The organism is Bradyrhizobium sp. BR 10261 (assembly GCF_019455395.1).
In the GTDB taxonomy this organism is placed as follows: domain Bacteria; phylum Pseudomonadota; class Alphaproteobacteria; order Rhizobiales; family Xanthobacteraceae; genus Bradyrhizobium; species Bradyrhizobium manausense.
On the sequence record NZ_JACOFQ010000013.1, the window covers coordinates 55,124 to 168,123 of the forward strand.

112 protein-coding genes and 3 pseudogenes (2 of these 115 running past the window's edge) are annotated in these 113,000 nt (G+C 62.1%); 69 read left to right on the plus strand and 46 right to left on the minus strand.

Annotated features, from left to right (window positions below):
• Positions 1-340: the final stretch of a hypothetical protein gene (locus tag HYH07_RS17175; protein WP_220003597.1), read on the plus strand. Its footprint begins 413 nt before the window's first position; the window shows 340 of its 753 coding nt (coding positions 414-753); its start codon lies beyond the left edge, outside the window; its stop codon occupies positions 338-340.
• Positions 341-398: 58 nt separating this feature from the next.
• Here HYH07_RS17175 and HYH07_RS17180 read toward each other — a convergent pair whose 3' ends face one another.
• Positions 399-1,154 (minus strand): SDR family NAD(P)-dependent oxidoreductase, encoded by a 756-nt coding sequence (locus tag HYH07_RS17180; RefSeq protein WP_220003598.1) that lies wholly within the window; start codon positions 1,152-1,154, stop codon positions 399-401.
• 191 nt (positions 1,155-1,345) lie between these two features.
• On the opposite strand from HYH07_RS17180, the gene HYH07_RS17185 reads away from it, so the two are divergent.
• Both HYH07_RS17185 and HYH07_RS17190 read left to right on the plus strand, forming a co-directional pair.
• Complete coding sequence (locus tag HYH07_RS17185; protein ID WP_220003599.1) at positions 1,346-2,239, plus strand: AraC family transcriptional regulator; 894 nt, start codon at positions 1,346-1,348, stop codon at positions 2,237-2,239.
• 10 nt (positions 2,240-2,249) lie between these two features.
• Positions 2,250-3,023 (plus strand): N-acyl homoserine lactonase family protein, encoded by a 774-nt coding sequence (locus HYH07_RS17190; RefSeq protein ID WP_220003600.1) that lies wholly within the window; start codon positions 2,250-2,252, stop codon positions 3,021-3,023.
• An 11-nt stretch (positions 3,024-3,034) separates the two neighbouring features.
• Here the strand turns inward: HYH07_RS17190 and HYH07_RS17195 are convergent, their stop codons facing one another.
• From HYH07_RS17195 to HYH07_RS17210, 4 genes are all read right to left on the minus strand, one after another.
• Complete coding sequence (locus tag HYH07_RS17195; protein WP_220003601.1) at positions 3,035-3,454, minus strand: hypothetical protein; 420 nt, start codon at positions 3,452-3,454, stop codon at positions 3,035-3,037.
• A 253-nt stretch (positions 3,455-3,707) separates the two neighbouring features.
• Positions 3,708-4,286 (minus strand): cytochrome b/b6 domain-containing protein, encoded by a 579-nt coding sequence (locus tag HYH07_RS17200; protein WP_220003602.1) that lies wholly within the window; start codon positions 4,284-4,286, stop codon positions 3,708-3,710.
• Positions 4,287-4,326: 40 nt separating this feature from the next.
• The gene (locus HYH07_RS17205) at positions 4,327-4,605 is read right to left on the minus strand and encodes a PepSY domain-containing protein (RefSeq protein ID WP_220003603.1); all 279 of its coding nucleotides are present in this window, start codon (positions 4,603-4,605) and stop codon (positions 4,327-4,329) included.
• Between the two features lie 152 nt (positions 4,606-4,757).
• Positions 4,758-5,108 (minus strand): hypothetical protein, encoded by a 351-nt coding sequence (locus HYH07_RS17210; protein WP_220003604.1) that lies wholly within the window; start codon positions 5,106-5,108, stop codon positions 4,758-4,760.
• 90 nt (positions 5,109-5,198) lie between these two features.
• Here HYH07_RS17210 and HYH07_RS17215 point away from each other — a divergent pair, with 90 nt between their 5' ends.
• The gene (locus HYH07_RS17215; RefSeq protein ID WP_220003605.1) at positions 5,199-5,729 is read left to right on the plus strand and encodes a TetR/AcrR family transcriptional regulator; all 531 of its coding nucleotides are present in this window, start codon (positions 5,199-5,201) and stop codon (positions 5,727-5,729) included.
• 115 nt (positions 5,730-5,844) lie between these two features.
• Positions 5,845-6,042: a Trm112 family protein gene (locus HYH07_RS17220; RefSeq protein WP_200297414.1), complete on the plus strand. Its 198-nt coding sequence runs from the start codon at positions 5,845-5,847 to the stop codon at positions 6,040-6,042.
• Between the two features lie 65 nt (positions 6,043-6,107).
• Here the strand turns inward: HYH07_RS17220 and HYH07_RS17225 are convergent, their stop codons facing one another.
• Positions 6,108-7,328: a ubiquinone biosynthesis hydroxylase gene (locus HYH07_RS17225; RefSeq protein ID WP_220003606.1), complete on the minus strand. Its 1,221-nt coding sequence runs from the start codon at positions 7,326-7,328 to the stop codon at positions 6,108-6,110.
• A 217-nt stretch (positions 7,329-7,545) separates the two neighbouring features.
• On the opposite strand from HYH07_RS17225, the gene tesB reads away from it, so the two are divergent.
• Positions 7,546-8,409: an acyl-CoA thioesterase II gene (gene tesB, locus HYH07_RS17230; RefSeq protein ID WP_220003607.1), complete on the plus strand. Its 864-nt coding sequence runs from the start codon at positions 7,546-7,548 to the stop codon at positions 8,407-8,409.
• A gap of 46 nt (positions 8,410-8,455) precedes the next feature.
• Here tesB and HYH07_RS17235 read toward each other — a convergent pair whose 3' ends face one another.
• Positions 8,456-9,346 carry a DUF4339 domain-containing protein gene (locus HYH07_RS17235; RefSeq protein ID WP_220003608.1) on the minus strand — a complete coding sequence of 297 codons (891 nt, stop codon included), beginning with the start codon at positions 9,344-9,346 and terminating at the stop codon, positions 8,456-8,458.
• Positions 9,347-9,590: 244 nt separating this feature from the next.
• On the opposite strand from HYH07_RS17235, the gene HYH07_RS17240 reads away from it, so the two are divergent.
• From HYH07_RS17240 to HYH07_RS17300, 13 genes are all read left to right on the plus strand, one after another.
• Positions 9,591-9,929 (plus strand): P-II family nitrogen regulator, encoded by a 339-nt coding sequence (locus HYH07_RS17240; RefSeq protein WP_057752475.1) that lies wholly within the window; start codon positions 9,591-9,593, stop codon positions 9,927-9,929.
• 154 nt (positions 9,930-10,083) lie between these two features.
• Positions 10,084-11,385: an ammonium transporter gene (locus HYH07_RS17245; RefSeq protein ID WP_220003609.1), complete on the plus strand. Its 1,302-nt coding sequence runs from the start codon at positions 10,084-10,086 to the stop codon at positions 11,383-11,385.
• Between the two features lie 39 nt (positions 11,386-11,424).
• Positions 11,425-11,739 carry a helix-turn-helix transcriptional regulator gene (locus tag HYH07_RS17250; RefSeq protein ID WP_220003610.1) on the plus strand — a complete coding sequence of 105 codons (315 nt, stop codon included), beginning with the start codon at positions 11,425-11,427 and terminating at the stop codon, positions 11,737-11,739.
• Positions 11,736-12,101, plus strand: coding sequence for an SRPBCC domain-containing protein (locus tag HYH07_RS17255; RefSeq protein WP_220003611.1), 366 nt, complete (start codon positions 11,736-11,738; stop codon positions 12,099-12,101). Before HYH07_RS17250 ends, HYH07_RS17255 begins: the two co-directional genes overlap by 4 nt.
• 41 nt (positions 12,102-12,142) lie before the next feature.
• Positions 12,143-12,745: an ATP-dependent Clp protease proteolytic subunit gene (locus HYH07_RS17260; RefSeq protein WP_220003612.1), complete on the plus strand. Its 603-nt coding sequence runs from the start codon at positions 12,143-12,145 to the stop codon at positions 12,743-12,745.
• 391 nt (positions 12,746-13,136) lie between these two features.
• Positions 13,137-13,475, plus strand: coding sequence for a P-II family nitrogen regulator (locus HYH07_RS17265; protein WP_027535364.1), 339 nt, complete (start codon positions 13,137-13,139; stop codon positions 13,473-13,475).
• A gap of 38 nt (positions 13,476-13,513) precedes the next feature.
• Complete coding sequence (locus tag HYH07_RS17270; RefSeq protein WP_057752493.1) at positions 13,514-14,962, plus strand: ammonium transporter; 1,449 nt, start codon at positions 13,514-13,516, stop codon at positions 14,960-14,962.
• Between the two features lie 220 nt (positions 14,963-15,182).
• Entirely contained in the window at positions 15,183-15,587 is a 405-nt protein-coding gene (locus HYH07_RS17275) for a GFA family protein (protein ID WP_220003613.1), read from the plus strand.
• Positions 15,588-15,958: 371 nt separating this feature from the next.
• Positions 15,959-17,173, plus strand: coding sequence for an aminotransferase class I/II-fold pyridoxal phosphate-dependent enzyme (locus HYH07_RS17280; protein WP_220003614.1), 1,215 nt, complete (start codon positions 15,959-15,961; stop codon positions 17,171-17,173).
• Between the two features lie 9 nt (positions 17,174-17,182).
• Positions 17,183-19,663, plus strand: a complete 2,481-nt coding sequence (locus HYH07_RS17285; protein WP_220003615.1) for a DNA translocase FtsK — start codon at positions 17,183-17,185, stop codon at positions 19,661-19,663.
• Positions 19,664-19,824: 161 nt separating this feature from the next.
• Complete coding sequence (locus HYH07_RS17290; RefSeq protein ID WP_057752503.1) at positions 19,825-20,583, plus strand: outer membrane lipoprotein carrier protein LolA; 759 nt, start codon at positions 19,825-19,827, stop codon at positions 20,581-20,583.
• 159 nt (positions 20,584-20,742) lie between these two features.
• The gene (xth, locus tag HYH07_RS17295; protein ID WP_220003616.1) at positions 20,743-21,558 is read left to right on the plus strand and encodes an exodeoxyribonuclease III; all 816 of its coding nucleotides are present in this window, start codon (positions 20,743-20,745) and stop codon (positions 21,556-21,558) included.
• Between the two features lie 24 nt (positions 21,559-21,582).
• Positions 21,583-23,145, plus strand: coding sequence for a hypothetical protein (locus HYH07_RS17300; RefSeq protein ID WP_220003617.1), 1,563 nt, complete (start codon positions 21,583-21,585; stop codon positions 23,143-23,145).
• A gap of 23 nt (positions 23,146-23,168) precedes the next feature.
• Here the strand turns inward: HYH07_RS17300 and HYH07_RS17305 are convergent, their stop codons facing one another.
• Together HYH07_RS17305 and HYH07_RS17310 are read right to left on the minus strand one after the other, a co-directional pair.
• Positions 23,169-23,612 carry a cyclic nucleotide-binding domain-containing protein gene (locus tag HYH07_RS17305; protein ID WP_057752509.1) on the minus strand — a complete coding sequence of 148 codons (444 nt, stop codon included), beginning with the start codon at positions 23,610-23,612 and terminating at the stop codon, positions 23,169-23,171.
• Positions 23,613-23,672: 60 nt separating this feature from the next.
• A complete protein-coding gene (locus HYH07_RS17310; protein WP_007598630.1) occupies positions 23,673-24,359 on the minus strand; it encodes a response regulator transcription factor in 687 nt (228 codons plus the stop codon).
• A gap of 204 nt (positions 24,360-24,563) precedes the next feature.
• On the opposite strand from HYH07_RS17310, the gene HYH07_RS17315 reads away from it, so the two are divergent.
• Both HYH07_RS17315 and HYH07_RS17320 read left to right on the plus strand, forming a co-directional pair.
• A complete protein-coding gene (locus HYH07_RS17315; RefSeq protein ID WP_220003618.1) occupies positions 24,564-25,133 on the plus strand; it encodes a L,D-transpeptidase in 570 nt (189 codons plus the stop codon).
• A 6-nt stretch (positions 25,134-25,139) separates the two neighbouring features.
• Positions 25,140-25,925: a 2-keto-4-pentenoate hydratase gene (locus HYH07_RS17320; RefSeq protein WP_220003619.1), complete on the plus strand. Its 786-nt coding sequence runs from the start codon at positions 25,140-25,142 to the stop codon at positions 25,923-25,925.
• Between the two features lie 138 nt (positions 25,926-26,063).
• On the opposite strand, the gene HYH07_RS17325 is transcribed toward HYH07_RS17320, so the two are convergent.
• Positions 26,064-26,753 carry a YggS family pyridoxal phosphate-dependent enzyme gene (locus tag HYH07_RS17325; protein WP_220003620.1) on the minus strand — a complete coding sequence of 230 codons (690 nt, stop codon included), beginning with the start codon at positions 26,751-26,753 and terminating at the stop codon, positions 26,064-26,066.
• 106 nt (positions 26,754-26,859) lie between these two features.
• Between HYH07_RS17325 and HYH07_RS17330 the strand changes: the two genes are divergently transcribed.
• Positions 26,860-28,563, plus strand: coding sequence for a diguanylate cyclase domain-containing protein (locus HYH07_RS17330; RefSeq protein WP_220003621.1), 1,704 nt, complete (start codon positions 26,860-26,862; stop codon positions 28,561-28,563).
• A 25-nt stretch (positions 28,564-28,588) separates the two neighbouring features.
• Here the strand turns inward: HYH07_RS17330 and HYH07_RS17335 are convergent, their stop codons facing one another.
• On the minus strand, positions 28,589-28,828 hold the full coding sequence (locus HYH07_RS17335; RefSeq protein WP_228749607.1) for a hypothetical protein: 240 nt from the start codon (positions 28,826-28,828) through the stop codon (positions 28,589-28,591).
• A 196-nt stretch (positions 28,829-29,024) separates the two neighbouring features.
• Here HYH07_RS17335 and leuS point away from each other — a divergent pair, with 196 nt between their 5' ends.
• The 3 genes from leuS (at position 29,025) to holA (ending at position 33,328) form a co-directional block, all read left to right on the plus strand.
• Positions 29,025-31,649, plus strand: a complete 2,625-nt coding sequence (leuS, locus tag HYH07_RS17340) for a leucine--tRNA ligase (protein ID WP_220003622.1) — start codon at positions 29,025-29,027, stop codon at positions 31,647-31,649.
• On the plus strand, positions 31,636-32,187 hold the full coding sequence (locus tag HYH07_RS17345; protein WP_220003623.1) for an LPS assembly lipoprotein LptE: 552 nt from the start codon (positions 31,636-31,638) through the stop codon (positions 32,185-32,187). The genes leuS and HYH07_RS17345 overlap by 14 nt, the downstream gene beginning before the upstream one ends.
• Positions 32,188-32,299: 112 nt before the next feature.
• Positions 32,300-33,328 (plus strand): DNA polymerase III subunit delta, encoded by a 1,029-nt coding sequence (holA, locus tag HYH07_RS17350; protein ID WP_220003624.1) that lies wholly within the window; start codon positions 32,300-32,302, stop codon positions 33,326-33,328.
• Positions 33,329-33,519: 191 nt separating this feature from the next.
• Here holA and HYH07_RS17355 read toward each other — a convergent pair whose 3' ends face one another.
• The 7 genes from HYH07_RS17355 to hemJ form a co-directional block, all read right to left on the minus strand.
• Entirely contained in the window at positions 33,520-34,407 is an 888-nt protein-coding gene (locus HYH07_RS17355) for a ParB/RepB/Spo0J family partition protein (protein WP_220003625.1), read from the minus strand.
• A gap of 173 nt (positions 34,408-34,580) precedes the next feature.
• Positions 34,581-35,462 (minus strand): ParA family protein, encoded by an 882-nt coding sequence (locus tag HYH07_RS17360; RefSeq protein ID WP_220003626.1) that lies wholly within the window; start codon positions 35,460-35,462, stop codon positions 34,581-34,583.
• Positions 35,463-35,492: 30 nt separating this feature from the next.
• Positions 35,493-36,125 (minus strand): 16S rRNA (guanine(527)-N(7))-methyltransferase RsmG, encoded by a 633-nt coding sequence (gene rsmG, locus HYH07_RS17365; protein WP_312016681.1) that lies wholly within the window; start codon positions 36,123-36,125, stop codon positions 35,493-35,495.
• Positions 36,126-36,275: 150 nt separating this feature from the next.
• The gene (gene mnmG / locus HYH07_RS17370; protein ID WP_220003628.1) at positions 36,276-38,156 is read right to left on the minus strand and encodes a tRNA uridine-5-carboxymethylaminomethyl(34) synthesis enzyme MnmG; all 1,881 of its coding nucleotides are present in this window, start codon (positions 38,154-38,156) and stop codon (positions 36,276-36,278) included.
• 435 nt (positions 38,157-38,591) lie between these two features.
• Complete coding sequence (mnmE, locus tag HYH07_RS17375) at positions 38,592-39,938, minus strand: tRNA uridine-5-carboxymethylaminomethyl(34) synthesis GTPase MnmE (protein WP_220003629.1); 1,347 nt, start codon at positions 39,936-39,938, stop codon at positions 38,592-38,594.
• A gap of 304 nt (positions 39,939-40,242) precedes the next feature.
• The gene (gene rho, locus HYH07_RS17380) at positions 40,243-41,508 is read right to left on the minus strand and encodes a transcription termination factor Rho (RefSeq protein ID WP_057751982.1); all 1,266 of its coding nucleotides are present in this window, start codon (positions 41,506-41,508) and stop codon (positions 40,243-40,245) included.
• 259 nt (positions 41,509-41,767) lie between these two features.
• Positions 41,768-42,202 (minus strand): protoporphyrinogen oxidase HemJ, encoded by a 435-nt coding sequence (gene hemJ, locus HYH07_RS17385; protein WP_220003630.1) that lies wholly within the window; start codon positions 42,200-42,202, stop codon positions 41,768-41,770.
• A 461-nt stretch (positions 42,203-42,663) separates the two neighbouring features.
• Here hemJ and HYH07_RS17390 point away from each other — a divergent pair, with 461 nt between their 5' ends.
• The 4 genes from HYH07_RS17390 to dnaQ are packed head-to-tail and all read left to right on the plus strand — an operon-like array spanning position 42,664 to position 45,507.
• A complete protein-coding gene (locus HYH07_RS17390) occupies positions 42,664-43,509 on the plus strand; it encodes a pyruvate, water dikinase regulatory protein (RefSeq protein ID WP_220003631.1) in 846 nt (281 codons plus the stop codon).
• A gap of 8 nt (positions 43,510-43,517) precedes the next feature.
• Positions 43,518-44,126 (plus strand): Maf family nucleotide pyrophosphatase, encoded by a 609-nt coding sequence (locus tag HYH07_RS17395; RefSeq protein WP_220003632.1) that lies wholly within the window; start codon positions 43,518-43,520, stop codon positions 44,124-44,126.
• 23 nt (positions 44,127-44,149) lie between these two features.
• Positions 44,150-44,749 carry a dephospho-CoA kinase gene (gene coaE, locus HYH07_RS17400; protein ID WP_220003633.1) on the plus strand — a complete coding sequence of 200 codons (600 nt, stop codon included), beginning with the start codon at positions 44,150-44,152 and terminating at the stop codon, positions 44,747-44,749.
• A gap of 41 nt (positions 44,750-44,790) precedes the next feature.
• Positions 44,791-45,507 carry a DNA polymerase III subunit epsilon gene (gene dnaQ, locus HYH07_RS17405; RefSeq protein ID WP_220003634.1) on the plus strand — a complete coding sequence of 239 codons (717 nt, stop codon included), beginning with the start codon at positions 44,791-44,793 and terminating at the stop codon, positions 45,505-45,507.
• Between the two features lie 9 nt (positions 45,508-45,516).
• Here dnaQ and secB read toward each other — a convergent pair whose 3' ends face one another.
• On the minus strand, positions 45,517-46,002 hold the full coding sequence (secB, locus tag HYH07_RS17410) for a protein-export chaperone SecB (protein ID WP_057752001.1): 486 nt from the start codon (positions 46,000-46,002) through the stop codon (positions 45,517-45,519).
• 428 nt (positions 46,003-46,430) lie between these two features.
• Here secB and HYH07_RS17415 point away from each other — a divergent pair, with 428 nt between their 5' ends.
• From HYH07_RS17415 to HYH07_RS17425, 3 genes are read left to right on the plus strand one after another with little or no spacing between them, the layout of a single operon-like run.
• Positions 46,431-47,135, plus strand: coding sequence for a Tim44/TimA family putative adaptor protein (locus tag HYH07_RS17415; RefSeq protein ID WP_220003635.1), 705 nt, complete (start codon positions 46,431-46,433; stop codon positions 47,133-47,135).
• Entirely contained in the window at positions 47,113-48,648 is a 1,536-nt protein-coding gene (locus tag HYH07_RS17420) for a murein transglycosylase A (protein ID WP_220003636.1), read from the plus strand. The genes HYH07_RS17415 and HYH07_RS17420 overlap by 23 nt, the downstream gene beginning before the upstream one ends.
• On the plus strand, positions 48,645-49,235 hold the full coding sequence (locus HYH07_RS17425) for a Smr/MutS family protein (protein ID WP_220003637.1): 591 nt from the start codon (positions 48,645-48,647) through the stop codon (positions 49,233-49,235). Before HYH07_RS17420 ends, HYH07_RS17425 begins: the two co-directional genes overlap by 4 nt.
• 43 nt (positions 49,236-49,278) lie before the next feature.
• Here the strand turns inward: HYH07_RS17425 and HYH07_RS17430 are convergent, their stop codons facing one another.
• The 5 genes from HYH07_RS17430 to hslV all read right to left on the minus strand — a co-directional run bounded on the left by HYH07_RS17430 (position 49,279) and on the right by hslV (position 53,600).
• Complete coding sequence (locus HYH07_RS17430) at positions 49,279-50,403, minus strand: hypothetical protein (RefSeq protein WP_220003638.1); 1,125 nt, start codon at positions 50,401-50,403, stop codon at positions 49,279-49,281.
• Positions 50,404-50,591: 188 nt separating this feature from the next.
• A complete protein-coding gene (hslU, locus tag HYH07_RS17435) occupies positions 50,592-51,896 on the minus strand; it encodes an ATP-dependent protease ATPase subunit HslU (RefSeq protein WP_057752011.1) in 1,305 nt (434 codons plus the stop codon).
• A 52-nt stretch (positions 51,897-51,948) separates the two neighbouring features.
• On the minus strand, positions 51,949-52,554 hold the full coding sequence (locus HYH07_RS17440) for a DUF2585 domain-containing protein (RefSeq protein ID WP_220003639.1): 606 nt from the start codon (positions 52,552-52,554) through the stop codon (positions 51,949-51,951).
• Entirely contained in the window at positions 52,551-53,036 is a 486-nt protein-coding gene (locus HYH07_RS17445; RefSeq protein ID WP_220003640.1) for a GNAT family N-acetyltransferase, read from the minus strand. The genes HYH07_RS17440 and HYH07_RS17445 overlap by 4 nt, the downstream gene beginning before the upstream one ends.
• A gap of 3 nt (positions 53,037-53,039) precedes the next feature.
• Positions 53,040-53,600, minus strand: coding sequence for an ATP-dependent protease subunit HslV (gene hslV, locus HYH07_RS17450; RefSeq protein WP_057752020.1), 561 nt, complete (start codon positions 53,598-53,600; stop codon positions 53,040-53,042).
• A 191-nt stretch (positions 53,601-53,791) separates the two neighbouring features.
• On the opposite strand from hslV, the gene hisB reads away from it, so the two are divergent.
• The 7 genes from hisB (at position 53,792) to coaA (ending at position 58,600) form a co-directional block, all read left to right on the plus strand.
• Positions 53,792-54,385: an imidazoleglycerol-phosphate dehydratase HisB gene (hisB, locus tag HYH07_RS17455; RefSeq protein ID WP_188106967.1), complete on the plus strand. Its 594-nt coding sequence runs from the start codon at positions 53,792-53,794 to the stop codon at positions 54,383-54,385.
• A gap of 67 nt (positions 54,386-54,452) precedes the next feature.
• On the plus strand, positions 54,453-54,986 hold the full coding sequence (locus tag HYH07_RS17460; protein WP_220003641.1) for a DUF2628 domain-containing protein: 534 nt from the start codon (positions 54,453-54,455) through the stop codon (positions 54,984-54,986).
• Positions 54,983-55,633, plus strand: a complete 651-nt coding sequence (gene hisH, locus HYH07_RS17465; RefSeq protein ID WP_220003642.1) for an imidazole glycerol phosphate synthase subunit HisH — start codon at positions 54,983-54,985, stop codon at positions 55,631-55,633. The genes HYH07_RS17460 and hisH overlap by 4 nt, the downstream gene beginning before the upstream one ends.
• Entirely contained in the window at positions 55,630-56,367 is a 738-nt protein-coding gene (gene hisA / locus HYH07_RS17470) for a 1-(5-phosphoribosyl)-5-[(5-phosphoribosylamino)methylideneamino]imidazole-4-carboxamide isomerase (protein WP_220003643.1), read from the plus strand. The genes hisH and hisA overlap by 4 nt, the downstream gene beginning before the upstream one ends.
• A gap of 3 nt (positions 56,368-56,370) precedes the next feature.
• A complete protein-coding gene (gene hisF, locus HYH07_RS17475; protein ID WP_057752035.1) occupies positions 56,371-57,144 on the plus strand; it encodes an imidazole glycerol phosphate synthase subunit HisF in 774 nt (257 codons plus the stop codon).
• Between the two features lie 77 nt (positions 57,145-57,221).
• On the plus strand, positions 57,222-57,542 hold the full coding sequence (locus HYH07_RS17480) for a phosphoribosyl-ATP diphosphatase (protein WP_220003644.1): 321 nt from the start codon (positions 57,222-57,224) through the stop codon (positions 57,540-57,542).
• Between the two features lie 101 nt (positions 57,543-57,643).
• A complete protein-coding gene (gene coaA, locus HYH07_RS17485; RefSeq protein WP_057752041.1) occupies positions 57,644-58,600 on the plus strand; it encodes a type I pantothenate kinase in 957 nt (318 codons plus the stop codon).
• A gap of 119 nt (positions 58,601-58,719) precedes the next feature.
• Here coaA and HYH07_RS17490 read toward each other — a convergent pair whose 3' ends face one another.
• The 3 genes and pseudogenes from HYH07_RS17490 to HYH07_RS17500 all read right to left on the minus strand — a co-directional run.
• On the minus strand, positions 58,720-60,945 hold the full coding sequence (locus HYH07_RS17490) for an ATP-binding protein (RefSeq protein WP_220003712.1): 2,226 nt from the start codon (positions 60,943-60,945) through the stop codon (positions 58,720-58,722).
• Between the two features lie 117 nt (positions 60,946-61,062).
• Positions 61,063-61,533 (minus strand): hypothetical protein, encoded by a 471-nt coding sequence (locus tag HYH07_RS17495; protein ID WP_220003645.1) that lies wholly within the window; start codon positions 61,531-61,533, stop codon positions 61,063-61,065.
• A 97-nt stretch (positions 61,534-61,630) separates the two neighbouring features.
• Positions 61,631-62,539, minus strand: a pseudogene (locus tag HYH07_RS17500) (YifB family Mg chelatase-like AAA ATPase); the annotation flags it as partial.
• A 33-nt stretch (positions 62,540-62,572) separates the two neighbouring features.
• Between HYH07_RS17500 and HYH07_RS17505 the strand changes: the two are divergent.
• From HYH07_RS17505 to ribA, 3 genes are all read left to right on the plus strand, one after another.
• Positions 62,573-64,291 carry a recombinase family protein gene (locus tag HYH07_RS17505; protein WP_220003647.1) on the plus strand — a complete coding sequence of 573 codons (1,719 nt, stop codon included), beginning with the start codon at positions 62,573-62,575 and terminating at the stop codon, positions 64,289-64,291.
• 441 nt (positions 64,292-64,732) lie between these two features.
• A complete protein-coding gene (locus tag HYH07_RS36815) occupies positions 64,733-65,170 on the plus strand; it encodes a DUF4231 domain-containing protein (protein ID WP_409363901.1) in 438 nt (145 codons plus the stop codon).
• Positions 65,160-65,768, plus strand: a complete 609-nt coding sequence (ribA, locus tag HYH07_RS17515) for a GTP cyclohydrolase II (RefSeq protein WP_220003649.1) — start codon at positions 65,160-65,162, stop codon at positions 65,766-65,768. The genes HYH07_RS36815 and ribA overlap by 11 nt, the downstream gene beginning before the upstream one ends.
• Positions 65,769-65,849: 81 nt before the next feature.
• Here ribA and HYH07_RS17520 read toward each other — a convergent pair whose 3' ends face one another.
• On the minus strand, positions 65,850-66,482 hold the full coding sequence (locus tag HYH07_RS17520; RefSeq protein ID WP_220003650.1) for a recombinase family protein: 633 nt from the start codon (positions 66,480-66,482) through the stop codon (positions 65,850-65,852).
• A 418-nt stretch (positions 66,483-66,900) separates the two neighbouring features.
• On the opposite strand from HYH07_RS17520, the gene HYH07_RS17525 reads away from it, so the two are divergent.
• From HYH07_RS17525 to HYH07_RS17545, 5 genes are all read left to right on the plus strand, one after another.
• Complete coding sequence (locus HYH07_RS17525; protein ID WP_220003651.1) at positions 66,901-67,551, plus strand: DNA methyltransferase; 651 nt, start codon at positions 66,901-66,903, stop codon at positions 67,549-67,551.
• Complete coding sequence (locus HYH07_RS17530) at positions 67,548-69,158, plus strand: Eco57I restriction-modification methylase domain-containing protein (RefSeq protein ID WP_312016680.1); 1,611 nt, start codon at positions 67,548-67,550, stop codon at positions 69,156-69,158. Before HYH07_RS17525 ends, HYH07_RS17530 begins: the two co-directional genes overlap by 4 nt.
• On the plus strand, positions 69,151-71,691 hold the full coding sequence (locus HYH07_RS17535) for a restriction endonuclease (RefSeq protein ID WP_220003652.1): 2,541 nt from the start codon (positions 69,151-69,153) through the stop codon (positions 71,689-71,691). Before HYH07_RS17530 ends, HYH07_RS17535 begins: the two co-directional genes overlap by 8 nt.
• 174 nt (positions 71,692-71,865) lie before the next feature.
• Positions 71,866-73,866: an ATP-binding protein gene (locus HYH07_RS17540; protein WP_220003653.1), complete on the plus strand. Its 2,001-nt coding sequence runs from the start codon at positions 71,866-71,868 to the stop codon at positions 73,864-73,866.
• Between the two features lie 542 nt (positions 73,867-74,408).
• Positions 74,409-75,812 carry a hypothetical protein gene (locus HYH07_RS17545; RefSeq protein ID WP_220003654.1) on the plus strand — a complete coding sequence of 468 codons (1,404 nt, stop codon included), beginning with the start codon at positions 74,409-74,411 and terminating at the stop codon, positions 75,810-75,812.
• 102 nt (positions 75,813-75,914) lie between these two features.
• On the opposite strand, the gene HYH07_RS17550 is transcribed toward HYH07_RS17545, so the two are convergent.
• Positions 75,915-76,274: a PRC-barrel domain-containing protein gene (locus tag HYH07_RS17550; protein WP_220003655.1), complete on the minus strand. Its 360-nt coding sequence runs from the start codon at positions 76,272-76,274 to the stop codon at positions 75,915-75,917.
• 529 nt (positions 76,275-76,803) lie between these two features.
• On the minus strand, positions 76,804-77,778 hold the full coding sequence (locus tag HYH07_RS17555) for a DnaJ family molecular chaperone (RefSeq protein ID WP_220003656.1): 975 nt from the start codon (positions 77,776-77,778) through the stop codon (positions 76,804-76,806).
• 338 nt (positions 77,779-78,116) lie between these two features.
• Here HYH07_RS17555 and HYH07_RS17560 point away from each other — a divergent pair, with 338 nt between their 5' ends.
• The gene (locus HYH07_RS17560; RefSeq protein WP_220003657.1) at positions 78,117-78,350 is read left to right on the plus strand and encodes a helix-turn-helix domain-containing protein; all 234 of its coding nucleotides are present in this window, start codon (positions 78,117-78,119) and stop codon (positions 78,348-78,350) included.
• A 118-nt stretch (positions 78,351-78,468) separates the two neighbouring features.
• Here HYH07_RS17560 and HYH07_RS17565 read toward each other — a convergent pair whose 3' ends face one another.
• The gene (locus HYH07_RS17565) at positions 78,469-78,873 is read right to left on the minus strand and encodes a hypothetical protein (RefSeq protein ID WP_220003658.1); all 405 of its coding nucleotides are present in this window, start codon (positions 78,871-78,873) and stop codon (positions 78,469-78,471) included.
• Between the two features lie 243 nt (positions 78,874-79,116).
• Here HYH07_RS17565 and HYH07_RS17570 point away from each other — a divergent pair, with 243 nt between their 5' ends.
• A complete protein-coding gene (locus HYH07_RS17570) occupies positions 79,117-79,293 on the plus strand; it encodes a hypothetical protein (protein ID WP_220003659.1) in 177 nt (58 codons plus the stop codon).
• 22 nt (positions 79,294-79,315) lie between these two features.
• Here HYH07_RS17570 and HYH07_RS17575 read toward each other — a convergent pair whose 3' ends face one another.
• The gene (locus HYH07_RS17575) at positions 79,316-80,236 is read right to left on the minus strand and encodes a Ku protein (protein ID WP_220003660.1); all 921 of its coding nucleotides are present in this window, start codon (positions 80,234-80,236) and stop codon (positions 79,316-79,318) included.
• Positions 80,237-80,805: 569 nt separating this feature from the next.
• Between HYH07_RS17575 and HYH07_RS36335 the strand changes: the two genes are divergently transcribed.
• From HYH07_RS36335 to HYH07_RS17610, 9 genes and pseudogenes are all read left to right on the plus strand, one after another.
• Complete coding sequence (locus HYH07_RS36335; protein ID WP_228749610.1) at positions 80,806-81,255, plus strand: hypothetical protein; 450 nt, start codon at positions 80,806-80,808, stop codon at positions 81,253-81,255.
• Between the two features lie 2 nt (positions 81,256-81,257).
• Positions 81,258-81,949, plus strand: a pseudogene (locus HYH07_RS17580) (SOS response-associated peptidase).
• A 129-nt stretch (positions 81,950-82,078) separates the two neighbouring features.
• Positions 82,079-82,348, plus strand: a complete 270-nt coding sequence (locus HYH07_RS36340) for a hypothetical protein (protein ID WP_228749611.1) — start codon at positions 82,079-82,081, stop codon at positions 82,346-82,348.
• A gap of 268 nt (positions 82,349-82,616) precedes the next feature.
• The gene (locus HYH07_RS17585) at positions 82,617-83,000 is read left to right on the plus strand and encodes a hypothetical protein (RefSeq protein WP_220003661.1); all 384 of its coding nucleotides are present in this window, start codon (positions 82,617-82,619) and stop codon (positions 82,998-83,000) included.
• Positions 82,997-83,470 (plus strand): hypothetical protein, encoded by a 474-nt coding sequence (locus tag HYH07_RS17590; protein WP_220003662.1) that lies wholly within the window; start codon positions 82,997-82,999, stop codon positions 83,468-83,470. Before HYH07_RS17585 ends, HYH07_RS17590 begins: the two co-directional genes overlap by 4 nt.
• 307 nt (positions 83,471-83,777) lie before the next feature.
• A complete protein-coding gene (locus HYH07_RS17595) occupies positions 83,778-84,311 on the plus strand; it encodes a hypothetical protein (RefSeq protein ID WP_220003663.1) in 534 nt (177 codons plus the stop codon).
• Between the two features lie 107 nt (positions 84,312-84,418).
• On the plus strand, positions 84,419-85,408 hold the full coding sequence (locus HYH07_RS17600; RefSeq protein ID WP_220003664.1) for a hypothetical protein: 990 nt from the start codon (positions 84,419-84,421) through the stop codon (positions 85,406-85,408).
• Between the two features lie 102 nt (positions 85,409-85,510).
• A complete protein-coding gene (locus HYH07_RS17605; RefSeq protein WP_220003665.1) occupies positions 85,511-85,840 on the plus strand; it encodes a hypothetical protein in 330 nt (109 codons plus the stop codon).
• Positions 85,841-85,845: 5 nt separating this feature from the next.
• Positions 85,846-88,677, plus strand: a complete 2,832-nt coding sequence (locus tag HYH07_RS17610; protein WP_220003666.1) for a DNA polymerase — start codon at positions 85,846-85,848, stop codon at positions 88,675-88,677.
• A gap of 111 nt (positions 88,678-88,788) precedes the next feature.
• Here HYH07_RS17610 and HYH07_RS17615 read toward each other — a convergent pair whose 3' ends face one another.
• Together HYH07_RS17615 and HYH07_RS17620 are read right to left on the minus strand one after the other, a co-directional pair.
• Positions 88,789-89,364 carry a T4SS efffector SepA family protein gene (locus HYH07_RS17615; protein ID WP_220003667.1) on the minus strand — a complete coding sequence of 192 codons (576 nt, stop codon included), beginning with the start codon at positions 89,362-89,364 and terminating at the stop codon, positions 88,789-88,791.
• A 253-nt stretch (positions 89,365-89,617) separates the two neighbouring features.
• Positions 89,618-90,259: pseudogene (locus HYH07_RS17620) on the minus strand (magnesium chelatase domain-containing protein); the annotation flags it as partial.
• 228 nt (positions 90,260-90,487) lie between these two features.
• Between HYH07_RS17620 and HYH07_RS17625 the strand changes: the two are divergent.
• The gene (locus tag HYH07_RS17625; protein WP_011083489.1) at positions 90,488-90,733 is read left to right on the plus strand and encodes a PilZ domain-containing protein; all 246 of its coding nucleotides are present in this window, start codon (positions 90,488-90,490) and stop codon (positions 90,731-90,733) included.
• Between the two features lie 83 nt (positions 90,734-90,816).
• Positions 90,817-91,593, plus strand: coding sequence for a tetratricopeptide repeat protein (locus tag HYH07_RS17630; protein ID WP_220003668.1), 777 nt, complete (start codon positions 90,817-90,819; stop codon positions 91,591-91,593).
• Between the two features lie 22 nt (positions 91,594-91,615).
• On the opposite strand, the gene HYH07_RS17635 is transcribed toward HYH07_RS17630, so the two are convergent.
• From HYH07_RS17635 to rsmI, 7 genes are all read right to left on the minus strand, one after another.
• Positions 91,616-92,908 carry an AAA family ATPase gene (locus HYH07_RS17635; RefSeq protein ID WP_220003669.1) on the minus strand — a complete coding sequence of 431 codons (1,293 nt, stop codon included), beginning with the start codon at positions 92,906-92,908 and terminating at the stop codon, positions 91,616-91,618.
• On the minus strand, positions 92,905-93,639 hold the full coding sequence (locus HYH07_RS17640) for a CpaD family pilus assembly protein (protein ID WP_220003670.1): 735 nt from the start codon (positions 93,637-93,639) through the stop codon (positions 92,905-92,907). The genes HYH07_RS17635 and HYH07_RS17640 overlap by 4 nt, the downstream gene beginning before the upstream one ends.
• A 52-nt stretch (positions 93,640-93,691) precedes the next feature.
• Positions 93,692-95,209 carry a type II and III secretion system protein family protein gene (locus tag HYH07_RS17645; protein ID WP_083514471.1) on the minus strand — a complete coding sequence of 506 codons (1,518 nt, stop codon included), beginning with the start codon at positions 95,207-95,209 and terminating at the stop codon, positions 93,692-93,694.
• A gap of 10 nt (positions 95,210-95,219) precedes the next feature.
• Positions 95,220-96,038, minus strand: a complete 819-nt coding sequence (gene cpaB / locus HYH07_RS17650) for a Flp pilus assembly protein CpaB (RefSeq protein ID WP_220003671.1) — start codon at positions 96,036-96,038, stop codon at positions 95,220-95,222.
• Positions 96,039-96,498: 460 nt separating this feature from the next.
• Entirely contained in the window at positions 96,499-97,443 is a 945-nt protein-coding gene (gene gshB / locus HYH07_RS17655; protein WP_220003672.1) for a glutathione synthase, read from the minus strand.
• 10 nt (positions 97,444-97,453) lie between these two features.
• Entirely contained in the window at positions 97,454-97,891 is a 438-nt protein-coding gene (locus HYH07_RS17660) for a YraN family protein (RefSeq protein ID WP_228749612.1), read from the minus strand.
• The gene (rsmI, locus tag HYH07_RS17665; protein WP_220003673.1) at positions 97,878-98,828 is read right to left on the minus strand and encodes a 16S rRNA (cytidine(1402)-2'-O)-methyltransferase; all 951 of its coding nucleotides are present in this window, start codon (positions 98,826-98,828) and stop codon (positions 97,878-97,880) included. The genes HYH07_RS17660 and rsmI overlap by 14 nt, the downstream gene beginning before the upstream one ends.
• Before the next feature lie 350 nt (positions 98,829-99,178).
• Between rsmI and HYH07_RS17670 the strand changes: the two genes are divergently transcribed.
• Positions 99,179-100,414, plus strand: a complete 1,236-nt coding sequence (locus HYH07_RS17670) for a penicillin-binding protein activator (protein WP_220003674.1) — start codon at positions 99,179-99,181, stop codon at positions 100,412-100,414.
• Between the two features lie 136 nt (positions 100,415-100,550).
• Here HYH07_RS17670 and hemW read toward each other — a convergent pair whose 3' ends face one another.
• From hemW to rph, 3 genes are read right to left on the minus strand one after another with little or no spacing between them, the layout of a single operon-like run.
• Entirely contained in the window at positions 100,551-101,708 is a 1,158-nt protein-coding gene (hemW, locus tag HYH07_RS17675) for a radical SAM family heme chaperone HemW (protein WP_220003675.1), read from the minus strand.
• A complete protein-coding gene (rdgB, locus tag HYH07_RS17680; protein ID WP_220003676.1) occupies positions 101,695-102,330 on the minus strand; it encodes an RdgB/HAM1 family non-canonical purine NTP pyrophosphatase in 636 nt (211 codons plus the stop codon). Before rdgB ends, hemW begins: the two co-directional genes overlap by 14 nt.
• Positions 102,331-102,341: 11 nt before the next feature.
• A complete protein-coding gene (gene rph / locus HYH07_RS17685) occupies positions 102,342-103,055 on the minus strand; it encodes a ribonuclease PH (RefSeq protein ID WP_220003677.1) in 714 nt (237 codons plus the stop codon).
• A gap of 183 nt (positions 103,056-103,238) precedes the next feature.
• Between rph and hrcA the strand changes: the two genes are divergently transcribed.
• A complete protein-coding gene (hrcA, locus tag HYH07_RS17690) occupies positions 103,239-104,327 on the plus strand; it encodes a heat-inducible transcriptional repressor HrcA (protein WP_220003678.1) in 1,089 nt (362 codons plus the stop codon).
• Positions 104,328-104,425: 98 nt separating this feature from the next.
• Positions 104,426-105,031, plus strand: a complete 606-nt coding sequence (grpE, locus tag HYH07_RS17695; RefSeq protein WP_220003679.1) for a nucleotide exchange factor GrpE — start codon at positions 104,426-104,428, stop codon at positions 105,029-105,031.
• Between the two features lie 100 nt (positions 105,032-105,131).
• Here grpE and pncA read toward each other — a convergent pair whose 3' ends face one another.
• Entirely contained in the window at positions 105,132-105,854 is a 723-nt protein-coding gene (pncA, locus tag HYH07_RS17700) for a bifunctional nicotinamidase/pyrazinamidase (RefSeq protein WP_220003680.1), read from the minus strand.
• A gap of 262 nt (positions 105,855-106,116) precedes the next feature.
• The gene (locus HYH07_RS17705) at positions 106,117-107,055 is read right to left on the minus strand and encodes a hypothetical protein (protein ID WP_220003681.1); all 939 of its coding nucleotides are present in this window, start codon (positions 107,053-107,055) and stop codon (positions 106,117-106,119) included.
• A 440-nt stretch (positions 107,056-107,495) separates the two neighbouring features.
• Here HYH07_RS17705 and dnaK point away from each other — a divergent pair, with 440 nt between their 5' ends.
• The 6 genes from dnaK to HYH07_RS17735 all read left to right on the plus strand — a co-directional run.
• Positions 107,496-109,397, plus strand: coding sequence for a molecular chaperone DnaK (dnaK, locus tag HYH07_RS17710; RefSeq protein WP_057752106.1), 1,902 nt, complete (start codon positions 107,496-107,498; stop codon positions 109,395-109,397).
• Between the two features lie 243 nt (positions 109,398-109,640).
• Positions 109,641-110,771 (plus strand): molecular chaperone DnaJ, encoded by a 1,131-nt coding sequence (gene dnaJ, locus HYH07_RS17715; RefSeq protein WP_220003682.1) that lies wholly within the window; start codon positions 109,641-109,643, stop codon positions 110,769-110,771.
• Between the two features lie 92 nt (positions 110,772-110,863).
• Positions 110,864-111,463: a class I SAM-dependent methyltransferase gene (locus HYH07_RS17720; protein WP_220003683.1), complete on the plus strand. Its 600-nt coding sequence runs from the start codon at positions 110,864-110,866 to the stop codon at positions 111,461-111,463.
• A 57-nt stretch (positions 111,464-111,520) separates the two neighbouring features.
• Complete coding sequence (locus HYH07_RS17725; RefSeq protein WP_220003684.1) at positions 111,521-112,099, plus strand: NADPH-dependent FMN reductase; 579 nt, start codon at positions 111,521-111,523, stop codon at positions 112,097-112,099.
• A 6-nt stretch (positions 112,100-112,105) separates the two neighbouring features.
• Positions 112,106-112,816, plus strand: coding sequence for an orotidine-5'-phosphate decarboxylase (gene pyrF, locus HYH07_RS17730; RefSeq protein WP_220003685.1), 711 nt, complete (start codon positions 112,106-112,108; stop codon positions 112,814-112,816).
• 25 nt (positions 112,817-112,841) lie between these two features.
• A protein-coding gene (locus tag HYH07_RS17735; protein ID WP_220003686.1) for a DUF1330 domain-containing protein crosses the window boundary here: on the plus strand, positions 112,842-113,000 show its 5' portion. The gene runs 153 nt beyond the window's last position; only the first 159 of its 312 coding nucleotides appear in the window; its start codon is at positions 112,842-112,844; its stop codon lies beyond the right edge, outside the window.

The window sequence follows — 113,000 nt, forward strand, 5'->3', positions numbered from 1 at the left end:
ATATGTCGACAGGGACGGCTATCAGATCAAGCCGCATCCGGACACGCGCAAGAAGGTCGTGACGATGCAGCTGTATTGCCCGGCCGACGACAGCCAGGAAGCGCTGGGAACGACGCTCTACCAGGCTTCGCTCAAGGGCCTGTTTCACGTCGGCTCCTACTGCCTCGAGCCCGTGAAGACGATCCCGTTCCTGCCCAATGTCGGCTATGCCTTCGTGGTCCTGAAGGCCTATCACACCCTGACCAGGATGAGCTGGCACGGTCGTCCGCAAATCCACACCGATCGTGACCGGATCACCATTCTCAACACGTTCTATGTGAACGAGACCGTCGGCTTCTGATCGTTGGGTCTGGACCGCGACCGGTTCGTACCCGGTCGCGAGTACCACCGCCGCCTCGTCAGATCGTCTGGCCCCCGGACACCTCGACGCGCTGGGCCGTGATCCAGCGGTTCTCAGGACCGAGCAGGCTCGCGACCATCGGCCCGATGTCGTCGGGCAGGCCGACGCGGCCGAGCGCGGTCATTTGTGCAAATTGCTTGTTCAGATCAGGCATGTCCCGGACGGCGCCGCCGAGGAAGTCGGTTTCGATCGCACCCGGCGCGACGACGTTGGCTGTGATGCCGCGTCCCCCGAACTCCTTGGCCATATAGACCGTCAAGACCTCGATCGCGCCCTTCGCGGCTGCATAGGCGGAGAAGCCGGGGAAGGACACGCGCGTCAGCCCGCTGGAGAAGTTGATGATCCGGCCGTTGTCGGCAAGCAGCGGCAGCAATGCCTGTGTCAGAAAGAATGGCCCTTTGACATGCGTGTCGAACAGGGCGTCGAATTGCAGCTCTGTCGTCTCGGCGATGGAAGCCATCTCGCCCTGGCCGGCATTGTTGACGAGATGATCGAACGTGGTCGCGCCCCAATGCATAGTCAGCGTCGATCGTACCTCTGCGACGAACGCGGGAAATGACGAGACGGAGGTAACGTCGAGTTCGAGCGCGACGGCCTTCCGGCCGAGCGCCTCGATCTCGGTGACGACCTCGCGGGCGGCGGAGGCGGCGCTGCGATAGGTCACGATCACATCGCCGCCGTGACGCGCGATGGCGATCGCGGTGTTGCGGCCAAGACCCCGGCTGGCGCCGGTGACGAGCGAAATGGTGGGCATCGGAAGTTCCTCGTGGAGTTGCGGTGAGTTGCTTCTGCCGGCGATCGATCGTCCGATGTTGCCGGATCCTCGGATCCTCTTGCCCAACACTCCAGAATGCGGTGGCGGCGGACTTGCCCAAAACTCCTGCTTTTCTGCCTGATTGCCCGGCGTTGATTGCTTGCACGCCGGGCTCGGCCTAAGATTGGCGCGTGACCGAAACGCTGCTCCAGATCGCCAGTCGTTATTCCGCGGCTCACGCCGACGACAAAGGCATCGCCTCTACACCCTTCGCCGGTGTCTCGATCATCCGCGAGACCGCGCCAAGCGCGCTCCTGTACGCGATCTCCAAGCCTCTGGTCGCACTGGTCCTGCAAGGCGCCAAACGTGTCGCGACCGGCCGGACGTCCTTCGACTTTGGTGCTGGCGACTCGCTGTTGATTGCGAGTGATGTGCCGACGGTCAGCCAGATCACGCGCGCGACGGCGGCGGCACCGTATCTGTCGCTCGTCCTCGAGCTCGACCCCACAATCATCGAGGGACTGGTGGTCGAGATGGGTTCGCTCCCGTTCATTCCGTCCCAACCGCTACGGGTCGAGCCCACGGAACAGGAGGTTGCGGATGTGGCGCTCCGCTTGTTGCGCCTGATCGACCGTCCCTCAGCCTTGCCGATCTTGCAGGGCCAGTTGGTGCGCGAGCTGCATTACTGGCTGCTGGCAGGGCGGCACGGCGGCGCCATCAGGGCCCTCGGCATTGCCGACAGCCATGCCAAACGGATCGGCCGCGCCGTTGCCATCATCCGTGCCGACTACGCCAAGCCATTGCGCGTCGACCGGCTCGCCAGAGCCGCTGGCATGAGCCCGTCGGCGTTTCACGCGCACTTCCGGAGCGTCACGTCGTTGACCCCGCTCAAGTTTCAGAAGCAGCTGCGCCTGATCGAGGCGCGTCGCGCGATGCTGGCCGATGCTGCGACCATCGCGGCCGCAGCCCATCAGGTCGGCTACGAAAGCGTCACGCAGTTCACGCGCGAATATTGCCGGCTGTTCGGGATGCCGCCCGGGCGCGACATGCGCGAGATGAAACGGCGCGCCGAAACGGCGGCGTGAAAGGTTGCTGATGGCGACGATCGACAAGGTCTACATCCTCGATGGCGGTATTGCACAGGTCGAGGATGGCTCGATCTACTCTCCCGGCATCAATGTCGGCGTTCCCATGACGCTGAGTTGCAATGCCTATCTCATCAGTCACCGTGGCGAATGGCTGATCTGGGATACGGGAATCGAGGATGCGCTGGTGAAATACCCGGAAGGGCGCATCATCGCGCATGGCATACGCGGCATCGTGCGTCGTCCCATCGCCGACCAGTTGGATGAAATCGGCGTGCGGGCCCGCGATGTCGGCACGATCGTCCTGTCCCATGCCCATTTCGATCACATCGGAAATGTCGATCTGTTCGAAAATGCAAAATGGATCGCTCAGCGAGCCGAGTTTGAGGCCATGTTCGGGCCGGAGCCTGACGAGTTCGGCTACTCGCTGCCGCACTACAAGATGTTGAAGGAGCGGCCTTACGAGATCGTCGATGGTGACCACGACATCTTCGGCGACGGCGCCGTGCGCATGATCTTCACGCCGGGCCATACTCCGGGGCATTGCTCGCTGATGGTGAGGTTGCCGCGGCGCGGCGCCGTGCTGCTGAGCGGCGACGTCGCGCATAACAGGGAGAACCTCCGGCACATGCGCGTGCCGTCCTTCAATGCGGACCAGCAGGCAACGGTCGCGTCCATGGCCAAAGTCGTCGAATTGCTTCGCGCCGAGAACGCCGAAATCTGGATCAATCACGATACGGCGCAGAGCGAGGGGCTACCTCACGTGCCGGACTGGATCGCGTGAACGCCCGCGCGTCAATGCCGCGCGACCTCAGTGCGATCGAGCGATTCCAGCGTCGCGGCGTTGCCGCAATAGCCGTGATAGTTTTCGGCCGCGGTGCCGTCGGCGAGATCGCGGTCGCACTCCCCCTTGTGACCGCAGAGCGAGCAGACCCGCTCCATGTCGCGCAGCAGCAGCGGCTGTGCGCGTCCGAGTGCCTCCGCGCTGATGCCGAGCTGCTCCAGCATCTTCGGCAATTCGTCGGCGGCATGCTGGCCGTTGCGGACCAGCTCTTCGAGGTCGTCAGGCGCGATCCTGAGATCGTTCGCGATCCGGTCGAAATCGAAGCGATCAAGCTGCCGCATCTCGGCCATCTCGCGGCGATGCTTCAGCCAACTCGCGAAGGACTCGATGAGGTCCTGGACGATGGGGTAGGGACTGCTTGCGGTGCTCATGGAAAGCTCCATTCGAACGTCGGAACTGGAGCAACACTAGGCAAAATGATGCAGGAGCGCGTTGCGCTGGATCAAATCACGAAGATTGTCAGCGAGCTTGCGCTGCCTCTCCCGCTTGCGGGGCCCCCTTGCGGGAGAGGGTTTCTCCTCGATGGGACAGTCCCCTAGAGGAGAAAGCCCTCACCCGCGTCCCTTCGCTCCGCGGCCTCTCCCGCAAGCGGGAGAGGCAAAGCGGGCCCGCTGCTCGATGATCTCAATGACCTCGGATGCGCTTGCGGCCCGTGATCATGGCGCGGATCAGGTTCTCGCGCTGAAGCAGGCTCATCAGCACCACGCCTGCGATGTGCAGCACGACGAGGACGATGACAGCGTCCGATGCGACGGTATGCGTGTCCTCGATCCACCAGACGCCGAAGAAGGTGAGTGTCACCGACAGCGCGCCCGTGATCGCCGAGACGGCAATTGACAGCAGCAGCGCCACCAGCATCAACGTGCCGGCGGGATTGAGCCCGATATAGCGGCCGGTGATGCCGCGGCGCAGGTTCCAGAGATAGGAAGGCGCGGCACGAAGGCGGACGCCGATCATGCCAAAGCGCGCATAGCGGCCGCCCCAGAAGCCCCAGGCCAAACGGAAGACGAGAAGCCCGATCACCGCATAGCCGACGATGCGGTGAAGCCTGTCGTAGACGGTGGGTGTGAACCACGCCACCAAAACGCACGCTGCGAGAGCCCAATGCCAGAGCCGGAGCGGACGGTCCCAGACTGCGACCGTCCGCTCCGCGGGGGTCCGTTTCGACCCCGCGCGCGTGTCCGATACCGCGTTGCCGCTCAAGCCGGGACCACTTTCAAAGCATAAGCCCTACCTGGCAAACCTACTTGGCGATCGTGTGCTTCAGGCTGAGATCTTCCGGGCTGTAGAACAGCTCATAGAGCTTGCCTTCCTTGACGCCATAGACCTCATAGCACGAGCCTTCGATCTTGGAGCGACGCACTTCGTAACCCAGCGCCTTCGCCTTGGCTTCGGCGTCGCCAGCCGGCTTCCATGACGCCTTGTCGAGCTTGGTGCAATTCTTGAAACCGTCGGCCATCGCCGTCGATCCAGCGCCGATTCCGATCGCCAATGCCATGGCAACAACACGAATGACCTTCACGAACATCTCCTCTTCGTCGTCTGCGCAACGCCTTGCGCGAGGCGCATCCGAAGGAAGCAAAGGCGGGCATGAAGTCAATCGGCTCGGGTATGGCGTGATTTAGATAAGCTCTAACGTCGGAAAAAAACTGACGATGGCCGTCGTTGCGACGATCAGTAGCCGGCCGCTGCCATCGCCACGACGGCCGTGAGCGCCATCCAGCCAAAGTGGCGACCACGCGTCGCCCATGCATTGGCGCAGGCGGAAAAGCCGAACACGCCGATCATGGTGAGCACGATCCAGCGGCGTGCCGAGGTTGAATCCATCCAGGGCACGGCGAACAGCAGCACGCCGCAGCCGATCCAGGCCACCGTCGAGGCCTGCCAGACCAGGCGGATCAAGGTGCGAAGCCGGGCGGGCTCGATGGTCGCACGGGGAAAGACCTTGGCTTCTCCGAGATAGCCATGGATGAGCGCCACGATGATGGCGCCGACGCCGGCACACTGCAGCAAGAGATCACGCATCGAGGCCTCCATACATCTGTGTATGGTGAGATAGAGGCTGGCCTGCCGGCTGTCAATACACTAGTGTATGGTCCGAGATCGGACCCCGCCATGACCGAACAGCTCACCGCCGACGACTGGATCAGCCAGGGCATCAAGGCGCTCACCAGGAGCGGCTTTACCGCGCTGAAGGCCGATCCATTGGCAAGGGCCATGGGCGTCTCGCGCGGCAGCTTCTACTGGCATTTTGCCGATCTCGGCGCGTTCCACGGCGCCGTGCTCAGGCGCTGGCGCGAGCTCGCGGCCGAGGAGATCATCGCTCGTGTCGAGGCCGACAGCGACGAGCCGCTCAGAGCGCTGCTGCGCAGGACCTTCGGCGCCCGGCTCGACCTGGAGCGCGCGGTGCGCAACTGGGCGGCGTTCGACGCGGCGGCGCAGGCGGCGGTCCGCGCCATCGACCGCCGCAGGCTCGATTATATCGAGGCGTTGCTGGCGAAACGGGGACTCGACGCGGCAACGGCGCAGGCGCGCGCGCAAATCCTGTACTGGACCTTTCTCGGCTTCGCGCTGTCGGCAGCGCCCGTGCCGAGCGCGCGGCTCCAGGGCCTGCTCGACGAGATCCAGAAGATGGTCTCTGGCTAGCGTTTGACGCGTTTTCTTAGCGCGAACCGGCGTCCACTTCGCTTGAAAACGCTATGGCCGGTGATGGGCGACCGCGAATTTCTGTGTTAGAGGCAAGCCAATGCCGGAGACCCCCATGAACGCGCCCACCGAACGCCCCGAAAACAGCGTCGATCCGAAACTGCTGGAGATCCTGGTCTGCCCGCTGACCAAGGGCCCGCTGGAATTCGACGCGGCCAAGCAGGAGCTGATCTCGCGGTCTGCAAAACTCGCTTATCCGATTCGCGACGGCATCCCGATCATGCTGCCGGAAGAGGCGAGGAAGATCGATTGAGCGAGTAGGGAGTGGCGAGTAGCGAATCGCAAAACTCTACTCGCCACTCCCCATTCGCTACTCGCCTACAGCGCCTCGCCTTTTAGCAGGCGTGGGATTTCGCCGGTGAGGCCGGCCGCCTGGCGGATGAAGAGATTCTTCAGAGGCGGGGTGCGGTCGACGATGCCGAGTCCGATGTCGCGGACGGTGCGCAATAGCGTCGACTGGTTCGAGAACAGGAAGTTGAGCGAGTTGGTGGCAACGCCCATCGCCATGGTGTCGAAGCGGCGCCAGCGCTGGTAGCGCTCGAGCACGTCAGCGCCGCCGAGATCCATGCCAAGCCGCGCGGCATCGACCACAACCTCGGCCAAGGCTGCAACATCCTTCAGCCCCATGTTGAGGCCTTGCCCCGCGATCGGGTGAATGACGTGGGCGGCATCGCCGACCAGCGCAAGACGCTCGGCGACGAAGGAGCGCGCGACGAAATAGGACAGCGGAAAGGCGCGCGGCTTGTCGAGCGCCTTGACCTCGCCGAGATGCAAGCCGAAACGCTGCTCGAGCTCGGCGTGAAATTCCTCGTCGCCAAGCCCGATGATGCGTGCGGCCTCTGCGCGACGCTCGGTCCAGACCAGCGAGGAGCGCCTTCCGGTCAGCGGCAAAATCGCAAACGGACCCGCGGGCAGAAAGTGCTCTTCCGCGCGGCCTTCGTGATCGCGCTCATGACCGACAGTGACGACGATGCCGGATTGATCGTAGTCCCAGCCATGGGTGGCGATGCCGGCGCGCTCGCGCAGCTTCGATTTCGCACCGTCGGCCGCGACCAGGAGACTCGCGGCAATCTTGCTGCCATCGCCGAGGGTGACGTCAATGCCATCGACGCTGGCGTCGTAGGACGCGACGGTGGTTGCGCGAAGATCGATGCCGGCGGCTTCGGCGCGGACCACCAGCGCATCGATCAGCCGACGGTTCTCGACCATGTGCGCGAAGGGTTCGCCCGGCGCGACATCGCCGGCGAAATTCAGGAAGGTCGGACGCGTGGCGTCCTCCAGCTTCGAATCCGTAACGACCATGTCGAGGATCGGCTGCGCCTCGGCTTTCACATCGTCCCATGCGCCGAGCACCTCGAACAGGCGGCGGCAGGCGGCCACGATCGCGGTTGCACGGGGATCGCGGCTCGGCCGTGAGCTGAGCGCGGGATCGGCGACGATGACGGGAATCTCGGGGCCGAGCCCCTGACGCAGTGCCAGCGCGAGCGCCAGGCCCGCAAATGCGCCGCCGCCAATGACTATGTGACCCTGTACCGACATACCAAGTTTTCTCTGCCAAGCTTCCCAGTCAATTCTCGGGTCTTGCTAGCAGACTTGAGCTGGGCGAAACAGGGCGGTGAAACAAGGGCGGAACGGCCCGTCTGTGTCATTCCGGGGCGCGACAAAGTCGCGAACCCGGAATCCAGAGGTTATCAGCTCGAGATTCCGGGTTCGCACTGCGTGCGCCCCGGAATGACGACAATGCGAAAGCACCACCATGTCCAAAAGCCTGATCGACCTGATTTCCATCCTCGACCTCGAGCAGCTCGAGGTGAATTTGTTCCGCGGCAACAGCCCGAAGACGAGCTGGCAGCGGGTGTTCGGCGGGCAGGTGATCGGGCAGGCGATGGTCGCGGCCTGCCGCACCGTCGAGGGCCGGCTACCGCATTCGCTGCATTGCTATTTCATCCTGCCGGGCGATCCGCAGATCCCGATCATCTACCAGGTCGAGCGTCTGCGCGACGGCAAGAGCTATTCGACGCGCCGCGTCACCGCGATCCAGCACGGCAACGCGATCTTCTCGATCATGGTGTCGTTCCATGCCGAGGAAGAGACCGCGTTCGACCACCAGGACAAGATGCCTGACGTGCCGCCGCCGGACAAGCTCACCGCGGAGGAGGTGGCGAAGCAGCCGATGTTCCGCGAGATGCCGGAGTTCATCCGCCGCTACTACGAATCCGATCGGCCGATCGAGCTGCGCCCGGTCGAGCTCGGCCGTTACTTCGGCCAGAAGATCGAGGACGGCCGCATCCATGTCTGGATCAAGACGGCGGCCAAGCTGCCCGACGATCCGGCGCTGCATATGTGCGCGCTGGCCTATGCCTCGGACTTCTCGCTGCTGGATGCGATCATGGCGCGCTATGGCCGCACGCTGTTCGACAAGCGCATGATGCCGGCAAGCCTCGACCACGCGATGTGGTTTCATCGCCCGTTCCGCGCCGACGAATGGCTGCTTTATTCGCAGGATTCGCCGAGCGCGCAAGGCGGCCGCGGCCTGACCCGCGGCTCCATCTTCAAGCCGGATGGCACGCTGATCGCATCCGTCGCGCAGGAGGGCTCCGTGCGCGAGCGGCGGAGCTGATGATCCCAAGCGCGAATTCATCGCGCTCGAGATGGCTTGATCGTGCTTACATCGATCCGCGCGGCGCGAGCTCGGTCTGCGATGCGAACCAGTTCATGATCCAGCGATAGACCCAGGGAATCGGGATGATGAAGCTGCACAGGATCGCCGCCACGATGCCGCGCCAGAGAATCCCGAGCCCGCTGCCCCTGAAGATGATCTCCCGACGCGTGCCCTCGATATTGCGATAGACCCAGCGCAGCTGGGCGGCCGCGACCCAGGCCCATCCGATGATGGTGATGAGGGAGATCGCGAACAACAGGTTCCAGCCGATATAGCCGAGCACCGAGCCGGTGAAGCTGAGGCCGAGCCGCTGCCCGTTGGTTGCGATGTTCGCGATCATCCATTTGAGCAGCATCCAGTAGAGAACGATCTGGACGATGTAGAAAGCGGTGCTCAGGATCTGGCTGCCGATGTAGCCGATCACAATTGCCAGAACGATGAAGCCGAAGAACCAGGGCACCATCGTCATCGCATTGCCGGTGAAGGACAGGTTCGGCCGCCCCGGGACCTTGACGCAGGACACGATCCATTTCGCGTACCAGACGAACACCCACGGCACCGGGATGACGAGGCACGAGAGGATCAGCATCACCAGCGAGCGCCAGGTGAAGTCGAGAATGCCGAAATCGACCGACAGCGATCCGCCGGCCGCACTGCCCGCACCGGTATAGGCGCCACCCCCCATCATCGGCGGCCCCCCGGCCGGAATTATGGGCGGCGCGCCACCGCCGGTGATCAATCCAGGAATTTCGGCGGCCTTCTGCCAGCCGGCCATGCCCTCGGACCACACCAGCGTATCCGCGCGCACGACGCCTTGCGCGATCAGGTCGCGGAATTGCCCCTCTGGATAGGGCCCCTGCTGCTTGCCCTCGGATGCGTAGAACCAACTCGCCATGACGCGCCCCCCAAAATACTTATGTACCGCTCAGCCGGCGCGGGTTCACCGCATCCATGCCAAAAATGCATTGTGAGCGATGAACGGATGCCCTGTACAGAGGCGGCCGTTCACATGACCGCACCTGGCCAAACGTTTTTCCGCTTCAATCTGCAAGTTTTTTGTGCCATTTGCCCGGAAAGATGCCAGATTGAAGCAGCGCCGGGGACACACGGCGGGCGCATCCCGGGGAACAGGCTGAATCATGAAACTCGTCGTCGCGATCATCAAACCCTTCAAGCTCGATGAAGTCCGTCAGGCCCTGACGGCGATCGGCGTCCACGGCATGACCGTAACCGAGGTGAAGGGCTATGGCCGCCAGAAGGGCCACACCGAGATCTATCGCGGCGCGGAATATGTCGTGAACTTCCTGCCCAAGCTGCGGATCGAGATCGCGGTGGCCTCCGACGTCGCCGAGAAGGCGGTCGCGGTGATCACCGCCACGGCGCGCACCGGGCAGATCGGCGACGGCAAGATCTTCGTCACGCCGATCGACCATGCGCTGCGCATCCGCACCGGCGAGACCGACAGCGACGCGCTCTGAACTCACTTGAGCATGATCTCCGCGCAATCGCATTCCGCGTTTGTCGCGAGGGAAAACCGCTTCACACTTTTCCGGATCATGCTTCGCCTTCTTCGATCGCACCGGGCAACGACGCCATAGCGTGCGACGCCATCAACTATGCCGGGGAAATGACATGGCGGGATTGTTGCGCCGCGGAGCCGCTATGGCTGCGCCGATTGGGTTTGCGTTGATTGCGCCTTCGCCGGCGCGGGCCGCGACATCAGAGATCAACACCGCCGACACCGCCTGGATGATCGTCGCCACCGCGCTGGTGCTGATGATGACGATCCCGGGACTGGCGCTGTTCTATTCCGGCATGGTGCGTAAGAAGAACGTGCTCGCGACCATGGCGCAGAGCCTCGCCGCGGTGACGCTGATCTCCATTCTCTGGGTGGCGTTCGGCTATTCGCTCTGCTTCGTCGGCGACGGCCCATGGCTCGGCACGCTCGACCGCTGGTTCCTCGCCGGCATGACCATGGACAGCGTCAGCCCGGCAGCGAAGACGATCCCCGAAGCGCTGTTCATGCTGTACCAGATGACGTTTGCGATCATCACGGTGGCGCTGGTCGCGGGCTCGGTCGCCGACCGGATGCGGTTCTCCGCCTATCTGCTGTTCTCGGTCGCCTGGTTCATCTTCGTCTACATTCCGCTGGCGCATTGGATCTGGGGCGGTGGCTTCCTCAACAGCATGGGCGTGCTGGATTTCGCCGGCGGCCTCGTCGTGCATCTGTCGGCCGGCACCGGCGGGCTCGTCGCAGCAAAGGTGATGGGACGGCGGCACGGCTATGGCACCGAAAATCTTTCGCCGTTCGATCTGTCGCTGGCGGTGATGGGCACGGGCCTGTTGTGGGTCGGCTGGTTCGGCTTCAACGGCGGCTCGGCGGGTGCGGCCAATTCGCGCGCGGTGATGGCGATCATCGCAACGCATCTGGCAGCCTGCTCCGGCGCGCTAACCTGGGGCACGATCGAATGGTCGACGCGACGCAAGCCGTCCGTGCTCGGTATGATCTCGGGAGCGGTCGCCGGCCTTGGCACCATCACGCCGGCCTCCGGCTTTGTCGCGCCGTGGCACGGCATCGTCATCGGCATCGCCGCAGGCGCAGTCTGCTACTGGGCCTGCACCTGGCTGAAGCACCGCTTCAACTACGACGACTCCCTCGACGTGTTCGGCGTGCACGGCATCGGCGGGCTGACCGGCACGCTGCTCGCCGGCGTATTCGCCACCAGCGCGATCGGCGGCACCGCCGGCCTGCTCGAAGGGCATCCGCAGCAATTGCTGATCCAGCTCTACGGCGTCGCCGTCACCTTCGCCTGGTCGGCGGGCGTGAGCTTCATCCTGCTCAAGCTGGTCGGCCTGTTCGTGCCGTTGCGCGTGTCGCGGGAGCACGAGCTCGAGGGGCTCGACATTTCACAGCACGGTGAGGCGCTTCAGTAAGGGCTTGCGCGACACATAAGCGCGTGCTTATGTATTGGCATGATCGAAGCCGACATCTTCAAGGCGCTGGCCGACCCGACCCGCCGCAAGGTCTTTGAGAAGCTCGCCGGCGGCAGCCTCAATGCGAGCGCCTTGCGCGACGGCCTGGAGATCAGCCAGCCGGCGATGTCGCAACATCTTTCAGTGCTGCGCGCGGCAGGTCTCGTGCGCGAGCAGCGGCAGGGCCGCTTTGTGAATTACGAAGTCGATCCGCACGGAATTGTCGCCATCGGGGCCTGGCTTGCGCGCTACCGCGCCTATTGGCCGAAGCGCATGGACGCACTCGCCGACCTCCTGAAGGAGATGGATCAATGAGCGACGCCGCAAAACCTGATCCCTCCGAAGACGCCTTGATAGTCAAAGAAGCCTTGGTGCTCGAGTTTGAATTCGATGCACCGCCTGCAAAAGTCTGGCGCGCGGTGACGATTCCCGAATTGCGCGAGCGCTGGCTGCCGGATTGCGATCTGGCCGGCACTGAACCCGAAACATCGATTCCCGGCGCAGAGGTACGCTACCGGATGCGCGATTCCGAGCCGCCATTCCGCGAAAGCCAGGTCATCTTCAAGATCGAGCCGAACGTGTCGGGCGGCACGCGCTTTCGCATCATTCAGCAGACCTGCGCCAAGCTGCCGCAGCCAGCCAACAGCAATTGCTGCCTGATGCGCGCGGCAGCCTGACCACCAACAAACTTCATCACCTCTAGACATGGAGGTCGCCGATGCGCGACATGCTTCAGCTCGTCCCTATGGTCGTCGAACAATCCGCGCGCGGCGAACGATCTTTCGACATCTATTCGCGCCTCTTGCGCGAGCGCATCATTTTCCTCAATGGCGAGGTCAACGACGCGATGTCGGGTCTGGTCTGCGCACAACTGTTGTTTCTGGAAGCAGAGAATCCGAACCGGCCGATCAATCTCTACATCAATTCCTATGGCGGCGTCGTCACCTCTGGGCTGGCGATGTACGACACCATGCAGTTCATCAAGGCGCCGGTGCATACGCTGTGCATGGGCACGGCGCGCTCGATGGGCTCATTCCTGCTGATGGCCGGCGAGCCCGGTCACCGCGCCGCGCTGCCCAATGCCAGCCTTCATGTGCATCAGCCGCTCGGCGGCTTCCAGGGTCAGGCGTCCGACATCCTGATCCATGCCAACGAGATGCAGGAAACCAAGCGGCGCATCATCCGCCTCTATGCGCAGCATTGCGGCCGTACCGAAGCGGAGGTCGAGCGGACCCTGGACCGCGATCACTTCATGACCGCAAAGCAGGGGGTTGAATGGGGTCTGGTCGACCGGGTGTTCACGGAGCGCGCTCCGGCCTGAGGGTCGCGTCGGCTGCGACCATCCTGTAAGCAGACGGCGGGCGCTCTCGGGATTTTGGGGTGCAGCGGGGCCTTCGGCGAGCGTGTCCCTGTAAAAAAGTACCTTTTTGCTGCCCGACACATGAGCAACATTGTGTCGGCAGCCTGTCCTGCCTGTATTTTGATCAGCCATGATCACGTTTTGAGCGCGACGTATTGGCGCACTGCAACGCAACACAAGCTGAGCGCGAAAACACCCGTTTTCATAGTCCGTTAGGCAACCCGCCCGATCTGGCACGGCATTTGATTCTAGGGGCCTGGCTGTGCCCGCGTAGTGAAACGTCTCCCTCGTGGCGAACCAGTCGAGAAACGCCCGGCCACGTCCGGACCGGGCCCAAGCGGGGATAGGACCCATGAAAATTGTTATGGCGATTATCAAGCCATTCAAGTTGGAAGAAGTCCGTGACGCCCTGACCGCCATTGGCGTTCACGGTCTCACGGTGACGGAAGTCAAGGGATATGGCCGGCAGAAAGGCCATACGGAAATCTATCGCGGCGCCGAATATGCCGTGAGCTTCCTGCCCAAGATCAAGATCGAAGTCGCTGTCGCCTCCGAGCAGGTCGACAAAACCATCGACGCCATCACGTCCGCTGCCAAAACCGGACAGATCGGCGACGGCAAGATCTTCGTCATCAACCTCGACCATGCGGTCCGCATCCGCACCGGCGAGGCCGACGCCGCGGCCCTTTGATTTCGCGCTCAACCAAAATTCAATCAGGAGTAAATGCAATGACGTTTAAGCGTCCCTATGGCGCGGGATTGGCGGCTCTCGCAGTCGGCCTTTTCGCTGCGACCGCAGCCTATGCCGAGCCAACGGTCAACAAGGGGGATAACGCCTGGATGCTGACATCGACAGTCCTCGTGCTGTTGATGACGATCCCGGGTCTCGCTCTGTTCTACGGCGGCCTCGTTCGTTCCAAGAACATGCTCTCGGTCCTGATGCAGGTGTTCTACACCGTCTGCGTCGTCACCGTGATCTGGGCCGTATACGGCTACAGCCTCGCCTTCACCGGCGGCTCCGACTTCATCGGCGGCTTCTCCAAGGCCTTCATGATGGGCGTCACCACCGACTCGAAGGCCGCGACCTTCTCGGTCGACGCCAACATCTCGGAGCTCGTCTATGTGTGCTTCCAGATGACCTTCGCGGCGATCACGCCCGCCCTCATCGTCGGCGCCTTCGCCGAGCGCATGAAGTTCGCGGCCGTCGCGCTCTTCATCCCGCTCTGGGTCACGCTGATCTACTTCCCGATCGCGCACATGGTCTGGTACTGGCCCGGCCCGGACGCGATCCAGGACGCGGCCAAGGCTCTGGCTGCTGCGGGTGATGCGGCGGCGAAGACGGCGGCTCAGGCCAAGCTCGACGAGATCAACGCCGACGCCGGCTGGATCTTCAAGGCGGGCGCGATCGACTTCGCGGGCGGCACCGTGGTGCACATCAACGCCGGCATCGCCGGCCTGGTCGGTGCCCTCTTGATCGGCAAGCGCGTCGGTTACGGCAAGGAGCTGATGGCTCCGCACTCGCTGACCATGTCGATGATCGGCGCCTCGCTGCTCTGGGTCGGCTGGTTCGGCTTCAACGCCGGCTCCAACCTGGAGGCCAACGGCGGCGCTGCGCTCGCCATGACCAACTCCTTCGTCGCCACCGCAGCCGCCGCGCTGTCGTGGATGTTCGCGGAGTGGATCGTGAAGGGTCATCCGTCGGTGCTCGGCGTCATCTCCGGCGCTGTCGCGGGCCTCGTGGCCGTCACGCCTGCCGCCGGCTTCGCCGGCGTGATGGGTGCGATCGTCCTCGGTCTCGTGGTCGGCGTGGTCTGCCTGTTCTTCTGCACCGTGGTGAAGAACGCGCTCGGCTACGACGACTCGCTCGACGTGTTCGGCGTGCACTGCATCGGCGGCATCGTCGGCGCCCTCGGCACCGGCATCCTGGTGAACCCGGCTCTCGGCGGCGCCGGCATCATCGACTACACCGCGATTCCGCCGAAGGTTGCCGATTACGACTTCGCTGCGCAGATGCTGTCCCAGCTCAAGGCGGTCGGCACCACGCTGGTGTGGTCGGGCATCGGTTCGGCGATCCTCTACAAGGTCGTCGATGTGATCGTTGGCCTCCGCGCCAATGTCGAGACCGAGCGTGAAGGCCTCGACATCACCGAGCACACCGAGCGCGCCTACAACATGTAACGTCTCCTCCCGGCCGCGATTTCCCCTGAGATCGCGGCCACTCCTACGGTTTGGGCACATACCCGGCAATGCCCCGACCGTTGAGGGGCTCCAGCGCAAGTTGGAGCCCCTTTCTTTTTGCAAGATTCCCTTTAGGTCCAGCGACCTAAGAAAAGCATTGCCATTCCAGATTGCGGGCGCAGAGATAACGACCACAACGAATAACAACTGGGAGGTCGTCATGCGCTTGGAAGGCGGATGCTATTGCGGCGAGGTGCGCTACGTGGCCGAGGGCGATCCGATGATGCAGGGGCAATGTCACTGCCGCGAGTGCCAGTACATCTCAGGCGGCGCACCCAACACCTTCATCGCGATGCCGGCTGACGGTTTCACCTACATCACTGGCCAGCCCAAGCAGTTCACCCGCAAGGACCTCGAGCGCGCCGTCACGCGCGATTTCTGCGCCGAGTGCGGCACCCATCTCGTCACCAAAATACCCGGCCTGCCGGCCGTCGTGGTCAAGGTCGGCACGCTGGACGACCCGGAACAATTCCATCCGCAGGTGGCGATCTACACCTGCGACAAGCAGGAGTTCCACGCGATCCCCGCGGGGATGATGACGTTCGACAAGGTGCCGGGGCATTGAAGCCACGATGGCGGTGCGCTCCTTCCCCCGCGTGCGGGGGAGGCGCAGGCGGCCTACGGCCGCCGTTCTTAAAAAAGAACGCCGATGCAAAGCATCGGCTATGGGAGAGGGTGCCTCCGCGGTGGGACAGGCCGTGAGAGCCCCCCGGAGGAGAAAGCCCTCAGCCGCGCTGCGCGCGACCTCTACCGCAAGCGGGAGAGGTGACCGGCCCGCCATCCCGTTGTTATCCGGCCTCATTTTTCCGGCTCTGGACGGAACGGCCCGCCGATGGTTAATCGCGTCTTAACCTCGCCCTATCTATGGTGAACTGAACCGCTTTCCCGCCGGCGCGCAGCGCGCGACCGGCCGTTCCGAGAGTACTGGCGCCCAGAATGGTCATGACCGCTTCATCCCGTGCGCCGCAGGCCAGTGGAAGCTCCGACAACCAACGCTCGCCCTTTGTCCGGCTGAACGAGTTGCTGGCGCCGCATCAGCCCGGCAAGCCCTTGATTTCGCTGGCGGTCGGCGAGCCGCAGCATCCTGTGCCTGACTTCGTCGGCCCGGTGCTGGCCAAGCACATCGCCGATTTCGGCCGTTACCCGATGAACCAGGGCATGGAGCCGTTCCGCAACGCTGCGAGCGCCTGGCTGTCATCGCGTTTCAAGCTACCGCGCGCGCTCGACCCCAAGAGCGAGATTCTCGTGCTCAATGGCAGCCGCGAGGGGCTCTTCCTCGCTGCGATCGCAGCGGGGCGCTATGTCGGGCCGAAGCCCGGCAAGCCCGCCATCCTGATGCCGAACCCGTTCTATCCGGTCTATGGCGCCGGCGCTGGCGCAGCGGCTTGCGAGCCGGTCTACCTGCCGACCACGGTCGAAAACGGCTTTCTGCCCGATCTCGATGCCATCGACGAGGCGACGCTGGCGCGCACCGTGGCGTTCTATCTGGCCTCGCCCGCCAACCCGCAGGGCTCGGTCGCCTCGCGCCATTATCTCACCCGCCTGAAAAGCCTCGCCGATCGCTACAACTTCATGATCCTCAGCGACGAGTGCTATTCGGAGATCTACACCCGCCAGGCGCCGGGCAGCGCGCTCGAATGCGCAGGGCCTGATTTCACCCGCGTCGCCGCGTTCCAGTCGCTGTCGAAGCGCTCCAACCTGCCGGGCCTGCGCGTCGGCTTCGCCGCCGGCGACAAGACGTTCATCGGCAAGTTCCTGGAGCTGCGCAACATCGCAGCTCCCCAGGTGCCGGTGCCGCTGCAGCATGTCGCGACCGTTGCCTATGGCGACGAGGCGCATGTCGAGGAGAACCGCAGGCTCTACCGGATCAAGTTCGATCTCGCCGACCAGATCATCGGCAATCGTTACGCCTATCGCCGGCCTGATGCCGGCTTCTGCGTCTGGCTCAACACGTCAGGGATCGGCGACGATGTCGCCGTGACTCTCAAGTTGTTCAAGGAGGCCGGCGTGCGCGTGGTGCCCGGCTCCTATCTGGCGCGGCTTCAGCCCGACGGCTTCAATCCCGGTGCCGGCTACATCCGCCTGGCGCTGGTGCAGGACAGTGAGACCACGGCGCAGGCGCTGCACCGGCTGGTCGAAACTCTGGGTTAGGCAGGGCCCATGAGCATGTCGGCAATCGAACGTGTGATTCCCCTGGTCGGCCATCTGCCGCCTTCGATCCGCGAAGCGCTGAGCCGGCGTTTGCGCGAGCTGACCGGCTTTGGCCTGGTCACGCTTTCGGGCGTCGCATCCGCCGCGTTGATGACCTGGTCGGTGCAGGACCCGAGCCTCAGCCACGCGACCTCACGGCCGATCCACAATGTCCTCGGCTATGCCGGCGCCATCGGCGCCGACCTCGCGATGCAGATCCTGGGCCTCGGCGCCATCATGCTGATCCTGACGGTCGCGGTGTGGGGCTGGCGCATGATGACCCACCGCCCGTTCGACCGCGAGGCGCTGCGGCTCGGCTCATGGATTCTCTGCACGGTGATCGCGGCCGGCTTTGTCAGCTGTTGGCCGCATGGCGGCGCCTGGCCGCTGCCGACCGGGCTCGGCGGCGTCGTTGGCGATGCGCTGGTGCGCGCGCCTGCGGTGATCTTCGGGCCGCCCGGCGCGATCTATCGCATCGTGCTCGGCGCCATCCTGTTCGTGGCGCTGGCCGCAACCTTCCTGATCGCCTGCGGCTTCGGCGCCCGCGAGCATGACGAGCAATTTGCGGAAATCGAGGACGACGACAAGCCGCTCGAAGACGACGAGGACAGCGATCGCGGTTCGGTATCGCTGGGCTTTCTGTTCCATGCGCTGATGAGCACCAAGGCACGCCTGATCTGGCTGTGCGGGGCTGCTTATCGCTCGCTGGTTTCAAGCGGCACCAGGACCAAGCCGGTTTCGTTCAGTCGGCAGGAGCCTAATCTTGGTGGCAGCCGCGCCGCGCCCTCGATCTCGCCGCAGGCTGCAGACGAAGAGGACGAGGACGAGGACGAGCACGAAGAAGACGTCGAGGAAGAAGAGGAAGAGGTGCCCGCGCGCGCATCGCGCAAGAAGGCTGCGCCGAAGGCGGCGCCCAAGAAGGGCTCCGACAAGTTCGATCTTCCCTCCGTCTCCATGCTGGCCGCGCCGAAGGCCGGTGATCGCCAGCCGCTCAGCAAGGCCGAGCTCGAGACCAATTCGCGCTCGCTCGAAGGCGTGCTGCAGGACTTTGGCGTCCGCGGCGAGATCGTGAAGGCCAATCCGGGTCCCGTCGTCACGCTGTACGAGCTCGAGCCCGCACCTGGCATCAAATCATCCCGCGTGATCGGCCTTGCCGACGATATCGCCCGCTCGATGAGCGCGCTGTCGGCGCGCGTCGCGGTCGTGCCCGGCCGCAACGCCATCGGCATCGAGCTGCCGAACGCGCACCGCGAAAAGGTTTACCTGCGCGAATTGCTGGTGGCGAAGGAGGCCACCGACACGGTCGCGAAGCTGCCGCTCTGCCTTGGCAAGACCATCGGCGGCGATCCCGTCATCATCGACCTCGCACGCACGCCGCACATGCTGATCGCCGGTACCACCGGCTCCGGTAAGTCGGTTGCGATCAACACCATGATCCTCAGCCTGGTTTACCGGCTGCGCCCCGATCAGTGCCGGTTGATCATGGTCGATCCGAAGATGCTCGAACTCTCCGTCTATGACGGCATTCCCCATCTGCTCACGCCCGTCGTGACCGACCCGAAGAAGGCGGTGGTCGCGCTGAAATGGGCCGTGCGCGAGATGGAAGAGCGCTACAAGAACATGGCCAAGCTCGGTGTGCGCAACATCGACGGCTACAACACGCGCCTGCTCGAGTTGAAGGCCAAGGGCGAAGAGCCGACGCGCACGGTGCACACCGGCTTCGACAAGGAAACCGGCAAGGCGATCTACGAGGAAGAGAAGCTCTCGCTTGATCCGCTGCCCTACATCGTCATCATCGTGGACGAAATGGCCGACCTGATGATGGTCGCCGGCAAGGACATCGAAGGCGCGGTGCAGCGCCTCGCGCAGATGGCGCGCGCCGCCGGTCTGCATGTGATCCTCGCGACACAGCGTCCGTCGGTCGACGTCATCACCGGCACTATCAAGGCGAACTTCCCGACCCGCATCGCCTTCCAGGTCACCTCCAAGATCGACAGCCGCACCATTCTGGGCGAGATGGGCGCCGAGCAGCTGCTCGGCCAGGGCGACATGCTCTACATGGCCGGCGGCGGCCGCATCAGCCGCGTGCACGGACCGTTTGCCTCGGACGAGGAAGTCGAGAAGGTGGTGCGTCATCTCAAGACGCAGGGCCAGCCGGAATATCTGGAAGCAGTCACAGCCGAAGAGCCAACCGAGGACGAAGATGGCGGCGCCGTGTTCGACGCCAGCGGCATGGGTGCGGATGGTGGCGGCGATCTGTTCCAGCAGGCCGTCGCGATCGTCAAGCGCGACCGCAAGGCCTCGACCAGCTACATCCAGCGCCGCCTGCAAATCGGCTACAACCGTGCTGCATCGCTGATGGAGCGCATGGAACTGGAAGGCATTGTCGGACCTGCCAATCACGCCGGCAAACGCGAGATTCTGGTCGAGGAAGAAGACAGTCATATGTGAGGCAAGGAGCCCACCCGCCTCCGAATGCCATTCTCACGCAAATTCGATCTCTGCTTTTGCCCGAAATCACGCTAAAACGGCGCCAGCCACGTTAGGACGACGCGTTGACCAGACATCCGGACCTTGGATTCGCAGCCTCTCTCGCCGCGCGCAGCGCGCGCGTGGCCGGCGTGCTTCTCGTCACCGCCGCGACGATGACCGTAGCGTCGGTCGCGCAGACGGTCCCCGTGCCGAAGCCGGCGCCGAAGGCGCGTGACGCCGCTCCGCCATCGGGCGGACCGGCGATCTCAGGCGCAACGCAAGCGCCACCGAATCCGATCATTCCGGATCCGCGCCGCAACGTGCCGAGCAGCATCTTCCAGACGTTCGACGACAAGCAGAAGGCGCAGGCGGCCAAGGTCAGTGCGTATCTCTCCTCGCTGCAGACACTGGTCGGAAATTTCGTCCAGGTCGGCCCCGACGGCAGCAAGACGCAGGGCGATTTCTACATCCAGAAACCGGGCAAGATGCGCGTTGAATATGATCCGCCGAGCCCGATCGACATCGTCGCCGATGGATCCTCCGTCGTGGTGCGCGATCGCAAGCTTGCGACGCAGGACGTCTATCCGCTGTCGCAGACGCCGCTCCGCTTCCTGCTGTCCGATCGCATCGACCTGATGAAGGACACCAACGTCGTCAACGTCTCCGCCGACGACCTCTTCATCAGCGTCACCATCGAGGAGAAGCAGGCGCTGGTCGGCACCAGCCGCCTCCTGCTGATGCTCGGCGCCAAGGACGGCCAGTTGAAGCAATGGACCGTGACCGATCCGCAAGGCTATGACACCACATTCGCGGTCTACAATCTGGACACCACCAAGAAGCTCGATCCGAACATGTTCAAGATCGACTTCACCAATTACAACGTGCCGTCGCCGGGTTGACGGTACGTAGGGTGGGTTAGCCCTGCGATTGCGCAAAGCGCAATCGCTTGGCGTAACCCACCGCTTCTGCCTCCGCGGAAAGCAAGTCGGTGGATTACGCTTCGCTAATCCACCCTACAAACTGCCGCCCACGCCAATCCATGCTAAGACGCAACTCCCATGCGTCTTTCCCTGACAACCTGGAACATCAATTCGGTGCGACTGCGCATCGATCTGGTCGCGAAATTTCTCAAAAGCGCGCGGCCGGACGTGCTGTGTCTGCAGGAGACCAAATGCATCGACGATGCCTTTCCGCTGAAGCGCTTCAAGCGGCTCGGCTATGAGCATGTCGCGCTGAACGGACAGAAGGGCTATCACGGCGTCGCCATCGTCTCGAGGATTCCGTTCGAGTCCACCGATATCCGCACCTTCTGCGACAAGGTGGATTCGCGCCATATCTCGGTGTCGTTCGGCGAGAGGGCCAATATCGCAAAGCCGCTCGTGCTGCATAATTTCTACGTCCCCGCCGGCGGCGACATTCCCGATCCGGCGCTGAACGAAAAGTTCGACCACAAGCTTCGCTTCCTCGACGAGATGAAGGCCTGCGAGCCGCTGCATCCGCGCGGGCAGGATCGTCACATCCTGGTCGGCGATCTCAATGTCGCGCCGCACGAGAACGACGTGTGGTCGCACAAGCAGCTGCTGAAAGTCGTCTCGCACACGCCTGTAGAAACCGAAAAGCTGAAGGCGGCGCTTGAAGCCGGCGAGTGGGTCGACGTCGCGCGCGACCGCATTCCGATGTCGGAAAAGGTCTACACCTGGTGGAGCTATCGCTCTGCCGACTGGACCGTCGGCGACCGCGGCCGGCGGCTCGACCACATCTGGGTCTCGCGCGCGCTGAAAGACGCGGTGCAGGATTTCAGGATTTTGCGCGACGCAAGGAGCTGGGAGCGGCCGTCGGACCATGTCCCCGTGACGGTGACGCTCGACGTCTAAACGCTTTGACCCGCGGAGAAGACGATGGGTACGCACGCGCCGTCAGACCCCACAAAGCCACCTGATAACGCGTGGTGGAATTCCCGTTTTGTCCTGCCGGGCTTGATGCTGCTGAGCACGGTACCCTTCTGGTTCGTGCACACGCCGCCGCTGATCGACCTTCTCGCGCATGTCGGCCGCTACCATGTGCAGCTGCATCTGGCGGACTCCCCGGCGCTTCAGCAGAACTGGGATTTTCACTGGCAATTGGTCGGCAACCTCGGCGTTGAGCTGCTGATCGTGCCGCTGGCGCATCTATTCGGTCTCGAACGCGCTGCCTGGCTGATTGCGCTGGCGCTTCCTGTTCTCATGATCTGGGCGATCGGGCGGATCAACCGCACGATGCACGGAGAGCTGACGCCTTTCGCCATCGCGGCCGTCTGGTTCGCGATGGCCTATCCGTTCCAACTCGGCTTCGTGAATTATTGGCTCGGCTCTTCCCTGGCGCTGCACGTCTTCGCCTCCTGGGTCGAAGCCGCTCGAAAGCAGAGCCCGGTGATGCGTCCCCTGCTGTTCGCTGCGGCCGCCTGTTTGGTTTGGCTCGCTCACGCCTATGGCTGGGTCATCCTGGTCGTCCTCGTCGGCGCCTTCGAGCTGTGCTGCAACTGGACGCGCGCGCCGAGCGCATGGCCGGCCATGGTGCTTGCGATTCTGCGACGTTGTTGGCCCGTCATGATCCCCGCCGTGCTGACGGTCGTCTGGCGGCAAGACACTGGCGGCGCCTCGTCGGGTCACTTCCTCGACATGGCGACCAAGACTCTTGGATTGCTGTGGACACTGCGCGATCAGAACATCTGGCTGGACACGCTGAGCCTGCTGCTGGCCATTGGTCTCATCTATCTCGGGATGCGCAGCCGTGACGCCAGGGCGAATCCGCCCCTGCTGGTCGGCGCGGCGACCTTCCTGATCCTGATCCTGCTGATGCCAAGCCAAATGTTCGGCTCGGTCTACGCCGATGTCCGGCTATGGCCGATCGTCTTCATCCTGGGCCTGGCCGCCATCGCACCGCTCCGCCACAGGCCGCGCGGCTCGGCCATCGTTGCGGGCCTGGCGCTGGCCGTTTTCGCTGTCCGGATCGTCGCGATGACCGTCGGGTTTGCGGCTTACGATGCCGGTTTCGAGCGGCATCTGCAGGCCCTGAATGACGTCCCGCGCGGCGCGAGCATTGCGGTCCTGACGCGACCGCCGATTTGCGAGCAATGGCGCGCACCGCGTGCGGCGCATCTTGGATCGCTTGCCATCGCGCGACGGGACGCCTTCGTCAATTCACAATGGGACGCATCGGGCGGCCAGCAGCTGCTGACGCCACTCCGTGCCCGCGGCACCGACTTCAACGCTGATCCGTCGCAATACATCCAGTTGCCCCCGGGCGACTGCGATGGCGATCTGAGCGCCGTGTTGGCGCACAGGATCGCGCAGATCCCGCGCGAGCGCTTCGACTATGTCTGGTTGCTCGACATCGACGCATCGCAGCTGGCAATTCTGCCGGGATTGCAACTTCTTTATCAGGACGACCGCACCGCGCTTTATGCCTTCAACAAGGGATGAGCTCAAGAGAGCTGGGAGCGATCTCAGGTGCTCAGCTTCGAACCCGCCATCAGAATATCGCTGGCGATCTGGCTGGAGCGGATGGCGAATTCGTCGCGCAGGCGCACCGCAGCGGCGGGATCGCTCTCGAGCACGCGCTGAAACAGGCTGCGTGCGACGCGGATGACGGAGGAGTTCTCCAGCGCCACCGCGCCGGACGGCCGCTTCATCGGCACGACCAGCGCGAGCTCGCCGATCAGCGTGCCGGGACCTGCGATCATCTCGGCGCCGGCGCCGTCATCGACGCGAAAGGCGCCGCGCTGGACCACGAAGCCGGCGTCGGCGTCGTCACCGAGATTGAACAGGATGTCGCCGCGGACGAAGTCGCGCTGCTCGGAGCCGATCGCCAGCATGCGCAACGAGGCGTCTCCCAACAGGCGCAGTGTCGGGACACGCTCAAGCAGCGCTACGTCATCGTCGATTGACATTCCGGTCCGAGGCTCGAGGAACGCGCCAATTTACGACGAATCGCGCGTTCCTGGAACGTATCACGGCACCAGCTTGTAGCCACCGGCTTCCGTGACCAGGATCTCCGGGTTGGCGGCATCCTTCTCGATCTTCTGGCGGAGGCGGTAGATGTGGGTTTCCAGCGTGTGGGTGGTGACGCCGGAATTGTAGCCCCAGACCTCCTGGAGCAGGGTCTCGCGCGAGACCGGCATCTGGCCGGCCCGGTAGAGGAAGCGCAGGATCGCCGTCTCCTTCTCGGTGAGGCGGACCTTGCGGGCATTGGCCGCGGTCAGCATCTTGGAGCCGGGGCGGAAGGAGTAGGGGCCGACCGAGAACACCGCGTCCTCGCTGGCCTCGTGCTGGCGCAGCTGGGCGCGGATGCGGGCGAGCAGCACGGCGAAGCGGAAGGGCTTTGCGACATAGTCGTTGGCCCCTGATTCCAGGCCCAAAATCGTGTCGGAATCGGTGTCGTGCCCCGTCAGCATGATGATCGGCGCCTTGAAGCCGCCTTTGCGCAGGGAGCGGACCACCTCGCGGCCGTCAGTGTCGGGGAGGCCGACATCCATCAGAACAAGATCAGGGGCGTTGGCTTTTGCGGCGCTGGCGCCCTTGGCGCCGGTATCGACGGCGGAGGCTTCAAACTCTTCGTGTAGCGATAATTGCTCCACCAACGTATCGCGCAGATCGGTATCGTCATCCACGATCAGGATCTTGCGGGCATTGGCCATGGGGGATCATCCTTTTGGAGTCCGGCGAGGCGCGCATGCATGCCGCACCCAGCCGTGATGGGAAAGTTTAGGGGTCGCTGTTTTTATTGTTGTTCGTGTTGAAGTAGTGGGCTGCTACCGATTCACAAGCCGGAAACACTCTAACCTAGAATAGCAGGACGGTTTGATGAATGTCCTGTAATGAATTCGACATCGCGATTTCACATGAAAAACAAAGCTGTGTCAGTCAGTTACACCGGGAATCGAGGCAACGGACCACTCTCCGCGATCCGCGTTAAGCCTGCCGCCGGGAATCCGCGCAGGGGCTGGCTGACGGCCGGCAGCCTGACAATTGCGGTGGCGCTGGGGCGCGGCGGCATTCTGGCCAACAAGCGCGAAGGCGATGGCGGCACTCCCAGGGGCAGCTTTCGGCCCCGGCAATTATGGTGGCGGGGCGACCGGCACAGCCGTCCCAGGACGTTTCTGCCGGCGCGCATCATCACCGACACGGACGCCTGGTGCGAGGATCCCGGTGACCGCCATTACAACCAGTGGATCCGGCGCGGGCAGGGCGAGGGCGGTGACCGGCTGAAGCGCGCCGACCATCTCTATGATTTCATTATCGAGATCGATCACAACACATGCCCGCGCATCGCCGGCCGCGGCAGCGCGGTGTTCCTGCATCTGGCGCGCGACAATTTCGGCCCGACCGCAGGCTGCGTCTCCATGACACGAGCGGCCATGCTGCAGCTGCTGCGGCGGATAGGACCAAGAACAAGAATCATCATCGGGTGAGGACACATGCTCGACAAGGATCAGATCGAAGCCGCTTCGCGTGTCCTCGTTCGACATTGGCGTGACGGCAGCAAGCTCGACGCGCTGGAGGCGCGGCTGCGGCCGCGGAGTAGGGCCGAGGCTTACGCCGTGCAGGCCGTGCTCGAAAACCAATCGCTCGGAAGCCTGTTCGGCTGGAAAATCGCAGCCACGAGCGAAGCCGGGCAGAGGCACATCAATGTTGCAGGGCCGCTGGCCGGCCGCATCATGAGCGAGACCGTGATCGCCGATGGCGGTACCGCCTCGATGACGGGCAATTCGATGCGCGTCGGCGAGCCGGAATTCTGCTTCCGCATGGGACGCGACCTGGCGCCGCGGTCTTCGCCCTTCGGCACCGATGAAGTGCTTGCCGCCGTCGACACCTTGCATCCCGCTATCGAAATTCCGGATTCACGCTTCAGCGATTTCACCAGCGCGGGCGAGGCACAGCTGATCGCCGACAATGCCTGCGCGCATCTGTTCGTGCTGGGGCCGGCAGCGATTGCGAATTGGCGCGCGATCGATCTCGTCGAGGAGCGGCCGCAGATCACGCTGCGCGGCGAGCGTTATCTCGGTCACGGCAAGAACGTGCTCGGCGATCCCCGCGTCGCGCTCGCCTGGCTCGCCAACGAACTGCGCGAGCTCGGCATCACCTTGCGGGCAGGGCAGGTGGTGACGACAGGCACCTGCCATCCGCCGCTGCCGATCCAGGCCGGCGATCATTTTGCGGCGGATTTTGGTGTGCTGGGGAAGGTGTCGGTGGGGTTCGAATAGGCGCACCTCTCTCCACCGTCATTGCGAGCGAAGCGAAGCAATCCAGAATCTTTCCGCGGAGGGACTCTGGATTGCTTCGCTACGCTCGCAATGACGAAATCAAGAGTCTTTGGCGGGCACGATCGTCGCAAACGGCTCCTACCGATGCCCGAAGATCGCGCTGCCCACGCGCACATGGGTGGCACCCAGCATGATGGCAGTCGCATAATCAGCGCTCATGCCCATCGAGAGGTTCGTCAGGCCGTTGCGCGCGGCGATCTTGGCGGTGAGCGCGAAGTGCGCCGCGGGCGGCTCATCCGCCGGCGGGATGCACATCAGCCCTGATATCGTCAGGCCATAGGTGTCGCGGCAGCTCTTGAGGAAGGCGTCGGCCTCGCCGGGTGCGACGCCGGCCTTCTGCGGCTCCTCGCCGACATTGATCTGGACGAAGAGTTGCGGGTGCTTGTTCTGGGATTCGATTTCTTTGGCTAACGCTTGGCAAATGCTCGGACGATCGACCGAATGGATCGCATCGAACAGCGCGACCGCCTCCTTCGCCTTGTTGGATTGCAGCGGACCGATGAGATGCAGCGCGATATCAGGGTAAGCAGACGTTAACGCCGGCCACTTGGCTTTGGCCTCCTGCACGCGATTCTCCCCGAACACGCGCTGTCCGGCGCCGATGACCGGCATAATTGCATCCGCCGAGAACGTCTTGGACACCGCGATCAGCGTCACCGAGGCGCGATCGCGCCGCGCGTCCTTGCAGGCGCGTGCAATTTCCGCCTCGACCGCGGCAAGCGCATTTGATGAATCGCCGGTTACCGGCGCGGCGTTGTTGTCTGTCATGATGTCGGTTGGGCCGTGACTTCAGGAGGTAGTTCCAATTTTACCGAGTTCAAGAAAGGCTTTTTGAACCCTTCGCTTTACCTTGCCCATGGGGTGGGTAACGAAGATGGCAAACGTCAGTTTCAACCGTAAGCGCGTAAAACTCAAGCAGGTCCTCGGCATCAGGGCCCGGCTTGCGTTGCTCGCGGTGATTCTGGTCGCGCCCTTGATGCTCGAGCGGATCCGCTCGCTTGAGGACACCCGCACCAGGCAGATCGCGCAGGCCACGGCCGAATTCACCACCGTCGCACGGCACAGCGCCGATGCGCAGCGTGAGGTGATCTCGTCGGTCGAGACCATCCTGAAATCGGAAGCCTTCATCCGCGCCTCCGCCGGCGGTGTCAGCAAGAGTTGCGACGTGCTGCGCGCGAGCCTGCCGACCAGCCTGCCCTGGATCCGCACACTCCTGATCGCCGGCCAGGACGGTCGCATCCAGTGTGCGACCAACAACATGTATGTCGGCCTCGACCTCTCCGACCGGCCTTATTTCCAGCAGGCGCAGGAGACCGGCCGGTTCGTGCTGTCCGACTTCATCCTGTCGCGCCCGGTGCAGGCACCGACCGTCATGGCGGTCTATCCGGTTTCCGCGTTCAGCGGCGTTGCGGACGCTGTCGTGCTCGCAACCGTCAATCTCGACTGGATGTCGAAGGTGATGAACAATCTCGGCGGCCGCGTCGGCATTACCGCGGTGCTGGTCGACAGCACCGGCACCGTGCTGGCCGCACCCGCCGACCAGCACAGCGCCGTCGGACGGCCCCTTGACGACATGCCGCTGATGTCGGCGATCGCCGACCTGGCCTTGCGCTCCAACCAGGACGAAGGCTCGTTGTCGTTCCTTGCCGCTGACGGCTCGCAGCGCGCGGTCAGCTTCATCCGCATCGCCGGCACCAATGCCCGCCTGATCGCCAGCATCGACGAAGACAAAGTGTCCGCGGCGGTGAGCCGCGACATCCGCACCGCCTATCTCCAGCTCGCTTTCGTCGTGATGTTCGTGCTGCTCGGTGCGCTGATCGCCGCCGAGAAGCTCGTGATCAAGCCGATCGAAATGCTTGCCGACATGGCCAAGCGTCTCGGCGAGGGCGATCTGTCGGCCCGCGCCGCCCGCAAGAGCCTTCCTTCCGAATTCGTGCCGCTGGCGCGCGCCTTCAACGCGATGGCGGCGCAGCTCAGCCAGCGCGAACGCGAGCTGATCGCGACCAATGATCGACTGACAGTGATGGCGTCGATCGACATGCTGTCCGGGCTCGCCAACCGCCGCGGCTTCCAGAGCCGTCTCGACTTCGAATGGATGCGCGCGCAGCAATATGGCAGCGAGCTGGCGCTGCTGATGATCGACGTCGATCATTTCAAGCTGTTCAACGACACCTACGGCCATCTCGAGGGCGATTCCTGCCTGACGCGCCTCGGCGAGTCGCTGTCCGACATCGCTGCCGATACGATGGGCTTTGCCGCGCGCTACGGCGGCGAGGAGTTCTGTCTCCTGCTGCCGAACACCGACGTGATGCGCGCAGTCGCGATCGGCGAGCAGGCGCGCGCGGCCGTGCTGAGACTCTGCATGCCGCACATCACCTCGGCCCACATGGTCGTCACCGTTTCAATCGGCGTCGCTGCGACCCGACCGAACGAGTCGCTGCGTCCCGGCGATCTGATCGAAGCCGCTGACGCGGCGCTCTATGCCGCCAAGCATCGCGGCCGCAACAATGTCGTCGAGCACGGCGTGCAAGCGATCGAGAAAGGCACGGCGGGTATGGTGATTGCGGCGAGCGCCTAAAGCGCGATGAGATTGGGTTGAATCGTCATCGCGCTTTGGCTCCAGCCACCTGGCTGATCGTTGGTCCTGACGTCGAAGGGACGGTTGTGTCAATCAGCAGGTCGATGGCGTTGCGCAGGTCATTATGGCTGCTGGCGTGGTACTGGAACCAGATCGCAAAATCGGTCGGCGTCGGCGGAATCCGCTGCTCGGCCATGGTCCGCACCGCCGGTCCGGCGACGGACGCGGCATAGTCGTAGTCGGGATCGTCGAAATCTGAGGCCATTGCCTGACGCAGGGTACACTATTGGCGACCAACCTCGCACCGAGCCCTTAATCCGATCCCAACACCCATATCCGTAGTTTTGCGGAGCAGGATTGCGAGTGGCCGCTCGCCACGGCAACCCATTGACCCCCCGAGGACTTCTATGGCCTAGTCCGGCCTCTTCAGGCCGCCGAAACCACGAAAACGCAACGATTCCATGACCTCCGAACGCTATAACGCCCGCGACGCCGAACCGCGCTGGCAACGCAAATGGGACGAACAGGCGATCTTCGTCTCGAAGAACGACGATTCGCGGCCAAAATATTATGTGCTGGAGATGTTCCCCTACCCCTCCGGGCGCATCCACATCGGCCATGTCCGCAACTACACGCTCGGCGACGTGCTGGCCCGCTTCATGCGCGCCAAGGGGTTCAACGTCCTGCACCCGATGGGCTGGGACGCCTTCGGCCTGCCGGCCGAGAACGCCGCCATCGAGCGCAAGGTCGCACCCAAGGCCTGGACCTACGACAACATCGCCGCGATGAAGAAGCAGCTCCGCTCGATCGGGCTGTCGCTGGACTGGTCACGCGAATTCGCGACCTGCGACCCCAGCTACTACAAGCATCAGCAGAAGATGTTCCTGGATATGCTCGCCGCGGGCCTTGCCGAGCGCGAGAAGCGCAAGCTGAATTGGGATCCGGTCGACATGACCGTGCTCGCCAATGAGCAGGTGATCGACGGCCGTGGCTGGCGCTCGGGCGCAATCGTCGAGCAGCGCGAAATGAGCCAGTGGGTCTTCAAGATCACGAAGTACTCGCAGGAATTGCTGTCGGCGCTGGATAGCCTCGACCGCTGGCCCGACAAGGTCAGGCTGATGCAGCGCAACTGGATCGGCCGCTCGGAAGGCCTGTTGATCCGCTTCGCGCTGGATCAGGCGACGACGCCCGCCGGCGAGAGCGAGCTGAAGATCTTCACGACGCGCCCGGACACGCTGTTCGGCGCGAAATTCATGGCGATCTCGGCGGATCATCCGCTGGCGCAGGCGGCCGCCGCGAAGAACCCTGATCTCGCCGAGTTCATCTCCGACATCAAGAAGATCGGCACGGCGCAATCGATCATCGACACCGCGGAGAAGCAGGGCTTTGATACCGGCATCCGCGCGGTGCACCCGTTCGACCCGAACTGGAAGCTGCCGGTCTATGTCGCCAACTTCGTGCTGATGGAATACGGCACGGGCGCGATCTTCGGCTGTCCCGCGCATGATCAGCGCGACCTCGACTTCGTCAACAAATACGCGCTCGGCAATACGCCGGTCGTCTGTCCCGAAGGCCAGGATCCCAGATCCTTCGTCATCACCGACACCGCCTATGACGGTGACGGCCGCATGATCAATTCGCGTTTCCTCGACGGCATGACCATCGAGCAGGCAAAGGAAGAGGTCGCCAGGCGCCTCGAAAGCGAGATGCGCGGCAATGCGCCGGTCGCCGAGCGCCAGGTCAATTTCCGCCTGCGCGACTGGGGCATTTCGCGCCAGCGCTATTGGGGCTGCCCGATTCCGGTCATCCACTGTCCGACATGCGACGTGGTGCCGGTGCCTGATGACCAATTGCCGGTGGTGCTGCCGGAAGACGTGAGCTTCGACAAGCCCGGCAATGCACTCGACCATCATCCGACCTGGAAGCACGTTACCTGTCCCAAATGCGGCGGCAAGGCGCAGCGCGAAACCGACACCATGGACACCTTCGTGGATTCGTCCTGGTACTTTGCGCGCTTCACCGATCCCTGGAACGAGAAAGCGCCGACGACGCCCGCAATCGCCAACCGCATGCTCCCGGTCGACCAGTATATCGGCGGCGTCGAGCACGCGATCCTGCATCTGCTCTACAGCCGCTTCTTCACCCGCGCCATGAAAGCCACCGGGCATCTCGCGCTGGATGAGCCGTTCGCCGGCATGTTCACGCAAGGCATGGTGGTACACGAGACCTACCAGAAGGCCGACGGCAGCTGGGTGCAGCCGGCCGAGGTGAAGATCGAGGTCGGCGGCAACGGACGCCGGGCGATCCTGCTCGCGACCGGCGAAGACGTCACGATCGGCCCGATCGAGAAGATGTCTAAGTCGAAGAAGAACACGGTCGACCCCGATGACATCATCGCGACCTATGGCGCCGATGTCGCCCGCTGGTTCATGCTGTCGGACTCCCCGCCCGACCGCGACGTGATCTGGAGCGATGAGCGCGTCCAGGGCGCCTCGCGCTTCGTGCAGCGGCTGTGGCGGCTGGTGAACGATGCCGTGGAGGTCAGCAAAACCGCTCCCGCAACCCGGCCAGGTTCCTTCAGTGACGATGCGACCGCCCTGCGCAAGGCCGCCCACGGCGCGCTGGACAAGGTCACATCAGGCGTCGAGCGGCTGCATTTCAACGTGTGCCTCGCCCATATCCGCGAGTTCACGAATTCGTTTTCCGAGGTGCTCCAGCGTCCCGGCCAGCCGGCCCCTGATTTGGCTTGGGCGGTCCGGGAGGCCAGCCAGATCCTGGTCCAGCTGTTCTCCCCGATGATGCCGCATCTGGCCGAGGAGTGCTGGCAGGTTTTGGGCCAGCCCGGCTTGGTTTCCGAGGCCAATTGGCCGCAAATCGAACGCGATTTACTGGTTGAAGACAGCGTGACCCTGGTGGTCCAGGTCAACGGCAAGAAGCGGGGCGAGGTCACGGTTGCAACAGTGGCCCAGAATCCGGAAATCGAGGCTGCCGCTTTGGCCCTTGATGCTGTAAAACTGGCCTTGGACGGTAAGCCCGTCCGCAAGGTGATCATCGTCCCCAAGAGGATCGTGAATGTTGTCGGCTAGGATCCGTATCGCTGCCCGCTTGCTGGCGATTGCCACACTGGCGGCGCTGACGGCCGGCTGCTTCCAGCCGATGTATGCCGAGCATACCGATGGCACCCCCGGCTTGCGTGAAAAGCTGATGGGGGTCGATCTGCCGCCGGTCACCAAGCCGAACGCCTCCCGCGAGGCCCGTGTCGGCGTCGAGATCCGCAACGCCCTCGCCTTCAAGCTCTACGGTTCGGCGACCGGCATGCCGCCGACGCATCGGCTCGATATCCGCTTCACCACCACCAAATCGTCGCTGATCGTCTCCGCCCTGACCGGCCTGCCGACCAGTGAGAATTACGGCATCGACTGCCAGTATAATTTGGTCGAGGTCGTGACCGGCAAATCGGTGATGACCGGCTCGACCTTCTCGCGCGTGTCCTACGACATGCCCGGCTCGTATCAGCGCTTCGCCCGCAACCGCGCGATACGCGACGCCGAGGATCGTGCGGCCAACGAGATTGCCGAGAACATCAACACAAGGCTCGCCGCGTTCTTCACCGCGGGCTCTTAGTCCTTTTCCGTCATTCCGGGGCGCCCGCAGGGCGAGCCCGGAATCCAGAGATTGTAGATCGAGATTCCGGGCTCGCGCGTTGCGCGCCCCGGAATGACGAACCCTGAGCAACATGGTCGCGCTGCGCGGAAAAGAGATCGATGCCTTCCTCGCACGTCCCGATGCGGGCCGGCCGATCATCCTGCTTTACGGTCCCGACGCCGGCCTCGTGCGCGAGCGCGCCGACGCGCTGATTGCGTCCGCCGTCGACGATCCCAACGATCCCTTCTCGCTGGTGAAGCTCGACGGTGACGAGCTCTCGGCCGAGCCGTCGCGTCTGGTCGACGAGGCCATGACCGTGCCGCTGTTCGGCGGCCGCCGCGCCATTCGCATTCGCGCCGGCTCCCGCAGCTTTGCCGCCGGCGTCGACACGCTGGCCGAGATGAGCGTGAAGGATTGCCGCATCGTCATCGAAGCCGGCGAACTGCGGCCCGAATCGCCGCTGCGCAAGGCCTGCGAAAAGGCCAGGACGGCGGTGGCGATCGGCTGCTATCCCGACACCGAGCGCGACCTCGCGAAACTGATGGAGGATGAGCTTCGCATTGCAAACTTGCGTATCACGCAGGATGCCCGTGCCGCGCTGATGTCGTTCCTCGGCGGCGACCGGCAGGCCTCGCGCAACGAACTGCGCAAGCTCACGCTCTATGCCCATGGCAGGGGCGAGATCACGCTTGAAGACGTGATGTCCGTGGTCGCGGATGCGTCCGAGCTCAAGCTCGATCCGATCGTCGACGGCGCTTTCGCCGGCCGGCCCGACATTGTCGAGACCGAGTTCGCAAAGGCCATGATCGCCGGAACATATCCCGGCGTGATCATCTCGGCCGCGCAGCGCCAGGCCGCATGGCTGCACAAATCCGCGCTCGCGATCGCCGACGGCCAGCCGGCCTCCGCCGTGCTGGACGGCGGATTTCCGCGCTTACATTTTTCACGCAAGCCGATGGTCGAAACGGCGCTTCGCAATTTCAGCGCGGCGCGGCTTGCCACGATCATCGAACAGCTAGCGACCGCCGCGCTTGATACCCGCAAGCAATCAACGCTCGCCGCCGCCATCGCCCAGCGCACGCTGATGGCGATCGCGGCGAACGCGAAGCGGCGGGGGTAAGGCTCGACTCTCACCGCGTCATTGCGAGGAGCTCTTGCGACGAAGCAATCCAGAATCCCTCCGCGGAAAGATTCTAGATTGCTTCGCTACGCTCGCAATGCCGATGTCGGCGCAGGCGCGTACCATACACTCCGCCGTCGTCCCGGCCCCCGTGCGCAATTGCGCACTAGGCAGCGACGACACCGAGAGAGTTACAGCCCGCCCTTCGCCAGCCGCTTCATCACCTCGTCGAGCTGATCGAGGTTGCGGTAGTTGATCTGGACCGAGCCGCCGGGATCGCGATGATTGACGGTGACCTTGAGGCCGAGCGCGTCGCTGACGCGCTTCTCGAGATCGATCGTATCAGGGTCCTTTTCCTTAGGCCCGGTCGAGCGCGGCTTTTGCGGCTTGCGCTCCGGGACGCCCTCTTCGTGCGCGAGCGCCTCGGTCTGGCGGACGTTGAGACCCTCCGCAACGATCCGCTTGGCGGCGGCGAGCGGATCCGGCACGCCGATCAGCGCGCGGGCGTGGCCGGCGGTCAACTCACCGGTCGCGATGAAGGCCTGCACCTCAGCCGGCAGCTTGGTCAGCCGCATCATGTTGGCGACGTGACTGCGGCTCTTGCCGACGACTTTCGCGATGTCGTCCTGGCTGCGTTTGAACTCGTTGGCGAGCGCATGATAGCCCTGCGCCTCTTCCATCGGATTGAGGTCTTCGCGCTGCACGTTCTCGACGATCGCGAATTCCAGCGCATCGCTGTCACTGATGTCGACCGGCACGATCGGCACCTCGTGCAGGCCAGCCATCTGCGAAGCGCGCCAGCGCCGCTCGCCGGCGATGATCTCGAAGCGATCCTGCGCGCCCTTGACGGGGCGGACCACGATCGGCTGGATCACGCCGTGCTGCTTGATGGACTCGCAGAGCTCCTTGAGCTCGGTGTCCGAAAACGTGCGGCGCGGGTTGCGCGGATTGGCCTTGATGAATTCGATCGGCACCTTGCGCTGCGCACGCGGACGGTCGACGTGCTGGGCTTCGCCGCCGACGTCACCGATCAGACTTGCAAGACCCCGGCCCAGTCGCGAACGCGCTTCATCGGCCATCGCCAGCTCCCTTGGATTCACGCTGCAGCACTCCAGAACTGAATTTTCTAATCGTAGAATTTTCTAATCGTAGGGTGGGTTAGCGAAGCGTAACCCACCTCTTCTGTTTCCGCGGAGATAGACAGTGGTGGGTTACGCCTTCGGCTAACCCACCCTACGGCACTCCGGCAACATCAATGCGTGACGCGCAGCTCGCGCTCGCGCTGGATCACCTCGGTGGCGAGCCGCAAATAGGCTTCGCTGCCGACGCATTTGAGATCGTAGACCAGCACCGGCTTGCCGTAGGACGGCGCCTCCGAGATGCGCACGTTGCGCGGGATCATGGTCTTATAGACTTTCTCGCCCATGAATTGGCGAACGTCGGCGACGACCTGGTTCGAGAGGTTGTTGCGCGAGTCGAACATGGTCAGCACGATGCCGTGGATCGACAGGTTCGGATTGAGAGTCGAGCGCACCTGCTCCACCGTCTGCAGCAATTGCGACAGACCTTCGAGCGCGAAGAACTCGCACTGCAGCGGCACCAGGATCGCGTCCGATGCGGCCATCGCGTTCACCGTGAGCAGGTTGAGCGAGGGCGGACAGTCGATCAGCACATAGGTGTAATCGGCATCCGGCGAGACGTTGTTGTTGAGCGAGGCGATCGCATCGCGCAGCTTGAAGGCGCGGCCGGCAGTGGTGCCAAGCTCGAGCTCGAGGCCGGAGAGATCCATGGTCGAGGGCGCGATGTGCAGCCGCGGCACCGCGGTCGACACGACGGCCTCGCGCAGAGGGGCCTCACCGATCAGCACGTCATAGGTCGAGCAGGAGCGGTTGCGGCGGTCGATGCCGAGACCGGTCGAGGCGTTGCCCTGCGGATCGAGATCGACGATCAGGACGCGCTCGCCGATCGCGGCGAGTGCGGTGCCAAGATTGATCGCGGTGGTTGTCTTTCCCACACCGCCCTTCTGATTCGCCAGCGCCAGGATGCGCGGGTGGCCATGCGGCACTTCAGCTTTTTCCCGGTCAGCTCTCTCCTGGGCGCCCTGGTCTTGCTGCGGTTCGTCCATCACGGTCATCGAAATTCCCCAACTCAACCCCTGAGCGCCTCACCCGCGCCGTTCAACTGAAGTCAGCTCGACGATCCAACCGTCACCCGTTCGGCTTCGGTGGAGTTGCGGCCGAATAATCCAATATTTAGCGGCTTCGGTCAATTCAGCCTCTACATCTTGACCCTTCGGAAATAACGCCTTTGCGCCCTGGCGCATCAGCGGCTCCGCAAAGCCGATGAGTTGATGTAGCGGAGCCAGCGCGCGCGCGGTGACGCAATCGACGGGGCCGGTGATTCTATCCACATTATCCCCGATCTCAGCGAGATGTACGACTCCCGGAGACGTGGTGACGCGGACAGCTTCGCGCAAAAAGGCGGCCTTCTTGGCGATTCGCTCGACGAGATGGACACGAGCGTCCGGGGTCCCCCCCATGGCGCAGGCCAGCACGACGCCGGGAAAACCGCCGCCGCTGCCGAGGTCGGCCCAGCGTTTTGCAGAAGGGGCGAGATCGACGAGCTGAAGCGAATCGGCGATGTGCCGGGTCCAGAGGTTCGGCAGGGTCGAGGGCGCGACCAGATTGGTCTTGGCCTGCCACTCCCGGAGCAAAGCGATATAGCGATCGAGCCGGGCCTCCGTTTCATGTGAAACGGGCGCGAGCTTGAGTGCCGCGTGCTTGTCGGCGGCGATGATGGAGTCGAGCGCCTGATCGTTGGCGCTGGCCTTGTCGATCCTCGGCCGGGCTGGTGCCGGATCTGGTCGATGACGAGCGCCCTCGCCGGCTCCAGGTCGTCGCGATAGCGGCCTGTCCCCGCCCGATCCGCGCTGTTTCACGTGAAACGCCTATGCGATTGCTTTGGACGACTTTCGGGCCTCGCGGCGGAGATAGGCCGCAAGGATGCCGAGCGCGGCCGGTGTCATGCCATCGATCCGGCTGGCCTGGCCAACGGTGAACGGCCGCGCCTTCTCCAGCTTGGCCCGGACTTCATTGGAGAGACCGGGGACGAGGCCATAGTCGACCTCCGACAGCACCATGCCTTCGTCGCGCCGGAAGGCTTCGACGTCAGCGCTCTGGCGCTCCAGATAGACGTCGTACTTGGCGTCGATCTCGAGATGGGTGGCGATGACCGGATCGATGGACGCCAGCTCCGGCCAGATCGCGCGGACCTGGCTCCAGCCGATCTCGGGATAGGCCATCAGCTCGAAAGCCGAGCGGCGCTGGCCGTCCCGGTTGAGGGATAGCCCGTGCTTGATCGCCTCGTTCGGGGTGATGGTCAGGGACTTCGAGAGGGTTCGGGCGGCGTTCAGCGCAGCCATCTTGGCGCGATGGTGCCTGATACGGGCGCTGCCGACGCAGCCCAGCGCGATCCCCTTCTCGGTCAGTCGCTGATCGGCATTGTCGGCCCGCAGGGTCAGCCGGTACTCGGCCCGCGAGGTGAACATCCGATAGGGCTCGGTGATCCCTCGGGTGACGAGGTCGTCGATCATCACGCCGAGATAGCCGTCGGCACGGTCGAACACGGTCAATGCAGCGTCGCCGGCGGCGAGCGCTGCATTGAGGCCGGCGACAATGCCCTGGCCCGCGGCTTCCTCATATCCCGTGGTGCCGTTGATCTGCCCGGCCAGGAAGAGACCGCGCAGTCGCTTGGTCTGGAGGGTCGGATCGAGCTCCCGGGGATCGATGTGATCGTATTCGATGGCATAGCCCGGGCGGACCATTTTCACCTGCTCGAGGCCGGGTATGGTCGCGAGGATCGCGAGCTGGACCTCCTCCGGCAGCGAGGTCGAGATGCCGTTGGGGTAGACCGTGCTGTCATCGAGCCCTTCTGGCTCCAGGAAGATCTGGTGGCCGTCGCGATCGCCGAAGCGGACGATCTTGTCCTCGATCGATGGGCAATAGCGCGGACCGGAGCTCTTGATCTGGCCCGAGTACATGGGGGAGCGATGGACGTTGGCCCGGATCACCTCATGGGTCGCGGCGGTGGTCCGGGTGATGCCGCACTGGATCTGCGGAGTCGTGATCCGCTCGGTCATCACCGAGAACGGCTCCGGCGGCTCGTCGCCCGGCTGCATTTCGACCGCGGACCAGTCGATGGTCGAGCCGTCCAGACGCGGCGGAGTGCCCGTCTTGAGGCGTCCGAGGGTAAACCCGGCTCGCTCAAAGGAGGCTGAAAGGCCCATCGCAGGGGCCTCGCCGACCCGGCCCGCGGGCCAATTCCTCTCACCGAGATGGATCAGACCACGCAGGAAGGTGCCCGTTGTGACCACAACAGCCCCTGCCCGAAGCTCCCGGCCATCGGCCAGGCGCAGTCCTGTGACCCGGCCCTCGACCACGATCAGTTCGTCGGCCTCACCTTCGATGACGAACAGGCCTGCAGTCTCCCGGATCGCGGCCTGCATTGCGGCGGCATAAAGCTTGCGGTCGGCCTGGGCGCGTGGACCACGGACTGCCGGACCCTTGCGGCGGTTCAGGACCCGAAATTGAATGCCACCTGCGTCGCCGACTCGGCCCATCAGACCATCGAGGGCATCGACCTCGCGGACCAGATGGCCCTTGCCGAGACCACCGATGGCGGGATTGCAGGACATCGCGCCGACGGTGGAGAACCGGTGCGTCACCAGCGCGGTCACGGCGCCCATTCGCGCAGCCGCAGCCGCGGCTTCACAGCCGGCATGGCCGCCGCCAATGACGATGACGTCGAAACTCTCTCGCTCCTGTGGCATGGGCGGACTTCTAGCTCAGCGAGGGGAAAGCCGGAAGTAGAAACTGGATATACGGCTGTTTCACGTGAAACGAGGCCGCGGGGCGCGCCCGACCGGCTTCTGCGAAACAACCCCATGCAAAGTAGGAAAGCCCATTCGGAGGGATCTGTTTCACGTGAAACAGATGGGGCGCTAGGTGGGCGGAGAGAATGGATCGAGCTCACCCCTCCGGGCACGTCATTGCGAGCGCAGCGAAGCAACCAAGAATCCCCCGCGGGAGGCGTCTTGGATGGCTTTGTCGCAAGCGCTCCTCTCCCGGACGTTTCACGTGAAACAAATCGGCGACTGGCGTGGGTCCGGGCCGTTTCACGTGAAACAAGTCGAACCTCCCCGCTGCTGTTTCAAGTGAAACACAAGCAATGGAACAAGTGCTAGTTCTACATTGAAGAACTAGCCCTACTTTCCAATACAGAATTTCTGGAAGATGGCTCCAAGGACGTCCTCGACGTCCACCCGGCCGAGCAGCCGGCCCAGGGCATAGGCGGCGGCACGCAATTCTTCGGCGGCCAGCTCTTCGCCCTCTTCTACAAGCTCCAGGCTCCGGCGCAAGCTGTCCGACGCCTGGCTCAACAAATCCCGCTGGCGGGCTCGAGTCACCATTCCGCCCTCGGTGGTCCCAAAGAAATCCGAGGCGAATTGAACGAGGGCGTCGACCAGCTCGGCAATGCCATCGCCGCGGCTCGCCGAGATTGCGAATTCGCCGCGCGGATCGGCGCCACCGAGGTCGATCTTGTTGCGCACGATCCAGACTGACCCATCTGGCCGCTCGCCCTCTTCGGATCTCCGAAGCAACCGTACCGCGTCCGGATCGGCGGCATGCCCTCCCTCCACCAGCCACAGCACCAGGTCGGCATCGTCGGCCCGCGCCCTCGCCCGGCGCACGCCTTCCTGCTCGACGGGATCATCGGTGTCGCGGATCCCGGCCGTGTCGATGACGGTGACCGGGTAGCCGTCGAGATCGAGCTGCACCTCGATCACGTCGCGCGTGGTCCCGGCGTGCGGCGAGACGATCGCGACCTCGCGGCGGGCGAGCTGGTTCATCAGCGTCGACTTGCCGACATTCGGCTCGCCGGCGATGGCAACCACGAGTCCGTCGCGCAGGCGTTCAGAATGTCCCTGTGTTGCAAGGACTTTTGCAATTTCGTCGTAAAGCGCCTGGATCGCTTTCACCGCCGGCGCCCTCAGCTCCGCCGGCACATCGCCTTCATCGGAAAAATCGATGCCGGCCTCGATCAGCGCGGACGCTTCGATGATGCGCTCGCGCCAGTCCCGCGCGCGATGGCCGAGCAGACCCTGCAACTGCCGCAGCGCCTGGCGCCGCTGACGATCCGTGTCAGCGTGAATGAGATCGTCAAGACCCTCGGCTTCGGTGAGATCGAGCTTGCCGTTCTCGAACGCGCGCCGCGTGAACTCGCCGGGCTCGGCCGCGCGCGTATTCGGAATTTGAGAAATAGCGGCGAGAAGCGCGGCGAGCACCGCGCGGCCGCCATGGACGTGGAATTCGGCGACATCCTCGCCGGTCGCGCTGCCCGGCCCCGGAAACCAGAGCACGACCGCATCGTCGATCGGTTCACCCGTGCCGTCGCGAAGCACGCGGCGGCTTGCTTGCCGCGGTGTCGGCAGCCTGCCCGCGAGCGATGTCAGCACGAGCCGAGCTTGCGGACCGGAGACACGCACCAAGGCGATCGCGCTCGGCGGTCGGCCGGACGACAGCGCAAAGATGGTCTGGTCTCGCGGGTGCATGGCCTATTTGTCCACCTGGGAGGGAAAAGGCAAATGGCCATGGCTGCGGACGCTGGTGGGCTGTTCCAATCCGCAACAACCCATATTGCACTGCAATATAAAGTGCAGCATTTTGCTGCAGAAATCCCTTCAGCCGCAATATCGGCGCAACAAGAATCGATATTTTTCAGATATATCAAAGCGATATATCGAAACAGACTTCGAATCCCAAGCCGGACAGTTATGCTGCACCCTTTCCGCAGCAAAGCCGCGCAACAAAAAGGGGCGCCCCGAGGGCGCCCCAAAATGTTTCTGCCACCCTGGCTCAGGTGTTCATGGAGTCGAAGAACTCCGAATTGCTCTTGGTCGAGCGCAGCTTGTCGAGCAGGAAGTCGATCGCGTCCATCGTGCCCATCGGATTGAGGATGCGGCGGAGCACGTACATCTTTTTGAGCACCTGCGGATCGGTGATGAGCTCCTCTTTGCGGGTGCCGGAGCGTGAGATGTCAATGGCCGGGAAGGTGCGCTTGTCCGAGACCTTGCGGTCGAGGATCAGTTCCGAGTTACCGGTGCCCTTGAACTCTTCGAAGATGACTTCGTCCATGCGGCTGCCGGTATCGACCAGCGCGGTCGCGATGATGGTGAGCGAACCGCCCTCCTCGATGTTGCGGGCGGCACCGAAGAAGCGCTTCGGGCGCTGCAGCGCGTTGGCGTCGACACCACCGGTCAGCACCTTGCCGGAAGACGGCACCACGGTGTTGTAGGCGCGCCCGAGGCGCGTGATCGAATCGAGCAGGATGACGACGTCGCGGCCGTGCTCGACCAGGCGCTTGGCTTTCTCGATCACCATCTCGGCGACCTGGACGTGACGCACCGCCGGCTCGTCGAAGGTCGACGACACCACCTCGCCCTTCACCGAGCGCTGCATGTCGGTGACCTCTTCCGGACGCTCGTCGATCAAGAGCACGATCAGATAGCAATCGGGATGATTGGCCGTGATCGAATGCGCGATGTTCTGCATCAGCACGGTCTTACCCGTGCGCGGCGGCGCGACGATCAGCGCGCGCTGGCCCTTGCCGATCGGCGCGACGATATCGATCACGCGTGCGGACAGGTCTTTGCGCGTCGGATCGTCGATTTCCATGCGGAAACGCTGATTCGGAAACAGCGGCGTGAGGTTGTCGAAATTGACCTTGTGCTTGGCCTTTTCCGGGTCCTCGAAATTGAGCGTGTTGACCTTCAGCAGCGCAAAATAGCGCTCGCCCTCTTTCGGGCTGCGAATATGGCCTTCGATGGTGTCGCCGGTGCGCAGGCCAAAGCGGCGGATCTGCGAGGGCGAAACGTAGATGTCGTCAGGGCCCGGCAGATAATTGGCATCGGGCGAGCGGAGGAAGCCGAAGCCGTCGGAGAGCACCTCGACGACGCCCTGGCCGACAATGTCGGTTTCGGCGAGCGCGAGCTGCTTGAGGATAGCGAACAACAGCTCCTGCTTGCGCATGGTGCTGGCATTCTCGACCCCATTCTCCTCCGCGAACGAGACGAGCTCGGCCGGCGTTTTGGATTTGAGGTCTTCGAGTTTGATTTCCCGCATTGGGGTGGTCCTGTGGGGTAACCTTGGGAGGGGTGCGAGGAGGCTCTGAAATGCGGACGTGAGAAGGTAAGGTCCGCAGGTCTGGCAAGGTTAACTGCCGGTGGGGGCTTCAAACCTGATGCGGTGTCCGGCCTTCAAAAGCTCGGACACAACCACATCCGCCTGCGTTGGGTGGGATATCGATAATATAGAAAATCGCTTTCCACTCCGCAAGCCGAAGCTCTGAGCGATCGTTCACGTTTCCTGCCTCAAATCTCGCCTAGAACGGCTTCACGATCACCATGATGACGATGATGATCATCAGGACGGTCGGCACCTCATTGATAATCCGGAAGAATTTCTGGCTGTGCGGGCGCTTGTCGGCGGCGAAGTCCTTGAGCCAGCGGGAAAAAAAGCCGTGGACCGCGGACAGCGCCAGCACCATTGCCAGTTTTACGTGCAGCCAGCCGAAGGTGAACCAATGGCCTGCCCAGGCGAGATACAGCCCGGCGAGCCAGGTGAGGATCATGGCGGGGTTGATGATCGCCTTGAGCAGGCGGCGCTCCATGACCTTGAAGGTTTCGGACTGCTTCGAGCCGATCTCGGCTTCGCAGTGATAGACGAACAGCCTGGGCAGATAGAGCATGCCGGCCATCCAGGCGATGACCGCGATCACGTGCACCGCCTTGATCCAGAGATAGACGTCTTCAAACATGTCAGGCGTCCGACTTTGCGCCCAGCCGTCAGGCGGGCTGGGGATAGTAAGAACTCGTTAAGGTCTCGCCTGCACACATATCCGTCCCTAGGGCCTTCCTCAAATCTAGAATCTTAGATTCTTAAAGGTTTGAGTCTGAGTGACCGTGGATTGGACTCACACAATGCCGTCCGCGCGATCGCGCGCGCTTGTTCACATCCATCAACACGTCCCGAGCCGGTTCCCGTCCGGCCAGATAAATGGTCCTGATACAAAGGCTTGCGCATTTATGTCCGCAGCCTATCAACGGGGTTATCCGCGCAATCCCGCTTCGCTCTGGGCAGGCCGTCGGATTTGTTCTGGCGGGCAGCGGTGTGAAGAAAATTGGCAGATGTCCCGCCCCTGGTGTCGCGCAACCCTTTCCGAGGGGTTAAGCTCCACAGAAATCCACAAACCACACAGCCCCCATACAAAGAGTTTTTGTGCCGACCTCGAGCAATTATTTCCATCTGCACCTCGTCTCCGATTCCACCGGCGAGACCCTGATTACTGTCGCGCGCGCCGTCGCAGCGCAGTACGCGAATGTCACGCCGGTCGAGCATGTCTATCCGCTGGTGCGCAGCCAGAAGCAGCTCGACCGCGTGCTCGACGAGATCGAGGAAGCGCCCGGGATCGTGCTGTTCACGCTGCTGGAGAAGGATCTGGTCTCCAGGCTCGAGGACAAGTGCAAGGCGATCAATGTTCCGAGCCTGTCGATCATCGGCCCGGTCATGCAATTGTTCGAAGCCTATCTGGGTGCTGCAACCACGGGCCGCGTCGGTGCGCAGCACGTGCTCAACGCCGAATATTTCAAGCGCATCGATGCGCTGAACTACACGATGATCCATGACGACGGGCAGCATGTCGAAGGTCTGGAGGAAGCCGACGTCGTGCTGGTCGGAGTCTCTCGGACCTCGAAGACGCCGACCTCGATCTATCTCGCCAATCGCGGCATCCGCACCGCCAACGTGCCGCTGGTTCCGGGCATTCCAGTGCCTGCGCAGCTGGAGACATTGACCCGGCCGCTGGTGGTGAGCCTGCATGCGACGCCGGAACGCCTGATCCAGATCCGCCAGAACCGCCTGCTCTCGATGGGCGCCGAATCCGGATCCGGCAGTGACTCCTATACCGACAGGCAATCGGTGACCGAAGAGGTCGCGTTTGCGCGCAAGCTGAGCGCCAAGCACGACTGGCCGCTGCTCGACGTCACCCGGCGCTCCATCGAGGAAACTGCAGCCGCGATCATGAAGCTCTACAGCGATCGCCAGCGCAACCGGCCGTCGGAATAGCTTTCGACATGGGTCTATGGCGCGGCAAAACTCCGTTGATCCTGGCCTCGCAGAGCAGCGCACGCAAAATGCTGTTGGCGAATGCCGGACTCGAATTCAAGGCCATGACGGCTGACATCGACGAACGCGGCATTCAGGCCACGTCCAAGCTCTCGAATCCGCGTGAGATCGGCCTGCTGCTGGCACGCGAGAAGGCGAAAGCGGTCTCGACCAATCATCCGGGAAGCTATGTGATCGGTGCCGACCAGACGCTGGCGCTCGGCGACCGCCTGTTTAACAAGCCTGCCGGCCGCACCCAGGCGCTGGCACAATTGCGAGATCTCGCGGGCCGCACGCACGAGCTGAATTCAGCCGTGGCGGTGGCACATGACGGCAAGATCGTCTTTGAGGACGTCTCGATTGCTCGCATGACCATGCGGCAGATGGCCGAGGCCGAGCTTTCAGCCTATCTCGACGCGGCTGGCGAGGCGGTCACGACCAGCGTCGGCGCCTATCAGCTCGAAGGGCTGGGCATCCATCTGTTCGAACGCCTCGAGGGCGACCATTTCACCATTCTCGGCCTGCCGCTGCTGCCGTTGCTTGCGTTCCTGCGGCGCGAGCGGCTGGTTGCGGTCTAACTGACAGGGATGGCTGCGCGCCGATGCGGATCCTGGGACTAACCGGCTCGATCGGGATGGGTAAATCCACCACCGCAAAGTTGTTCGCGGAGGCGGGCGTGCCCGTCTACGACGCCGATGCCGCTGTCCATCAGCTCTATGAAGGTGAGGCCGCGCCGGCGATCGAGGCCGCCTTCCCCGGCACCACCGCGAACGGCAAGGTCGACAGGACCAAACTGTCCGCACGGGTGGTGCACGATCCCGCCGCGATCAAGCAGCTCGAGCAGATCGTTCATCCGATGCTCGGCGCTTCCAGGCAAAAATTTTTTGCCGACGCGGAGGCGGCCAAGGTGCCGGTCGTGGTGCTCGATATCCCGCTGCTGTTCGAGACCGGCGGCGAGAAGCGGGTCGACGCCGTCGTCGTGGTCTCGACCTCGCCAGAGCTCCAGCGCGAGCGCGTGCTGGCGCGGGGAACCATGGACGAGGCCAAGCTCGACGCCATCATCGCCAAGCAGATGCCCGACGCCGAAAAGCGCAAGCGGGCAGATTTCGTCGTGGATACCTCGCACGGACTTGAGCCGGTGCGCGCGCAAATCGCGTACATCCTGGCCGAGGTCGTTAAGATGCCGCGGCGGCGGACCTGATTCGCCGAGTTCTACGGCTTCCTGCACGGCACCTCAAAATCATGCGTGAAATCGTTCTCGATACTGAAACCACCGGCCTCGACCCGCTGCGCGGCGATCGCCTGGTCGAAATCGGCTGCGTCGAGATCTTCAACCGCATGCCGACGGGGCAGACCTATCACGTCTATATCAACCCCGAGCGGGACATGCCGGCGGAAGCCTTTGCGGTGCATGGACTGTCGTCCGAGTTTCTCTCGACCAAGCCGCTATTCCATGAGGTAGTCGACGAATTCCTGGCATTCATCGGCGATGCGCCGCTGGTGATCCACAACGCTTCGTTCGACATCAGCTTCATCAATGCCGAGCTCGACCGGATCAAGCGCGCGCCGATTCCGCGCGAGCGGCTGGTCGATACGCTGCTGCTGGCGCGGCGCAAGCATCCCGGCGTGTCGAACCGGCTCGACGATCTCTGTTCGCGCTATTCGATCGACAATTCACACCGCACCAAGCACGGCGCGTTGCTCGACTCTGAGCTTCTGGCTGAGGTTTACGTCGATCTGGTTGGAGCGCGGCAGTCGCAGCTGCTGCTTGCGTCGGAGACCGAGGAAATTCGCGTCAATACCGCCGGCGATGCGCCGCGGCGGCAGCGGCCGGTAGCCCTTGCGCCACGGGTGTCAGACGCCGAGCGCGAGGCCCACCGGGCCTTCATCGCAACAATGGGCGAAAAGGCGATCTGGAACGAATATCTCGCCGCTCCAGTCGCCTCTCCGGCTGGCTAGATCGACAGCTCAGGCCTGACCGGCCGGCTGCTGAGCGGCCATTTGCCGCTCCATGTTCTGGCGATAGAGACCGACGAAGTCGACCGGGTCCAGCATCAGCGGCGGGAACCCACCGTCGCGCACGGCGGTGGCAATGATCTCGCGGGCGAATGGGAACAGCAGGCGCGGGCATTCGATCATCACCAGCGGGTGCAAATTCTCTTTCGGCACGTTGGCGATGCGGAACACGCCCGCATAGGCCAGCTCGAACGAGAACATCACCTTGCCAGCGGTCTCCGCCTTGCCTTCGACCGACAGCGTCACCTCGAATTCGGTTTCGCTGAGGTTGTTGGCGCTGACATTGATCTGGATATTGATCTGGGGCGGCTGGCTCTGCTGCTGGAGCGAGCTCGGCGCGTTCGGATTCTCGAACGACAGGTCCTTGGTATATTGCGCCAGCACATTGAGCTGGGGAGCCTGGGCCGCCTCGGGAGGGGTGCCGTTACCGTTGGTCATCAAAATCTCTCCTTACCCGATTGGGGCTGAATTTCGCGGCGGTTGGCTAACATAGGGCCGCCTCATTCCACAAGGACGAACGGCGCCCGGAGAGTCGATCCGGGCTCCGCCCAGAACTGTGACGCTTGACCCCGGCCTGGACACCAAATCGCACGTTAAACGCTTGAAGACGCGCGATTTCCGCCCCACGATCGGGTTTCCCCTCAAGCATAAAACGCGCTACACTTGCCGGTGTGCCAAAAGGCGCCATTGGCCGGGCCAGATTTCGTGCCTACATCCCGCGGACGAGACGCGCGGGCCAAAAAGGGTGATGTCATCTTGCTGTTCCGGTATGGAACGGTCTACTGGCCGGATTGATTTTCCCGGCAGCGACCCCAAAGAAGCCTTGGCCCAAAAAAACTTGGGTAAAGACCAGAAAGCGATACGACGTGGACATCTACACCATCATCTTCCTTGCGCTGGCGGTCTTTATTTTCCTGCGGCTGCGTAGCGTGCTGGGGCAGCGGACGGGCAACGAGCGCCCGCCGTTCGACCGCACCGCCCGCAATGCGCTGGGTGGTGCCCCGGACAAGAACGTCGTGACCATGCCGGGCAAGGTGATCGATCAGCCGCCGCTGGCGCCGACGGCGGAGCCGGCGCCGCCGTCGGACCGCTGGAAGGGTCTGACCGAGCCGGGCACCGCACTGGCCCAGGGTCTCGACGCCATCGTCGAGCGGGATTCCACCTTCGAACCGCGCCACTTCCTGTCCGGCGCCCGCGGCGCCTATGAGATGATCGTGCTGGCCTTTGCCAATGGCGATCGCCGCTCGCTGCGCGACCTGCTCTCGTCGGAGGTCTATGAAAGCTTCGACGCTGCGATCAAGGACCGCGAGAAGAACGAGCAGAAAACCGAGACGCGTTTCGTCTCGATCGACAAGGCCGAGTTGGTCGGCGCCGAGCTGCGCGACCGTACGGCGCAGCTGACCGTGCGTTTCGTCTCGCAGATGATCTCGGTCACCCGTGACAAGGCCGGCAACATCGTCGATGGCAATCCCGACAAGGTCGCCGACATCACTGACATCTGGACTTTCGCCCGCGACACCACCTCTCGCGATCCGAACTGGAAGTTGGTTGGCACCGGAAGCGCGAATTAAGATCCTTCTGAAGAACAGCGCGACGGCGCTTTGCGCAGGCCTCGTCGTGCTGGCTTCGTTTTCGCTTGGTGCCGAGGCTGCGCGGCGCCACTACCGCAGTCATCATCATCGCGCTCCCCAAGTCGCCGCGATCCCGCCGCGCGCGCTGCCCTATCCGCAGCTCCCGCTCCCATTCGAAATTCCCGGCGCGCAATATCTGCCGCTGGCCTGGGCCGACGTGAAGGGCTGGAGCGACGACGATCATCTCGCCGCCTACAAGACCTTTCGCGCCAGCTGCCGCTCGATCAACGCACAGACCGGCGCGCCTGAACCCAAGGCTCTCGAACCAAAGGCGTTAGGCGGCTCGTTGAGCGAACCCTGCCGTGCCGCCAAGTCGCGCGAGCCGAGCGACGATGCCGGCGCAAAGGCTTTCTTCGAGGAAAATTTTTCGCCGCTGCGCATCTCGCGCCTCGGAGAGCCCGATGGCTTCGTCACCGGCTATTACGAGCCGGTGCTGGAGGGATCGCGCACGCAGAGCGAAATCTACAGCGTGCCGGTCTATCGCCGCCCCTCCAACCTGTTCGTGCGCGGCTTCAATCAGGCCTCGGTCAACCTGCCCAACAAGGGGCCTGTGTATCGCAAGATCGGCCGCCGCAAGCTCGTGCCCTATTACGACCGCGGCGAGATCGAGGACGGCAAGATCGCCGGCCGCGGGCTGGAGATCGCCTGGCTGAAGGACCCGACAGATCTCTTGTTCGCCCAGATCCAGGGCTCGGCGCGGATCAAGTTCGAGGACGGCTCGACCATCCGGCTCAATTACGATTCCTATAACGGCTATCCCTACACGGCGGTCGGGCGCATCCTGATCGAGCGCGGCATCATTCCGAAGGAAGAGATGTCGATGCAGAAGATCAGGGAGTGGATGGCGCAAAACCCCGATGGCGCCAAGGAGCTGCGGCGGCAGAACCGCTCCTACATCTTCTTCCACGAGGTCAATCTGTCCGACAAGGACGAGGCGGTCGGGGCGCAAGGCATTCCGCTGACCGCCGGCCGCTCGATCGCGGTCGACAAGTCGCTGCATGTCTATGGCACGCCGTTCTTCATCGAAGGCGAGCTGCCGATCGAGTCCGACCGCGCCAGGACGCCGTTCCATCGTTTGATGATCGCGCAGGATACCGGCTCCGCCATTATCGGGCCTGCCCGCGCGGATCTCTATTTTGGTGCGGGGCTTGAAGCCGGCCGTGTCTCGGGACGGCTGCGCCACCCCATGCATTTCGTGATGCTGGTGCCGAAGAGCCTCGATCCTAATGTGCGCGCAGCCAGGCTGCCGGTGCCGGATCCGCGGCCGTCGGAGAAGATCGCAAAACTGTTTCCGCAAGCACCTGCGGCGAAGCCGGTTGCGTCCGTCGCAACCTCAGGCAAGGACGAGACCGTCGCTGTTGCGAGCCCGGTGCCGCTTCCGGCGCCGCGTCCTGTGATAGAACCTGTCCGCGAACCGCGCAGGCACATGAAGACCCGTCCCCACCAGCAATGAAGCGATCGTCCCGTCCGCCCGTGCTGGATCCGCGTCCCTCGCCGCGCCGTCGTGGCTTAAGCGAAGAAGATCGCGAGCTGTGGGATCTCGTCGCAAAGCAAGTCAAGCCGCTGCGGAAGCCTCGTGCGGCCAAGCTGCACACCGCGCCGCGCGCTGAGCCGTCGCCGGCAGCGCCGGTCGCCAAGCAAGCCTTGTCGCCGCGACTCCTGGCTGCGGCCTCGGCCCCGCGGCCGTCAAAACCGTCGTTGCCGCCGCTCGCCCCTCTCGGCAAGCGCGAACGCACAAAACTCTCGCGCGGCCGCAGCGAGATCGAGGCGCGGCTTGATCTGCACGGCATGACCCAGACGCGTGCCCACCGCGCGCTGACGGGTTTCCTGCACCGTGCCCATCATGATGGCCTGACCTTCGTGCTTGTGATTACCGGCAAGGGCCGCAGCGGCGGCGAAAGCGGCGTGCTGCGTCGGCAAGTGCCGGAATGGCTGAGCCTGCCCGAATTCCGCGCTTTCGTGGTCGGGTTCGAGGAAGCCGGCATCGGCCACGGCGGCGAGGGCGCGCTGTATGTGCGGATCCGGCGGGCGAGGTATTAGTGGCTCTACACCTCTCCCGCTTGCGGGAGAGGTCGCGCACCGTCTAAAACGGCCGCACAATTCCGACGCGCGGGATCAGGGTGATGATCAGGCCGAAGATGTTTGTCTTCCTGTCCTCGGCCGGAATCAGCGGCGTGTCGTGCCTGGCCGGCAGCATCTTCACGGCGTGCAGGATCAGGACCATGCACACCGCCCAGCTCGACATCCAGCGCGAATAGTCGAACACCATCGCGAACATCACGAGATAGGCGAGGCTGACGCCGATCAGGGCCGCGATGACGAGGCGACGGTGAAGATCGCTCGCGAGGGCGCGGATCAGGTCGGCGAAAAAGCGCCATAGCGGCGTGTGCAGCCAGAACAGCAGCGCGAACACGGGAATGCCGAGGCTGTTGTGCGGCAGCCAAGCCCAGGTGTCGGAGATTTCCTTCGAGAGCGGCTGATACCAGATGTAGGCGAACTGCAGCAGATCCTCGCGTGACGAATCGGCCATCCGGCTCTTCAGATAGGCGAGAAAATCGGCCTGCGGGATCGGCATGGTGCCGAGGAACTGCGCGGCGAAGAACAGCGCGCCGATGCAGAGCAATGCCACGAGGCCGAATGCGACATTGGCTCTGGTGATGCCGTGCGAGAGATAATGCCTGATGACGACGATGGTGATGATCGTCGGCACATACATCAAGAGATGAATGTGGTGGATCAGCACGAGAATGATCGAGAACAGCGCGGCACTCGCCACGAACAGCAATGAGCCCGCCGGCATCAGCAGCAGGACCAGCGCGAAGAGACAGCCATAGATGTCGAAATGGCCGAGCGTGTGCATGAAATTCTTCAGGAAGTACGGCGAGCCCGCGATGAAGACGAACAGCGGCAGCGTCTTCGCGGTGAAGCCGAACGTCTTCTGAAACAGCCGCACGAACAGCGCCAGCGTCGCCAGCCACGCCGTTCCTGAGATCGCGAACACCAGCCACACCGGCACCTTCGCGGTGAACAGCGCAACGATCGCCCCGATCAGGGCGCGCTTGATGAAGCCGAAATGATAGTCGACGACAAGATGGATGTAGGGGACGTAAGGCGGCAGCTTCACCTTGTGAATGAAGACGCCGATGATCACGGCCGCGTTGATCGCGAGCAGCAGCCGCCAGGGGTTTTTCTTGACGTCAGCGAGCATGTGGCACCAGCAGCACGCCACACTCCGCCGTCGCCCCGGGCAAGCGAAGCGCGACCCGGGACCCATAACCACAGGATGTTGTTTGAGCCAAGGCTGGAGCCGCTATCTTTTCCAATAAGGAATGCCGGTGGTTATGGGTCCCTGCTGTCGCAGAGACGACAACCGATTGATAGCGCGGGCCTGCCGAATTACAAAATGAACCGGCTCAGATCGGCGTTCCTGGCGAGATCGCCGACGTGCTTCTGCACGAAATCGGCATCGACCCTGATGGTCTCGCCGTTGCGGTCGGGGGCGGTGAAGGAGATCTCGTCCAGCACACGCTCCATGACGGTCTGCAGCCTGCGCGCGCCGATATTCTCGACGGTGGAATTGACGGCGACCGCGACGTCGGCGAGCGCGTCGATGGCGCTGTCGGTGATGTCGAGCGTCACGCCCTCGGTCTGCATCAGCGCGACATATTGCTTGATCAGCGAAGCCTCGGGCTCGGTCAGGATGCGGCGCATGTCGTCGCGGGTCAGCGCCTGCAATTCGACGCGGATCGGCAGGCGGCCCTGCAGCTCCGGCAAGAGGTCCGACGGCTTGGCGACGTGGAAGGCGCCGGAGGCGATGAACAGGATGTGGTCGGTCTTGACCGCGCCATGCTTGGTCGAGACCGTGGTGCCCTCGATCAGCGGCAACAGGTCGCGCTGCACGCCCTCGCGCGAGACGTCGCCGGCGGCGCGGCCTTCGCGGGCGCAGATCTTGTCGATCTCGTCGAGGAAGACGATGCCGTTGTTCTCAACCGCGCTGATCGCCTCCAGCGTGAGCTGATCGGTATCGAGCAGCTTGTCGGATTCCTCGTTGACGAGAATCTCGTGCGAGCCCTCGACGGTCAGTCGCCGCGTCTTGCTGCGGCCGCCCAGCTTGCCGAAGATGTCGCCGATCGAGATGGCGCCCATCTGCGCGCCCGGCATGCCCGGGATCTCGAACATCGGCATGCCGCCGCCCGAGGACTGCGTCTCGATCTCGATTTCCTTGTCGTTCAATTCGCCGGCGCGCAGCTTCTTGCGGAAGGATTCCCGCGTCGCCGAGCTCGCATTGGCGCCGACCAGCGCATCGAGCACGCGCTCCTCGGCGGCGAGCTGGGCGCGGGCCTGCACGTCCTTGCGCTTCTTCTCCCGGACCTGGGCGATCGCGACCTCGACGAGGTCGCGCACGATCTGCTCGACGTCGCGGCCGACATAGCCGACCTCGGTGAACTTCGTGGCTTCCACCTTCAGGAACGGCGCGTTCGCAAGCCTGGCAAGACGGCGCGCGATCTCGGTTTTGCCGACGCCGGTGGGCCCGATCATCAGGATGTTCTTGGGCAGCACCTCTTCGCGCAGCGAGCCGGTGAGCTGCTGCCGGCGCCAGCGGTTGCGCAGCGCGATCGAGACGGCGCGCTTGGCGTCGCCCTGGCCGACGATGAAACGGTCGAGTTCGGATACGATTTCGCGGGGGGAAAAATCTGTCATGGCACCTTAGCTAGGATTGGAAACCGGCGGGGACAAGCCGCTTTTTGGGTCATCAGATGATCGGCGGACCGGATTGCCATTGCTTCACGGCCTCGATCGGATGGATCAGCATCAGGATGTTGAGCGTCAGATTGTCCCTGATGTGCAGCGACAGCGTGAGCTCGAAGGCGAGCCCCAGCGCGACGGTTGCGGTAACGGGAAGCACGCGTGCGGTGAGGAACCCCAGCGCCATGAACAGCGTGTCCGAGACCGAATTGACGATGCTGTCGCCGTAATAATCCAGCGAGATCGTGCCGGCGCGGTAGCGCTCGATGATGAATGGCGAGTTCTCGACGATCTCCCAGGCGCCCTCGATCAGCATCGCGATGATCAGCCGTGCAGGCCACACAAGCCGCCGCGAGAACACAAGCCACGTCAGCCCGTAGAACAGGAACCCGTGCAGCAGATGCGAAAAACTGTACCAATCGGCGATATGCTGGGAATTTTCCGAGCTGTTCACCACGCCGTGCCACAGCTTGACGTAACCGCAGGTGCAGATCGGCACCCGCCCCATCGCAAACAGGATCGAGGCCTGCAGCGCCAGCAGCAGCAGCGCGATGCCGAGGAAGGCGAGCGGCGGCAGTGCGGCCTGGCTCTGGCGTGTGCTCGTCAGGGTCACGGCTCACGCACCATCAACAGCGCGGTGCCATCCGGCGTCTCGACCATGCGGTCACGGACGAAGCCTGATTTCTCATAGGCGCGCAAGGCGCGCAGGTTGAGCGGATCGGGATCGGTGACCATGCGCGGCAGGCCGTTGCCGAACTGTTCATCGACAAACTGGCGGATGAACGCCGAACCATGGCCGCGTCCGATCATGTCGCTGTCGCCGATGAACTGGTCGATTCCACGCGTGCCCTCCGGCTGTGGCCCGAAGCCCGTATTCCAGGCGGTCAGGCGATAGCATTGAAGATAGCCGAACGGCCGGTTGCCGGCCAAGACGATGAACTGATCCATCGCCGGTTCATCGAGATCGCCGCTGACGAGTGCCAACTGCTCATCCGGATCGCCCCACCATTCCCGCACATGCGCTTCGCCAAGCCATCGCCGGATCAGCGGCAAATCGGCCGCGCTCAGCGGGTGGAAGGCGTAGCCGGGCTCCACGACCTAACCGGTGGACAGCGCTTCGATGGTGACGTTGCGGTTGGTGTAGACGCAGATGTCGGCGGCGATGTCGAGGGAGCGGCGGACGATGGTCTCGGCGTCCTTGTCGGTGTCAACAAGGGCCCTCGCCGCGGCCAGCGCGTAATTGCCGCCGGAGCCGATCGCCATCACACCGGCCTCGGGCTCGAGCACGTCGCCGGTGCCTGTGAGCACCAAAGAGACGTCCTTGTCGGCCACGATCATCATGGCCTCCAGCCGGCGGAGGTAGCGATCGGTGCGCCAGTCCTTGGCGAGCTCGACCGCGGCCCTGGTCAATTGCCCCGGATATTGCTCCAGCTTGCTCTCGAGCCGCTCGAACAGGGTGAAGGCATCGGCAGTGGCGCCGGCAAAGCCGCCGATCACGTCGCCCTTGCCGAGTTTCCGGACCTTTTTGGCGTTGGACTTGATCACGGTCTGGCCGATCGAGACCTGGCCGTCGCCGCCGACCACCACCTTGCCGCCCTTGCGGACCGTCAAAATCGTGGTGCCGTGCCAGACCGGCGAGCTGTTGTGGGAATCCTGCATGAATGACCCTCGTTGTCCGGGCTGATTTAAGCGGTCGGGAGCGGGCGCACAACGGGCCGTTCCGGGCCGAATTTGCTCACCATAGGCAGAAGTAGAGGCCCGGCCAGCCGTTCCCGCAGTAGCGAAGGCGTCATTTGGCTGTTAAGAGACTGGCGTTTTCGGCTCAAAGCTAGAATGGAAACCGATTTTCCATGCGCACCGCGACGATCAAGCGCAAGACCAAGGAAACCGACATCGAGGTCTCCGTGAACCTCGATGGATCAGGCGTGGCCAATATCGCGACTGGCATCGGCTTTTTCGACCATATGCTCGATCTCCTCGCCCGCCATTCCCGCATCGACCTCACGGTCAAGGCGGTTGGCGACCTGCACATTGACTATCACCATACCACCGAGGACACCGGCATCGCGCTCGGCCAGGCTGTCAAGCAGGCGCTCGGCAACATGGCGGGCATCACCCGCTATGCCGGCGTGCACATGCCGATGGACGAGACGCTGACGCGCGTGGTCATCGACATCTCGGGCCGCCCGTTCCTGGTGTTCAAGGCGGAATTTCCCCGCCACAAGATCGGTGAGTTCGACACCGAGCTGGTGCGCGAGTGGTTCCAGGCCTTCGCCATCAACGCCGGCGTGACTCTGCACGTCGAGACCCTATATGGCGATAACAGCCACCATATCGCCGAGTCCTGCTTCAAGGGCCTGGCGCGGGCGCTGCGCACCGCGGTTGCGATCGATCCCAAGGCGGCGGGCGAAATCCCCTCCACCAAGGGCTCGCTTGGCGGCTGACCTCTCCATTTTGGCGGCCACGCGCCGTCGGCGGCATCGACTTCATCTCGAGAGCGGGGCATCGAAAATGCCTGTCTACACAGTTCATGCTCCCTTCCCCGTCGGCGCCGATCTGCGCGCGACCGACAAGTTCGTGTTCGTGCGCGACGGCTTCCATTTCTGGGCGATGATCCTTGGTCCGTTCTGGCTGGCCTGGAACAGGCTGTGGCTGGCGTTGATCGGCTGGATCGTCTTCCTCGCCGCGTTCGATGCGGGGCTATCCAGCCTCGGTGTCGGTCGCCGCTCGATCTTCCTCGCCAACATCATCGTCGCGCTGCTGATGGGCTTTGAAGCCTCGAGCCTGCGCCGCTGGACCCTCTCCCGCGGCAAGTGGCGGCAGCTCGACGTCGTCGTCGCCGCTGACCAAGACACCGCCGAGCGGCGGTTCTTCGAGCGCTGGAGCAAGTCACAGCAGGGCATCGTCAACGACCAATGGGCGGTCGATCGCGGCGGCCCGCCGCCGACCCGCAATGTGCCGGGCCAGCCATTTTCGAACCCGCCGCCGCTTCCGGCCGGCGGCATCATTGGATTGTTTCCAGAACCGGGAGGGTCATCACGATGAGCGTCGCCATCATCGATTACGGTTCCGGAAATCTGCATTCCGCCGCCAAGGCCTTTGAGCGCGCCGCGCGCAGCCTGGACAATCCGCAGAAAGTTTTCGTCACCAGCGATCCCGATCAGGCCTATGAAGCCGATCGCCTGGTGCTGCCTGGTGTCGGCGCCTTCGCGGATTGCCGGCGCGGCCTCGATGCCGTCAACGGCATGGTCGAGGCGATCACCGAAGCCGTGCGCGTCAAGGCGCGGCCGTTCTTCGGCATTTGCGTCGGCATGCAGCTGATGGCGAGCCGCGGCAAGGAGCATGTCATCACCGAAGGCCTGAACTGGATCGGCGGCGACGTCGAGAAGATCAGGCCGGGTGACGAGAGTCTGAAGATCCCGCACATGGGCTGGAACACGCTCGAACTGCTGCAGGAGCACCCGGTGCTCAACAAGCTGCCGCTCGGCCCGAACGGGCAGCACGCTTATTTCGTGCATTCCTACCACCTCAACGCGGCCAATGAAGCGGATGTGCTCGCGCGCGCCGATTACGGCGGGCCCGTCACCGCGATCGTCGCCAAGGACACCGCCATCGGCACGCAATTTCACCCCGAGAAGAGCCAGCGTTTTGGGCTGGCGCTGATCTCGAATTTTTTGCGATGGAAACCGTGATTCTCTTTCCTGCCATCGACCTCAAGAACGGTCAGTGCGTGCGCCTCGAGCAAGGCGACATGGCGCGCGCGACCGTTTTCAACCTCGATCCCGCAGCTCAAGCCCAGCGCTTCGTTGTGCAGGGGTTTGAGTATCTCCACGTCGTCGATCTCGACGGTGCCTTCGCCGGCAAGCCTGTCAATGCGCAGGCCGTCGAGGCGATGCTGAAGACGATTCCGATCCCGGTGCAGCTCGGCGGCGGCATTCGCGATCTCGCGACCGTCGAAGCCTGGCTTGAGAAAGGCATCACCCGCGTCATCATCGGCACCGCCGCGGTGCGCGATCCGGAGCTGGTGAAGGCGGCGGCCAGGAAATTCCCCGGCCGCGTCGCCGTTGGCCTCGACGCCCGCGACGGCAAGGTCGCCGTCGAAGGTTGGGCCGAGACCTCACAGGTGACAGTGCTGGAGATCGCACAGCGATTCGAGGACGCCGGCGTCGCCGCCATCATCTTCACCGATATCGCGCGCGACGGCCTGCTCAAGGGCCTGAACCTCGATGCGACCATCGCGCTCGCCGATGCGATCTCGATTCCCGTGATCGCCTCGGGCGGCCTCGCTTCGATCGAGGACGTCAAGGCCATGCTGACGCCGCGTGCGAAAAAGCTCGCCGGCGCGATCGCCGGCCGCGCGCTCTACGACGGCCGGCTCGATCCAGCCGCCGCCCTCGCCCTGATCCGCAACGCGCGCAGGAGCTGACACATGTTCAAGGTGCGCGTGATCCCCTGCCTCGACGTCAAGGACGGCCGTGTCGTCAAGGGCGTCAACTTCGTCGATTTGCGCGATGCCGGCGACCCCGTCGAAGCCGCAATCGCTTATGACGCCGCCGGCGCCGACGAGCTGACCTTTCTCGACATCACCGCGACCCATGAGAACCGCGGCATCATGCTGGATGTGGTCCGGCGCACGGCCGAAGCCTGCTTCATGCCCGTCACCGTCGGTGGCGGCGTGCGCGAGGTCAACGACATCAAGACGCTGCTGCGCGCCGGCGCGGACAAGGTCTCGATCAACAGCGCCGCGGTGTCGCGGCGCGAGTTCGTCAAGGAAGCCGCCGAAAAATTCGGCGAGCAGTGCGTCGTGGTCGCCATCGACGCCAAGCGGGTCAAGCGCCCGGGCGGCGACCGCTGGGAAATCTTTACCCATGGCGGCCGCAACTCGACCGGCATCGACGCCATCGAATACGCCCAGGAAGTGGTCTCGCTCGGCGCTGGTGAAATTTTGCTCACCTCGATGGACCGCGACGGTACCAGGCAGGGGTTTGACATCCCGCTGACCCGGGCGATCGCCGACAGCGTTCCCGTTCCCGTAATCGCCTCGGGCGGCGTCGGCAATCTCGATCACCTCGTCGACGGTATTCGCGACGGCCACGCCACGGCCGTGCTGGCCGCCTCCATCTTCCATTTCGGGGAATTCACCATTCGTGAAGCCAAGGAGCACATGGCGCGGCGGGGCTTGCCCATGCGCATGGATGCCTGACGACTCCCCTTGGTAAAAATGCTACACAGGCCGATGGGAAAAGGCCTGTCCGGCCGGATGTGTTTCTGAGTATTGCGATGCCGCGTTTCACCATCCATGACCTCGCCCAAACCATCGACGCCCGCGCGGCCTCCGGTGGCGAGGCCTCCTATACCCGCAAGCTGCTCGACAAGGGCGCCGAACATTGCGCCAAGAAGTTCGGTGAGGAAGCAGTCGAAACCGTAATCGCAGCAGTCGAAAACGATCGCGCGCATCTGATCGCCGAAAGTGCCGATCTGCTCTATCACTTCCTTGTGCTGCTCAAGGTGCGCGGCGTAAAGTTGGAAGAGGTGGAAGCAGCCCTCGACAAGCGCACGAATATGTCGGGGTTGGAAGAGAAAGCGTCGCGTAAGGGCTGACAGCATGATCCGGATCCGAAGCACCGCCTTGGCGCAACGTGTGAAGCGGTTTTCCGAAGAGATCATGCGTAGCTGAAGGGCCCCAACGGAAAGGTCGCGTCATGGATATCCGCGCACCGGAGCAGCAATATAATCCATACCGCGTCTACACGCGCGAAGAGTGGGCGCGTCTGCGCGACGATACCCCGATGACGCTGGAGCCGGGCGAGTTCGACCGGCTGCGCTCGCTGCACGACCGCCTCGACCTGAAGGAGGTCGAGGACATCTATCTGCCGCTGTCGCGCCTGCTCTCGATCTATGTCGATGCGACGCAGCGCCTGTATTACGCGGAGCGGCAGTTCCTCAACATCCGCGACCGCAAGGTGCCCTACATCATCGGCGTTGCTGGTTCTGTCGCGGTCGGAAAGTCGACGACCGCCCGCGTGCTCCAGGCGCTCTTGGCACGCTGGTCGCCTCGTCCCAAAGTCGACCTGATCACCACCGACGGATTCCTCTACCCCAAGGCCCTGCTCGAGCAGCAAGGCATTTTGCAGAAGAAGGGTTTTCCGGAGAGCTACGACCTGCCGCTGCTGCTGGGCTTCCTGTCCGACATCAAGTCGGGCCGCCGGCACGTGCGCTCGCCCGTCTATTCGCATCTGACCTATGACATCGTGCCGAATGAATGGGCCGAGATCGACCAGCCCGACATTTTGATCGTCGAGGGCGTCAATGTCTTGCAGACCGGCAAGCTGCCGCGCGACGGCAAGGCGGTGCCTGTCGTCTCCGACTTCTTCGACTTCTCGGTCTATATCGACGCCGACGAAGCGGCGCTGCGGCGCTGGTACATCAAGCGCTTCCTGGCGCTGCGCGACACCGCGTTCACCGATCCAAAGTCCTACTTCCACCGCTATGCGCTGTTGTCGGACGAGGAGGCCATCGCAACCGCCACCGCGATCTGGGAGCGCACCAACCTCGCCAATCTCGAGGACAATATCTTGCCGACGCGTCCGCGTGCGACGCTGATCCTGAAGAAGGGCGCGGATCACGCGGTGGAGAGCGTGGCGCTCAGAAGACTGTAGGCAATGGTGCCGTAGGGTGGGCAAAGGCGCCAAGCGCCGTGCCCACGTTTTCCCTGTTGTCACGTGAGAATGCGTGGGCACGCTGCGCTTTGCCCACCCTACGGCAGCGTCGCTTGCAGCTACACCGCCACCCGCTTTGCCGCCGCCAGTCCCGCCAGCGCCTCGTCCAGCTTCTCGCGATCGAGCGGCTTGATCAAAAATCCGTTCATGCCCGCCTCGAAGCAGGCGTAGCGATCTTCCACCAGTGCGTTCGCGGTGAGTGCGAGGATCGGTGTGTGCTGGCTGCCCGTGGCGACCTCATGGGCGCGGATGCGTCTGGTTGCTTCGATGCCGTCGAGCTGCGGCATCTGGATGTCCATCAACACCAGGTCGTAGGGCGTGCCGGCAGAGCTGGCCGCCAGCCAGGATTCCAGTACGGCTTCGCCATGGACCGCGATGACGACGCGGTGGCCGAGTTTTGTGAGCAGCGAGCGCATCAGCAGCGCGTTGATCTCGTTGTCCTCGGCGACAAGGATCGAGAGGCCGCCCGCAGGTGCTCGGACTGGCGCCGGCTCGACGGGCTCGGGTGCGAGATCGGGTGATGCGACCTCCGGCGTCAGCGTGAGGCGCGCGGCGAGCGAGGCTGCACGCAGCGGCTTGACCAGGAAGCCGGTGAAATCAGCCGAGAATTTTTCATGACGCGAGCTCGGTGTCAGCAGCACGAGGCGCTGCGTCGCGTGGGCGCGGGCGGCTTCGCCGATACGATCGGCAATAGCAACGCCGAGTGCGCGGTCGACCAGCACCGCGTGCCAGGAGCGCTCCGGCAGCAGTGCTTCGGCCACCGCTGCATCTGCGACCAGGCAGGTCTGGCCGCCCCAGCGCTCCAGCCGCCGCGCGATCAGCGACGCTTCGATGCCGTCGGCCACCAGCAGGATGGATTTGCCTGATAGGTCAGGGCTCGGGAACGCTGTTCGTCCGGCATCGCCTTGCGACAGCGCGAGCGGAATTGCGACCCCGAAGGTCGAGCCCTTGCCGGGCGCGCTCTCCAGCGTGATGCGGCCGCCCATCCGCTTGACGATGCGTTCGCTGATGGCAAGGCCAAGCCCGGTGCCGCCATAGGTGCGGGCGACGCGGTCGTCGGCCTGCTCGAATTCGCGGAAGATGCGCGATTGCGCCTCGGGCGCGATGCCGATGCCGGTGTCGCGGACCAGGAAGCTGATCTCGTTCGGCCAGATGCCGGGCTCGACGATCAGCGCCACGCCGCCGCTGCTCGTGAACTTGATGGCGTTGCCGGCGAGGTTGAGCAGCACCTGGCGCAGCCGGGCGGCATCGCCGGTGACCTCGAGCGGCAGCTGCTCGTCGACGTAAGCCGCGATCTCGAGCTTCTTGGCCTGCGCGCGCGGCGCCAGCAGTTCGGTGACATCTTCGATCAGGGTCGAGAGGGCGAAGGGGCGCTGCTCCAGATCAAGCTTGCCGGCTTCGATCTTGGAATAGTCGAGCAGCTCCTCGATCAGCGCCATCAGCGCTTCGCCTGAGGTTTTCACGGCGCGTGCGTAGGTCGTCTGCTCCGGCGTCAGCGCGGTGTCGAGCAGCAGGCCGCCCATGCCGATAATGCCGTTCAGGGGGGTGCGGATCTCGTGCGAGGCCATCGCGAGGAAGCGCGATTTGGCGCGGTTGGCGGCATCGGCCTGGTCGCGCGCATCGGACAGTGCGCGTTCGGTCTCGGTGCGATCGGTGACGTCGCGTCCGACGCTTTGCAGCTCGGCGGGCCGGCCGGCATCGTGCCGGACGAGGCCCTCGCGCCAGGCGATCCAGCGCGCGCCGAGCGGCGTCGATATCTTCTGGTCATGGATGCGCGTGCCGCTCGCTTCGCGCGCGCTGTCGCCCTGTTCCAGCACGTCGAAATCGAAGCGCGTGCCGACCAGGGCGCTGCGCGCCTGCCCGGCCAGCGCGCAATAGGCGTCGTTGGCGAAGGTGATACGGCCCTGATGGTCGCGCAGCACGATCAGGTCGCCCTGCGATTCGAACAGGCTGCGGGCGCGCTCTTCGGCCTCCTTCAGCTCCCAATTGCGGTCGATCAGCGCCTCGTTGTGAGCGGCGAGCTTGCGCATCCGCTTGGCGACGAAACGCAGCCGCATGCTCAGCGTGGCAAGGCCAAGGCAGGCCAGCGCGAACAGGAAGCTCGCACCAATCGCAAAGGCGTTGGGATCGTAGCCGGAATTTGGCGCGCGGCTGCCGGTGACGAAGCCATAGGCGCCGCCGAATGTCGCCGAAAAGATCATGAAGGAGCGGATGGCGAAGGCGATCTTCGGGTGGCGGCGCCTGAAGCGGCGCATGTGCACCTTGATCCGGAACGTCCGATCCATCGTCACCGACCCCGACTCTTACCTGCCGCCGCCGCGTGCGACGATGTCCTGCCGACCTTGCGAACAGCTTGAGGCCTTGGGGCGGCCTCGAAACATGGTTGACGAGGTCTTAACAGCTCAGAGCGAGGCGGCCTGGAGAGGCCGCGTGGGGTCGCCGCGAGCACCGACGATCAGGGCTGCGGCCTCGCGCGGCGAGAACGTCTTCGAGCGGACAAAGATGCGGTAATCGGCCGGGCCGTCGGTGGAAAGATAGATCACCGGGCCGCCATCGACAGGTTGCGCTGCGATGGTGATGAGGCGGTTCGCTGGATTGGCCTGGCAGGAATCGGTCTCGGAACCGAGACCATCGTCCACGACCGCGAAGTCCGCGGCATCGGCGGCGTCGGTGAGCTGGACCCGGACCGTGGCGCGCGACGGGTCGTCGGTGAAGGCGACATGGATGCGGGCGGTCCAGAACAGGGATGTGAGCTCGACCGAGGTGTCGCCGACGACGATGCAAGGCTGCGAGACCGGTCCGATTTCGCCGCGGGCCACCACCGCAGCCGCCAACAGGGGAACCACCGAGGCCAGGATCTTGAAACGCAACATGACGCTCTACTCGCCGGGCCCGTACCGGAACTTGTGGGCCTTATGGTTTGCAGAGCGTAAAGGAAACTCGTTACCACCGGGTTGACGCGCTGGATGATCAGGCGAGCTGGCGCACATCCTCCGCGAGTGCCCGGTAGGACAGCGCTTCGGCCAGATGCAGCCGGCCGATCCTGTCAGTGCCGTCGAGATCGGCGAGCGTGCGCGCCACCCGCAGCACCCGGTGATAGCCGCGTGCCGACAGCCGCATGGTTTCGGCGGCATCTCGCAGCAGCTTTTGCCCCTGGGCGTCGGGCCGCGCAATGTCTTCGAGCACCGACGCCGGCGCCTCGGCATTGGTGCGGACCCGCGGCAGGCCCGCCTGTGCGTAACGCGCGAGCTGAATGTCGCGCGCCGCCGCCACGCGCGCGGCGACTTCAGCGGAGCCTTCGGTCGGTGGCGGCAGGATCAGATCGGCTGCGGTGACGGCCGGGACTTCGATGCGCAGATCGATGCGGTCCATCAGCGGGCCGGAAATGCGCGCCTGGTAATCGCCGGTGCAGCGGTCGATGCGGCCGCGCTTGCAGGCATAGCCGGGCTCGAACGCATTGCCGCAGCGGCAGGGATTCATCGCGGCGACCAGCATGAAGCGGGCAGGGTAGGTGACGCGGTGATTGGCGCGCGACACCGAGACCTCGCCATTCTCCAGCGGCTGGCGCAGCGAATCCAGCACGCGCGGATCAAACTCGGGCAGCTCGTCGAGAAACAGCACGCCCTGATGCGCCAGCGAGATCTCGCCGGGCTTTGCCCGCGCGCCGCCGCCTGTCAGTGCGGCCATGCTGGCGGAATGATGCGGCGAGCGGAACGGCCGCCGCGACGTCAGCGCGCCGCCCTCGATTTCGCCCGCGACCGAGGCGATCATCGAGACCTCGAGCAGTTCGCTCGGCGACAGCGGCGGCAGGATCGAGGGCAGGCGCGCGGCCAGCATGGATTTGCCGGCGCCGGGCGCGCCGATCATCAGGATATGGTGGACAATTAAATTGCTAAATGTTAATGATACCAGATGGTTATAACTCATCCGGAAGCCCGCCCTAAAGCTTTCTCGTATGTCAGAATGTCCACCGACCTTCAGCTGAAGGGCGATAGCCTTCGCCGTCAGCGTGAAGCTTCCCGGAAATACGCCGACCGACACGGCCTAGAACTGGTCGAGGACTTCGATCTCCATGACATCGGCGTTTCAGCCTTCAAAGGCAAAAATATCGCATCTGGAGCTTTCGGGCGGTTTCTAGAGGCCGTTCGGGAGGGAAAAATCGGCAAGGGGGAATACCTGCTTCTCGAATCATTCGACCGAATGAGCCGTCAGGAGCCAATGGTCGCCCTGAAGCCGTTCATGGAAATCGTCGAGGCGGGCCTGATTCTTGTCACTCTCGACGATGAGCGAGTCTTCAAGGGCAAGATCAGTTTTGAGGATCTGATTATCTCGATCGCCAAGATGAGCCGGGCGAACGAGGAATCGGCTCGCAAGAGCGATCGTCTGTCGCAGGCGTGGAAGGCAAAACGGGCTGGTATCGGTCAGAAAAAGCTCACGGCCCGCTGTCCGAGCTGGCTGCGTCTCACTGCAGATCGCACCGGATTCGACGTCATCGAGGAGCGGGCCGCCATCGTCCGCCGGATTTTCGACGAGGCTGCTTCCGGGATCGGCACGTTCACGATCGTTCGCCGTCTGAACGAGGAGGGCGTCCCGACCTTTATGGGGAAGGGTGGCTGGCAGAACTCCACCGTCAATAAGATCCTCAGCAGTGCAGCAGCAATTGGGACGTTTCAGCCCAATCGCATGGAAGGAGGCAAGCGGACGCCCGATGGTGATCCAATCCGCAACTACTTCCCTCGTGTCATCGAACAGCGGGTCTTTGATACAGCGCAGCGAGATCGACTTTCGCGTAGGACCAAGCCTGAGGACGGCAAGAAGGGCAGCGGAGGTCCGAAGGGCAAGCACTACACTAACATCTTCTCGAAACTTGCCGTCTGCGATTACTGCGGATCGCCGATGCACTATCAAAACAAAGGAGCGCCACCGAAAGGTCAGGCGTATCTCGTGTGCTCGAATGCCGTGAGGAATCTCGGCTGCGAAATGGTCGGCCGTTGGCGGTATGACCAGTTCGAGACGATGTTCCTGCGCTTCGTGGAGAAGCTCGATTTGGCTTCATTGGTCTCATCAACCGAGCACGCCAGCAAGAAGACTGAGCTGGCCTCGCAGCTAGATGCGACGGAAGGAAGGATTAAGCTTCTTGAAGAGGAGCGTCGTCGTGCATATGAGCTCGGCATGAAGATGATCGATTTCAACAGCGATTTCCTGGCCGAGCGAATCAAGAAGACTGAGCAGGAATTGGCTGAAGCCAAGAAGTTGGTACATGCGCTGCGCAGCCAGATCGCGATCCTCGAACAAACTGAATTGACGTATTATAAGCATCCTGACCACGTCGCGCGGCTGATTGAACGTGTGCGATCCAGCAGGGGCGGCGATGTCTACAAGCTGCGCGCACAGATTGCTTCGAAGCTCCAATCCCTAATCCGGGAGCTGCGCCTAACTGTATTCTCGGACAATCAACGGTTCGAGATCGCATTCCATGACGGGCACGCGATGACTCTGTTTGTTGATCCGGAAGACCCGACGAAATTCGTCCAGAAGGTCACCGGCGCTGCACCGGATTTCGAGATGGTTTCCGCCGATGGTACGATCATCCAACTGCCGGCGGACGAAGCAGCTCTGGACGGGAAATAAAGATTCCCAAACGGGTCACTCAGAGAACTTAAATTCCCCCGGCGGGAAAATCGCGCTCTCGCGGAGTCTACAGGTCCCCCCGATTAGACGCCAAGGGGGACAGCGACCACAATGTCATTCGCAAGACTTGGCTGGGCATCTTCGAGAAAAGTAGGGATTGCTCCTAACTGATTGATCTAGCATAGGTAGAGCCGCCCCTAAGGAGCCAAGTGGGTCGCAAATGGGGAGATGCATGGCTGCAAGTGAGGAGGCGCTTCGCATCAAACTAGCGCGAGGCGCTCTCGATATCCAAACAACCAATGTTCCCGTGACTCGTGGTCTCACGGCGCAGGGAACGCGAGTACCTGGGTAGTGAATATGAGCCTATTTCGAAATGATCAATCGATCCAAACAGACGCCTACGTGAAAGCTTCTGAGTATTACTCCGCAGTTCACGCAGGAATGAGGGAGAAGGCCGACCACAACAAGCATGAGTCGCAGATATCATTCTACGTGGTAATTTGCTTTACACTGGCTGCTCCTCTCTTTGTTACACTTGGGGATGGGTGGCTTTGGGGCAAGCTTATTCCAGCGTGCCTTTCGGTCTTTTCAGCTGCAGCGACGTCGTGGCTTCAGCTTAGGAAACCGCAGCGACTTTGGTCGATATATAGACGAGCGCAAAGAGAGTTGGAGCGTGAGAAGGCAGCGTACGACTTTGGCCTTCATGACTATGCGAATGCTGATGCAGATAAGAGAGATAAGCTTTTGGCTATGAAAACAGCCGAAATCGCGTTTCACGTCCACGAGCAATGGGAGGGTCTTGTACCCGAACCCGATGCATTGCTAGCCAAGACGCCGTCTCTGCCATTGGGTGAGGTGGGGAGCGCCAATGCTAAGTGACCCGCGGATTGCCCATTCTCCACTTCGCACACGATACGGCGACTTCACCCTGTATGTCTTCTCGTGGTCCGATAACGAGCAAGACAACGTCCTTGCGCTTTTGAGCGACAAAAAGGTCGAACGTCCGTTGGTCCGGGTACAGAGTGCTTGCTACACAGGCGAGATATTTGAAAGCGTCGACTGCGATTGCCATTGGCAACTCGAGACCAGCTTAAAGAGGATACAAAGCGAGGGCGGAGTCTTCGTCTACATGCTCCAGGACGGACGCGGTGCCGGCTTGCTTGCCAAGGTTCGGGGCATGGCACTGTCAGCGGCCGAAGGGGTTGATACAGCAGACGCTTACAGGCGGCTGGGAGTGGCTCCAGATCCTCGGGATTACGAACAGGCGGCATTCATACTAAAGCACCTGGGGATCACAGCGGTTCGTTTGCTAACCAACAATCCGCGGAAGATCGCCGGCTTGGCCACCCAAGGCATTGAGGTTGAGAGAGCTCGGCTGGAAAGCGAACCGACCGAGGAAAATCGGGGGTATCTCAAGTCAAAGGCTCTTAAGCTCGGCCACATGATGCGAACCTTCGGAACGGATTCTATGCCTTAGAACCATCCGAAGGGCGGCTACAATTTCACTCCGCCTGCATGCTGTTGATCGTTGCCCTTTGCGAACATAGACAACGAGAATCTATTCGCCGGCTCGCCCCAGGTAGTTCTTTACTGTCTGGGGGAAGAACTTCCGCCCAGTTGCAGTCATAACTCCCGCTTCATTCAGGCATCGCGCAATCTCGCTGTATGATCGTCGCAATATATCCGCATCCAATTTCGCCCTGAGTTGGGATGCAAATTCGTCAGCGGCCTTGCGGTTCTTCGCGGCCAAATTCCTTCCGTTTGATCCGAGAATTGTGCCTCGGCGTTTCGCTTCGGCCAAGGCTGCTTTCGTTCGTTCGGAAATCAGTCGACGTTCCTCCTGGGCCAGCGCAGCAAATATATGCAGCTGGAAATCCGTAGCATTGGGCATTTCTGCGCAGACCAAACCGATACCCTGGTCAAGGATGCTGGCAATGAAGCTGACCCGACGGGAGAACCGATCAAGGCGAGCAATGACGATCTTCGCGTTCTCTCGCCTTGCGAGCTGGATCGCTCGCTGCAGTTCCACACGTGAATCGTCCTTTCCCGACTGAACGTCACAGAATTCACCGATCAATGTTCCGGCTCTCGATACAAAGTCGGAAATCTTGCGATGTTGAGCGGCCAGACCGAGGCCTGACTTTCCCTGTCGTTCTGTCGAAACTCGGAAGTACGCAATGAATTTGGTCATAAGGGCACCGTACCGGATGGCGGCCCGCTCCTTCCGCGAAGCCCGCGGAACAGGACAACAGCTAATATCCCGCACATAGGTTCGACTTTAGAGCCGAACATGCAGCAGCCGCTCGGAAGGCGGCCAACCCCCGGCGTTACGCATGCCCCGCGTAAGCGAAGATTCACGATAGTGGTGGGCAAAGCGGTGCAGAGCAACGATCCTGGCCTTACCGGGGGTAACAGTTGAAAACAGCGCTTCACCGTTTGAATGGATTGATTGCAAGGCGGCCATTACATAGAGTCATTCAATTGAGGAAGGCGTCAGGCCGCGTTCGCCAGCAGCAGAAAGGGGAGCCTGACGACGGAGTTATGAAGGGAAACCCCCAATACTTACCGGTTCTGAGAAGTAGACGCCGACAGCAATCATTTCGTGACTTATGAGCTTGATCAAATCAAAGAAGCGCGTCGCAGATCATGGGGAGGTGTTCACGCCCCATTGGATGGTCGAGGTGATGCTTGATCTCGTCAAAGGCGAGACTGAGCGCGTCGACTCCCGCTTTTTGGAGCCCGCCTGTGGGAGCGGAAACTTCCTGGTCAAGGTTCTGCAGCGGAAGCTCACTACGGTCGAACTCAAGTTCGGCAAGTCTGAGTTTGAGAAAAGGCACTACTCACTTCTCTCTCTTATGTGCATCTACGGCATCGAACTCCTGGCGGACAATATTGCCGAGTGTCGTGCGAATCTGCTCGAGATTTACGCCGACTATCTGAATCTGAATGAATCGGACGATCTGTATCGAGCCGCTTCCTATGTGCTGTTACAGAACCTCGTACATGGCGACGCGCTGACGATGCGTACGCATGAACGCCAGCCCATTACGTTTACAGAATGGGGCTATCTGGGAAAGGGCAAATTCCAGCGGCGGGACTTTCGCTTCGACGTCCTCACGGGATCATCGGCCTTCAGTGCTGAAGGATCGCTTTTCGCTCATTTAGGAAAACACGAGATATTCACGCCAACCAAGGCGTATCCCCCGATGACGATATGCGAATTAGCTGGAGCGGGTGAAACATCGAGGGCGGCAGTGTGAGCGAGACGCAAGCAAGCTTCGCACTGCGGGGGCGCAACCCAGATGTGCTGATGTGCATCGCGAATCTTTCGAACGACGAGGTGTTTACGCCGCCCGAGTTTGCGAACAGGATGCTCGATACTCTTTCCGAGGCGTGGGCGGCCGATCACAACGGGGCGAATCTCTGGGCGGACAAGACGATAAAGTTTTTCGATCCGTGCGCGAAATCAGGCGTATTCCTTCGCGAGATCACCAGCCGCCTCACGAAAGGCCTGGCGGCCGAGATGCCGGACGTCGAAGAGCGCGTCGGTCACATACTAACGAAGCAAGTGTTCGGCATCGGTATCACCTACCTCACCAGTTTATTGGCAAGGCGCAGCGTTTATTGCTCGAAACACGCCAAAGGCAAGCACTCAATCGCCCAGGGCTTTGCCAGCGATGCAGGCAACATCTGGTTTGAGCGCATGGAGCACACATGGGCCGACGGAAAATGCAGGTTTTGTGGGGCAAGTCAGAAAACGTTTGAGCGTAGCGAGGGACTTGAAACTCATGCCTATGCGTTCATTCACACAGACGACATCAAGACTCGTTTGGCCGAGCTCTTTGGAGGCGATATGCAGTTCGACGTGATAATCGGAAACCCGCCTTATCAATTAGAAGACGGCGGCTACGGCACGAGCGCGGCGCCTATCTACCACTTGTTCGTGGAGAAGGCGCTTGAACTCGATCCACGCTATGCGGTGTTCGTGACTCCGTCGCGCTGGATGGCCGGAGGAAAGGGGCTCGACAAGTATCGCGAACGGATGCTCTGTGACAAGCGAATGCGCAGCATCGTGGATTACCCGAAACTCTATGAGGGATTTCCAGGTGTGAAAATTCGCGGCGGGATTTCCTACTTTCTGTGGGATCGCGAGCACAACGGTCCGTGCACTGTGCAGTCCATCTGGGATGGACAACCGACCGGCCCAGCTATCGCGCGCCACCTCGATGAGTACGACATCCTCGTGCGGCGCAACGAGGCAGTGCCTATTCTGGAGAAGGTCAAGGCTAAAGGCGAGCCAACGCTTGATGGTCGCGTGTCCAGCCAGAAGCCGTTTGGCCTCCGCACGTTCTTCCACGGCAAGCCCGATTCCGATCGTCTCAAGAATCCGGTAAAGCTCTTCGGATCGCAGAAAGTCAGCTGGGTCGCGCGCTCAGAAATCCCAACGAATACCGCGTGGATTGACAAGTGGAAGGTCCTGATGACTCGTGTCCAGGGGACCAGTGCGGCAATCGAGACTAAGTTCCTCAGCAAGCCGATTATCGCTGAGCCTGGGACTGCTTGTACCGAGAGCTATATTGTTGCCGGCATCTTTGAAACTGAAGCCGAGGCCAAGAACTACGCAGGCTACCTGCGTACGCGCTTTGCTCGTTTCCTTGTTTCACTCCGCAAGTCCACTCAAGATGCGCCGAAGCATGTTTACGCTTTCATTCCTGACCTGCCGCTAGACCGAGAGTGGACAGACGCCAAGCTCTACAAGCGATACGGGCTGACCGAAGCCGAGATCGCCTTCATCGAGTCGCAGGTTGCCGAGCACGACAGCGAACTATTCGATGAGGGTGCTGCGGACGAAGTTGGCGATGAGTAAACCGACTATCGAGGAAATCCTTGAGCCAAAGCCGGAAGCGAGGCCCCGCATCTATGCCTACTCCATTGACGATCAGGCACATGCAGGTCTGCTCAAAGTCGGCCAGACGACGCGTGACGTGAAACGGCGCGTAGCCGAGCAGGTTAAGACCGCTGCAATCAAGAACTATACGATTGAACTGGACGAATCCGGCGAGCGCGACGACGGCACCATCTTCAGCGACCACGAGGTGCGGGCGGCGCTCCGCAAGAAGGGCTTCGAGAACGCCGAGCTAGAATGGATGCGCTGCACGGTCGAGGACGTGATGACCGTGCTCACCGAATTGCGGACGGGGCAACGATTCACGGGCACGCATCATCTGACGTTCCCGATGCGTCGTGAACAAGCTGAAGCGGTAGAGCTGACCCACGCCTACTTCCTCTCGCGCTGGGCTGAAGACGAGAAAGCAGTCCCTCGCTTCCTCTGGAACGCGAAAATGCGCTTCGGCAAAACATTCACTGCATACCAGCTCGCCAAGAAGATCGGAGCCGAGCGTGTGCTCGTGGTGACTTTCAAGCCCGCGGTGGAGGATGCGTGGCAAGCGGACCTTGAGAGCCACGTGGACTTCGATGGCTGGCAGTACCTCTCGCGCAACTCCGACAGCGACCCGACCAGGATCAATGGCGAGAAGCCTATTGTCTATTTTGGCTCCTTTCAAGATTTGCTGGGCCGCGACGCAACTGGGAATATCAAGCCCAAGAACGAATGGCTTCACACGGTCAATTGGGACCTTGTGATCTTTGATGAGTACCACTTCGGGGCTTGGCGAGAGACGGCGAAGGAGCTTTTCGAGGGGGAGGATGAGGCTGTCGCCAAGAAGGAGACCAAGCTCGAATATGCCCCCGGTCTCGAGGACGTGAACGAAGACCTGGGCGTGCTTTCGGAGAAGGAAGCCGAGTTCCTCCCGATCACGACCAAGGCCTACCTCTATCTCTCCGGCACGCCGTTTAAGGCGCTAGCAACGGGCGAGTTCATCGAAGAACAAATATTCAACTGGACGTACACAGACGAGCAGCGAGCCAAGGAAGAATTCTCCACCAGGAACCCAGGTAAGTGGAACCCGTACGGCTCGCTACCCCAGATGCGGCTGCTGACGTATCAGATGCCGGACGAGCTGGTGGCGATCGCAAGCGCCGGGGAGTTCGACGAGTTTGATCTCAACGAGTTCTTCGACGGATCGGGCACGGGCCCCCATGCGCAGTTCAAGCACAAAACTGAGGTGCAGAAGTGGCTGGACATCATCCGCGGTGAGTACGCGCTCAAGGCCGTCGAGAGCCTCAAGATGGGCACGAGGCCGCCCTTTCCGTATTCGGACGTGCGTCTGCTACCGTACTTGCAGCACTCGTTCTGGTTCCTGCCAAATGTCGCGGCCTGTCACGCGATGTCGAACCTACTCGCAGAGAAGCACAACACTTTCTGGCATCAATTCGACATCATCGTCGCGGCCGGAGCGTCGGCAGGGATCGGGCTAGACGCGCTGCCGCCGGTACGCAAGGCAATCGGCGGCGGGTTCAAGACCAAGACCATCACGCTGTCGTGCGGCAAACTCACCACCGGCGTGACTGTGCCGCAGTGGTCATCAATCCTGATGTTGCGCAATCTGAAGAGCCCTGAGACCTACTTTCAGGCCGCTTTTCGCGTGCAGTCGCCATGGTCGATCAGAAACCCTAATGGCGATAACCCAAACGAAGAAGAAGTCCTCAAACCCGTGTGCTTCGTCTTCGACTTCGCGCCCACGCGGGCCTTGCGGCAGCTATCAGAGTACGGGATTGGACTCTCTCCCAATGAGCCCAATCCAGAGAGCGCCGTAAAAGAACTCGTGTCGTTTCTGCCGGTGTTGGCTTACGACGGCGCAAACATGACGCAGATCGATGCGGGCGGTATCCTCGATATAGCGATGGCCGGCACCTCAGCCACGCTCCTAGCGCGTAAGTGGGAGAGCGCGGTGCTGGTGAACGTAGACAACGAGACACTGCGTCGCATCCTCGACAACCCCGAAGCAATGGCAGCCGTGGAGCGCATCGAAGGATGGCGGTCGCTCGGTGACAACATCATTGAGACCATCATCAACAAAAGCGACAAGGTCAAGGAATTGAAGAACAAGGCCAAGCTCAAAGAGCTAACGGCCAAGCAGAAGATGCAGCTCACCGAAGAAGAGAAGGAATACAAGTCAAAGCGCAAGCTCGTTCAGGAGAAGCTCATCAAGTTCGCCACGCGAATTCCAGCGTTTATGTACCTGACCGATTTTCGCGAGAACACGCTTCAGGATGTCATAACTAAGCTTGAGCCGGACTTGTTCTTGGCCGTTACCGGCTTGACAGTAAAGGACTTCCATTTGCTCGTTCGGCTCAAAGTGTTCAACACCGAGCGAATGAACGAGGCTGTCTTCGCTTTCCGCCGCTACGAGGACGCGTCACTACGCTATACAGGAATCGAAAGTCACGACGGGCTGACCCATTATGGGCTCTATGACACCGTTGTGGCGAGGGAGTAAATGCAGGCAGCAGATATTCTTGCAGTTCGAGGCGCAGCCGAAATTGTACCTACTGCGCCGTCTTTGCAACTTAAGCGATTTTGAATTATCCTCGCGTTACAGCAAAGATGCGACCAAGCGCACGGTTGGACCGGAATTCTGCTCGCGGGCGCATAAGCGGCAGTGGGGGGCGAATTGACCAGTATCAACATCAAACGCGCTATAGAAAATATTCGCTCAGGCACAACCGTATACACACCCGTTATCGAACTTATCGTCAACGCAATTCAAGCCATCCGCGAGGTCAAGCCGACTGGCGGGCTGGTTAACGTCACCATTCTTCGGCATATCCAAGATGATATGATCGACAAGATCGCCTCGGTTGATGGCTTCATCGTTCGAGACGACGGCATCGGATTCACCGAAGAGCACCGTAATTCTTTCGACACACTATATACAGCTCTCAAGGCTGGCGATGGCGGCAAGGGCTTCGGGCGGTTTACGTGCCTCAAATACTTCAGTCGGTTCACAGTTGAGAGCGTCTTCGCGGACGGGCGCACGCTAAAGAGGCGTTCGTTCGCTATGGGACAAGGCAATGACATCATAATTGATGAGAAGGTGACGGACGTTGCAAATGCCGAGACTGGATCTGCGGTTACTATTTCCGGAGCACAAGGTGTCAAGTTTCCGGACAAAAGTCTCGATGTCATCGCAAGAGTCTTAGTTGAGAAGCTGCTTCCCTACTTCATTGACCCCAATTCCGAATGCCCTCAGATCGTCCTAGGGGACGACCAAGGCGGCGGCCCCGTGGTCCTCAACGACTACCTGGGTCAAGCCAACAGACAGATTGTTGAACTGCCCGTGCAGAAGCACGAGCTGCGCATCAAGTCACTCGACAAAGAGGAGGCATTCACCGTCCGTGTGTTCAAATTTTATGCCCCTCGTGCCAACAAGAGCAAAATCAGTTTAGTTGCCCATCGACGAGAAGTCACAGATGTGACGTTACAGACGTATATTCCTGAATTCGCCGATGAATTCTATGACAAAACGGACGACGTCGAAAATGCCAGGGACAGGAATTACATAATCAAGGCCTATGTCTTCGGCGAGTACCTCGATCGAAACGTCTCGCTTGAGCGCGGAGCTTTCAGCTTTGGCAAAGAAAGCGACTTGGTGTTCGGGATTTCGCAATCCCAAATCGAGGCACAAGCGGCAACGTTTGCTCAAGAGGCCGTCGGTCGAGAAATCTCGGCACGAAGAGAGCGTAAACAGGCTCGCATAACGGAATACATCAACGATGAAGCACCGTGGCATCGAGGTCTTAGCAGGGAAACCGACTTCTCTACATTGTCCATGAAGCCAACACCGCAAGAAATTGAACTCCATCTTCAAGCCGCAAAATTCCAGATGGAAACTCGCGTCCGAGCGGAAGTACGGCAAATACTCGAGAGCAAGGACACCGAAGATTTAAGGGAGCGAGTGACGGAGATCGTTGGGAGAATCTCTCAAACGAGTAAGAACGATCTTATTCACTACGTCTCAATGCGTAAGTGCGTTCTCGAACTCTTCGAAAAATCTCTGCAGCTCGGCGAAGATGGAAAATACAGGTCCGAAGGCGACGTGCACGATATTGTCATGCCGCGCAAGAAAGACACTGATCAAATTGACTATGACCAGCACAATCTTTGGATACTCGACGAGCGGCTAAACTTCACGGAGTATGTTGCCTCTGACAAGCCTTTGGATGAAAGGAATGGCGATCGAACGGACCTGTCGATTTTTGGCAAACGTGTAGCGTTTCGCGGCGACAATGAAGCGTCAAATCCGATTACGATTTTCGAATTCAAAAAGCCGCAACGCCACGACTTCGTCAACCCGTCCTCTGACGAGGATCCCATCGAGCAAATCGTTCGCTATGTGAACGACATAAGAGACGGAAAATACAAGACGCCCTATGGCCGCGACATTCTCGTCAGCCTGAACACGCCTTTCTATGGCTACGTCGTGTGCGACTTTCCCCAGAAGGTGAAGAACTGGCTGGAACGGGAGAAGGATTTCACGGTGATGCCGGATGGTCTTGGCTACTTCCGATGGTACGGCAACATCAAACTCTACATCGAGGTCCTGAGCTGGACTAAGGTGCAGCGTGATGCCGAAATGCGCAACAAAGTGTTCTTTCACAAACTGGGAATTTGAGCTGCGGCGCAAGCGCACACCACGATCCACCGGGGTGGTTAGCCCCGAACGATAGCGTGTTGTTGGTGGGTATCATTCCGCTGCGACTATAAGGCTGGCGATTTGGGACTTGGCGCTTTCTACATGACCATCGCGTTCGCTTCGTCGGCAGTATTGTCCGGCGCATCCAGATGAAGCGATATTCGGTTTCATCGCTCATTGGCGGGCCGATCTCAATGCCCCAAAAGCGGCGGCTTTACGGGCGCCACCCAGAAAGCTTCAAACATTATCCAGCGTTTGTGTTTGACAATCCGCACTTCACCGAAGAGGCGTCTCTTTTCTACTCATGCATATCGGCCGGGTCGCCACTCTATGCTGCGGCGCACTCACGGGAACCAATTGGATAGCTCCGCAAGTTGCTTACAGTAACTCGCAGCCGTGTGGGCGATCGCCTTACATTGCTTCCACGCGGAACTTTGCCCGTAGCGTGCCTAGCCGACAGAGCGTAATGTCGTCCTGAGCAGACATAAATCGGTTAGAACGTTGGCCATGGAGACCGCCTCATGTCCACGAGTGACCTCCAAGAGCAGTTTCTAAGCTTTGCAAAGGGTATGCCCGCGTTGGCGTTCGCAAAGAGCCTGCTTACGCGCCAACTCTCAGAGATGAAGGACCAGCTTGGCGGAGCCTATCCTGAAGCCGGGCCAGCCATGGGCAACATCCCCCTTCCAGTCTTCGACCTAGCCTACTCAGCTTTTCTAGATGACATCCATGTCTCCGTAAACGGGGACACTGCTACTTTGCAGATGGAAATGCGGGCAACAGTCCATCGTATAAGTCGTCCTTCTGAGATAATTCGAGAGTACAGAATTTCCCTGAAATCCGAGCCAGCAATCATCAAGTTTCAATATCTCTCGACCACTCGGACGCTGGCTTGGGCGGAAGATGGAAACGTGCTTCCAAAGATAACTCCGAGCTGGGGAGCAAATGCTGATGACGTGCTGGTCAAAACTTCAATTCCAGACCCTAAGGAAGATTGTTTTCTACGGGAAGTCGAGCAGCCAATATTGTGGAATACATCGAACGCGTTTGTCTCCTTAGTAGTGAATGCTTTGCCGTGCTACGATCTTGCTTCCCTCGCTCCGTGGCTAACACTGTTAGATCCGATCAGGATCACCGCATCGGATCGATACATCCTTGTTTCAGCATCACGAGCGAAGGTTGATATCGGCGGCTGCACACCGATGACCATGGTTGTCGAGCCGGACCCCGACTTTCCTTACGGAGAATCATTGAAACCCGCAGACTGCCAGAGTACCGCAGACGTTGCTGTCTATCTTCCGAAAACCAGAATAGGAAGGTTCGTGGCGGGCAGTGTTGAGCCGGCCATCCTTATCAATTCAGGCGAAAAGGGAGGAGCTATCAGGTGGCAGATAATGGGCAGCTTCGGGATCAAGGCATTCATCGCTACGGTCTCGGGAGGAATTGCGATCGGAGATCCAGCCACTGGGTTGGTCGTTTCGGGGCTTCTGGAGTTACGATCTCTCGTCGATTTCCTAGGTGTGGCTCGTGCGTGGGTTGATGCCCCGAGTGGAAAAAAATTGAGTCTAGCGAGTACGAGCGTTATAGGTAACGGTGGACTTGGCGTTGATGTCACCGTTCGTCTCAATCCAACAACTGGCGTGTTGAACGCTGAACTCGTGGTCACCCAGGCTATTATTCACCCGGATTTTGTCGTGGATACTCCGCTTGGGTGGGCGCTAAATGCTATTGCCGGTACTGCGCTAGATGATTTCGCAAAGCTGCAAGTCAGTGTGCTGCGGGGCACCGTAGCGCGCGGCCAGTGGGAAATCATGAGCGTCCCGCCGTGGTGTTCTCATCTACTGTCGACCGGCGCTCAAGCCGTGCCCGTGCTTGAAGGACGGGAAGGCGTCGCGGCCATTTTCGGCGTTGGCGTGCGCCCAAGCTAACGAGCCGATAGCTCATGCACTTCGCATCTGATTGGAACGTGAGCTGTCGAGAGCTGCTGAACCGACCGTTCCGGACGCGCTCCGCACGACCTCTTTATGCTTCTATCCTCCGTGGATGATCCGAATGCCATAATGTGTGTCGATGCTTCTGATTGCCGCGCGGTCGCGCCAATTCCATCCGCGGCCGCTCGGGTACCTGGGCGCATTGCTCAGGTCCTTAAGAGGGGTGGCCGTGACATAGCCGTTTAGATTGGAGTCGTACTTCAGTAGCGACCAGGGTAACGGAAAAAGATCATCAGTAGTCTGCCCGTGGAAACTCACAACGGCGTACGAGACATGGCCGCTCACCGGATCGATCATTAAGTGCTCAATTTGGCCAATCTGCTGCCCTTCAACACCATAGATTATCAGGTTTTTGACTTCATCGCTCCTGATCAAAGACGAGCCTGTATCATTGGTCATTTCAACCCTCCCTGCTAGCAGCTCGGCGCCACTCCTGATTTTTTTTTCCAAACAGCACGCCCCCTTGAGGGAACGTCCCCCTCGCGGTTCTTTAGAATACTCCCGAGAGCGTGGGTTGCGCCAGTTCGTTCGCTCCGGTTTTAGGACCACTGCGGTTTGATAAGCTCTGAATGAGCCACTTCCTTTGTCGGTAGGTCCACACAGCAGAAATTTCTACCTGCTCTGTGTTACCAGCTGGAATATCGGTGTTGCAGGAAGTGGGCGCCAATGCGAGGAACACGGCTGGATGCAGGACCATGCTGATCCGCACGCCCGAGGTCGAGCTATAAACTTAGCCAGAGAGAACCTTCCCAGCGACTTCACTGTCGACCAAGGCCCGTGTTGAAATGATCGGTGTCATCGATTCGATAGGCGACGCCTGCCCCGGGGTTCGCGCCGGAAGGTCAGTAAATGGTTGTATATCTATCCCATACGGTACATTTACGGACCTCCTGTAGGAGTCCGCTTCTGGGACGCGGAGTCGGCTTCGCTAATTGAAGCCCTGTTCGTTCCGGATAGAGTCGTATGCTGCGTTGACGCGTTGAGCCTCTGCCTCAGCAGCCTCGCGGATTGATTTGCTGCGGTCGGCCACTGTGTCGGGATGGCACTTGACGATTGCGAGTCGATAGGCCGCTTTTATCTCAGGTATCGTCGCTTGCGGCGAGACGTTCAAGATCAAATAGGGGTCGTCGATCTCTTTATAGCTCTGATGGCCGCCATCGCCTGATTGTGGTCCGATATCATCCAACACGTCAGCGTGACGTTCCGAAGAGCCGTCTTCACGCTCAGCGGCCAGTCGGTTGCTACGTCGAATGGCCAAGAAAGTCGCCAAGCCAAGCACCCATCCAAAAACAGTCGCCACTTCGACGTGACGACCGATAAGATTCGGAAGAGCATTCCACACAAGTAGATCAGCGCCTTCATATACGTATGCTTTGAGGAGAGCAGCGGAGGCAGCAAAGCTAAACAGCGCGGCGATGAACGCGAGACGAAAGGCCCTTCCTCGCCTCCAAGATCGCATAGACAGCCGCCAAGCATGATCTCTGCGATGTTGAGGATGCTGCGCCACCTCAATGCGAGTAACGACATTGGCCAGCGCCGACCTCGCGTTCGCGAGTGCTTCGTTCAGTTCCTGCCCTCTGCGAGACCTCATCTCAAACCGATCTTCTAGTTTGAGGTAGCGCACGCCTTCCCTTGTGCCTCGCGCTCTGAGATCGGCAATATCTTCAAGCAGAGATCTCCTGGCCATTTCAAGATCATGTAAGGCAGCGCCGACCTGCGACTCGTCGATAAACTCCGGCGTTGGCCGGCTTCTCCAATTCGAAAATACCAACAGAAACGCGACAAACAGCGGGAAAGCGTACACGGCGAAGGTGAATAGATAGGGCAGCGCATAAGCCACTCCCAACAGCAAGGCGATGGCGATCGTGCACCCAAACGGCTCTTGCGGAGGCTTCTTCGCCATGCGTTACCGGCCAACGACGACAGTGAACAGAGCTAAGGCAATTAGCGGCACCGCCAGAATGTAGAAGATGCCGCTTATGACGTAGGTCATCAGGGGGCTTCGGGCGACGCGCGTGTCCGTAACGACCTTTGAAAAGTTGCCAGCGGGAAACGTGTAGAGAAACCACTGAGCGACGATACCGGGAAGCAAAAGCCATTTCCAAGCCCGGTCGAATTCAACGCCCGGTTTATTCTCTCGCCTCCAACCCCCACGAACCATCAAACAATTCCTCGCTAAAGCTTCCATTTTGTCGATTTAAAGCGGTGGGTCAATAAGCGACAGACTGATCATTTTGGCCCATGGACTGGCGCCAAGTGGTTGCAGTTAACCTGCGGAGGATTCGACGAGAACGAGGCTTCTCGCAGGAGACGCTGGCCTTTGAGGCCGACGTCAACCGCACCTACATCAGCAAGCTGGAGAAGGGGTCCACCTGGGTAGGCCTGGAGGTTCTCGTGAAGATCTCAAAGGTGCTCCAGGCCGAGCCAGCCGACTTCCTTGAGCGTCCGCCCCGTAGGGGCGCTAAGAGGGTCTAAGGGCGGTTGTCGACGTTCAGGCGAGATCGTTTCTAGTCCAGACCGCCGCGTGGTAAACCCTCCTCGGAATTAACCGAAGGAGGGTCTGACCAAAATCCGAAGATGGCCAACAGCGGCGCTAATTCTTGCCCGCCTTCTTATCCTTCGCCCTGAAGTTGGCCTTGACCGCGCTCGCGCAGGAGGACAAGGCGTCGTCCAGGCCGCCGGCAACCGCGAGCGTTTTGATCTGCTCCAACTGTTCGACCAAATCATCCCATGCAGCATTTCCGGTGCCGACGGCCTTGAGGGTACTCTTCCCCTTCTCCAGCTCCAAGGGCTGCTTTCCGTAACGAAGCTGGAAGAAGATTCCGCCATTCGCGTCGACCCAGAACTGCTCCCGAGAGATCCGCTTTCCCTCGCGAAAGAGCCCGATCTTCGTGATCTGCTGATCGATGCTGGACGTAAGCTTGTTGCGCCGTTGAAGGACCGGAGTGTTGGCGGTCGGCTTTTGTACGGAAACCAGAGAGATTGTCGCTCGTGCCATGATGGGCTCCTCGTTAATTGTGGAGCCGCCGTCCTCTGAAAGGTCACTTTGGACAACAGTGATTTGGTCGCGGATACCCCAACTGGACTATCCGATTGGTCTATGTGCATTTTTTTCCTCGGAGATCCGCACGATGGACAATGGGAAACGGCGAGGCTTCGCACATGCAGCATTGAATATATTTGAGCTGACGCAATTGGACGAATATCGTCGCCGTCCCTTGAGTAAGGAGTGCGGCAAGCAATGAGCGGTTTCCAGGCCAAGTTGGAGCGTTTTGAAAATCTCGCTGCGGAGTGCGATCTGATCGCTAGTCGATCGAAAGGAAGCAATCGTGAGCTATACCAGCGGGCAGGCCAACACTATCGCGAGTTGGCCAATGACGTGCGTGCCCTAATCGCATCGTTCGATCTTGCAGCTTAGGCCTTGTGCATCGCTATCGACGTCAAGCCGACTTACGGTGTGACCTACTAGCAGGTTTCTTGGCCACCTCTTTAGCCGGCTTCTTTCCGGCGATCGGCATCAGCATTTCCTTTTGACCGGCGGCTGCCTTGCGTGGCTTCTTGGCAGGCTTTGCCCCCTTCGGCGCCACCTCCCGACCGACGCTCTGCCGTAGCGCCTCCATGAGGTCGACCACATTCTCGCCCTTGGGCCGCTCCTTCGGGCGGATCACCTTGCCTGCGCGCTTTTGATTTATCAGATCAATCAGCGCCGTCTCGTAGTGATCCTCGAACTTCTCCGGATCGAACCGCCCCGCTTTCTGGTTCACGATGTGCTTGGCGAGGTCCAGCATATCTTTGGTGACTTTCACATCCTGGATCTCGTCGAAATATTCCTGCTCTGATCGCACTTCGTACGGATAGCGAAGAAGCGTACCGACGAGTCCCTTGTCCATTGCTTCAAGAGCGATGATGTGCTCACGGTTCGTCAGCACCACTCGCCCTATCGCCACCTTATCCATCTCGCGGATAGTCTCTCGGATCACCGCAAAAGCGTCATGCCCCACCTTGCCGTCAGGGCGAAGGTAGTAAGGCCGAATCAGATAGCGCGGGTCGATGTCTGACTTGTCGACGAACTCATCGATCTCGATTGTGCGCGTGGACTCAAGTGCGACCTCCTCGAGCTCTTCCTTCGTGACCTCGATGAATTGATCCTTCTCGATCTGGTAGCCCTTGACGATGTCTTCGTTCGGGACTTCGTCGCCCGTGTCAGCATCCACCTTTAGGTATTTGATCCGGTGACCAGTCGTCCGGTTGAGCTGATTGAACGAGATCTTCTCGGATTCTGAGGTGGCCGGGTAAAGAGCTACCGGGCAGGTGACGAGCGATAGTCGCAGAAAGCCCTTCCAATTCGCACGAGGAGCCATGGGGACGCAGCACTCCGATCACAGACTGTCGGGATTCAAGACGATCTGACCGGCCGAGTTCCGACAGGTTGGACGCACTTACAGCATGATTTTTTTTTGGCGACCCGGACTCGACTTTTGTGTTCCCGTTATGTTCTAATTCCTTTCATGTCCGACCGACCGGCGAGCTGGCGTATGCCGACCCTCAAGCAAATGGAAAAAATGGCAGCAGAGCGAGGCAAACCCGCGCAAGCGAAGCCCGGATTGGCTCCGAATCATGATCTCCCGGCTGAATACTGGCAGGCACTCCTCGATGATCCAAGTGCACAGGCCAAGCCAACTGTTTCGGGGGAAGGACAGCGGCTTAGCCAAATCGCTCGGCATGTCCTGAGGGTGAGTTGCCGACGCTGCGCCAGGACAGTCGAGATCCAGAAGTCTGACGCCGTTCGGCTTTATGGTCCGGACGCAACATGGAAGAGCGTTAGCCAGCGCCTCCTCGACAATACTTGTACCCAGAGGACCGGGCGCCACGAGGAAGATGGCTGCTGGCCGTCGTACGACTTGGGCTGACAGAGCCGATAGACGGTCGCATGGCTCCAAAACACCACCCAACCCCACTCTCTGGAGGCGACCGAAAAGCCCTATCGAAGGAGCTGGGGAAGGCGAGGGCAATGACCACCATTCTCGCATCACAGTCATCGGAAGCCCGCGCAAAGGGCGAAACCTTAATTCAGACGGCGGACAAGCTACTTTGCGAGAGTTGGAACGAGCGCATGTGGGCAGACGGTGGTCCGATCGACCCTTCGCCGTCAATCGACCAGGCGGTGAATGGCGGATACACATGGCTCGAAATCGAGTGCTCGCGCTGCAAGACAAAGCGAGACGTTGACTTGGCCTCGTTACGTCATCCGCCGACGACCTTTGTCCATGATCTTGCTAGCCGTCTTCGTTGTAGCAAGTGTGCCAAGGCAGGCCGCAGGCCAAGCGCAACGCTGTTGCAGCTAGGGCCGCGACCTCGCCAGACCGATCAGGATACCTGAGGATGTGCAATCTTTACTCGATGACGAAAAACGTCGATGCGATTCGGCGCTTGTTCGGAGCGCTTAATAGCAACGTCGGGAACTTGCCGAGCATGCCAGGGATCTTCCCGGACTATCCCGCACCAATCGTCCGCAATGCATCGAACGGCCGAGAAATCGTCATGGCACGGTGGGGCATGCCGTCTTCGCAGAAGGCATTGATGGATGCCACCAAGAAGCGAGCCGAAAAACTTCAGTCGAAGGGCAAGCCGATCGACTTCAAGGAATTGCTAAAGATGGAGCCAGATAGCGGCACCACCAATATCCGGAACGTCAGTAGCGCGCACTGGAAGCGCTGGTTAGTTCCGGAGCACCGATGCTTGGTGCCCTTCACGTCGTTTAGCGAGTACGACACCATCGAAGGCAAGAAGGTGCCCGTGTGGTTTGCGCCCAGCGACGATCGGCCACTCATAGCGTTCGCGGGTCTCTGGACGAGTGTTCGGAAAGCGAAGGAGGGCGAAGTCACCGTCGATGTTTTCGGCTTCCTGACCTGCGAACCCAATGAAGAAGTTAAGCGGGTTCATCCAAAAGCAATGCCTGTCATCCTGACAAAGTCTGAGGAATACGTGAAGCCAAAGCGCTTCAGCGGCCGCTTCCAGATGGGGCACTGCAAATCGTTGCGACTGGTGAAAAGGAAGACCCTCCGCCAACCTGAGGGGTTCATGCACAGGCCGGCGGAACAAGTGGACAAGCCGAGGCCTTCCAATTGGGAATCCCTGATACGTGCTAACCGCTCGGAACGAGAGCGGGGGCGGGTGGATTCGTCCAAGCAGGAGCAATCGCTATGCTGATGACGAAGGAACGGCGGGCGCCGAGTAGAACGCTACGCGGATGGGCCATCTCAGTGTTGCAGGAAGCTGGTGCCATTCGGGAGTGCGAAGAGCATGGCTGGATGAAGGACAGGGCCGACCCTCACGCCCGCCAGCGAGCTCTGGATGCTGCAAGGGACGACCCGCCAATAGGCTTGCCGCCGGAGCAAGCCTTATTAGAGATTTGTGATGTGCTAGCTTCCATCGGCGACACCTGCCCCGAATGTCCGGAGGGTAATTTCTGAAGCACGGTCCGGACGGTGCGAGCTTTGAATGTTGGACAGAGCCGGCGACCACCCAGGGCGGCTAACAACTGTTTGCACCAACGGTGCAAAAGAAAATGCGACATATCCAAGCTCGCGAGGTTGGATCGAGCTCGTGAGCTTAGCTCGCTGGCCGTCAACCGGAATTGCTCCCAAAAGACGGCGAAAGTGATCTTCTAGATTCTAAATACATCCATTGGGGCCGCAAACCAACGTGCGGCTCACGATCCCGAACCCAATGGAGACATGTATGGCCGATGCGCCGCCGCTCTGGGACTCAGAGCCCGATCCAAATCCTTTCCCCCCCACACCGTCGCAGCAGCAAAAGCCGGAATACCGCGATAGATTTCGGAACGGCTTTCCAACCGATGTTCTCGAATGGCTGAAGCAGAACGAGCCAGGCGATTTCGCCGAGCTGATGGACCTACGCAAGTCTCTCTATGCGCGTCGCACGACGGGGAAGTATCGGATCAGGCTTGCTGGCCTTAGCTCGATTGGCGAGCAGAAAATGTTGCTGACGGGCCCAGCCAGTGCGGTCCTGATCCTGAGCGACAAGGCACGCCATTTTCTGCTGCGCACGCTGTGTAGACTTCGCAGGGCGCGTCGTTGGCAGCCGATTCGATATCGACGATGACGTCCGAGCAGGCATGCCGGGAGCAGTTGGCTCGACTGATAAACGCGATGCCATTCACAGCTCCCGCAGCGGTGACGCTCACTATGAAGAAGCGCTACGGCGCACGTTCGGCAGATGACATCGTTGCTTCCGAGAACTTCAGGCATTTTCGTAACAGGCTTGAGCACTCGCTACTCGGGAGCGCAGCCAAGCTACATGGCAGGCATTTGCTGATGATTGTGGTGCTCGAAACTAGCGCGGATCATCGGCTACACTATCACTGTATCATCGACCGTCCCTTCCACTGCTCATTCAGCCAGTTTGATGCCGTCGTGCGTGACGAATGGACGAAGACAGACTTCGGGTATCGCCAGATAGATATCCAAGACCAGCCGGACGAAGGCTGGACAGATTACCTCCTCAAGCGGCGCCAGAAGCGGTCGCTGTTCGATTCTATAGATTGGGCCAATTGCCAATTGATTGCTGAGTGAAGTCTCCTCTCAGGCAACCGATCGTTCGTTGAAATGCAAAGAGCGTCTCCGTGGGGCCGCTTTAATAGCTAACTGTACTCCAATGGAAGGTAAGCAAAGAGCAATGTCTCCAGAGGACCGAAGGCGCAGTCTTCGAATATCTTCAATATGCAAGGTCTAAGACCAGAATCCGCAGGAAGCTGAAGGCCGCTGAATCTGACACGGTCGAAGGAACCCTCGTATATCGTCGAAGGGCGATCCGATTGAAGCTTCAACAGTCGATAGGGTTCAAATAGTCTTCGGCAGCGAGAGCAAGAGGTGATGTGAAGTGACCAAGAAGCCGTTGAAGAAGGAGTCGGAAGGCCCAAAGCGACAACATAGTCGCAATTTTCGAGAGGAGCTGTTCGAGTTCTTGGACGACGTGAAGCAAGGGATCGAAGAAGGGGATGATTGGGAGAGCGAGTTCAAGCCACACATACCTGACGAAGACAGTGCTCCAGGGCTGGTCGAGATGTTCGAAAGAGCAGGCCTCGACATCAATAAACCCGGGCACTGGCAGTTCATGCTGGTCGCTGTTGTAAATGCCTACGGGGAGTATTGGACACGCGTGACGACGGACTGGACAGAGGATGACAAAAATCGATTTCTCCGTGACGTAGTCGCGCAGCGCATAGAGGGCGAGAACAACCGTCGCGGCCTGCTTTGTGAACGCCTCCACAACAGCAAGCCTAATCAATACCCGGCAACGGGCGAGAGCCTGCGCATCCAGCTTCAGAAAATTTTGAAAGAGAAGAGAGACTGCATAGCGAACGGCACGGCCTCGGCGGAAGATGTTGAGCTGCTGAAGCTGTTCGACCCTTAGAATTAGCCAGAGCAGGTCGTGTAGGAACAGACTGCAATCTCCTACACGACGCAGCCCCCACTCATCGATACGACTATCAGCACCGAAACCAACTAAAAGGTGTTGATATGCAAGTACTTACGAAAGATCTGCCGTCCAACGACTTACCGGAGGGTCTTTGCACCGACGGTGCAAAGCAGGGGTTCCTCACCGGTCCCGACGTGGCGGCTTGCGAGACCAGCAAGCCAGCCAGTTTCGCGAAACGATTCGTCGCCCATCGTGCTGCGAGCATTGAAGAGGAGGTGTCCAGCACGGTCGTTCTGTCGGAGGGCCTGACGGCATTCGCGACCGACGAGACGCTGATGAAGCAATTTCTCCTGGAGCTTGCCAGGGCAAAGGTCCTCACGGCAGCAGAGGTCGCAGAAGGCGTGACCGCCAAGACGTCAAGCTCAATGGTCTCCAGGCTGAAGAAGATCAAGCAGAACGCGAAGGTCATTTTGCATCCCAAGATCCTTCCGTATGTACAGCCCGGCTATTCGGTGCTGTACGAGCTGGCACTTCTCTATGAAGCCATCGAGGATATCCGGGGCATCGAGGACGCCGACGCCGCTATTTCCAAGCTGCACGAACTGCTCGCAAGTAGCGATGGGCCAGCAACACGCGAGTGGCTGAAGGGCGAACGTAGCAAACTCTCTCCGCCGGCGCCTGCCAAGTCTTCAAAGGTGTCGCAGCAGCAGACCACAAACGAGAGCCGCGCAGGGAGCTCACACTCTGAATCAGCAGCTCAACGAGATGAAGTCGTCCAGAGCGAAACCGGCACAGTGGTCGGTGGCGCCGAGGCTGATCCGACTGATCCCGATGATGATGAGTTGGTGGGCAGCACTGTCATATTTACCCCGGGCTGTTCCGCGTTCTTGGTCCGAGATCATCTGGTACGGGTCCTCGATCTCGCGGAGAACATCGGCGACGATGCTGTTCTTCTCGTTCAAGGCAGCAAGAGTTCACTGCAACAGGTCAGAAAGTCGATTCTGAAAAAGATTGCAGCGACCAATGTCCACCTCATCACCAACTCCCCCGAGAATGGGTGGATGATCGCGGACGAAGAGCCGGCCTCGTAACCCGAGCCATAGTCTAAAAAATCCAACGCCACACACGATCGTCCGAGGGCATGAATGCCCTCGGCTTGCGTGCCGCATAGAGCGAAGAAAGACGAATTCGAAATGACACCAGAAGAGAGATTTAAAGAACACGTGCTCGCTAACATCGAAACGGCAGAGAGCCAAATCGACTATTCATTCTTCGGCCTTCGCGAGTTGATCGACCTGCACGGTGCCGTATCAGTCGCCAAGATGCTGGTCGATATGAATAACGTGCTCAAGCCGTACGATGGATTTCAGGTGCTCGCGGAACACGATCTCGAGCATCTATCAGTGGAGCAGGCGATCATCGACTTTGCCGACTCGGACATGTTCACAGCAGCGGAAGTCCAGACAGCCAAAACGCGCTTGGCTATCCACAAGCGCAGAAAACTCCGAGAGCGGAGCGAGTGAACCCAATGGACATTATACCTGAAGAATCGGCTGACATCGCCGAGCACACCGAGCACCCTGCGTCGTCAGAAGCAAAGATGAAGCAAGGTCGAGAAGCGTTTCTGTTGGCTACTAACAGCGCACTGATCGCTGAGCGGCCTACCGGGCCAAAGGCTCAATTCTCAATCGACCGAGATGACGTACGGGACGATCTGAGGCGGGACACGCATTATCTGATCCTCGGTTTCGACACCGAGTATCAGCAGTTGCAGGAATTCTACACGAACAAAGAGGTGCGAGATCGATTGGCAAAGTACGAAGTCCTCTCGTACCAGTTTTACGCTATCAATCACACTGGCGTCGAATGGTCAGGCATTGCCATTCCTGAACCAGGCCGCCGCCTGTCGTTCACCGAGTTTTTGGTGTATGCGCTTGGCAAAGGAACGATGCTTGGCGAGCAGATCCCGAAGACGATCATTCTCGTCGGGCACTATAATCGTGCTGACGTGCCCGCCTTCGACGACACAAAGCAAATATTTCCTCGGCTGAAAAACGTTCGGAACTCGCTTGTGTCACTTGGCGTGCCGATTAAGGTACGAATTGCGTTCAGTGAAGAGGAGAATGACCACGCCGAGGTTAATGTTTATGTGCGCGACACCATTCTACTGACAGCGGCCAATCGGAAGAGCCTAAGCAAGATCGCGCCGTTGGTCGGTGTTGAGAAAATCAAGCTTGCCGATACCGACGAGGAGGATCGAGAGCTCAAGAAGCTGATGAAGCTTGTGAGAGCGGACGATTGGCAGTTGTTTCGTGAGTATGCGCTCCTTGATGCCGAAATCTGCGCCCGTTACTACAAGAGGCTCGCGGATACCGTCGCCGAGATCACAGGCGATTTCGCGCCGACAGCTCTTTCCTCCATAGGCATGAAGCTCCTAATCAACGATTGGGAACAGAGAGGACTCGATCCAGTCGAAGTGGTCGGCCGTGAACGCGTGGAGGAGAAGGTCTACGACGACAAACGGCACATTTTCCGCACCGAAAAGAGCGAGCCGTTCATTCAAGAGCTTCACTACTGGATCGATTTTGCAACCGATTGCTATCACGGTGGTCGCAATGAACAACTATGGTTCGGCCCGAGCCCAGCCGGCGACTATTCAGACTATGACCTTTCCGGTGCGTACCCCACCATCATGGCTGGTATTGGTCGGCCTCGATGGACGGAGGCGCATTCTGTCAGGGTGTTTTCTGAAATCGCGCCCGATGATCTGGGCCTTGTATGGGTCGATTTCGAGTTTCCCGCCTCTACCCGATACCCCGTCCTGCCGGTTCGATCCCAGAATGGCATCATTTTCCCGCTCAAGGGACGCAGTTGCTGCGCGATGCCAGAGATCGAGCTTGCGCGCCAAATGGGGTGCCGGCTCAATATGCTGCTCGGCATCAGCATCCCCAGGGATGTCAATGACAGGATTTTCTTTCCGTTCATCAAGCAGTCGATAGCGAATAGGTTCGCCGCTCGGGACGCTGGCAGTGATTTTGATGAAGCCTTCTGGAAAGAGGCGACGAACTCCTGTTACGGCAAAACGGCACAGGGGCTCAGGGACAAGCGCGTCTTTAACCTCAGGACGAAGCGCGGCCAACGGGTATCTCCGAGCCCGATAACGAATCCGTTTCTGGCGGCGGAGATTACATCCGGTGTGCGCGCTGTTGTGGGTGAAATCATGAACCGCATCCCCGCGCACCGAATGGTCTTCAGCGTCACAACAGATGGGTTCATTACCGATGCGACAGAGGACGAGATGGCTGTCGCAAAGTCTGGACCTCTTGCGCGAAAATTCGGCCGTCTTCGCCGAGAACTGACGGGCATCGATGACACGCTGAAGGAGAAGCACTCTGTCCGGCAGCTTCTTGGCTGGCGAACCAGAGGTCAAGCAACGTTGCGCCCGGGCAAGGCGGCCGGGGATGAATCGATCGTATTGGCTCGCGCCGGCATTAAACCACCGATTTTCTCTACGGAACTAGACGAGCAGAACGATTATATCGTCCAGACTTTCCTCGATCGATCGGCGACGACTCAGATCGACTTCCAGGTGCACACGAGTATCCGGGAGACGATCCTGTGGGACGCTGACCTCGTTTCGAAGAAGATCCCGCGCCGCATCAGCATGGAATTCGACTTCAAACGGAAACCCCATGCTGTGGCTATGATGTCCGGAGAGGCCGTGCAGCTCGCGCGCAAGTTCGAACACGTTGCGTTCAGCACGAGGCCCTGGGAGACGATCGAGGAGTTCAACAAGCTGCGCCGGTTTTGGGACGACCATTGGAGTACGAACCGCCGATGCATCAAGACGCTTGGGGACTTTCGAGACTTCGCGCGGTTCTTCGACATGATTGCTGGACTGGACGCGAAGGACGCGCCCTATCTCAAACGAACTCCAACCGCAGATGTCAGCAGGCTGCAGAGGGATCTCTGTCGCGCATTTAAGCACGGCAAGGCGGGTCTGGCGTCCTATCAATCAATGTCAGCCGCGGACTTTGCGGCACTTCTGAATGAAGTCGGGCTTCAGGACTATGGCATCGTGACCACGAGGGCTACCGTCGAGAACGGCAAGCGAGTTGCCTTCAAACCGCATACAACGCCCCGAACGGCTCGGATTTTTCGGATGCTGGAGAGATTGACGGAAAGGTTACCGAACCTTGAATCCGCAGCTATTCTGACCAGGTCGATGATTGGTTACGAGCTTGAAGAGGCGCTGTCGGCCTCATGCCCCTTTATCGATCGTGTTAGGGCAACTCGCAGTTCGAATGCGAGCTATGAAGACAACGCAGAGGAGGGCGCCGCGTCCGTAAGTCTGTATTGATCTATCCCATACGCGACTCTTACGGAGCAGCGGCGTGCTCTTGTTTTCTTCATAATGGAAAGGCCCCCGGCCATGCGGCCGGGGGCCTTTGCCACGCCAATGGAAATAACATCAGGGCTTGTAGCTCATCCGGCCAAATTTTCCGGGATTCGACGCTTCGTCCTTTTCAGCCCAGCGGAATGTAACATCCACTGAAAGGCCCGCGGCTTTGACCAAGCGAACGGTTGCTTTCCAGGCGGCGTTTGCGTCGCCGCCCTGGACCGACATCTTGGCTTCCTCGATCCAGCGATAGCCATCTTCCTCGTACTTGTCAGCGCGGTGGTTGATGAGGAGAGAGTGCTCGAATTGTTGATCGTCCAATTTGGGAGCAGCCAGAGCGACGACGCGGAACAGTAGGAGGTTCCAGTAAAGCTGGTTCTTTGGAAGATGATCGCCTTCAAGCGTAATCGCAGTGGGTTTCGAGAATGTCAGGCTCGGAGGGTTGTCCGCAGGGTACATAGCGGTACCGCTGGCCACTGACTCCGACGCCCCATTTTCGTGCTCGATCAGGGCATCAATCCCGCGCTCGATAACGCTGAGAGCGGTGTCCATTAGAGGAACGGCTACCTTCTGCATCTTTAGAACAAGGTGGTCCGGCAATTCGACTTTCATGGGCATATTGGTTGCCTCCTGCATAACGATTGTCATAGCGATTCTCCTGTGTGATGTATACGGGCGACAATCCGCCCGTATGGCCCATATAAGCCATACGAGGCCGTAGACAGCAATAGGCTACATACACCGTGTGTACGTCATACACGCGATTGTGACTTCTGTAGAATCTGGGGTTGCTCGAAACACGTTCGCGTCATTTTGACGCGGCGAGGGTCCGATTCCGATCAAAAGGCCAGCATTTGAAGATCAGGTGGCCAATTAATCCTAGATCAAAAGGACATCACTTAAGCAGGTGATGGCCGCCGGCGGCTGCGATCTCCAGCGCGCGCTTGGCGCTCTCCTGGCCCTTGATGTCGCGCAGATCGAGCAGCGAGCTTGCGGCCTCATGCACTTTCGGCACGGGCCGCGACAGCACCTGCGTGCCCTTGAAATGGTTGGCGATCTGAATCAGCGAATGTGCGGCGACGATCTGGATATCAGGGCTCGCCCACGCCGCCTCCGAGCCGCAGGCGGCGGGGCAGATCAATCCTTCCTCGCGCGTGTTGGCGCCGATCGCGGCGGGCAACACGCCCGCGACCGGCGCGATCGAGCCGTCGAGGCCGAGCTCGCCGAGCACGGTGAAGCCGGCCAGCGCATCCGGCGGGATCGCGCCGATCGCCGCCATCAGCCCGAGCGCGATCGGCAGGTCGTAATGGCTGCCTTCCTTAGGAACGTCGGCGGGCGCGAGATTGACGGTGATGCGGCGTGCCGGCAGCGCCAGTCCCGAAGCGATCAGCGCCGATCGCACCCGTTCGCGCGCCTCCGACACCGCCTTATCAGGCAGGCCGACGATGGCGAAGGCCGGCAGGCCCGGCGCGACCTGCACCTGCACGTCGACCGCGCGGGCCTCTATACCCTCAAAGGCGACTGTCGAAACCCGCTGGACCATGGCTGCCCCCTTGCACAATCAAGGGTAGCAGACGGCAATCGCCCTGACAAGAACAATACAGGAACATGGGCGAGGGCCGTCGGCCCCCTAACTTCGGGTAAACGGGATCAGGACATTAAGCTTCGACTACGCCTCGAATGCGAGTGGCTGCGCTCAGCACATCCCAACACATGTCCGATACTCCTGAGGCTGCGGGATGGGCCGTGATCTAACGGGTGAAGAATTCAAATGCTTGCAAATCGCCGTAGAAGCGAACGTCGGGTGTGCAGCCGGCTGGCCAAGATTCATTTTGGCGCTGGCTCGCTGCCGCGGGACTGCACGATCACCGATATCTCGGACGGGGGCGTGAAAGTGGTGGCGGAATTTCTCGAAGTGCCGCCGCAGTTCACGATCATCTTCGCACCGGATTACTCCCGCCAATGCCGCCTGCGCTGGCGCATCGGCTGCGAGTTCGGTGCGGAATTTACCGACTAGGTCACATAAGGAGGCGTCCTTAACGGGACTTTAGCGTTAATCGGTGAAGCATCTCTGATCAGTCCGCCGGCGGTGATCAGAGTATGTTCAAGCGTTCGTCCCTTGCCCCCTCCCCGGCGAGATTCCTGCTTCCCGCGCTCGCGGTGCTTGCCCTCGGAGGCTGCCAGACCACCAGCCTGGATGACGTGACCGGTGCGCTCGGCGGCCGGTCCGAACCTGTCGCCGCGGCCGACGGCAAGCCGGATATGGCCGCCTTGCGCGAGCGCTATCGCGCCAAGCCTGATAATCCCAATATCGTCCTCGAATATGGCAAGGCGTTGCGCGACAGCGGCCAGCATGCCCAGGCGGTCGCCGTGTTCGAGCAGGCCGTGCTCGCCCATCCCAGCAACAAGGCGCTGCTCGCCGGCTATGGCCGTGCGCTCGCCGACAATGGAAATTTCCAGCAGGCTTTTGACGTGCTGGGCCGCGCGCATTCGCCCGAGGATCCCGATTGGCGCATCCTGTCGGCGCAGGGTGCGGCGCTCGACCAGCTCGGCCGCAACGAGGAAGCGCAGCAATATTACGCCGCGGCGCTGAAGATCGTGCCGGAGGAGCCGAGCGTGCTGTCCAATCTCGGCCTGTCCTACATGCTGCAAAACAATCTGCCGAAGGCCGAACAGGTGCTCGGCCGCGCCTATCAGCGCAATCAGAACAATGCGCGGATCCGTACCAATCTCGCGCTGGTGCTGGGATTGCAGGGTCGCGAGACCGAGGCCGAAATCCTCGTGAAGGCCGATCTGCCGCCGGATCAGGCCGCGGCCAAGATCACGGCGCTGCGGCAGCTGCTGGCGAAGAAGCAGCAGCAGCGGGCGGAGAAATAATTCCGCCGCCGCTGTTTGGTGCCTACGACGCCTTGCGATGCGGCGCGGATCCGCGCCCGGTTTTGCCCTTCAGCTTCTTCAGCAACGGTCCGAGCAGCGAGCGCTTCGGTTTCTTCACCTCGCCGCGCCCGGCGAGCCGGTTGGCCATGATCTGGAACAGCTCGGTGGTGCGGTGGCTCTTGGAGACCTCCGCGATCATCTGGCCGTTGTTGGCCGCGGTCGAGAACAGTTTCGAATCGAACGGAATCACCGCGAGCGGCTGGCTTTCCATGGTCTTGGCGAACGCCTTGACCTCGATCTCGGCGCGTTTGTGCATGCCGACCTGGTTGATGCAGTAGAGCGGCGGCCGGTCGTTCGGCCGCGCCGCTTTCAGCACCGTCAGCATGTTCTTGGTGTTGCGCAAATTGGCGAGATCCGGCTCGGCCACGATGACGATGTCGTCGGCGTTGACGAGGGCGCGCTTGGTCCAGGCCGACCATTGATGCGGAATGTCGAGCACGATGCAGGGCGTGGTCATGCGCAGCGTGTCGAAGATCGCATCGAACGCTTCCGCGCCGAAATCATAGACGCGATCGAGTGCGGCGGGCGCGGCCAGCAGGCTGAGATGCTCGGTGCATTTGGCGAGCAGGCGCTCCATCAGCGCGGTGTCGGGCCGGTCAGGCGACAGCACCGCATTGGCGATGCCCTGCGCCGGATCCTGGTTGTAGTCGAGCCCGGCGGTGCCGAAGGCGAGGTCGAGATCGATCACAACGGAATCGAGCGCGAGGTCGCGCGCGATGGTCCAGGCCACGTTGTGCGCGACCGTGGACGCGCCGACGCCGCCCTTGGCGCCGACCACCGCGATGATGCGGCCGGTGATGATGGCTTCCGACGCCGAGAACAGGCTGCAGATCGAGCGCACCACGTCGATGGTCTGGACCGGCCCGACCACGTAGTCGTTGACGCCGCGCCGCACCAGCTCGCGATAGGGCGCGGTGTCGCCGGGATTGCCGATCACGACCACGCGCGTGCCGGGATCGCAGACGCCGGCGAGGTCGTCGAGTCCTTCGAGGATGTCGCGCGTGCCGTCGGATTCGATCACGATGACGTTCGGCGTCGGCATCGTGTCATAGACTTCGATGGCCGCGGCAAGTCCGCCGCTCTTGGCGGTGAGATGCGCTTTGGCGAGACGGCGATCCTGGCCGGCCGCGGTCACCGCGGCGAGCGTCTGCTCGGTCTCGCAAAAGGCCTGCACCGAGATGCGGGGAACCGGCGCGATGTGGTCCTCGGGGTGGTGCGGATCGTCCGCCTCGTCGTCGTCGTAGATCGCAGTCATTTGCCTGTGTCGCTGAGTTTGGCCTTGTCAGACTCGGGATAAGTGGTCGCGGTCGGGTTGCCCTTGCGGTAGCGGTCGAAAGCGATGTCGCGCCGCGCCGTATATACCGGCGTCTCCGCGCGCGGCTGCTCAAGATCGGCGGGGTTGTCGATCATGGCCGCAAGGTTGCGCTGGCTGGCGCAGCCGAGATTGAAATAGGGCCGGTTCTCGTTGTAGCCGGGATCGAGAATCGACGGGCCCACGTCCTCGGGCCAAAGGCCGCAAGGACCGGCGACCGCGGTGATCTTTGAATAGCTCAGGCGGATGGTCGGCAGCAGGCCGGGATCTTCAGGGCGATAGGAATGTTGCACGATGGCGCGCGACGGCACGCCGCCGCTGCCCAGAACAGTGCGGATCTCGTGATAGGTCGCAGCAGCTGCGCGCGAATTTGCGGTGTCGATCGGCACGTCGACGACGACCGAGCCGCTGCCCTCGCGGACCCAGTCCCGGGCGATACCCATCACGTCGGCGTGCTGCGCGGCCGAAAGACCGCCGCGCGCCTTGCCGACGAAGATCACGATCGAGCGCTTGCCTTCCTGCACCGCGATCGGATGACGCATGCGGTAGTCGGTCGGCACCGTCTGCGTGGTGACGACCTCGCCCGTGGTGTTGCAGGCCCCCAGCATGACGGATAGCCCCGTCAGCGCGAGCGCGATGCGCAAATTGCGACGTCGATCTGATGTCTTCGTCATCGCCTGGTCCCCTCTTGCCCCGTATCTCGCCCCGGTCCCCAAACCGTCCGTGTCAGTCGATGATGAAGCCGAAATCGCCCCTGTCGCCGTCGATCGGATCGACGCGGCGCGCGATGCCGTAAAGCCGGTTCATGCGCCCGAGCAGCGCAGATTGCGCATCCGAGGAGGGCGCGAAGCCGTCATCGGGCCGCGACAATTCCTTCTGGGCGACCGCGCGCACCACATAGGGCGTCACGATCACCATCAGCTCGGTCTCGTTGTTGACGTAGTCCTGGCTGCGGAACAGCGCGCCGAGGATCGGGATCTGGTCGACGCCTGGCAGGCCGTTGACGGCCTGCTTGGTCTGCTGCTGGATCAGGCCGGCCATCGCCATAGAGCCGCCCGACGGGATTTCCAGCGTGGTCTCGGCGCGGCGGGTCTGGACCGAGGGGATGGTGATCGAGTTGTTGGTGCTGCCGGACACCGCCTGGGTCAATGTGATCGCATTCGTGTTCGACAACTCCGAGACCTCGGTCATCACGCGCAGGCTGATGCGGCCCTCGCTCAGCACGACCGGGGTGAAGTTCAGGGAGATGCCGAACTTCTTGTAGGTGACCTGGGTGGTACAGACATGGGTGACCGGATCGCAGGCATAGCCGCCGGGGATCGGGAATTCGCCGCCGGCAATGAAGGTCGCCGATTCACCCGAGATCGCGGTCAGGCTCGGCTCGGCCAGCGTGCGCATCACGCCTGCGGTTTCCATCGCGCGCATGGTGGCGTTCACGGTGGCGACGCCCTTGGCGAGGCCGGTGACGCCGAGCCCGTTGCTGCTGACCAGGGGACCGCCGGAGACCGAGAACGGGTTCGAATTGTTGAAGTTCACGACCGCGGTGCCGGCATTGAGGCTGGCGCTGAGGTCGACACCCAATTGCTTGACGATGTCGCGGCGGACTTCGCCGACCACAACCTTCAGCATCACCTGGTCGCGGCCACGCACGACGATGTTGTTGACGACCTTGTCGGCGCCGCCGACGAGCTTTGCGGCGACGTCCCCGGCCTGCTGGGCCTCGACCGGGCTCGCCACCGAGCCGGTCAGCATCACGCTGTCGCCGACGCCCTCGATCTGCACGCCGGGCAGGGAAGCGCGCAGCGCCGTGCGCATGCCATTGAGATCGCGCTTCACCGCGATGTCGTAGGAGGCGACCTGCTGGCCGTCGGCGGTGAAGAACACCACGTTGGTCTGACCGACCTGGGCGCCGATGATATAGGCGCGCTGCGACGAGCGGATCACCGCATTGGCGATCTTGGGGTCGGCCACCAGCACGTCCTTCACCTCGCGCGGCAGGTCGATGACGACCGACTTGCCGACGCCAAGCGAGAGCGAGCGTGTCCTTGCCGACGCAATGGTTGCAACCGGCGCCACGCCGAGGTCCGGCGCCTGCATCGGCACCTGGTCTCCGACCGGCGCATCCGCAGCGCGGACGAGATCGGGGGCTGCGACCAGCCCCAGCAGCATGACAGCCCCTGCCCAGAACGAGCTTGCGCGCTTCCCCCGAATGCGCACGCCCGTCCGATCATCCCCGTAGTTCATCATGTCTCCATCACTTCTGTGACGTCAGCTGCCGCGCCTGTACGCCGTAGCGGATCACGTTCACGCCGGTCTGGCGCTGCTTGAGTGCCTGTTCTTCCGGTCCGCCGTCGATGGCGTTGGCATCGGCGATGCTGCGCAATGCGAGTGTCAACGTGCCGCCCTGGCGCGAGGCCGAGAGCGTCGCGACCTGGTCGGGCCGGAGCTCGAGCGTGACGGTCTTGCCGAGCACGGCGTTCTGGCCGTCCTTTTCCTTCGGCGCCTGATCAATCGCGAGCACGCGGATGTTGGTCAGGATGACTTCCGACAGGACGAGGTCATTGCCGCCGGTCTGGCCGTTGGGGCCGTCGGGATTCTTCAGGCGACGCGTCAGGACGATGTCGACGCGATCGTTCGGCAGGATAAAGCCGCCGGCGCCGGTCTCTGCTGAAATCTCGGTCGATACGGCCCGCATGCCGGAGGGCAGGATCGCGGCCATGAAGCCGGAGCCGTCGGTCTTGACGAGCTTCTGCTCGCGGATCGGCTCGCCCTGCATCAAGGGCACGCGCGCGATCGAGCCGGCGATCTGCGTCTGGGCGTCGGGCCTGCTGTCGCGGCGGATGAAGGCGCTGCTGGCGGTCGCTTGCGGCCAGGTCTGCCATTGCAGATCCTCGGCCTTGACGGCCTGGCCGAGCTGGATGTCGGATTTGGCGACGAGCACATCGACCGTCGGCAGCTTCTCGACGACAGGGACAACAGCTGCGGGCTTGTTGTCGTAACCGCTGGCCAGATACGCAGCGACGCCGCCGGCGCCGAGCGCAATGACGAGAACGACAATGCGTGCGGTGTTCATACGCTTCTACTCTTACGCGGGGCACTCGGACCGCACGTGGCGGGTTCCCCAGGCATCGATGAGTAGGGAGTAAAAGTATAAGGGGTGTTGCGAGGCCGAGTGTGACGGCCAGTGACATCGCGGGTTTTGGGCAGATGGTGAATGCCAAGTTATCCCGGTGGCGCGATGGCCCGTAGAAACACGCGGGTGTGCTGCCGCGTTCGGATGAGAACGCGGGGCGTCATGGTGAATGGGTGGTTAGTGAGGGGGCGGGTGACGCCGCGCGGTCATGGAGACTACGGTGGGCAATCCGTCATCCTGAGGTGCGAGGCTTGCGATGCGACGCATCGCTAAGGTGAGCCTCGAAGGATGAACGGCCACCGCTGATGCGAGGAGAGAGCTGGGCCGTCGCCCTTCGAGGGCCGCTGAAGAAGCGGCCACCTCAGGTGACGGGGATGGTTTCGCGCTTCGGGTTACGAAGCTACTTCGCCCGCTTCTGCTCGATCACGTCCCAGATCCTCGCCGCCACGTCAGGCCCGCCGAGGCGCGCGATGGCGCGGATGCCGGTGGGCGAGGTCACGTTGATCTCGGTGAGGTTGCCGTTGATGACGTCGATGCCGACGAATAGCAGGCCGCGCTCGCGCAGCGCGGGTCCAACGGTGGCGCAGATCTCGCGCTCGCGCGGCGTCAGCTCGGTCTCCTTGGCCGCGCCGCCGCGCACCATGTTGGAGCGCAGGTCGTCGGTCGCCGGCACCCGGTTGACGGCGCCGGCGAACTCGCCATCGACCAGGATGATGCGCTTGTCGCCGTGCTTCACCTCGGGGATGAACTGCTGGATCACCCAGGCCTCTTTGAACGTCACCGAGAACATGTCGTACAGCGAGCCGAAATTCATGTCCTGCGGCATCACGCGGAACACCGCGGCGCCGCCATGGCCGTGCAGCGGCTTCATCACCACGGCACCATGCTTGTCGCGGAACGCGTTGATCTCATCCAGGTCGCGCGAGATCAAAGTCGGCGGCATCAGCTGCGGAAAATTCATCACGAACAGCTTTTCGGGCGCGTTGCGCACCGAAGCGGGATCGTTGACGACCAGCGTTTTCGGATGGATTCGCTCGAGCAGATGCGTCGAGGTGATGTAGGCGAGATCGAATGGCGGGTCCTGGCGCAGCAGCACCACGTCAAAGCCGTTCAGCGCCTCGCGCCTGGGCTCGCCGAGGGTGAAATGATCGCCGGGCTCGTCGCGCACGGTCAGCGGCTGCACCGGCGCGACGATCTCCTCGCCGACCATCGAGAGCTTGTCGGGGGTGTAATAGGACAGGCCGTGGCCGCGCTTCTGCGCCTCCAGAAGCAGCGCAAAGGTGGAATCGCCCTTGATGTTGATGCGGGCGATGGGGTCCATCTGGACGGCGACGTTGAGTTTCATGGTCTGCCTTTCAGGTCGAGGCGTCGAATGCCGCCAACACATGGCGCGGAAGCGAGCGCGGCGCAATCAGCATGGCGTCGAATCGCAATTCGAATTCCGCATGCTCGGGATGCGCGACAAGCCAGCCCTGCGCCGCATCGATGATGCGTCGCTGCTGGCGCGGCGTCACCGCATAGGCGGCCTCGTCGAGGCTGGCGCGCGCCTTGACCTCGACGAACGCGATCAGGTTGCGGCGGCGTGCCACGAGGTCGATCTCGCCATGCGCCGTGCGGTAGCGTTTTGCGAGAATGCGGTAGCCCTTCGCCATCAGGTAGGCCGCCGCACGGCTCTCGGCGGAGATGCCGGTGCGGAACGCGGCGACGCGCTCGGGCGAGGCGATCTTCGGTTCCCGTTCAGGTTCCTGTTCAGGTTCTTGTTCAGATTCCTGGACGCCCTTAATCCTCGTCATCGCCGCTCCGCAGGTCCTTGGCGAGCTCGAGCGCGCGGGCATAGACCTCGCGGCGCGGCCGCCCCGAGAGTGCGACGGCATGCGCAACCGCATCCTTGACGCTGTGGGTGGCGAGCTGTGTGCGCAGCAGGTCGTCCAGCGCGTCCGCGGTCAGCACGTCGGCATCCGCGGCAGGCGGGGCGATCACCAGCACGAATTCGCCGCGCGTCTCCAGCGTGTCGGCCTCGCGCGCGAGCTCGCTCAGCGTTGCGCGCGAAATCTGCTCATGCAGCTTGGTCAGCTCGCGGCAGATCGCGGCCTCGCGCGCACCCATGATCTCCGCGAGCTCGGCGAGCGTATCCTGCACGCGGTTGCCGGATTCGAACATCACCAGCGTCGCATGGATGCGGGCGAGCTCGGCGAGGCGCGAGCGCCGCGCGGCGGATTTCGCCGGCAGGAAGCCTTCGAAGAAGAAGCGGTCGGTCGGCAGCGCCGCGACCGACAGCGCCGCCAGCACCGAGGAGGGGCCGGGCAGCGCATAGACCGCATGGCCGGCGGCGCAGACCTCGCGCACCAGCTTGTAGCCGGGATCGGAAATCAGCGGCGTGCCGGCGTCCGACACCAGCGCGACCGAGCCGCCGGCCGCGAGCGCCTCCAGGATCCTGGGCCGCGCGGCCTCGGCATTGTGCTCGTGATATGGCTTGAGCTGCGCCGCGATGTCGTAACGCTCGGTCAGCCGCCGCGTGATCCTCGTGTCCTCGCAGGCGATGACGTCGACGGCGGCCAGCGTTTGCAGCGCGCGCAGCGTGATGTCACCGAGATTGCCGATGGGCGTCGCGACCAGATAGAGGCCGGCCGCCAGCTTCGGTGCCACCAGCCGGTGGGCATCGATGGAGAACCCGCGCGAGGCGGCGTCCGTGGCTTCAGTCGTATTTATCGGGGCCGGCTTTGCGCGCATAATGAGATGAACTTAGGCATGATGTCAGGGGCTGGGAACCGGCCCCTCGAAAAAGATCATGCTGGCTGGGATATTTGAAGCGGGGCGAGGAAGGACTGGAATGTGATCCATCCGGCATCACATTCCAGAGGGAGTGGAGCGTCAGCGCCATATTCGCGGCGGAAACGGCGTCTTGATGCTTTCGTGACGGACGGCGGACAGCAAGCCAGGACAGGATGAGGATCGCGTTAAGCGGTCATTATCCTTTTGTTTTGGTTAACTATTTGCCGACAATATGCCTGAATCCGCACCCTGTGTCGCGGAAAGAGTATGGTGACTGGCGCGAGCGGCTGGTCAGAAGAGAAGCTGAGATGGTGGGCCCGCGTGATCTGAAGTCTCCCCTCCAGGGACGCCTGATGTCAGGGGCGACCCGGCGGAGTGCGCTTGGCCTGCTGCTCGGCACGCCGCTATTGTCCGCCTGCGCCGGTGTGCAGCAAAGCCTCAGCCAGTTCTCCAATCCCTTCTCCAGCTCCTCGTCCCCGCCGGCCCAGCCGGCCGGTCCGCCGCAGCAGGGAACGACCGCCGGCACCGGCGGCGTGAAGGTGGCCGTCATCCTGCCGCTCTCGGCCGCCGGCAATGCCGGGCTCGCCGCGCAATCCATGCGCAATGCCGCCGAGATGGCGCTGGCCGAGTTCCAGAGCCCGAACATCCAGCTCCTGATCAAGGACGACAATGGCAGCCCGCAGGGCGCGCAAGCCGGCGCGCAGCAGGCGGTGGATGAAGGCGCCGAGATCATTCTGGGACCGCTGTTCGCGCAGTCGGTGCCGGCGGTGGCCCAGGTCGCGCGCACGCGCGGCATTTCGGTGATCGCCTTCTCGACCGATTCCAGCATCGCCGGCCGCGGCGTCTATCTGCTGAGCTTCCTGCCGGAGTCCGACGTCAATCGCATCATCGAATATTCCGCCAGCATCGGAAAACGCTCGGTCGCCGTGCTCTTGCCTGATAACGCCTATGGCAACGTGGTCGAAGCCGCGGTGAAGGCAGCCGTGCCCAGGCGCGGCGGGCGCATCGTCGCATTCGAGAAATACGGCGCCGATCGTGCCACGCCGGCGCGATCAGTGGCGCAAGCCCTCGGCAGCGCGGATGCGCTGTTCATTGCCGATGACGGCGATGCCGTGGTTGCGGTCGCCGATGCAATGACTGCGGCCGGAGCGAATTTGCGCAACATCCAGTTGCTCGGCACCGGCCTGTGGGACAGTCCGCGTGTCTATGCCAGCCCAAACTTGCAAGGCGGACTCTACGCCGCGCCCGATCCGGCGGGCTTTCGCGCCTTCTCCGGCCGCTATCGCACCAAATACGGCGCCGAGCCGATCCGCACCGCGACGCTCGCTTATGATGCCGTCGCGCTCGTCGCCGCGCTCGCGCGCACGCAAGGCACCACGCGCTTCTCGTCCGACGTGCTCACCAACCCCTCGGGCTTCGCCGGCATCGACGGCCTGTTCCGCTTCCGCGCCGACGGCACCAACGAGCGCGGGCTTGCGGTGATGAAGGTGACGACAGGCGGCGGTGTTGCGGTCGCGGGCTCGCCGAAGAGCTTTGGGGCGTAGCCAGGACGACGGTGCCGTAGGGTGGGCAAAGCCACCGGGTCGCGCGGATGCGCGCCCGATGACAGGCTCCGTGATCGAGAGAGATGGTGGGCACGGCGCGCGAAGGGCGCGCCTTTGCCCACCCTACGGCATCTCGCTACGCCGCCAGATCCGCAACCACGGCATCCAGCACCGGAAATCCGCTGCTGGTCACGCGCAAGCGGCCCGTCGCATCGACCGTGATTGCGCCTTCCTCGCGCAGCAGCGAGATGCGCTTGGGGTCGAGCGGTCGGCCCGAGAGGGCCTTGTAGCGCTCGGGGTCGATACCTTCGGCCAAACGCAATCCCATCAGCAAAAATTCGTCGGCGCGTTCCTCGCTGTTGAGGAGATCGTCGGTGACGACGCCGTCGCCATTGCTCTCGACCCGCATCAGCCAGGCCTCCGGGCGTTTCTCGGTGGCGGTGGCGTGCCTGATACCGTCGATGTCGAGGCGGCCATGCGCGCCGGGACCGATGCCGGCATATTCCTCGCCGCGCCAATACACCAGATTGTGCCGGCACTCGGCGCCGCGACGGGCGTGATTTGAAATCTCGTAGGCGGGCAGCCCCAGCCTGTCGCAGGTCTCCTGCGTCACGTCGTAGAGCGCGCGCGCAATCGCCTCGTCCGGCGTCTTCAACTTGCCGGCCTGGTGCAGACCGAAGAACGGCGTGCCCTCTTCGATGGTGAGCTGATAGAGCGACAGATGCTCCGCGGCTTCATCGATGGCGAGGCGGAGCTCGTCGGCCCACATCGCCGGCGTCTGGTCGGGGCGGGCGTAGATCAGGTCGAACGAGTAGCGATCGAACGAGCGGCGCGCGATGGCGACCGCATCGAGCGCCTCGCGCGCGCTGTGCATGCGGCCGAGCGCTTTCAGCGAGGCGTCGTCCAGCGCCTGCACGCCGAGCGAGACGCGATTGACGCCGGCGGCGCGATAGCCGGCAAAGCGCGTGGCTTCGACACTGGTCGGGTTTGCTTCCAGCGTGACTTCGACGTCGTTGGCAACGCTCCAGTGCTTGCCGATGGCATCCAGCACGGCGCCGACGGTTGAAGGCTGCATCAGCGACGGCGTGCCGCCGCCGAGGAAGATCGAGGTGACCTCGCGGCCGGGTGCGCGCGCGGCGGTCGTCGCGATCTCGCGCGCAAAGGCCGAAGCAAAGCGCGCCTCGTCGATCGCTGCGTGGCGGACATGGCTGTTGAAGTCGCAATAGGGACACTTCGACAGGCAGAACGGCCAGTGCACGTAGACGCCGAACGCATCCTTGTCAGCGCGGCTCAAGGCAGATCTCCGCCAGTTTCACGAAGGCGCGGGCGCGGTGCGACAGGCCGAGGCCGAGCGGCGGCAGGCCGTGCTTCTCGATGCTCTCCATCTCGCCGAAAGTGCGCGTGTGACCGTCGGGCAGGAACATCGGATCGTAGCCGAAGCCGGCAGTGCCGCGCGGCGGCCACACCAGCGTGCCGTCGACGCGCGCCTCGACCTCTTCGAGATGATGATCGGGCCAGGCGACGCAGAGCGCGGAGACGAAATGGGCCTTGCGCTTGTCGGGCTTGATAGCACCGCGCTCCTGCAACAGGCGCTCGATCTGCGCCATCGCGGCGGCGAAGTCTTTGTTTGGACCGGCCCAGCGCGCGCTGTAGATGCCCGGTGCGCCATCGAGCGCGTCGACCACGATGCCGGAATCGTCGGCGAAAGCAGGCAGCCCGGTCGCCTGCGCCGCCGCGGCCGCCTTGATCGCGGCGTTGCTGCGGAAGTCGTTGCCGGTCTCGTCAGGCTCGGGAAGGCCGAGCTCACCGGCCGACACCACCTCGATGCCGTGAGGCGCGAGCAGCTCCTTCATCTCGGCGAGCTTGCCGGGATTGTGGGTGGCGATGACGAGCTTTCCGGTGATTCGGCGGTGCATGGGCCTATTGACTACGCGACAGCCAGTTTCTGCAAGTCCACCAGCCGCGCGATGCCCTTTTGAGCGAGAGCGATCAGCTTCAGGAACTCGTCCTGCGTGAACGGCTCGCGTTCCGCGGTGCCCTGCACCTCGATGATGCGGCCATCGCCGGTCATGACGAAATTGGCGTCGGTCTCGGCCTCCGAATCCTCGGCATAGTCGAGATCGAGCACCGGCGTGCCGTTGTAGATGCCACAGGAGATCGCGGCGACGTTGTCGCGCATCACGTTGGCCTTGACCATGTTGCGCGCCTTCATCCAGTTGATGCAATCGGCGAGCGCGACCCAGGCGCCGGTGATCGAGGCGGTGCGGGTGCCGCCGTCGGCCTGGAGCACGTCGCAATCGACCGTGATCTGGCGCTCACCGAGCGCTTCGAGATCAACGATGGTGCGAAGCGAGCGGCCGATCAGGCGCTGGATCTCGACGGTGCGGCCGCTCTGCTTGCCGGCCGAGGCCTCGCGGCGGGTGCGTTCGGAGGTGGCGCGCGGCAGCATGCCGTATTCGGCGGTGACCCAGCCGCGGCCCTGGCCCTTCAGCCATGGCGGCAGGCGGTCTTCCAGGGTGGCGGTGACGAGCACATGGGTGTCGCCGAATTTCACCAGGCAGGAGCCTTCCGCATATTTGACCACGCCGCGCTCCAGCGTCACGGGGCGCAATTCGTCGGGCGCACGGCGGCTTGGCCGCATGGGAAATTCTCCAGAACTCATGATCTAGAACTTATGGGGTAGGGCGGTTCGCGGTGCTTGTAGGTGGGGTCAGGGTGGGCAGCAAGGCTTTTTCACCCCCCCGATATCCACCCCGCAAACGCGACGCTTGTCAGAACCGTCCTGGATGGACAAATTATGAGCATCTGAGAGGAGTTACCGTCTGTGGCCCATCACGATCCGATCCATCTGATCGCGCCGCGCGCAGGCCTCGCCCAGCTCAACGAGCGTTCCCGCGACATCTTTCGTCAAATTGTCGAAAGCTATCTCGCGACCGGCGAACCGGTCGGCTCGCGCAACATTTCCCGCCTGATCGCGATGCCGCTGTCGCCGGCCTCGGTCCGCAACGTCATGGCCGATCTGGAACAGCTCGGGCTGATCTATGCGCCGCACACCTCGGCCGGCCGCTTGCCGACGGAACTCGGCCTGCGCTTCTTCGTCGACGCCTTGATGCAGGTCGGCGACCTCAATGAGGCCGAGCGGCAGTCGATCCAGAGCCAGCTGACCTCGGTCGGGCAGGCCCAATCGGTCGAGGCGGCGCTGGACCAGGCGCTGACGCGGCTGTCCGGCCTCACCCGCACCGCAGCGGTCGTTCTGACGCCGAAGTCCAATACGCGGCTGAAGCACATCGAATTCGTCCGATTGGAACCCGAGCAGGCGCTGGTGATCCTGGTCGGCGAGGACGGCCAGGTCGAAAACCGCGTGCTGACGCTGCCGCCCGGGGTTCCCTCCTCGGCCATCACTGAAGCCGGCAATTTCCTCAACGCGCGGATCCGCGGCCGCACGCTCGCCGAGGCGCGGCTCGAGCTGGAAACCGCGCTCGCGGAAGCTCGCGCCGAGCTCGATCAGCTGACCCAGAAGGTGATCTCAGCCGGGATCGCGAGCTGGTCGGGCGGCGAGAACGAGGACCGCCAGCTCATCGTCCGCGGCCATGCCAATCTATTGGAAGATCTGCATGCGCTGGAGGATCTCGAGCGTGTCAGGCTGCTGTTCGACGATCTCGAGACCAAGCGCGGCGTAATCGACCTGCTCGGGCGCGCCGAAACCGCTGAAGGCGTCAGAATCTTCATCGGCAGCGAGAACAAGCTGTTTTCGCTATCGGGCTCCTCCACCATCATCTCGCCCTATCGGGATGCCGCCGGCCGCATCGTCGGCGTTTTGGGCGTGATCGGGCCGACGCGGCTGAATTATGCCCGCGTGATCCCGACCGTGGATTACGCCGCCCGTATCGTCAGTCGCCTGCTGGGAGGCTGACCGGCATTTGAGCCGATCACGGGCGCTTGATTTTCAGCGCCCGAAGCACGATATCCGGGCCAGAAAACCTCCCCTTGAGCGAGTTCGAGAAGCAGCCGATGACCGATCCAACCCGGCAACCCGAAGACACGACTGCCGCGACCGGCGAGCCCGTGGTGTCAAAGCCCTACATCATGCCCGACGATCCCGAGCCGGGTTCGGTGGAGACGTTGCAGAAGGAAGCCGCCGAGGCCCGTGACCGCATGCTGCGGACGCTGGCCGAGATGGAAAACCTGCGCAAGCGCACCACCAAGGAGGTCGCCGATGCCCGCCTCTACGGTATCACCGGCTTTGCCCGCGATGTGCTCGAGATCGCCGACAATCTCCAGCGCGCGCTCGACGCCGTTCCGGCCGAGGCGCGCGCCGCCGCCGATCCCGGTCTGACCGCGCTGATCGAGGGCGTCGAGCTCACCGAGCGTTCGCTGCTCAACGCACTGGAAAAGCATGGTGTGAAGAAGCTCGATCCCCAGGGTCAGAAGTTCGACCCCAACTTCCATCAGGCGATGTACGAAGTGCCCGATGCGTCGGTTCCCACGGGCACCGTCGTGCAGGTCATGCAGGCCGGCTACACCATCGGCGAGCGCGTGCTGCGCCCGGCGCTGGTCGGCGTCGCCAAGGGCGGCGCAAAGGCTGCGCCTGCTGCGAACAGCAACGACGCGAACTGAGTTTAAGGAGTCATTCCGGGGCGGCTCGCAGAGCCGAACCCGGAATCTCGAGGTTCCGGGTTCGATGCTTCGCATCGCCCCGGAACGACCAACCCTAGTCTCACGCGCTCAGCGCAATATCGCTCGACTGAATCCGCTTCACGCCGGCCTTGGCCATGTCGGCCCAGGCCTTGGCCAGCGAGCCCTGCGTGTCGATGCCGCGGCAGGCGTCCTCCACGACATAGACCTCAAAACCCGCCTTGCGCGCATCGAGCGCGGTCCAGGCGACACAGAAATCCGTGGCGAGACCCGCGACGAAGACGCGCTTGATCTTGCGCGACTTCAGATAGGCGGCAAGGCCGGTCGTTGTCTTGCCGTCGGCTTCGAGGAACGCCGAATAGCTGTCGACGTCCTTGTGAAAGCCCTTGCGGATGATGAGCGCGGCCTGCGGGATCGAGAGATCCTTCGACAGCGAGGCGCCCTCGGTGCCCTGCACGCAATGGTCGGGCCACAGCACCTGCTTGCCATAGGGCAGGTCGATGGTCTCGAACGGCTTCTTGCCGGAATGCACCGACGCGAACGAGATGTGGCCGGGCGTGTGCCAGTCCTGCGTCATCACCACGTTCGAAAATGCCTTCGCCATTTTATTGATGACGGGCACGACCTGCTCGCCTTCCTTCACCGCAAGGCTGCCGCCCGGCAGGAAGCAGTTTTGCACGTCGATCACGAGCAGCGCGGAGCTGTCGTCCGGCTTGATCGCAGCTGCTGCGAACAGGGCTGATGGAGCAAGGGCCGCAAGCGCCGTCGTTCCCATCGCGGCCAAGATCTGTCGTCGATTACGCATCGTCCGCCTCCCCTCCAGGATGATCCAAAACCTGATCCAATGCGGGCAAGCCTAGTTCCGTTCGTGTACGAACGAAAGCCCGAAAATGCAGCCGGGTTTGGTGAGTGGTTGGGCTATCGCTGCGCAGAGCGCAGCGGGTGAGGGCTTTCTCCTCTTGGGGGTTCTCGATCGCGGAGACACCCTCTCCCCAACCCTCTCAGCGCGAGCGAAGCTCGTCGCGCCGCAAGCGGGGGGAGGGAGCGCACCTCGTCTGGAGATGCGCCTATCCCTTCGGCTGGATGCCGTCGCGCACGGCGCGGAAGCGGGTGAAGGCGTCGGACCATTGGTCGCGCGGGGCGCTGGCGATGATGCGCAGCGAGGTGCCGCCGCCGAAGCGGATCCACTGCACCACCGTCACCGGGGTCTTGTCCCTGCCGCTGACGCCGTCGATCCGGGTCTCGAAGCCCGGCTGGCTGTTGATGCGGATCGGCTCCGACATGGTGACCTTGCTTTCGCGCAAGCCGGGGATCTGAAGCGCCGCCTCCTGGGCGAAACGGGCACGATCGTCGGCGGCCTGCGGGGTGGCGCCGATCAGGCCGAGGATCATGAATGGCTTGGATTCATAGCCCGAGCTCTCATTGCCATCGGCCAGGATGATGCTCGAGCCCGGCACCAGCGTGCGGATATCCTTGAAGCCGGCGAGATCGGTGATCTTGAACGGCAACAGCCCGATCTGCTCGTCAGCCGACACCTCCTTGCGGATGGTGGCGGTCGCAAACATCTGCCGCACCGCCTCGTCGGTGTAGATCTTCGAAGCGTTCTCGGGGATTTGCACCGCGACATAGCCGGAGAAGCCGGTGCCCGGCACGATCATCGAATAGCGCTTCACCAGCGTGTCGCCAGCCTTGGCGCTTTCGGTGGTAAAATACGCAAGGCCCGCCGATGTCTCGATCTTGTCCGGCTTGACGCCGTTGGCGCCGGCCGGATTGGCGTTGAAGGCGCTGACGACTTCGTTATAGGCCGCCGGCGGCAGCTCGGTGATCAGCACCTTGACGCTGCCATCCTCGCTCTCGAAGCCCGGAAAGGTCTTGGCCTTGCTGAGGCCGACCAGAGGCACCATGCCGAGACGCAAGCCGGGCGGATAGACGGCGTCGGCGGCGAGCGCCGGAAAAGCCGTGGCGACGAGGAGGGCGAGCGCAGCGAGGGAGCGGGTCAGCTTCATGGGCATTCTGTTTGGTTCACATTGAGGCCGTACGATGGTCGGCCTTTGATGATCAGCCTTGTATGATCAGCCTTGTATGATCGGCCTTGGGGCCGCCTTGTCGCGCGAAGCAGCCCCATGGCGAAGCTGTCCCGGCCGGCCGCCTTTTAGCGGGTTTGGCGCCCCGGTAACAGGGCCGGGCCGCTGATGGCGACGGGCGGCCGGTCGATCGCCGAACCCGTTAATATTTCCTCACCCGCAAGGGCTGGAGGGGCGGATACGATCTTCCAAAACCCAATGTTTTCACGGCCCAAAGTTGCGTTCGGTCCTTGCGGGCCCCTCCCCCCCTCCTATATGAGCCTCAACCATCGCAATATCGCGAATGTTTGATCTTAGGGGGTTTCGGTTCGGGTGCCTTCTGGGCCCAGCCAACCTGCCGCAAAAAGAAGGATATCAGGACCATGGGAAAGGTCATTGGGATCGACCTCGGCACCACGAATTCGTGCGTCGCCGTAATGGACGGCAAGAACGCCAAAGTCATCGAGAATTCCGAGGGCATGCGCACGACGCCTTCGATCGTCGCCGTGACCGACGACGGTGAGCGCCTCGTCGGCCAGCCTGCCAAGCGCCAGGCCGTGACCAATCCGGAGCGTACGTTCTTCGCAGTGAAGCGCCTGATCGGCCGCCGCTACGACGACCCGATGGTCGAGAAGGACAAGAAGCTCGTTCCGTACAAGATCGTGAAGGCTTCCAACGGTGACGCCTGGGTCGAGGCCGACGGCCAGACCTACTCGCCCTCGCAGGTTTCGGCGTTCATCTTGCAGAAGATGAAGGAGACCGCGGAAGCCCATCTCGGCCAGAAGGTCGACCAGGCTGTCATCACCGTTCCCGCTTACTTCAACGACGCCCAGCGCCAGGCCACCAAGGATGCCGGCAAGATCGCGGGCCTTGAAGTGCTGCGCATCATCAACGAGCCGACCGCGGCTGCGCTGGCCTATGGCCTCGACAAGACCAAGGCCGGCACCATCGCCGTGTACGACCTCGGCGGCGGCACGTTCGATATTTCCATTCTCGAAATCGGCGACGGCGTGTTCGAGGTGAAGTCGACCAACGGCGACACCTTCCTCGGCGGCGAAGATTTCGACATGCGCCTCGTGGGCTACCTCGCCGACGAGTTCCAGAAGGAGCAGGGCATCAACCTGCGCAACGACAAGCTTGCGTTGCAGCGTCTGAAGGAAGCCGCTGAAAAGGCCAAGATCGAGCTGTCGTCGACGACGCAGACCGAGATCAACCTGCCCTTCATCACCGCGGACCAGACCGGCCCGAAGCATCTGACGATGAAGCTCACCCGCGCCAAGTTCGAGGCACTGGTCGACGACCTCGTGCAGAAGACCATCGAGCCCTGCCGCAAGGCGCTGAAGGATGCCGGCGTCACCGCCGGCGAGATTGGCGAAGTGGTTCTGGTCGGCGGCATGACCCGCATGCCGAAGGTCCAGGAAGTCGTGAAGCAGCTGTTCGGCAAGGAGCCGCACAAGGGCGTCAACCCGGACGAGGTCGTGGCGATCGGCGCTGCGATCCAGGCCGGCGTGCTCCAGGGCGACGTCAAGGACGTGCTGCTGCTCGACGTGACCCCGCTGTCGCTGGGCATCGAGACCTTGGGCGGCGTGTTCACCCGCATCATCGACCGCAACACCACGATCCCGACCAAGAAGAGCCAGGTGTTCTCGACGGCTGAAGACAATCAGAATGCCGTCACCATCCGCGTCTTCCAGGGCGAGCGTGAAATGGCGGCCGACAACAAGATGCTCGGCCAGTTCGACCTGATGGGCATTCCGCCGGCTCCGCGCGGCATGCCGCAGATCGAGGTGACCTTCGACATCGACGCCAACGGCATCGTCAACGTCTCGGCCAAGGACAAGGCCACCGGCAAGGAGCAGCAGATCCGCATCCAGGCCTCTGGCGGTCTGTCGGAAGCCGACATCGACAAGATGGTCAAGGACGCCGAGGCCAATGCCGCGGCCGACAAGCAGCGCCGCGAGGCGGTCGATGCCAAGAACCATGCCGACGCGCTGGTGCACTCCACCGAGAAGGCGCTGGCCGAGCACGGTTCGAAGGTCTCCGAGACCGAGCGCCGCGCCATCGAGGACGCCGTCAGCGACCTCAAGGAAGCGCTGAAGGGCAGCGATGCCGAGGCGATCAAGGCCAAGACCAACACGCTGGCTCAGGCTTCGATGAAGCTCGGCGAGGCCATGTACAAGCAGCAGGCCGAGGCCGACGCGGCCAAGGACGCTGCGAAGGACGACGTCGTCGACGCGGAATTCACCGAAGTCGACGACGACAAGAACAACAAGAAGTCCGCATAAGCCCCGCGAGGGTCATGATGCGGACGGCTTGGACCCCACACGCTGAAACGGCCTCCCCCCTCAGGGGGGAGGCTTTCGTGTCGGGGCGGGCGGGTAGGCCCGTTACGATCAATCAATTCCCAGCCTTTATGCTCAACGCTGCCATGCAGCCCTCTGCCGTGATGCGGAAGGCTGCCTATATCGTCGCGTGGCGACGTTGTTTCGCACCGACTTGAATCGCGATCGGATAGACCTGAGTCAGACATGTCCACGTCCACCAAGCGCTGCTACTACGAAACCCTCGAAGTCGATCGCACGGCCGACGAGAGCAAGCTGAAATCGTCATTCCGCAAGCTGGCGATGAAATTCCATCCCGACCGCAATCCCGGGGATGAGACCAGCGAAGTCAAGTTCAAGGAAATCAACGAGGCCTATGAGGTCCTGAAGGACAAGGACAAGCGCGCCGCCTATGACCGCTTCGGCCATGCCGCGTTCGAGCAAGGTGGTGGCGGCGGCGCCGGCTTCGGCGCGGGCTTCGCCTCCTCCTTCTCCGACATTTTCGAAGATCTGTTCGGCATGGCCGGGCAGCGCGGCCGCGGCGGCCGCGAGCGTGGCGCCGACCTGCGCTACAACATGGAAATCACCCTCGAGGAAGCCTTCGGCGGCAAGACCGCGCAGATCGAGATTCCGGTCTCGGTCACCTGCGAGGCCTGCTCGGGTATCGGCGCCAAGGCCGGCACCAAGCCGAAAACCTGCTCGACCTGTGGCGGCGCCGGCCGCGTGCGGCAGTCGCAGGGCTTCTTTACCCTCGAGCGCACCTGCCCCGGCTGTCAGGGCCGCGGCCAGATGATCGAGGACGCCTGTCCGTCCTGCTCGGGCCAGGGCCGCGTCACCCGCGAGCGAACGCTGTCGGTCAACATTCCCCAGGGCGTCGAGGACGGCACCAGGATCAGGCTCGCCGGCGAAGGCGAGGCCGGGGTGCGCGGCGGTCCGCCCGGCGACCTCTACATCTTCCTGTCGCTGGCCCAGCACCAGTTCTTCCAACGCGACGGCGCCGACCTGCATTGCCGCGTGCCGATCTCGATGGTCACGGCCGCGCTCGGCGGCGAATTCGAGGTGCCCACCATCGAGAAGGGCAAGGCCAAGGTGAAGGTGCCCGCCGGAACCCAGTCCGGCCGTCGATTCCGCATCGCATCAAAAGGCATGCCGGTGCTGCGCTCGCGCCAGATGGGCGACATGTACGTCCAGGTCGTGGTCGAGACCCCGCAGAACCTCACCAAGAAGCAGCAGGAATTGCTGGCCGAGTTCGAAAAGCTCTCCTCCGGCAACACCCAGCCGGAATCCGAGGGCTTCTTCGCCAAGGTCAAGGATTTCTTCGGTAATCGGGCGAACTGAGCCGGCTTGACCGTATCGACTTCGGCCTATACGTCTTTATGACCATTTTCTGACAGCCGCGGTCACGCGGTCTCGTCCCGTCCGGTCCAGACATGCCATTGCCGTCGTCCGCGCGTGCGTTGAAGAAGCCCCGTCTCGATGACGAGGTGCGCTTCCTCAGATCGTGGATTGAAAAGCCCCTGCACATGGGCGCGGTGATGCCGTCGGGCAAGCTGCTCGCGCGGACCATGGCGCATTATGTCGATATCGATTCGGATGCTCCGGTGGTCGAGCTCGGACCCGGCACGGGTGCTATCACCTCGGCCCTGGTCGAGCGCGGCGTCGATCAGAAGCGTCTCGTTCTCGTCGAATACAATCCCGGCTTCTGCGCGCTGCTGCGTGACCGTTATCCGCAAGCCAAGGTGGTGCAGGGCGATGCCTATCGGCTGCGTGACACGCTCTGGAACGTGCTGAGCGCGCCCGCCAGCGCCGTCGTCTCCGGCCTGCCGCTGGTGACGAAGCCGATGCTGACGCGCCTTCGGCTGATGCGCGATGCCTTCGCGGCGCTTGCGCCCGGCGCGCCCTTCGTCCAGTTCACCTATGCGGTGGTGCCGCCGATCCCGAAATCGCTGCCCGGCGTGTCCACAGAGGCCTCGGAACGGATCTGGATGAACCTTCCGCCGGCCCGCGTCTGGGTGTATCGCAAGGACTAATTCCGCCGGCGTCTTCCTTTGCGCGGCGGGCTCGTTTCGCCGAACGTATGGAAGTGGATGTCCGCTCCGAAGATCCTGGTCATTCCCGGCTCGCTGCGCACCGGCTCGCACAATGTGAAGCTGGCGGCGGTCCTCGCTTATGAAATCGCCCAGGCCGGCGTCGACGTCACCCGCATCTCGCTCGCCGATTTTCCGCTGCCGATCTATGACGGCGATCTCCAGGCCAAATCGGGCATCCCGAAGCACGCCATCAATCTCAAGCGCATGATCGGCGCGCATCATGGCGTGCTGTTGGTCTCGCCCGAATACAATGCTTCGGTGCCGCCGCTCCTCAAGAACGCCATCGACTGGGTCAGCCGCGTGCACGATCTGCACGAGGCGCGCGGCGACGTCTTCCGCAACCGCGCCTTCGCGCTCGCCGGTGCGTCGCAGAGCCGGCTTGGAGCTGCTCGCGCGCTGCAGGCGTTGCGCCTGATCCTGACCTCCTGCCACGCCAATGTGATCGCCAGCCAGTTCACGCTCGCCTTTGCCGACCAGGCCTATGACGATATGGACAGGCTCAAGGGTCAGGGCGATATCGACTCCATGAAGGAGATGGTGCGGCAGTTGATCGATATTTCCCAACGCTTGATGTGAGGTGACATGACGCCAGCCGAAATCGCCCCGAAAGACCGCCTGATCGTCGCGCTCGATCTGCCTAGCGTCGATGCCGCGGAGACGATGATTGCGAGGCTCGGCGACAGCGTCACATTTTACAAGATCGGCTATCGCCTCGCTTATGCCGGCGGCTTGCCGCTGGTTACCAAGCTTGCCGACGGCGGCAAGAAGGTCTTTCTTGATCTCAAGCTGCACGACATCGGCAACACGGTGTCGCAAGGCGTCGAGAGCATCACCAGGCTGGGGGCGACCTTCCTCACCGTGCACGCCTATCCACAGACCATGAAGGGCGCCGTCGAAGGCCGCGGCTCGTCGAAGCTGAAGCTCCTCGCCGTGACGGTGCTGACCTCCTACAATGACGACGATCTGCGTGCGGCAGGCTTCCGGCTCGGCGTCTCCGAACTGGTCGAGGCGCGTGCGCAGCAGGCGCAGGCCCTCGGCATCGACGGTCTCGTGTCCTCGCCCGAGGAGGCCGAAGGCTTGCGCAAGATCGTCGGCCAGCAGATGAACCTCGTCACACCAGGCATCCGTCCCGCGGGTGCGGCTATCGGCGACCAGAAGCGCATCATGACGCCCGGCCGCGCGATTGCCGCAGGGGCGGATTATCTCGTCGTCGGGCGGCCGGTGGTGGAAGCCTCGGACCCAAAGGCAACAGCTGAAGCGATCCACGCCGAGATTGCCCAGGCGCTCGGCTAACCATCAAAAACAAGAGAGAAGAACAATGGCAAAGGGCTACTGGATCGGGCGCGTCGACGTGAGCAATGACGAGGGCTACAAGCCCTATGCCGTCGCCAACGGTCCGATCTTCAAGAAATGGGGCGGCCGCTTCGTGGTCCGCGGCGGCAAGTTCACCACCGTCGAAGGCGGCAGCCGCAACCGC

Bases quoted from the DNA above. Each gene is read 5' to 3' on its own strand.
- HYH07_RS17180 (WP_220003598.1), bottom strand. From the start codon at position 1,154: ATGCCCACCATTTCGCTCGTCACCGGCGCCAGCCGGGGTCTTGGCCGC.
- HYH07_RS17190 (WP_220003600.1), top strand. From the start codon at position 2,250: ATGGCGACGATCGACAAGGTCTACATCCTCGATGGCGGTATTGCACAG.
- HYH07_RS17195 (WP_220003601.1), bottom strand. From the start codon at position 3,454: ATGAGCACCGCAAGCAGTCCCTACCCCATCGTCCAGGACCTCATCGAG.
- HYH07_RS17210 (WP_220003604.1), bottom strand. From the start codon at position 5,108: ATGCGTGATCTCTTGCTGCAGTGTGCCGGCGTCGGCGCCATCATCGTG.
- HYH07_RS17215 (WP_220003605.1), top strand. From the start codon at position 5,199: ATGACCGAACAGCTCACCGCCGACGACTGGATCAGCCAGGGCATCAAG.
- HYH07_RS17220 (WP_200297414.1), top strand. From the start codon at position 5,845: ATGAACGCGCCCACCGAACGCCCCGAAAACAGCGTCGATCCGAAACTG.
- HYH07_RS17225 (WP_220003606.1), bottom strand. From the start codon at position 7,328: ATGTCGGTACAGGGTCACATAGTCATTGGCGGCGGCGCATTTGCGGGC.
- tesB (WP_220003607.1), top strand. From the start codon at position 7,546: ATGTCCAAAAGCCTGATCGACCTGATTTCCATCCTCGACCTCGAGCAG.
- HYH07_RS17235 (WP_220003608.1), bottom strand. From the start codon at position 9,346: ATGGCGAGTTGGTTCTACGCATCCGAGGGCAAGCAGCAGGGGCCCTAT.
- HYH07_RS17240 (WP_057752475.1), top strand. From the start codon at position 9,591: ATGAAACTCGTCGTCGCGATCATCAAACCCTTCAAGCTCGATGAAGTC.
- HYH07_RS17245 (WP_220003609.1), top strand. From the start codon at position 10,084: ATGGCGGGATTGTTGCGCCGCGGAGCCGCTATGGCTGCGCCGATTGGG.
- HYH07_RS17250 (WP_220003610.1), top strand. From the start codon at position 11,425: ATGATCGAAGCCGACATCTTCAAGGCGCTGGCCGACCCGACCCGCCGC.
- HYH07_RS17255 (WP_220003611.1), top strand. From the start codon at position 11,736: ATGAGCGACGCCGCAAAACCTGATCCCTCCGAAGACGCCTTGATAGTC.
- HYH07_RS17260 (WP_220003612.1), top strand. From the start codon at position 12,143: ATGCGCGACATGCTTCAGCTCGTCCCTATGGTCGTCGAACAATCCGCG.
- HYH07_RS17265 (WP_027535364.1), top strand. From the start codon at position 13,137: ATGAAAATTGTTATGGCGATTATCAAGCCATTCAAGTTGGAAGAAGTC.
- HYH07_RS17270 (WP_057752493.1), top strand. From the start codon at position 13,514: ATGACGTTTAAGCGTCCCTATGGCGCGGGATTGGCGGCTCTCGCAGTC.
- HYH07_RS17275 (WP_220003613.1), top strand. From the start codon at position 15,183: ATGCGCTTGGAAGGCGGATGCTATTGCGGCGAGGTGCGCTACGTGGCC.
- HYH07_RS17280 (WP_220003614.1), top strand. From the start codon at position 15,959: ATGGTCATGACCGCTTCATCCCGTGCGCCGCAGGCCAGTGGAAGCTCC.
- HYH07_RS17285 (WP_220003615.1), top strand. From the start codon at position 17,183: ATGAGCATGTCGGCAATCGAACGTGTGATTCCCCTGGTCGGCCATCTG.
- xth (WP_220003616.1), top strand. From the start codon at position 20,743: ATGCGTCTTTCCCTGACAACCTGGAACATCAATTCGGTGCGACTGCGC.
- HYH07_RS17300 (WP_220003617.1), top strand. From the start codon at position 21,583: ATGGGTACGCACGCGCCGTCAGACCCCACAAAGCCACCTGATAACGCG.
- HYH07_RS17305 (WP_057752509.1), bottom strand. From the start codon at position 23,612: ATGTCAATCGACGATGACGTAGCGCTGCTTGAGCGTGTCCCGACACTG.
- HYH07_RS17310 (WP_007598630.1), bottom strand. From the start codon at position 24,359: ATGGCCAATGCCCGCAAGATCCTGATCGTGGATGACGATACCGATCTG.
- HYH07_RS17315 (WP_220003618.1), top strand. From the start codon at position 24,564: ATGAAAAACAAAGCTGTGTCAGTCAGTTACACCGGGAATCGAGGCAAC.
- HYH07_RS17320 (WP_220003619.1), top strand. From the start codon at position 25,140: ATGCTCGACAAGGATCAGATCGAAGCCGCTTCGCGTGTCCTCGTTCGA.
- HYH07_RS17325 (WP_220003620.1), bottom strand. From the start codon at position 26,753: ATGACAGACAACAACGCCGCGCCGGTAACCGGCGATTCATCAAATGCG.
- HYH07_RS17330 (WP_220003621.1), top strand. From the start codon at position 26,860: ATGGCAAACGTCAGTTTCAACCGTAAGCGCGTAAAACTCAAGCAGGTC.
- HYH07_RS17335 (WP_228749607.1), bottom strand. From the start codon at position 28,828: ATGGCCTCAGATTTCGACGATCCCGACTACGACTATGCCGCGTCCGTC.
- leuS (WP_220003622.1), top strand. From the start codon at position 29,025: ATGACCTCCGAACGCTATAACGCCCGCGACGCCGAACCGCGCTGGCAA.
- HYH07_RS17345 (WP_220003623.1), top strand. From the start codon at position 31,636: ATGTTGTCGGCTAGGATCCGTATCGCTGCCCGCTTGCTGGCGATTGCC.
- holA (WP_220003624.1), top strand. From the start codon at position 32,300: ATGGTCGCGCTGCGCGGAAAAGAGATCGATGCCTTCCTCGCACGTCCC.
- HYH07_RS17355 (WP_220003625.1), bottom strand. From the start codon at position 34,407: ATGGCCGATGAAGCGCGTTCGCGACTGGGCCGGGGTCTTGCAAGTCTG.
- HYH07_RS17360 (WP_220003626.1), bottom strand. From the start codon at position 35,462: ATGACCGTGATGGACGAACCGCAGCAAGACCAGGGCGCCCAGGAGAGA.
- mnmG (WP_220003628.1), bottom strand. From the start codon at position 38,156: ATGCCACAGGAGCGAGAGAGTTTCGACGTCATCGTCATTGGCGGCGGC.
- mnmE (WP_220003629.1), bottom strand. From the start codon at position 39,938: ATGCACCCGCGAGACCAGACCATCTTTGCGCTGTCGTCCGGCCGACCG.
- rho (WP_057751982.1), bottom strand. From the start codon at position 41,508: ATGCGGGAAATCAAACTCGAAGACCTCAAATCCAAAACGCCGGCCGAG.
- hemJ (WP_220003630.1), bottom strand. From the start codon at position 42,202: ATGTTTGAAGACGTCTATCTCTGGATCAAGGCGGTGCACGTGATCGCG.
- HYH07_RS17395 (WP_220003632.1), top strand. From the start codon at position 43,518: ATGGGTCTATGGCGCGGCAAAACTCCGTTGATCCTGGCCTCGCAGAGC.
- coaE (WP_220003633.1), top strand. From the start codon at position 44,150: ATGCGGATCCTGGGACTAACCGGCTCGATCGGGATGGGTAAATCCACC.
- dnaQ (WP_220003634.1), top strand. From the start codon at position 44,791: ATGCGTGAAATCGTTCTCGATACTGAAACCACCGGCCTCGACCCGCTG.
- secB (WP_057752001.1), bottom strand. From the start codon at position 46,002: ATGACCAACGGTAACGGCACCCCTCCCGAGGCGGCCCAGGCTCCCCAG.
- HYH07_RS17425 (WP_220003637.1), top strand. From the start codon at position 48,645: ATGAAGCGATCGTCCCGTCCGCCCGTGCTGGATCCGCGTCCCTCGCCG.
- HYH07_RS17430 (WP_220003638.1), bottom strand. From the start codon at position 50,403: ATGCTCGCTGACGTCAAGAAAAACCCCTGGCGGCTGCTGCTCGCGATC.
- hslU (WP_057752011.1), bottom strand. From the start codon at position 51,896: ATGACAGATTTTTCCCCCCGCGAAATCGTATCCGAACTCGACCGTTTC.
- hslV (WP_057752020.1), bottom strand. From the start codon at position 53,600: ATGCAGGATTCCCACAACAGCTCGCCGGTCTGGCACGGCACCACGATT.
- hisB (WP_188106967.1), top strand. From the start codon at position 53,792: ATGCGCACCGCGACGATCAAGCGCAAGACCAAGGAAACCGACATCGAG.
- HYH07_RS17460 (WP_220003641.1), top strand. From the start codon at position 54,453: ATGCCTGTCTACACAGTTCATGCTCCCTTCCCCGTCGGCGCCGATCTG.
- hisH (WP_220003642.1), top strand. From the start codon at position 54,983: ATGAGCGTCGCCATCATCGATTACGGTTCCGGAAATCTGCATTCCGCC.
- hisF (WP_057752035.1), top strand. From the start codon at position 56,371: ATGTTCAAGGTGCGCGTGATCCCCTGCCTCGACGTCAAGGACGGCCGT.
- HYH07_RS17480 (WP_220003644.1), top strand. From the start codon at position 57,222: ATGCCGCGTTTCACCATCCATGACCTCGCCCAAACCATCGACGCCCGC.
- coaA (WP_057752041.1), top strand. From the start codon at position 57,644: ATGGATATCCGCGCACCGGAGCAGCAATATAATCCATACCGCGTCTAC.
- HYH07_RS17490 (WP_220003712.1), bottom strand. From the start codon at position 60,945: ATGGATCGGACGTTCCGGATCAAGGTGCACATGCGCCGCTTCAGGCGC.
- HYH07_RS17495 (WP_220003645.1), bottom strand. From the start codon at position 61,533: ATGTTGCGTTTCAAGATCCTGGCCTCGGTGGTTCCCCTGTTGGCGGCT.
- HYH07_RS17505 (WP_220003647.1), top strand. From the start codon at position 62,573: ATGGTTATAACTCATCCGGAAGCCCGCCCTAAAGCTTTCTCGTATGTC.
- HYH07_RS36815 (WP_409363901.1), top strand. From the start codon at position 64,733: ATGAGGGAGAAGGCCGACCACAACAAGCATGAGTCGCAGATATCATTC.
- ribA (WP_220003649.1), top strand. From the start codon at position 65,160: ATGCTAAGTGACCCGCGGATTGCCCATTCTCCACTTCGCACACGATAC.
- HYH07_RS17520 (WP_220003650.1), bottom strand. From the start codon at position 66,482: ATGACCAAATTCATTGCGTACTTCCGAGTTTCGACAGAACGACAGGGA.
- HYH07_RS17525 (WP_220003651.1), top strand. From the start codon at position 66,901: ATGAGCTTGATCAAATCAAAGAAGCGCGTCGCAGATCATGGGGAGGTG.
- HYH07_RS17535 (WP_220003652.1), top strand. From the start codon at position 69,151: ATGAGTAAACCGACTATCGAGGAAATCCTTGAGCCAAAGCCGGAAGCG.
- HYH07_RS17545 (WP_220003654.1), top strand. From the start codon at position 74,409: ATGTCCACGAGTGACCTCCAAGAGCAGTTTCTAAGCTTTGCAAAGGGT.
- HYH07_RS17550 (WP_220003655.1), bottom strand. From the start codon at position 76,274: ATGACCAATGATACAGGCTCGTCTTTGATCAGGAGCGATGAAGTCAAA.
- HYH07_RS17555 (WP_220003656.1), bottom strand. From the start codon at position 77,778: ATGGCGAAGAAGCCTCCGCAAGAGCCGTTTGGGTGCACGATCGCCATC.
- HYH07_RS17560 (WP_220003657.1), top strand. From the start codon at position 78,117: ATGGACTGGCGCCAAGTGGTTGCAGTTAACCTGCGGAGGATTCGACGA.
- HYH07_RS17565 (WP_220003658.1), bottom strand. From the start codon at position 78,873: ATGGCACGAGCGACAATCTCTCTGGTTTCCGTACAAAAGCCGACCGCC.
- HYH07_RS17570 (WP_220003659.1), top strand. From the start codon at position 79,117: ATGAGCGGTTTCCAGGCCAAGTTGGAGCGTTTTGAAAATCTCGCTGCG.
- HYH07_RS17575 (WP_220003660.1), bottom strand. From the start codon at position 80,236: ATGGCTCCTCGTGCGAATTGGAAGGGCTTTCTGCGACTATCGCTCGTC.
- HYH07_RS36335 (WP_228749610.1), top strand. From the start codon at position 80,806: ATGGCTCCAAAACACCACCCAACCCCACTCTCTGGAGGCGACCGAAAA.
- HYH07_RS36340 (WP_228749611.1), top strand. From the start codon at position 82,079: ATGCTGATGACGAAGGAACGGCGGGCGCCGAGTAGAACGCTACGCGGA.
- HYH07_RS17585 (WP_220003661.1), top strand. From the start codon at position 82,617: ATGGCCGATGCGCCGCCGCTCTGGGACTCAGAGCCCGATCCAAATCCT.
- HYH07_RS17590 (WP_220003662.1), top strand. From the start codon at position 82,997: ATGACGTCCGAGCAGGCATGCCGGGAGCAGTTGGCTCGACTGATAAAC.
- HYH07_RS17600 (WP_220003664.1), top strand. From the start codon at position 84,419: ATGCAAGTACTTACGAAAGATCTGCCGTCCAACGACTTACCGGAGGGT.
- HYH07_RS17605 (WP_220003665.1), top strand. From the start codon at position 85,511: ATGACACCAGAAGAGAGATTTAAAGAACACGTGCTCGCTAACATCGAA.
- HYH07_RS17610 (WP_220003666.1), top strand. From the start codon at position 85,846: ATGGACATTATACCTGAAGAATCGGCTGACATCGCCGAGCACACCGAG.
- HYH07_RS17615 (WP_220003667.1), bottom strand. From the start codon at position 89,364: ATGACAATCGTTATGCAGGAGGCAACCAATATGCCCATGAAAGTCGAA.
- HYH07_RS17625 (WP_011083489.1), top strand. From the start codon at position 90,488: ATGCTTGCAAATCGCCGTAGAAGCGAACGTCGGGTGTGCAGCCGGCTG.
- HYH07_RS17630 (WP_220003668.1), top strand. From the start codon at position 90,817: ATGTTCAAGCGTTCGTCCCTTGCCCCCTCCCCGGCGAGATTCCTGCTT.
- HYH07_RS17635 (WP_220003669.1), bottom strand. From the start codon at position 92,908: ATGACTGCGATCTACGACGACGACGAGGCGGACGATCCGCACCACCCC.
- HYH07_RS17640 (WP_220003670.1), bottom strand. From the start codon at position 93,639: ATGACGAAGACATCAGATCGACGTCGCAATTTGCGCATCGCGCTCGCG.
- HYH07_RS17645 (WP_083514471.1), bottom strand. From the start codon at position 95,209: ATGAACTACGGGGATGATCGGACGGGCGTGCGCATTCGGGGGAAGCGC.
- cpaB (WP_220003671.1), bottom strand. From the start codon at position 96,038: ATGAACACCGCACGCATTGTCGTTCTCGTCATTGCGCTCGGCGCCGGC.
- gshB (WP_220003672.1), bottom strand. From the start codon at position 97,443: ATGAAACTCAACGTCGCCGTCCAGATGGACCCCATCGCCCGCATCAAC.
- HYH07_RS17660 (WP_228749612.1), bottom strand. From the start codon at position 97,891: ATGACGAGGATTAAGGGCGTCCAGGAATCTGAACAAGAACCTGAACAG.
- rsmI (WP_220003673.1), bottom strand. From the start codon at position 98,828: ATGCGCGCAAAGCCGGCCCCGATAAATACGACTGAAGCCACGGACGCC.
- HYH07_RS17670 (WP_220003674.1), top strand. From the start codon at position 99,179: ATGGTGGGCCCGCGTGATCTGAAGTCTCCCCTCCAGGGACGCCTGATG.
- rdgB (WP_220003676.1), bottom strand. From the start codon at position 102,330: ATGCACCGCCGAATCACCGGAAAGCTCGTCATCGCCACCCACAATCCC.
- rph (WP_220003677.1), bottom strand. From the start codon at position 103,055: ATGCGGCCAAGCCGCCGTGCGCCCGACGAATTGCGCCCCGTGACGCTG.
- grpE (WP_220003679.1), top strand. From the start codon at position 104,426: ATGACCGATCCAACCCGGCAACCCGAAGACACGACTGCCGCGACCGGC.
- pncA (WP_220003680.1), bottom strand. From the start codon at position 105,854: ATGCGTAATCGACGACAGATCTTGGCCGCGATGGGAACGACGGCGCTT.
- HYH07_RS17705 (WP_220003681.1), bottom strand. From the start codon at position 107,055: ATGAAGCTGACCCGCTCCCTCGCTGCGCTCGCCCTCCTCGTCGCCACG.
- dnaK (WP_057752106.1), top strand. From the start codon at position 107,496: ATGGGAAAGGTCATTGGGATCGACCTCGGCACCACGAATTCGTGCGTC.
- dnaJ (WP_220003682.1), top strand. From the start codon at position 109,641: ATGTCCACGTCCACCAAGCGCTGCTACTACGAAACCCTCGAAGTCGAT.
- HYH07_RS17720 (WP_220003683.1), top strand. From the start codon at position 110,864: ATGCCATTGCCGTCGTCCGCGCGTGCGTTGAAGAAGCCCCGTCTCGAT.
- HYH07_RS17725 (WP_220003684.1), top strand. From the start codon at position 111,521: ATGTCCGCTCCGAAGATCCTGGTCATTCCCGGCTCGCTGCGCACCGGC.
- pyrF (WP_220003685.1), top strand. From the start codon at position 112,106: ATGACGCCAGCCGAAATCGCCCCGAAAGACCGCCTGATCGTCGCGCTC.